Here is a 115,343-nt window from a genome sequence, read left to right on the forward strand (position 1 = left end):
TTGCGCAGCTCCGTCCCCACAGTTTCAATTGGATGGTTTTTTAGCTTTTCAAAGTACGCACCGAGGGTTTGTTGTAAGTCGGGTTCACCGCTGAGCTTACCAAAAAATTCCCCGCTGCGCACTTCATCCAGCGCCTTCCTCATACTCTGCTTTACCCTACTATCCACGATACGTTCCCCAACAATGCTGGCACCATACCCCGCAACACTGGAGACATTACTCAAACAACCGTGTATCCCTTTCCTGTGCATTAAATCAGCTATTAACTTCACTTCATACACGCAGCCCAAGTATGCCAGTTCGGGCGATATCCCCGCCTCAACCATCACCTCGAAAGCACATTTGATTAGAGATGGCACTCCCCCACACAAAACTACTTGTTCAGAGAACAGGTTAGCTTCAACCTCTTCCTTGAAGGTGGTGCTTATGATTAGTTCACCAAGCGCTATAGCTGATGCGTAAGAGTCTGATACTATCTGTGCATTACCACTGCGGTTATGCATTACCGCTGTAAAACACACAACTCCATTACCTGCCAGATATTGGTTCCTTACCTCTGTACCTACTGATTTTGGAGACACCATACATACATCAACAAATTCCGGTAGCTCAACCAAGCCGTACAGTACACTGAGCCCGTGCGCGAATATAATCGCTTGCCCAGGTCTAAAGTACGCAGATAAGGTTTTTGCACATATTTCCCGATGTAACTCATCAGGCGCTAACATCACTATGACATCAGCGCTCTGTACTGATGCTCCTGAAGTATCAACTTCAAAACCGTCTCCAATCGCTGCATCAACACTCTTTGACCCCGCGTAGAGTACAATGGTTATGTCCTCCACCCCACTGTCGCGAAGGTTCATGGCTTGAGCCACACCTTGAGAGCCATACCCAACAATGCAGAATTTTTTGCCAATTAGGTAGCCACAGTCATTGTGCGAGTATATTCTCACTTTAACGCCTCTCACTCAAATATGCACATCAACAAAAGGACACTACGGCGGGCCTGCCTCACCAACAACGCCACTATGCACAGCAATTGCCTTTGCCCTTTTGATAACAGTTAAGTATCATAGAGGGTTTTCAGTGGCTACTTAGTATCATGACTCACTTTGTAACAGATAGGTGCATAAGATGCAAGTATACGGACTGCGTTGAGGTGTGCCCTGTGGATTGTTTTTATGAGGGGGAGAATATGCTGGTAATCGACCCCGACCAGTGCATAGATTGCGGTGTGTGTATACCGGAGTGTCCGGTAGATGCAATAGTGAGCGACGAGTTTATGGAAGATATTTTATCCTGCGATGACAGTACGCTGAATGAAAGACAACAAAACTTGAAAGCCTTTCACAAAATAAACGCGGAATTTTCCAAGAAGTGGAAGAACATCACAGCCTCAAAGGCACCCATGGAAGAGGCAGAAAAATATAAAGATGACCTCAACAAGGCGCAATATTTCAAGGAAAATATCTAGTACTGCAGTGGTGTGCCAACTTTGGCTGTATTGGCCTAAGATGCACGCATCATTGCTTCAATTGGTTTTCTTGCGCCAGCAATTATCTCAGCGCTCATTGTTATCTCTGGTAGCTCATCCGTGATGCACTTGTAGAGCTTTTCCAAAGTATTGAGCCGCATGTACGGACACTTGCTACACGATTCGCAACCCTGGGCGGAATCAACCACATAAAATTCGCTTCCCGGAGATGCTTTTTTCATCTGGTGTACCAACCCCTCTTCAGTCAGTACAATAAACTTAGAACCGGGATGAGCGGCAGAGTAGCGCAATAGGTGTGTAGTAGAGCCTATGCAGTGGGCGTACTTCAGTAAATTACCAGGACATTCCGGATGCGCAATTATGTGAGCATCTTTGTATCTTGTGGATAAATCAATCAGGTTGGCTTCTGAGAAGTTTTCATGCACAACACAGCTCCCGTGCCACAACAGCATGTCTCTCCCCGTTTCCTTCTTGAGGAATTCTCCCAAAAATCGGTCAGGAGCAAACAGTATTTTTTGGTCTTTGGGAACGTCATTGATTATCTTAACAGCGTTGGAGGAGGTGCATATTATGTCTGAGTGGTATTTCACCTCAGCAGAAGAATTGATGTACGTAATTGCAAAACAGTCCTCATGTGCATGCCGGAATTTTTTGAAGTCCTCCGCTCTGCAAGATTCCGCCAATGAGCAGCCAGCATTTATATCTGGCATTATAACCCTTTTGTTGGGGTTTAGAATTTTGGCAACTTCTGCCATAAAAAACACACCACAGAAAACAATGATCTCCGCATCCGTCGACGCAGCCTTTTTTGATAACTCGAGAGAATCCCCAACAAAGTCTGCAATTTCTTGGATCTCTTCATCCTGATAGTAGTGTGCTAGAATGACCGCATTTTTTTTCTTTGAAATATCCCTGATTTCGCATGACAAATCGCGATAGTCACTAAACATAACGGAAAGGCTCGGCACTAAACTCTGCATGCTACTATATCAGCAAGATGGTTTTTTTATAACTAAATAAGCTATATTCCAAGAGCTTACCACCATTCCACCCCGCGAGAAGAGATTGCTATACATACAACAAACATCCAGAATGTCTGCTCCCCCTGAAGCTTTAGTGGTATCGCGGTGAGGCTGCGCACCAGTTTTGGCGATTGAATCAAGCAATCGCATGCATGTCTTATGGTGTAGTATATATTTTTTACACTGCACATATTCAACAACGCCGCCCAGCGCGGGGATAAGTTTTATGAAAAATGTTACATCATGAAATGCAAATTTTCTCTCCCGGCCCACCAACCTTTCGCAAATTGCAAGCTCCTCTAGGGTTCCACGCACGGGAACGCTAATAAACAGCCCCTGACCAGTTTTATTTAGCACTCTTAGCATACTTTGTAGGCAAGCACCAATGTCGGAAGCCCAGTGTACAGCCATGGAGGACGTTACTACATCGAAAAAACCGTCAGAAAATGGAATGTTGTGCATATCACAACTGACGGTGAGGCCATAGCTTTTCTTGCTAGCGGCGCTGCACATTTCTTTGGAGATGTCTACCTGGAAAAGTTCACAACGGCCACCAATTGTTGCACCTATATGCCCAGTGCCACAACCCACGTCGAGTACTCTTTGCCCGTCAACAACGCGCATAAGTGAACACAACTCCCTTGCGACATTGCACTGGATGGTAGAATACCTATCGTAGGAGCTCGCAGCTCTATCGAACGAGTCTCTCACTCTCCTAATGTAGGAGCTACAACAGGACATGTGTATACGAAACAAAGTCACCAAACCAGGATTTTAAACTTTATTGGTGAAACGCATAATACCCAAAATTGCTTCCAGGACGCGGGCCAGACGTATTAGCATGCAGTATACCCAATAAGCACAGCCAAACATGAGAGAATCCTTCAACCTTTTTGGTAAAAACTGCGGCGCTAGCGTGTCTTCCGCGTTTTTAGAGTGCCGAGGGGAAGCCGTGTGGGGTGATCGTAATTATGCAAGCTTTGCTAGAAACGGGTATATCAAAAATGTGATTGCCTTCCGGTCAATCCACATGGTGGCATCAGCTGCGGGGTCTGTGAACATAACCCTACATAAGAGCACTAAAAGCGGCGTCTTTCAGATTTTCAACCATCCCATACTAAAGCTACTGTCTCGCCCCAACTGTACTATGACAAGGTCAGAGTTAGTTGAGGGAATAGTAACCTACAGGCTAATTAGCGGAAATTCATATGTCCTATCCATAGAAAGCAGGGACATGCTTCCCAAGGAGTTACACCTACTCAGACCAGATAGGGTCGAAATCGTTACCAAAACAGGGGGAAATTCCGTAGCATACCGCTACAGCGTAAACGGAAACGTGCATGAGTTTCAAATAAATCGGGATACAAATCGCCATGACCTACTACACTTGAAGAACTTTCACCCCCTAAATGATTGGTACGGGCTCTCAACAATTGAGGCTGCATCTTATAGCATCGATCAGCATAATCAGGCCGGCACGTGGAATCAGGCAATGTTGCAGAACGGAGCCCGCCCTAGTGGCGCTCTGGTCGTGAAAACCAAAAATGAGAAAAGCACCCTCTCACAGGAACAGTATCAAAGACTAAAAGCCCAGATCGAGGATTTTTACACCGGGCCAAGAAACTCAGGTAGGCCTATTTTACTCGAAGGTGGGTTGGAGTGGCGGGAAATGAGCCTATCTCCCAAAGACATGGACTTTATTGAATCAAAAAACATCTCTGCACGGGAGATCGCCCTAGCTTTCGGAGTTCCTCCCCAACTGTTGGGCATTCCAGGCGATAATACTTACAGCAACCTTTCGGAGGCCAGACTGGCACTGTGGGAGCAGACAGTCATCCCACACTTGGAGAGCATTATAGCACATTTGAACTCGTGGTTAGTACCAAGGTTTGGAAGTAATATGTTCTTATCGTATGACAAGGAATCAATCGGCGTGCTAACCGAAAAGAGGCAACGGCTGTGGCAATACGTACAAAATGCAACATTCATGACCATTAATGAAAAAAGAGCCGCATTCGGTTTGGCTCCGATTGAGGGAGGCAACTCCCTCGAAGTTCAAAATTAGTGTTGTAATGGAGTTCACATGACCAAAAAACTAAGTAAACAAGGAAGGTTTAGGGGTTACGCCAGTGTTTTCAATAGAATAGATGCCCATAATGATGTAATAAAACCCGGAGCTTTTACAGATTCCCTCAAAAAGAGGAGAATAGCCCTGCTATGGCAGCATAGCATAAGTAACCCTATCGGGAAAATATTGGAGGCTGTTGAAGATTCCTTTGGGTTGTTGGTCGTTGCGAAGTTAAACTTGGAACTTCGGCTAGCCAGAGAAGCTTACGCCCTGATGGTAGATGGTAGTGTAAATGCCTTATCTATAGGGTACAAGGTGGTGCGGTCAGAAAAAGACAGTAAATCCGGTATCAGAATGATTTCCAAAATAGACCTGTGGGAAATTAGCGTGGTCACGTTCCCCGCAAATGAAATGGCCAAAATAAGCAAGATAAAAGCCGCAACACCACTCTAGGAGCTACAAATTTCCTGTTGGTTTCTAGGAACTTTACTAAGATCTATCACTACCCTATATATGCACCGATTGTCCACTTCCTTGACCAGAAATGACGCGCCACTTTTATGATTAAAAACCTCATCTACAACTGGTACTCTACCCACCATAGCAAGTATCAGCCCTCCAACCGTTACATATTCTTCCTCCTCGGAATCCTTTAGTGAGATACCGAGTGACTGTTCTAGAGTGCGGACAAGCACTCTTGCGTTTACCTCAATCTTATCGTTGGAGATATTTACTATATCGGGAATTGATGGTACGTCATGTTCGTCTTCTATATCACCAACAATTTCCTCTATTATATCAGCCATCGTAACTAGTCCGTCAGTGCTGCCATACTCATCCAACACGATAGCCATATGCACGCGGGAGGACTGCATTTTTACAAAAAGGTTTACGGCCTTCATCGAGTGTGGAACATACATAACATTGTGTATTATGCTCTTCACGTTGAAGTCCAACCCTTCTTTTGAGGTAATGTCCTTGATGTGAATAAAACCAACAATGTTATCTATATTGTCTTTGTATACAGGCACCCTGGTGTGTTGGCTTCTTAGCACTTTCGCCAGTAGGTCACCATCATCAATCCCTAGCGCCAGTATCTCAGATCTTTGCACCATAATGTCTTTTACTGAGCACTCATCCAACCTGACTAGGTTGTTCATTATGTGTGAGCTACCAAAGTGCAATACGTTTTCCGCCATTATCCTGTTTTTCGCGAATTCTTTAAACCCGGGAAGCTTATTCAGGATAAAAGAATAGAAAAAAAACCTCATACTGTCCCGCGTGGGGATATCACCACCCACGCCGTCCTCAGAAACTCCATTTCCCATTACTAACAAAAACCACATCACTCACATAGAGCCCTAGAGTATACTCGGCAAAACCCTCTTTTTCCATACCAAAGTTATCTACATAACTCTGTTGATAAGTATGTAAATCACAAGTGAATAAAAGATACTAACAAAATAACACGGAGTTATACACAGAGTTCTCAGAAATAAGACGAATTTTCACAGCTTGAAAGCCTCTACACATTTGGTAGTTATCAACATAATTCACATATATTTTATAAACATAAATTCTTGCACAAAATCAGGTGCTTATCTACTTTACTAACAAATTTATCCACAAAATTACAGCTGAGCTCTAACATGGAATTTTACGCAATTTGAAGTTATTCACATAATCAACAGGTATAAATAAACTATAGTTATATATAAGGAAGATTATTTATGTTTAATTCAAAAAAACAAGGTAGAGTACTCGAACGAGTTCTAACCAAAAAGGAGAGACAGGAAAAAATCCCAATATGGTTCATGAGACAGGCTGGAAGATACCTTCCTGAGTACCATAAGGTTATGAATAACTTTGAAAACTTCCTAGACGCATGCTACACCCCAGAAGTTGTTGAAGAGATAACCCTACAGCCCATCAAAAGATTCGACATCGATGCAGCAATAATATTTTCCGACATAATGGTTGTCCTGGACGCTTTAGGTTATGAAGTTAATTTCATTAGAGGGTCCGGACCAAAAATAGGAGATATCCTATATCAGTGCTCTACTAACGAATCTATTACAAAACTTCAACCAATATTTGATAGCATCTATAGGGTTAGAAATTCACTCAGTAGTGATAAAACCCTAATAGGATTTGCTGGATCACCATGGACTCTACTCACATACACACTAGGTAAAGAAAATAATTTTTCAAGGATCAAAAAGGAAAAATACTTAGAAGACTCCAAAGAACACACTAAAAATAAAGTTACAGAGTTAATTGATAAGATCACCCATATAACATCACACTACCTCTTAAAGCAGATTGAAAGTGGGGTTGATGTTATTCAACTATTTGATAGTAGTGTAAACCTACTCCCAGTTGAAATCTTTGAAGAGTACGTCATCACTCCAACAAAGAAAATTGTGGACTTTATACACGCCAAACACCCAGGCTTTCCTATTATAGGATTTCCAATGGGTGCAGGTGTAATGTATAAGACATATTTAGAGAAGACTGGGATATCAGCTATAAGCGTTGACTATAGCGTACCAACTTTCTGGATAAAAAAACATCTTAAAGGTGTAATCCAGGGAAACTTAGATCCATTCTTATTGGCGTATAACCAAAAAGCTTCAGATAATCAATCAGTCAAGATTGTAAGGGAACTCGGAGATAAACCTCTTATCTTTAACCTTGGGCATGGCATTCTCCCAGAAACCCCAATACAACATGTAGAAAGTCTTATAAAATCTGTGAGAGAGGCTTCTCAAGTGTAAATAATCTTGACACTTATTCTTATTAGTCTGTAAGTTTCCGTTACTTTATATTACTAGAACTTAGATGAAGAAGAAGCATGACCACCACATACTTTCCCAAAGTCCATGGCCAATTCTTCTCTCTATATGCTCTTTTCTCTCTGCGTTTGGGTTAGTTAGGTCAATTCATAACAACTCCTATGGGATGGTTGTTCTTCCTATAGGGGTTCTTCTAACTATAACAGTTCTGTATAAGTGGTGGTTTGACGTTATAGATGAGGCTAACAAAGATAACTGTTTCACGGAAGTTGTTAAGCGTGGGCTGAGGTTCGGTCTTGCAGTTATGATACTTTCGGAGACTATGTTCTTTTTTGCTTTTTTTTGGTCTTTTTTTAAGGCTTGGCTTTTTCCAATCTATAACCTGATAGATTTTTCAGAAAAGATATACACGTCTTGGCCACCAAATGGGATAAAAACCGTTGATCCGTGGTCAATACCTTTTTTTAATACTATAACTCTTCTTCTTTCTGGTTGTACAATTACTTGGTCTCACCACTTTCTATTAGAAGGGGATATGAAATCTTCCTCTAGAATGCTGTTATCCACAATTATCCTGGGAATTATCTTCTCATCTTTTCAGTGTATTGAATATATACACATAGACTTTCCATTTAAGGGAGTTGGTGGAGGGGCTATATATTCCTCTAATTTTTATATGGCAACTGGATTTCACGGAATGCATGTACTATTAGGGATAGTTTTTTTATTTGTGTGTTGGGTAAGAATGAAAAGGGGTAAAGTTTCCCCTGAGTGTCATATTGGTTTTGAATGTGCTGCGTGGTATTGGCATTTTGTAGATGTAGTCTGGTTGTTTTTATTTCTTTTTATGTATGTTATCAGCTCATGATCTTTTTCAACTAATAGTGTGGTGATCATTGGTATAGATCCAGGGCTTGAGTTTACTGGTTGGGGGGTGATCTCCAGTATAGATTTCCAGAATGTATATCTTCTAGATAGTGGGGTAATTTCCACCAGGGGTATTAGTAAAGAAAATGAAAAGCTATATAAAATCTACATATCACTTCTTTCTGTTCTTAGTTTGTATAAGATAGATGAGGCATCAATCGAGAAGGTATTTATAAATTCTAACCCTAGGTCCTCGATGTCATTATGTTACGCTAGGGCTGCATCAACGATCTCTGTTATGTCTAGAGGGATTGATATATATGAATATTCCTCCACTACTATAAAAAAGTGTATTACAGGAAATGGTATGGCTCCAAAGGAGCAGGTTTTATTTATGGTAAGAAGTTCACTTGGGATAAAACATGATATTGAAATCAATAACCACTCATCAGATGCAATAGCGGCTGCTTTATGCCATGTATACAACACTAGAAATAGGAATATTAATCCTTAAAATAACTTTTTCTCAGTTCCATTTATCACCCTTATTATATTATCCCTATGTTTTACGAGTACAATAACGGATATAGCTATATAGAAGATAGATGAGTTAAAATCCTCAATTATTACACAGTATATACACGAGGAAAGGACTGAGATTATAGATGATAGTGACGAATATCTGAATATTATAAAAACAACCGCCCAGGTTATTATAAATAGTAAAAATATTTTGATATTTATAGATAAAATCACTCCTATAGTAGGAGCTATTCCTTTACCACCTTTAAATAAAAACCATATCGGAAATATATGACCTAGTACTAAGGCAAATCCGGTTAAATACATAATATTTTTATATATACACATTTTTTCTAGCGTGAGAAGCACTAGTACTGATTTAGATATATCTAGAAATAGTACGAGGAATGAAATACCCCTATTTACCCTAAATGCGTTTGTTGCTCCGACATTTCCTGAACCAAAATTCCTCAAATCTGTTTTGTAAAAAACCTTTACTAATATCCACGAGAAAGGAATTGATCCGATTAGATACGAGGTGAATAGTATAGGGATTAAGTACATATAACCAATAAGTAAGTTCACTTCCTATCTGAAAGTATACAGTATACACTTATAGTGAATTTCTTTCGTGGAAAATGGTTATATGTTTGAGGAGATTATACGCTCTGCAATAATAGAAGATCTTAGAGAACAAGGAGATGTGACCACGAATTGTATATTTGAAAAAGAAGAGGTTAAGTTTTTAATTATTTCCAAAGAGCCGATGATGGTTTCCGGAATCGTTGCTGTTAAGGAGATATTTGAAATATTTAGTAAGGAAATAAACTTCACCCTAATTGAGCGTGATGGGAATAATATCCAACCTGGCGCTGTAATCATTGAAGGTTTTGGTCCAATATCTAAGATATTATCGATTGAGAGGGTTTTATTAAACTTCCTACAGAGGGCTTCTTCTATTTCCTCTAGAACTAGGGATTTTGTGTCTGAGGTTGTTGGAACAAAAACAAAAATAAGGAGTACACGTAAAACATCTCCTGGGCTACGTAGTTTTGACTTATATGCTGTTCGTGTAGGGGGAGGTGAAAGCTATAGAAATGGGCTATACGATGGGATAATGGTAAAAGATAACCATATAGTAGGTTGTGGAAGTATAACGGAGTGTGTATCTAGGATAAGAAGGAAATTAGGAGATGTTTTTATTACAGTGGAATGTGACAACAAACTCCAGGTAGAGGAATCCCTAAAAAACTCTATAAACCTCATTATGCTGGATAATATGGGGATTTCAGACATCAGAGATTCTATTAAGATGATTGGAAGTTTAGCAATGGTAGAAGTTTCAGGTGGGGTTGATATCGAAAATGTTAGAGAAATAGCTAGGTTAGGGGTAGATTACATATCGATAGGGTCCATCACCCACTCGTTTATATGTAAAGACATCAGCCTAGAAGTTTATTAGATGAGTTACACCATTATAACTATCAGGAGCTTATATCTCTCCATAGATCCTTAATCTTTTGAAAAAACCCCTGGTACTTTGGACTGCAATTTACGCTGGATTCTTCTTCAAATTTCTTCAGTAGATCTATTTGTTGTTTTGTTAATTTTACTGGAGTTTCTACAGTGACGTGCACATACATATCCCCCCTTCTATCCTTTGAGTTTACCTCTGGCATTCCTTTACCTCTCATCCTTATTTGGTCCCCACTCTGGGTCCCATCCGGAATTTTTAGCTTTGTCCAAGAACCATCGATAGAAGGCATTTCTATTTCCCCGCCCAGGGCTGCTATAGTCATTTTTATTGGAACGCTACAATGTAAGTCAGAAGATCTCCTAGTGAAGAATTTATGTTCCTTAACCCTAACGTATACATAAAGATCCCCTTCTTTAGCTCCCCTGAAACCTGCCTCTCCCTTTCCGTTTACTCTTACCTTATTCCCTGTTTCTATACCCTTAGGTACGGTTACTAGAAGACTTACTTCACTTCTTACCCTTCCATTTCCCCCGCACCTACGGCACTTATTCTTAATAACCTCTCCTTCCCCATTACATATATTACATACTTCTTCAATTGTTAAGAACCCCTTCCTAGTTCTAACACTACCAGCACCATTACAGTTTCCGCATTTTACTGAATTAACCGCTCCTTCGCTTCCGATACCAGAGCATGAGGAGCACTTCACGTTCGTTACGTAGCTAATCGGTACTTTTATCCCTTTAAAAGCATCCTCTAGGGAAACTTCAACATCATATCTAAGGTCTGAACCACGTAGATGTTCCCTGCTAGCGGTTCTTTGTGATTTACCAAAACCTCCACCGAAGAAATCCTGAAAAATATCAGAGAAGTCAGTTGAAAAACCACTGGTAAAATCAAACCCGCCAGCACCCCCACCACTAGTGAATGTACTATGACCATAACGGTCATAAGCGGCACGCTTTTCTGGATTACTTAAGACTTCATAAGCTTCACTTACTTTCTTGAATTTTTCCTCCGCCTTCTTATCCCCAGGGTTTTTATCAGGATGGTACTTAAAAACCATCTTACGGTATGATTTTTTTATTTCCTCTGCACTGGCGTTTCTACTTACTTCTAATATTTCATAGTAGTCGTTGCTACTCATTTCCAGTCTTTATAAAACTATAAAAAATTCACGTAGACTCAGTTATCTATATATTCGAATATTAAAATTCAAGGGTAAACGCTAAAACGTTCTATGTATTTTACTAAAATCCAGTATGGTATTGTATATACTTACAGAGGATACTAACAACCTAGTCCTGTTACGATATAACTCCATATTCACCCGGTCACACACTCTAACCTCATCCATGAATACGTTAACAAATGAGCTAAACTCAAATAATAACTCCATAGCCTCGGAAAACTTATCCTCTTTTATTAGGCCACCCAACAACTTTTTATATTGCCTTATTTGATTATACAACTGTGTTTCACAATCTTCTCTACATAACCTTTTACTAGACTTACCATCTAGTTTCCAATCAACTGATTCCTTTAAGATTATATTGTTTGCCCTTCTATAGGCAGTGATAATAGATTTTCCCTTTTCTGTTTTGAGGAAGCTACATATTGCCTCCACCTTCTTTTTAACTACTGGTATATCATGCAGTTTTCCAACAACAGCATCCACTACTTCTTTATCTAGATCACTTTCCTTTAAAATCACTCTTAGTCTATCGTAGCAAAAGGATAAGACGGTAGAAATTAAAGTGTCACGGTCAATGCGTAGGAAATGGCCTTCATTCTTATTTAATCTTGCCCTGCATACATACATAGACACGGCTTTTGATACCATTAAGTCAAGTGGAATAGAAATGCTATTTTCTATAATTACCCTTAGTAGCGAAATTGATGTTCTTCTAAGGGCGAACGGATCACGAGAACCAGATATACTTTCAGTTGCTATAAGCCCAACCAAGCTATCTACCTTATCTGCAATCGAGACAGCTATTCCTATAGGAGATTTTGGACAAGGGTCTTTCTGACCTATAGGAAGGTAGTGTTCCTCAACTGCTGTACAGACCTCCTCTACCTCTCCAGAATATTCAGCATAATACCTACCCATCTTTCCTTGAAGTTCTGGAAATTCTCTTACAACTAAGGTCGTGAGGTCAGCCTTGGAGATCATTGCGGCCCTTTCGGCGTTTAATATTGAGGAGCGTGGAATCCATACTGAGCAATATTTTGCAAGTGCGGATATCCTCTCCACCTTATCCAACAGCGTGCCCAAACCACTCTTAAACACTATGTCAGAGAGTAGGCCAACGTAGTAGTCCATGTTGTGTTCTTTATCTTTTTTAATTAAGAACAGCGTGTCCGATAACCTAGCCCTAAGTACCTTTTCATGGTTTTTAATTACTTTATCATTCACCACACTTGCGGCAGAAGCGAACTTTACTATTTTTCCATTCTGGTCTTTTAGTGCTAAATACCTCTGGTGGTTGGTCATAACGCATGAGATCACTTCTGTGGGGATTTCACTGAAATTTTTATCTACACTCCCAATTAGTAGCTTTGGATATTCTAAATTACTACTCATATCCTCTAATATCCGGGCATTTTGGTCGTACTTAAGCTTCGTGCCAGATATTTGTTCGTTTAGTTGCTCAAGAATACACTTCCTTCTCTCTTCTACATCTACAATAACCATATTGTTGGATAAAAAATTAAGGTATTCATCCACCTTAGTAACGGTATATCTATGATTGGCGAACCTCAGATTTCCGTAGGTTATATTATTTGCGGTAACGCCTGCAACCGAGACTGATAAAACCTCACCGTTCATAACGCATAAGACGTTAATAACCGGCCGAACCCAGTATCCAACCCCTGTTCCCCACCTCATACGCTTGTGTAGGGGAAAGTTGTCGATTGTGCATTGTATTGCTTCAGCTACTTCACTGGTCAGATCTTTTAAACTTAAAACACTTGAGCTGTAGTAGAATTTTTCACCCGAGACTTCCCGTATTTCTAATTCTTCTACACTACTCTTACCAACTTTTCTCAGGAACCCGCTTATTACTTTTTCACTAGAAGAAACCCTAGGCCCTTTTATCTCTTTCTTTCCACTACCATTGTTCTGACTAATATTATACGCGATAAGTATTATCCTATGAGAGGTTGTGAATACCTTTGGTGTGTCACAACTTATTCCTCTACTAGAGAATTCCTTATCAATTTTTGGTAGGATGTACTCACGCGCAGCCGCAATGGTTCTGATGGGGAGTTGTTCACACAGAACCTCAAGTATTAAATCAGAAGACATACTAAGCCGCTCTATACAGTTTTATATAGGACTCACAGCACATGTTCGCCATTTTTCTAACTCTTAGAATGTAGGAAGCCCGCTCATTCACCCCGATTACACCACGTGACTCTATTATGTTAAGTACATGGCTTGCCTGGATGCAAAAATCGTATCCAGCAAGAGGTAGATTTTTTTCAACCATAAGGGAGCACATCTTTTCACTGTTTTCAAATCTGGAAAGTAGAAATTCGATGTCATAATACTCAAAGGAGAGAGTGGAAAATTCCTTTTCTCTAGCAAGAAATATATCACCGTACTTTACTCCAGTATCATCCCAAGTAAGCTCGTAAACGCTATCAACATCTTGTAGTACCATTGCGATTCTCTCGAGCCCATAGGCAATCTCACCGGGGATGGTAACACACTCTACTCCTCCTACCTGTTGCATGTAGGTGAATTGCGTAATTTCCATACCATTACAGGATACTTCCCAACCAAGTCCTGAAGCTCCTATACTAGGGTTTTCCCAATCGTCTTCAATAAACCGAATGTCAAAGTCGTTTTTTGAGATGCCAATTACTTCAAGGCTTGTTAGATAGTCGTCAATAAGCGTATTTCTAGATGGTTGAACGATAACTTGGTATTGGTGGTGTTGATACAATCTATTTGGGTTTTTTCCATACCTACCGTCTGAAGGCCTGATAACTGGCTGCACATATGCGACCATGGTTTCCCTTCCGGAGAGGACAGAAATTGAAGTTGCTGGATGAAGCGTTCCAGCTCCCAGCTCGGAGGTGTACGGATGCATAATGGCGCAACCGTAACCCTTCCAATAGTCATCTAACTTCCTAATTATATTTTGGAAATCCACGTCATCTTGCGATAACCACCATTGACGGTGATGATGATACGAAAAGGATGCTTTAACAAGAAATTTATTTCGGATTGTGCGCTTTACTGAACGTTAGATTTTTCTTGTTTTTCATTGCATTTTCACTATTTTTCATTACCATGATGCCGCGGTACATGGTCGTTTCATTTGGGATGTAGCCAAGCGGTAAGGCAGCGGTTTTTGGTACCGTCATTCGGAGGTTCGATCCCTCCCATCCCAGCTCTTTCTTCCTGAATTTTCCAATGGGTAGTGTGTGTCTATTTTAAGATTCATGATGCTTTCCTACCTAATATGCAATTTTGATAGGATTGTCGTTAGGTTTTTCTTCCTCATTATCTACGTATACATCTTCTCGGTTTCTTTTGTAATGCTACACGACGGGTGGTCTAGCTTTTTTTTATTCAAAGATCCGATAAATTTATACACCCGTGTATATTCAATATTTAAGTGGTACTACTACAACCGGGAGATGATATCTTTCGGAAGGGGGTTTAAGGTATTTCTAGTTATGGGGGGAACTTTCGCACTTCAGTATTCTATATGGAATCTAGAATGGAAGAGGCTTCCGGTTTTAGTGCTACGTTTCTGTAGGGATTGTTGTGTCTCAGGTATAAGATCGAGTAAGTCGGTACTAGCAAGAACCAGTGTGAGGGCCAATGTGGCCGGGGCCGACAATGTGAGAAGTAAAATAATTGGTGCAGTTGATGAGATACTTCAAGATATTTGGGGGGCGGTTTCGACATCGGAAGGTAAAATGTCCAGTGATGACCTCACTTCTCTCAAAAAGGCGTTTCTCATCAAAATAAACTACCAGATTGATGAGTTTATACAAAGCGCGATAGAGTTCAAAAACCGAAAATAGCGTAGATATATCAATATATTGTACTTACACCCATAGCATGGGCTATAAGTTTCTTCTTGATATAGGGGGACATTTCCACAATAGACATAGCCACACTTCTGACTACTTTTGGTATTATTGAGGTACTAGAGAAAATCGAATTTATTGCCGTGGTGATTGCGGCCATGGAATAATTGTCAAGCGACCTGCGTTTTTCTATCTCTTCCAAAATGAACTCCTGGCCTATGTCTGACCCTAACGAGTGATACTCACCTAGTATTTCTACCACCGCTTCCACGTCCCGTATACCGATATTCAACCCCTGCCCAGCAACTGGATGTATGGAATGTAGTGCATCACCCACCAAAAGGGAGCGCTTTGAATATTGCCTCTCAGCCAACACCATTGAAATTTGGTGACAAGACCTGTGCCCACTGATCTCTATATACCCTGTGTGTTCTCCACATTTCCTATAAAGCTCGATTTCGAATTCTTTGACTGGGAGCCGCAGCAGCATTTGAGCTATTTCGGGTTTCTCGGTCCACACGATTGACGAGTGGTATCCTCCATACATTGGGAGAATTGCAAGTGGCCCCCCTTGAAAGAAATGCTCAATTGCTATGTTACGATGGTGTCGTTCATGTTGTACATTACAAGTGATGCAGCTCTGCCTATAATCATACCTTAGGGTTCTGATATGTGACTTTCTGAGGAATCTTGACCCCCTTCCTTCAGCGCAGATCACAAGCCTACTTGAAGTTTTTCTTCCATCTAGTAGCGAAGTTTCGATAAATCCATCCCTGACCTCGGTTGTGCTGTAGGAAGTAGAGGTTATATGGTTGAACTTGTGTGCCTTGCACTGCAGCATTAGGGATAGCTCTTTCCCGCTAATTACATATCCCATTGGATCATTTCCCACTAGTTTATGGTTGTAGTGGACTGTAGAGCTGCTGTTACCATCGAAAATTAGTATATCCTCTATAGGGCAGCAGTTCCCGCCTTCCTTCCATATTCCAAATCGGTCGAGGATGTCCTTGGATCTTTTAGAAATTGCGAAAACTCTATGATCCAAATTGCTTAGTATGTTGTCTCTGTGTTCAATGACAGCCACTCCTATACCGCGCTCTGTAAGTCCAATTCCTCCCAGAATGCCGCTTACTCCTCCTCCGAGAATGACCACGTCGTAGTAGCTAACCATGGGATAACCCGTAAAACCTGGCGTGCCCGAAGGGACTCGAACCCCTGACCCGCAGCTTAGAAGGCTGCTGCTCTTGTCCAACTGAGCTACGGACACCCGGAGAAGAGGCTTGCATATTTGGTTTTCTAAGTCAATAGATTGCTGAGAACCCCATTGACAACATTAGCGATTTGTATCTGGTTAGATTTTTATGTATCATCCTAAGAGCTTCTTCTTCATTTACCAGTGTGTTTTATCTAGATAATTCGGGCGGGAATTACTTTCTCACTAGTGAGTCAGTATCTCAAGGCCACCCGGATAAAATGGCCGACCGGATCTCGGACGAGGTGTTAGACCATTTTATGGCAAAAAACCCATACGCCCATGTTGCGGTGGAGACGCTGGTTACCCGGGATAATGTAGTTGTGGCTGGGGAGGTCTGCGGCGTAGATGTGGACACAGGGGTAATTGAAGATGTGGTACGAAGCACGGTTAGGGAAATAGGGTATAGCCTTTCTGGGTTTCACTGGAACACGATAAAAATTTCGATACTAATACACGAGCAATCTCCAGATATAATTCTCGGTGTAAACACAGGGAGAAGAAAGAAGGGCGCTGGTGACCAGGGAGTGATGTATGGTTACGCGGTGGATGAGACATATTCTCTTCTACCCGCACCAATCTTCTACTCACACCTTGTACTGAAAAATATCGCCTCGGCCATAAGTAGAGGTAGAATATCAGGGTTGGGGCCAGATGCTAAAACCGAAATCACGCTACTATACGCAAACCGCAGGCCAGTAAAGGTTTTAAGGGCGGTGCTGTCCATCCAGCATGAGGAAGGTATGACCCAGCAGGACGTTAGAAATCTGGTGTATCCGCACTTTGTTGCTGCGATTCCAGAGGGCTGGATGTGCAAGGATGAAGACTTCCTCGTCAACCCGACCGGTAGGTTCGTTGTTGGAGGCCCTGTAGGTGATTCTGGGATGACTGGGAGGAAGATTATGGTAGACACCTACGGTGGGCATGTACCGCACGGTGGGGGCGCCTTTTCGGGTAAGGACCCCAGTAAGGTTGATAGGTCCGCAGCATACATGGCAAGATACATAGCCAAAAACGTGGTACATGCCGGGCTGGCTACTGAGTGTCTGGTTCAGATGTCTTACGCCATAGGGGTGCCTACACCCCTGACCTTTAGCATCAACACCCTGGGAACAGGTGTGGTTCATAATGAGTGTATCGAGAAGTACGTAGAGGAAAATGTAGATCTTTCCATAAGCGGTATCTGTGACCACCTATCGCTATTTAAGCAGATTTACGGGCCTACATCATGCTATGGGCACTTTGGTCGCAATCCAGGGGAAAGCTTTTCCTGGGAGAGGCTTGACCTCTCTCTTGATATGGCTAGAGTCTTCGGTTTAAGATGCAAGGAATGCGTTTAGGGGTTGACATAGTCGACCTATTTCGCTTACTAGGCGTGTTTTTTAACCGGTGGTACAGATCCGTAGATAAGCCGCTCCTTCTCTCCTTTTTTACTATATCGGTTATAAGTCTTACGCTTATTTCCTCTGCCGGGCCGGTAATTGAAAGCAGGGTTATGCTGCCAAAGGACTATTTTCTACTTCGGCATCTTACGTATCTATGTATAGCGCTCAGTATAGTAGTGGTGTATTCCATGATGAACGAGCGGCTCATCATAGCTACCTCTTTCCTACTACTTTTTGTGTGCATAATCCTTTTGGTTTATATAGCGTTTTGGGGAGTAGGGGTAAAGGGCTCTAAAAGGTGGTTTTTCTTCCTCGGCCTATCAATTCAACCATCCGAGTTTGCGAAGACAGTTTTTTCTGTTGTGAATGCCTGGATTCTGTGTAAAACAGAGAGAAAGACGAGATATATAGCCTCTGCGGCCATTTACATAAGCTTAGTTTCACTACTTTTGTTACAACCAGATCTGAGTATGTTTATTATGTTTTCTTTGATCTGGGGAAGCCAGCTGTTTGTGTATGGTATATCTTACTTATCAATACTTGCGATTGCGGCCTTTTTCCTGGCAGGAGTACTGCTTTACCTGTTTTTGTTTCCATACACCAGAGAGCGGGTTCTGACCTTCTTTGATCCAACAAACCACGATCACTTTCAAGTATGGAACTCCATAAGGTCATTTAAAGCCGGTAAAATACTAGGTGCGGGCCCGGGGGAAGGGGTGGTCAAACTACTACTTCCAGACTGCCACACCGACTTCATATTCTCCGTCGCCGCGGAGGAGTTCGGTGCAATATTATGTATGCTGATCCTGTTTGTTCTCGGATACATAGCCACCAGGGCATGGTTTTTTGCGTACAGTGAGAGTGACCTATTCAAACTATTATCGGCTTCTGGTCTCTTCTTTCAGTTTTCATCCCAGTTTATGATTAACGTCGGGGTTGCGCTAAACTTGCTACCCACAACAGGCGTTGCACTACCGTTCCTCAGCTACGGCGGGTCTTCACTTGTCTCTACTAGTATAATGCTAGGTATCCTAATGGCATTTAACAGAATGAGGTCTTTAGAGCGGAGGATAAAGCTCGACGTCTAGCTTCAAGAACACCAGACAAAACCCTGCTCATCATTTACTACCACAGAACTTAACCATACCCTCAACCATTTTTTGTATACCCAAGTGTATTTTGTGTAGCCTATCCTCGCGCATGTACGCCGAGCAAGAGAAAACCATGTTTTTTTCATCTACAACAAATCCATCAGTAGGACACACAACGTGCTCCCCTCCACATCTGGATATTATCCCGTCTGTATCATCTCCAAGTGTGACTTTCACCTTCACTAACTCACCCAAGGCCGCAGCTATAACCGCTGGGGCTATACATACGCCGCCAATTGCCTTTCTTGCCCGATGGAACCCACGAATAAGGTCCTTAACGCTATCAACAACGCTTACAGGCCCGTTTTGGGAAATTAGGTTGGAGAAATTCTTGGCGACACCGAACCCTCCGGGGACTATAAGCATGTCAAACTCAGGCACATTCACCTTTTCTATGTTAACAACTTCCCCGCGGGCAATTCTAGCGGACTCAACAAGGATGTTCCTTGCTTGGCTCTCCGTGGATTTTGACGCGTGATTTACCACATCGTGTTGCTGGACGTCAGGTGCGCAGCACTGAAACTTAACTCCTAGCCTGTCTAGCTCAAGCAGCACTAACACCGACTCGCGTATCTCGGAGCCATCCATGTGGCCGCACCCAGACAGCAACACCGCGCAATTCATAACCTAACCCCCACTCCTACCTTGACAGGCGGCACTCCTGGTAGCCAAAGCAAGATCTTATCTCGTGGGTAGACAACATCGCTAGCCGCTCTGTTCCTTCCCCGCTTTCCACCATCCGCCTCAACTGCGAACACTTCTCGTGGTTGGCGGTGAGCATCATAACGACGCTTGTCAGGACCAGTAAAATCCCAACGACACGCAGAGCCCAACCTACTGGAAATGTTCCCCCGGAGGACAAAGGAGCAGCCGTAACTTTACCAACGGACTCCATCGCTAGTACGATCTTCCCCCCGAAGAGCAGGAAGTTTCCGCACAGGTATAATACTGTCAACCTAGCCTGATGTGCAACATTTTTCGAGCAAGCTGGTTTGTTCCTGTGGATTATCCAGAAGGAAACTGCGAACATCAAGGCTGACGAGAAGAACAGAGCGTTGACTACCATGTCAGTGATCTGGGTTACACCCATACCCCCGACCTTAATATGGCCGGATAGAGAGAGCCCGGAATATAGGAGGACCCCCAAACCAATTAGGTGCACGGTGGTAAAGAGCATGGAAGCAGCGAGTTCTACTTTATTCGCATGTGCCTCCATGAAGTCTGACGCTTTGTCCAGCGGCTTTCTATCTAACCTTTCCAAGGATATTTTACTTTGCAAGCCCATGCGCCTGGTCTCAAGCTCAATCCTCTGCCGTATTTTGCGTTTTTCCCTTTCTATCTTGAACACCAAGATAAGACCACATATAACACCCAAAGATGCGGTGAGGCCTGTTAGGAACTCCATGGCTGTCCAGAAATTCACTGCGGATGCACCCAGCCCAGAAAGTAAGCCTGCCTGGGAGAGCGCAAGCAAAATGAACATCGTTGTCGTTATCAGGAGCGTGAATATCGAACAACATTGTCGGATATAATTAAGCCTTTCTATTTTCAGCATCTTTCTTGGGATGCTAAGTGATAGCGTCATGTTGCGAACCTCAACAACGTACACGTAAATTTTAGCATAAATTATAAGATTTTTACATATTTACGAGTAAGTAAGGTGGGGGGGATGTAATATGAAGGCCTATTTTATGACCAAACTAAAATTTTAAATTCTTTGTCTTTCGGGTTGAAAACCATAGTTTTTGCACAATTACCAATTGTGAAGGCCTATTTTGCTTTATAACGGGGTTTGTACACGATTGGAGTGTTGCATATCCCATTCTAGAGCCGTTATCACATGGCTTACAGCGGTGAATTGTGTAAACTTTGTGTAAATATGGTTTCTGATGTGGTAGCAACTAAACTTGCTGCAGGACATAGTACGAATCAATTGCGTAAACCTTGCAACCGTGGCAGATTTGTGCGTGCTTAAGTTTTGTGGGTTTTCATGCTCAGGATTGGTATAAACGGCCTTGGTAGGATAGGGAGATGCCTATTTAGGATGTTGTTCGAAAATAATATCCCAAATGTAGAATTGGTTGCTGTTAACGGGTCTTCTAGCTTGGAGCTGCACAGGCACCTACTGAGGAATGATTCAGTGCATGGAAGGTTTGGGCATGATATTGGTGTAAGAGAAGGTAACCTTCTTGAGGTTGGTGGTAAAACCGTCAAATTTTTCAAGGAAAGGCAACCCCAGGACATTCCATGGGAAGAAGAGGGGGTGAATGTAGTTCTAGAATGTACGGGAAAATTTAATAACAGGGAGTCCTCCGGGCTGCATCTTAAAGGTACGGTGAAAAAAGTAGTGGTGTCCGCTCCAGTCGCTGGTGCAGATATTCAGGTAATTTTTGGCGTGAATGAGGGGGAGATAAGTAGTGGGCACGATGTGATATCAGTAGGATCATGCACCACGAACTGCGCAGCCCACGTTGTTAAGGCTATGGATGAGGCTTTTGGGATAGAGGGCGGATTTATAACTACAGTGCATGCATACACAAATGATCAAAATCACGTGGATGGCAGCCATAAAGACCTTAGAAGGGCCCGCGCATGCGGTCTCTCTATGATTCCCACAACTACTGGGGCATCCAAGGCTCTGGAGGTTCTGTTTCCAAAGCTATCCGGTAGGCTTTCAGCCTCCTCCATTAGGGTGCCTACCCCAAATGTCTCGGTAGTAGACTTCGCTTTTGTTTCTTCTTCTAAGACGACTGTAGAGTCTGTTAATGATGCTTTATGTAGGGCTGCTGCTGCTCGTCCGGATGTACTTATGGCGTCAGACGAACAGCTAGTCTCGTCTGATTTTAATCATACAACCTATAGCGCAGTTTTCGACCTTATGGAAACTTACACCAATAACGGCGGTGTATCTAGAGTGCTTGCTTGGTATGACAACGAATGGGCTTTTGCTGCCAGGATGATAGATGTCTCTAGGGAGTTGTTACGGTTTTTATCATAACTTGCACCAAGTCATAAGACGGCGCCATGGCATTAAAACCTAGTTGAGTTTTTTGTGAGCTGTGATAGGATAACCGGGGCGGTGCGAGCAGATTGCGCGTGAAGTCGGTCAGGTTAGAAATAAAGCAGCCGTAGCGTCGTCTTTCTGGGTTGCGCTTCCCACTGTTGTTCCGAGTGTAGCCGTGAATTTAGCTCTTAAGTACAGGCCACGCAGCTTCGATGATCTCGTGGGCCAGGACGTTCTGGTGCGGATCTTAAGGAACGCGTTCACTATCGGCTCTCTGAGCTCCCCTATCTTGATGGTGGGGGCAAGCGGAGTCGGCAAGACCACATGTGCCAGGATAGTCTCACTTTGCCTTAACTGCGTTAGCGGCCCTACCCCGGATCCCTGCGGGACGTGCCATGAGTGCGTTTCCATAAAAAACTCTACCAACCCGGATGTTATCGAGATAGACGCGGCCAGCAACACGGGCGTGGACGATATCAGGGTGCTGTTAGAAAACTCTAGTTACCTTCCTACCTCATCCAGGTACAAAGTTTATATCATTGATGAAGTGCACATGCTTTCCATAAGCGCCTTCAATGCCCTATTGAAGACTTTAGAAGACCCTGCGGAGCATGTGAGGTTTGTCATGGCCACAACGGAGGTTAGAAAAGTTCCAGTCACCGTGGCTTCAAGGTGCCACAGGCTGGACCTATTCAAACTTACAACCGATCAACTCTTCACTCATTTGGTTGAAATTGCCAAGAAGGAAGGAATAGAACATGATGGAGACGGGTTGCGGCTTATAGCGGAGAATGCTTCTGGATCAGTGCGGAATGCCCTATTCCTCTTAGAGCAGTCTGCAATCTATACGAAAAGCAAAATTCACGTTAGCGAAGTTAGAGCACTGCTTGGATGTGTGGATAAGAGTCTCACCGAAGATTTAGTCAAGTGTATCCTGCTCGCTGATGCTCCATCGGCACTTGAAGTTTTCAAGAAATTGTGCTCCCAAAGCCTGCCGGTTTCCATATTGGAGGGGGTTCAACTGATAGTATACGAGCTTTGCGTTGCTTCGGTAAACGAGGAGCACAAATTTGACTTAGGGCGCGGGCTACTGTCTACTGTCAGGTCCGGCTCTACCCCGTTTCTCTCCAGAGTGTGGCAAACCCTAACACATGGGTTGCAAGAGGTTAAAAATGCCGATGACGCGCAGCGTGCTGGGGAAATGATGGTAATAAGGTTGTGTTACCTCAGTGATCTACCATCTCCGCAGAAGATTGCTGAGTTGCTACTCTCTAAAAGTCGGGAAGGGGCTCTGATGAACACCGTTAAAAAAAAAGTTGAGGGTGCAACCACATATAGCTACGGAACACCGGAGTTGGAATCCCATGCCGTAGGGGGCACAAGTAACGAGGGTGCCGGCCCTGGCCAGGGTGCAACCAGTGAGGGTACCTCCGACCAACGGGCGGCCGACAGCGAGCACTGTGCTGAGCACATGAAAAAAAATGGTGTCAACACTCATAACAAGGTGTACAATCCGGAAGAAGATGAGGCTGTCATGGGCGTGATGAGGGATTTTGAGGGCGCATCAGTCGTTGGTTGCTATGATTTGGTGTCTGAGTAGTTTGTATGCCCTTTGATGACCAGAAGTTTTTCGATCTCCAGAATGCTATAAAGAAGAAACTTGGTGAGCTTCGCGTGCACCAGGAGCCCAAGTCTTTTGACGGGCAGTCGCTGGGTGGTAGGGTGCACGTCAAGATAGTGCTATCCAACTTTTTAGAGTACAAAGTTCAGGAAGTAAGGGTTGATCCTTCAGTGCTGGAAGGCGAAGCTTTTATGGTGGAAGACCTAATCAAAGCCGCATTCGATGACGCGTTTAGGAAGTCAGTAGAACACAACAAGGGTCTCATAAGTTCGCTAATGTCTTTCCATTTCTAGCATGAGTCGTATAGCTGTAGTTGGAGCTACTGGGAATGTAGGGAGGTTGGTGCTAAAAGTGCTGAGCGAACGCGGGTTCTCTGCTGATGGTGTAGTGGCGCTTTCCTCAGCCGAATCTGCGGGTAAGCGCCTGAGTTATGGTGAGAATTCTGAAATTCGGTGTGGCAGCCTGGATGAGTACGATTTCCACGGGTCTGAGTTAGCCATTTTTGCTACCAGCGATGCGGTATCGGAGAGGTATGTCGGCAGAGCGGTGCAGTGTGGTTGTGTGGCTATTGATAGCTCGTCCTGCTACCGCATGGATGATGACGTTCCGCTGGTTATTCCGGAAGTAAATAAGGGCTCCATAGCCTCATATACCAATAGAAATATCATTGCAAGCCCGAACTGCTCAACCACGCAGATGCTGGTGGCACTTAATCCACTGCGTGCTGTGGCTAGAATAAAGCGGGTAGTGGTGTCAACATACCAATCTGTTTCCGGTGCTGGAAGGGGTGCGATGTCTGAGTTGTATGACCAGACTAAAGCCATGTTTATCAACAAAAAGCCGGAACCGAGCGAGTTTCCCAGGCAGATATCTTTCAATTGCATTCCGCATGTGGGCGAGTTTTTAGAAGATGGTTCCACAACTGAAGAATGGAAGATGTCTGCTGAGACGAAAAAGATTATGGAAGAGGACATAAAGGTTGCTGCGACTTGTGTCAGGGTTCCCGTATTCGTGTGTCACTCACAGGCCTTGAATATTGAGTTTCACAGCGCAATTTCCGTTGAGGAGGCATATGAGGTGTTGAGCGAGGCGCCGGGTGTTCTTGTGCTCGGCAACGAAAGCAGCATGAAATACGTAACCCCGATCGATTGTGTTGATGATGATGCAGTATATATTTCTAGAATCCGTGAGGATGCAACGGTACCCTACGGACTGAGTATGTGGGTAATATCTGACAACCTGAGGAAAGGCGCTGCATCTAACTTAGTGCAGATAGCTCAGATTTTGGTCGAAGAATACCTCTAGAGGATGCAGCGGTGCCCCTCTCCACCAAGTGGGGCAACCACTCAATAGCTGACTGGTGGTTTGTTGATAAAGTGTAAAAACGGGAGTGGGAGCTCTTATTCTGGCTGCTATTTTACTCATTTTTGGTTGATATCGCATCGTTTGTGTGTTAGCATGTATGGTTTTGAAGAGGATGCGGTTGTAATTTATGAATGATTACAGTGCCCAGTTCCAGAGCGCTTATTACTGCGCGGGGCTCAGGAGCTACTTGGTTAAGGTGTATAACTACATGGCTGCAGCCCTGGGGCTTACCGGTGTTGTTGCTTTGATGACCTCCTTTTCTCACGGATTAATGAGTGTTCTTTACGGGACCCCGCTGCATTGGGTAGTGTCTCTCGCTCCGATCGTCATGGTGTTCTTTCTCTCTTCCAGGGTACACAGCATGAGTGTGCAGGCGGTGTTTGCGGTGTTTTTCGGGTTTGCCGCCACGATGGGGCTTTCCCTCTCGTACATGTTTATGGTGTATACTGCACACAGCATAGCTAGGGTTTTCTTTATATCCTCCGCCATGTTCGGTGCGATGGCGTTCTACGGCAATACAACCAAGAGGGACCTATCTAAGTTTGGTACTTTCCTCATTATGGGGGTTGTTGGAATATTAATAGCCTCAGTGGTGAACATATTCATGGCAAGCGGTCCGTTGCATTTTGCTATATCAGTGGTTGCTGTGGTAGTGTTCACTGCTATGACAGCTTTTGATGCTCAGCGCATAAAAGATATGTACTACCGGTTTAATGACGGTTCTGAGGTTACTTCCAGTAAGATGGCCGTTATGGGTGCAACCAGCCTGTACTTTAACTATATAAATATTTTTCTCAGCCTCTTGCATCTCATGGGGGATCGCAAGTAACAGATGTGTCCCCCTACACAACGAGGGGGCAAGGCTGTTTCCTATCACCCGCACCTTAACCTTGATGCATTGCGTGGGGTGGCGGCCACCCTTTCCAGGTCCCTGGCAGGGGATATGGTGGTCGCTGTTAGTGGAGACCTGGGCGTCGGGAAGACTGAGTTTTGTAGGGCGATTATTCTTGAGTTGTCGAGCGCCAGCTTTCTCGGTAGTCCCACGTTCGGTATAATCCACGAGTATGAGTGCCCTGGTGGGTTCTTTCTGTACCACGTAGATTTATATAGACTATCTTCCGTTAAAGAAGTTCAGGAGGCTGGTGTTTTTGATGTTCTGGCTGGCAATTTGGTGCTTATCGAGTGGCCTGGAATTCTCGGTGGTTGCGTGAAGTTTGATTTGGAGCTCAACATAACTTACTCCAGTGAGGGTAACGATATGCGTGATATTGTGATAACACGGGGAAACTCCTGATATACTGTCGCTACCCCGCGCGCCGGGGCCCTGGATGATATGTTAATGGCATTATCCCGCTATTGGAATCGTAAGCTTGTATGGCGTTTCCAAAATCAGTGAGCACAGGTACGACCTGATAGGTAGTGTGTATGTTTTCGTGGCAATGCACAGAAATATCGGACTTACGCATCAGTGACAGCGCTCGGAAGACAATCCGTTTTCCGAAGAAGTAGTCTTACGCGGGGTATACTTTAGTGCCTACCAAAGCAAATATAACTGGTGCAAACTCGCTACTGCAGCGAGGAAGACGACCCACTACTGCCGCCCTTGCTACCAAACACCATGCTCATCACGTTCCCATCCATTCTTGGGGAGGATTCCGGCCTAGCTACCCCCTCAGTGTCATTCACCAGGCGATCTAGAATTCCTAGCCCAACTTCTTTATACTGAAGTTCGCGCCCAACGAACCTTATGGACACCTTAACCTTGTTGCCCTTCTCTATGAATCCCTTAAGGTTATTAAGCTTGATGTTATAGTCGTTATCCTCGATGTTTAGCCTGAACTTAAGTTCTTTGAGCGACGAAGACCTGCCTCTCTTCGGCCCCCCAGACTTCTTCTTGTTGTACTTCTGCTTGCTGTAGTTGAATATCTTACATACTGGGTACTCCCCCTCACTAACTACCTCAACCAGATCTAGCTCCGCTTCCCGAGCCCTGGCGATAGCCTCATCTATGTCGACTACGCCAACCATGGAACCTTCCTCATCAACGAGTCTAACTTTCTTGGCGGTTATTAATTCGTTAATCCTCGGCCCTTTTCTCTCCACTTTTAACCCACGAACCCAAACTAAAGAAACTAGCGCATGCTAACACAAGTCAACAGCGTTTTCAACGCTTTACCGGCCGCCATTCGACAAGTCTCACCCGACCCGTAGCGCCTTACTGACACACAACAGTCACTCGCTTCGCTCTTCCCCACCACCCATACTATTGGTACTTTGTTAAAAATGGCTTTACGTATTTTGTGACTTATGTTTTCCCCTGTAGAGTTTAATTCTACTCGCACATTTTCCTGTAATGCCATTTCCATCAAACCCCGTGCGTATTCTTCCACCTCCCCACTCACGGTGAGTATTTCTAGCTGTACTGGGGCAAGCCACGCGGGAATATTGCCTGCATAATGCTCGATTAGGATTCCAATAAACCTCTCAATAGTTCCCAGAATAGCTCGGTGTATTATAACTGGGGTGTGCTTTTTCCCATCCTCACCCATATAGTAAGCATCCAGCCTACCTGGTAGTACAAAATCCAGCTGCACGGTGCCGCACTGCCACTCTCTACCTATTGAATCCTTGAGGGTAAACTCTAACTTAGGACCATAGAATGCACCCTCTCCCTTGTTGATCGCATACTTCACACCCAATGCGTCCATGGGCTCCATCAGGGATTGCTCAGATCTGTCCCATATTTCATCAGACCCTATTCTGTTTTCTGGACGATCTGAGAGTTTTACTACGACGCTATCGAAACCAAAATCCCTATATACCTCCATGAGTAGCTTGTAAAATTGCAGCACTTCGTCTCTAACCTGCTCGTGCGTGCAGAATATGTGCGCATCATCTTGTGTAAACCCCCTAACTCTCATGAGCCCGTAGAGCGAACCCGAGGGCTCGTTTCTGTGGCACATACCAAACTCCGCCATACGGATAGGCAGCTCCTTATAGCTTCTTATCTTCGATTTAAATATCTGCACGTGGCATGGGCAGTTCATCGGCTTTATAGCGAGTTCTTTCTTGTCATCCTCCACTACGAACATGTTTTCTTTAAACTTCTCCCAATGGCCCGACTTTTCCCACAGCTTTCTATCGAGCATTATCGGAGTTTTTACCTCATGATACCCGTGCTTCTTGAGTTTGCGCCTTATGTATTCTTCGATTATGAGGTATATTGTCCACCCTTTGTCATGCCAGAACACCTGACCTAGCGCTTCATTTTGTATGTGAAACCATCCCAAATCTTTGGCTATTTTTCTATGATCTCTCTTTTCTGCTTCTTGCATAGTGTGTAGATAGGACGCAAGCGCTTCGCTGCTATGCCACGCAGTGCCGTAAACGCGCTGCAACATTTTGTTTTTTTGGTCTCCGAGCCAATATGCCCCGGAAATTTTGGTGAGTTTAAATGCTTTGACGTACCTGGCAGATGGAGCATGTGGCCCCCTGCAAAGGTCCACGAACTCTCCGTGTTTGTAGACAGTGATTTCCTCTCCGACAGGAACTTTGGATAGGATTTCCAATTTGTAGCGCTCACCCAAACCCTCAAAGAACTTTATCGCGCGTTCCCTGGGCCAAACTTCCCTGACAAACCTTTCGTCTTTGGCAATAATATCTGCCATCTTTCTCTCTATGGCCTCAAATTCTTTCTCGGATAGGCTATGAGAGAGGTCAAGGTCATAATAGAATCCATTCTCGATAGTAGGGCCTATTGCCAACTTAGTGTCAGGGAAGATCTCTCTTATCGCCCTAGCCATAATGTGGGCCGCATCGTGCCTAATTATATCCACCCCGGTGTTGCTTTCTATTGTCACCGGGTCAACAGCACTATCTTTGCTTATTGGAGTTGCGAGATCTTGTAAATTTCCATCAACAAGCAGTGCAACTATAGATTCTACTATATCGGGGAACATGGCCGATGCCACCTCAGAGCCCGTAACATGCTTATGAAACGCTGCTACTGCCTTTTTGGGAAAAGAGGTGGTAATGTTTATCATAGGCGGTGATTTCTATAGGGACCGCAGCTATAATAATTCCATTTTAGGTCTGTAGCGAGTTTTATATGCTAATTCCGGAGGCCCTAATCACAGAGGCGGCCGCATGTGTACAGCGCTTGCAACAGCAGGGCCTAAAGGTCTCTTTTGCCGAATCCTGTACAGGGGGATTACTGGCATTCGTTTTTTCGTGCGTTCCTGGGGTTTCCAACGTTCTTTTTTCTTCTGTTGTGACCTACGCAATACGCTCGAAGCACTCTATACTTGGGGTTCCGCAGCAAGAAATAGATAAATACGGCGTTGTAAGCGAGGAAATCGCCGGTATGATGGCTGAAAATGTGCTAAAAACACTAGAGGATGTTGATATAGCAGTCTCGATAACTGGTATAGCTGGTGCTACTGCTCATTTCACAAGCCAAGCCCCCGCTGTCATGGATCCAGAGACTGGAGTTGTTCACATAGGGCTTGCCAAACGCGGTTCGAAGGCGCAAACATTCCGGCACGATTGGGAGCACCTCACACGGTTTGAAGTCCAAAAAGCAGTAGTACAAAAAGCCATAGGCCTGCTAGCACTGGCAGCATCCAGCCAAGCGCAGCTAGGATGTTGAGGCAGCGCGCTGACTAGCGATCCGCTTCTTACGGGTATCCCCAGCCTCTTTAATTCTTGCCGCTTTTCCGAAGAGCTTGAGCATGTAATACAGTTTAGCCCTGCGCACCCTACCGTACCGCACTACCTCTATGGACTTTATGTTCGGAGAATGCAGGAAAACTTGTAACTGTATGCTTTCATTGTAGCTTATCTTACGTAGAATGAACGATGAATGTAGACCCCTATTGCGTTTTTTTATACACACGCCTTCAAAAGTCTGAACCCTCCAGTTCACTCCGTCAAAAACGTTTATTCCGACTTTAACAGTGTCCCCAGGGAGAAAATGAGGCCTCTCAACCCCAGAAAGTGACTCTATTTGCCTTTTGTTGAACTCTTCCAGTATGCTACTCATTTGAACTCCCTTCCTCTTCTCCGCTGCAATCCTTCAGCAAATCTGGACGCCTGCGTTCTGTGATAATCCTGGACATCCTACACCTCCAAAGCTCAGTTTCCCTATGATTTCCTCTGAGAAGAACATCAGGAACCGAGACTCCCTTCCAACTGGCAGGCCTCGTATACTGAGGGTACTCCAGCCCACCGTCAAAGCTCTCGCGATTAAGACTGTCCTTGTTGCCGATCACCCCGGCGACCATTCTAACACAAGAGTCAATCACGACCATAGCCGCCAGCTCTCCGCCAGAAATCACATAGTCGCCTATGCTGACCTCCTGGAAGTTATAAACGTCGACAACCCTCTCGTCAATACCTTCGAAACGCCCACAGAGTAAAGTTATATTGCCAAAACGGACAATCTGTCTAGACATATCTTGCGTGAACTGCTTTCCCTTCGGGGAAGTGTAGATCAACCTAGTGTCAGGGTGTGCCTCTAGCACACTATCTATGCATCTACCAAGCACATCTGCCTTCATTAGCATTCCTGGACCACCACCGTACGGCTTGTCATCAACTGTTAAGTGTTTGTCGCCAGCGAATGACCGAATGTCAACCACATTCAGGGACCACAAACCCTTCCTCAATGCGTTGCCGACTGTAGAATATCCAAGAGGGCCTGGGAACATATCTGGGAAGATGGTCAAAACGTTGAAAATCATCTACTGCCCACACCAATAACTTCAGGTGGAACAACAATAGCAACCCTGCGCTCTACGTCTACTACCGGGAAAGTTGACCGCGAGAAGGGGACCATCACCAACTTACCCGTGCTTGTAGACAGCTCTATAATGTCGCACGACCCGAAATTCAGTATAGCCGAGATAACTCCGTAGGTTGTACCATCTTCCAGTTTTGCATCCATCCCGATGAGTTCGTTCTCGTAGAATTCGTCTTCCTGCAGCTTTGGTAAACTAGATTTTCGGACGTAGAGGCGTTTACCACGCAGCCTTTCTGATTCTGTTCTTGAGCTAAGCCCATCAAATTTTGCTATGACGCTATCCGCTCCCAGAACTGATACTACCGTTACGTTAAAACAGCTGTGCCCGTCGGTTAATGGGCCGTATGCCGATATGTGAGACGGATCCTCCGTAAACGTCCTAACCTTCACGAGTCCCATGACCCCATGCGGAGCGCGCACCACGCCCAGGAGCACCATATCACCGTGAACCATGGTTTTTAAAGCGTATAAACAATGCCAGAATTTTACATCCTAAGCATGCCGCCATCAATCTTAAAACGCTTAAAGTTTGTCCAGCATTTTAAAAAAGTCCTCACATTTCTCCTCACTAATAAAGTTTATAGTGAGCCTCTTGCCGCTCTTCCTTACCCTAACCTCAGTATCCAGCCTACCGGGCAGGAAGCTCTCAATGCGCACTGTGGTGGCCTGCACAACGTCTGTGTGGTTTTGCAGATCCTTCACCATGGCCTCAGTTTCCCTAACGCTCATGCCCGAAGATAAGATCCTCTCGGCCAGCTCCTCAGGATTCTCAACGCCCAACAGGCATCTTGCGTGACCAAAAGATATGGATCTGTCGCTTATCATGCGCTTGACGGAGTCTGGCAACGTAAGGATACGGAGTATGTTGGTTATGTGGCTCCTGCTTCTGCCGAGTATTGCAGCCAAGCTTTCATGTGTATGATTAAATTCGTCAATTAGCTTCTTATATGACTCAGCCTCCTCCAGTACCGTCAAGTCTTCCCGCTGGATATTCTCGATTACCGAAATCTCCAAACACTTACTATCGCTAACGTTCCTGATTATTACAGGTACGTCTGCAAGCTTTGCTGCTATACTGGCTCTCCACCTGCGCTCCCCGGCTATGATTTCGTACCTATCTCCCAACGCATCCTTTCTCACAATAATCGGCTGGATAAGCCCATTGCGGGCAATAGAACCGGCCAGCTCCTTAATAGATGCCTGATCGAATCTCCGCCTAGGTTGAAACCTGCCTGGATGTAACATGTTTACCCTAACGCGTGTTGGGGCTTCCATGGTTAGAGTATCTACATCGCCCGAGCTTTCTTCTCCAATTAGCTCCAGAATTCCCTTACCTAAGGATCTCTTCATTGCTTTTGCTCCAAAACTTCGCCATCTGCACGAAACGCCTGTGCTCTATTTTGCTGCTCTAATATTTCTTTTGCTAAGTATATGTAAGACTGTGAACCTGGGCACTTGTAGTCGTAGATTATTGCCGGCTTCCCGTGTGATGGGGCCTCAGATAGCCGGACGTTTCTCGGTATTACGGTTTTATATACATTCTCGCGTAGATGCTCCCTGATGTTTTCCTCCACCTGCTCACTCAGATTGTTTCTGCGATCGTACATTGTGAGTAAAATGCCCTCGATGGTAAGAGAGGGATTTAAGCGCTTTTTGACGAGATTTACAGTTTTCATTAGGTGTTTTAGCCCTTCTAGTGCGAAGAACTCGCATTGCATCGGGATAATCACAGAATGGGCCGCAGCCAGTGCGTTTATGGTAAGCAATCCCAGAGATGGCGGGCAATCCACAAAGACATACTGGTACCCTGTCGCATGTAGTAGGCAATTTTTCAACACAAACTCCCTAGACTCCATTTGTGCAAGCCCCAGCTCCGCCGCGGACAAGTCAATAGTAGAGGGTACAATGGATAGGTTGGGTATACAGGTGCTTCTAATCGCTTCCGTAATAGGATAATTATCGACCAAGACCCTATATATATCCGGCGACCTTGCAGCGTACGCTATGCCCAGCCCGCTACTGCTGTTGCCCTGCGGATCAAGGTCTACCATTAGGGTCGATTTTCCGACAACGGCGAATGCCGTTGCCAAATTTATACTGGTTGTAGTCTTACCGACGCCGCCCTTCTGATTTACAACCGCAAAAACCTTAGCCATCGGCAATACCGTCCACCATTCAGATTATACGTGAGTGACTGACGTTGTCATCCTAAATTTTGGACGGGCTTGTCGGCATACTACGTTTCACGTGGAACATATGGATTGCGTATTCCAAGTTTGGCAAGCAGTTCTACTTCCAATGCTTGCATTGTGCTTGCATCTTCGGGTTCCTCGTGGTCGTATCCCAATATGTGCAACGTTCCGTGTATCAGCATATGAAAGAAATGCGACCTGATAGCCACATCCATTTCCAGTGATTCTTCCGCTATCCGCTCCATGGATAAATATATTTCTCCCAAGCAGCAGCTTGGTGATAGTTTTTCGTAGCTGAAGGAAAGAACATTGGTAGCTTTGTGGATTCCCCTGTATCGGGAATTGAGTTCGAGAAGTAGTGCGTCATTGGCCAGCACAACAAAGACTTTTGGGTCATACTTGGCAATGTCTAACTCCGACAAACAAAACCTGACCACACGTTTTGTGGAGATTTTGGGCTTGTCAACCAGTCTGTACCACTTTTGTGTGTGTATATTAACTTCTATCATATAGTGCCACACTTGCGTGCGTTGTGCCACGCAGCCAGGTTTCTTTCCAACTGTAACTTGGTGCGCAAAAGTACTTACTGCCCGCGGAGCCCCGCATTCCTGGATGCGGACGGTGAGTTATTACTGCCGACAATTCGTATGAAGTGCTGCACGCAAAATGCATGAGCCCCCGCCACATATGCACATAACGCAAATATGCACTGACCGATGCTCCCAATTCCATCCGGGCTTAACCACAACAAAAATCCTTCCTACCTGCCGATGCCTCCTAGACACACAGCTGCACCTGGCATACGCTGTGTAGCGCACCTGCAACCAACGCTACCACACCTTTCTGCTGGCAGGTTTGCCGGTCCAAGACCGCTGTGCGACCAATGTTTTCACAATTTTTCCTTCTTTCTAAGGAATGCTGGCACGTCAAATGATTCACTCCAGTTAAATGCACCAGGTTTTTGAGATGGTTGTTGCTTCTCCGCAGTGGCGTGCGCATCAGCCATAGCATCTTCTTCAGGTAGGCTAGGCTTGTAATAAGCCATGGTGCCACCATTCTCAGGCTCGAGCGAACCCAGTTCGTTATCGAAATCAAAATCGCTGATTCGCTGCGGTTGTTGTTGCGGCTCAGCACTATGAGGCTTCTGCGCAGGGCGCACACTGTCAATACCAGTTGCGAGAACAGAGACCCTAATCTTCCCGCTGCTTTCCTCGTTGAACGTGGAGCCAAATATGATATTGGCATTGTCATCAACTTCTTCCCTGATTCTATTTGCAGCTGCGTCCACTTCAAACAAAGTAAGGTCCAGTCCCCCAGTGATGTTTATCAAAATCCCCCTGGCGCCCTTCATAGAAATATTATCAAGAAGGGGGTTGGAAATCGCGGCTTCTGCGGCGATTACAGCACGATGTTCTCCTTCTGCCTCTCCGGTTCCCATCATCGCCTTGCCCATTTCGCTCATTACAACTTTTATGTCGGCAAAATCGAGGTTAATCAACCCAGGCATCACCATTAGGTCAGTTATGCCTCTTACTCCCGTGTGGAGCACTGTATCTGCAAGTTTGAACGCATCTGCGAAGGTGGTATTCTCATTCGCTATCCTGAATAAATTCTGGTTTGGTATTATTATAAGGGTGTCCACATACCGCTGCAGCTCTTCCAATCCCAGGTCTGCAGTTTTCATCCTATGTGCGCCCTCGAAGTGGAACGGCTTGGTAACAACTCCCACAGTAAGAATCTTATTCTCCTTGGCAGCCTTCGCAATTACGGGTGCGGCGCCCGTACCTGTGCCGCCTCCCATACCCGCAGTAATAAACAGCATGTTGCTGTCGGCAATTTCTCCCATTATCTCGTCTATGGACTCCTCAGCAGCACCCCTTCCAACCTCTGGTAAGGAACCTGCACCTAGCCCTTTTGTTAGGTTGATCCCAAGTTGAATTTTCTTTTCTGACAGAGAGCAATCAAGTGCTTGGGCGTCTGTGTTGGCGACTATAAAGTTGACCCCCTGAAGGCACGACTGTATCATGTTGTTTACTGCATTGCCGCCAGCGCCTCCAACTCCCAGAACTGTAATCCTGGGCCGCACTGCAGATACAGACTGGTCGGGCAGATAGACGTTCAACGACATTGGCATACGCAAAAAAGGCCAGCCTGAATGCTACTACTTTCGCGAGTTTGTGTAAACCCTTAAAGTTGGCCTGCAAACGGGCACAGGTCCCTGTTGAAAACGATTTTTAAAGCTTTGTGAGTGTGGTGGCTGTGCCATGAACATGCCGACAAACGAGGGCCCTGCGATTCCATTTTGTGGTGGTGTAGCTCCAGAGGGTTGCGGGTTTCGTTTACTACACAATTGTTTGTGCTAGGCCAGGCTTTATGTGATAACCGCTGTGATGAGCCGTTTACAGCCTTGACTTTTGTTTTCTAAATGGTTAAAGCAGGGGCAGTATGGTTAGGTCGTGATGTGATCGCAGTTGCAATATACACTGCATGGTTGTAGTGCTCTGGGCGCGTGCGGCTGTGCTCGGTCTGCCTTGCGGTTTGCGCGACCGGCCCTGTTGGTGATCGGAGAGGGTTAAAAGGGATGGCTTTGCGGTGGGGGTTCGCCATTGTAACCTTGGCGATGTACTTTTTGTGTTTGTCTCATACAGAGTCGTGCTCTGCAGCGGGTTTTTACGCTTCCGTGGGGTATCGGCCTGCGTTCCAGAACATCGGCAAATTCACGATGTCAGTGGATGGGCGTACCGCTGACGTTTTTGTGCCGGGCCTAGATACGTGTTGCGGCCCTCTAGAAGCTCGTGAAGTTGATGGTCGCATGATAGAAAGAATGCAGTCGGCGAGGGCCGCTGCAGTAACGTACTCTTCTGACTATACGGGTGTGTTTGGTGTTTTGGGTGCTGTCAACCGCGGCTTCAGGCTGGAATTTAAAGTTGCGAGGAGCTTTTTTGATGTTATACACACCGGGGGTGATGCCCTCATCGATTATAAGGACGTACTTTTAGTCAGGGAAATACGTCCTACAACTGGCGGTGCGGCTTCATCGGCAAGTGCCTCTAGTGCCGGCAGCGGAAGCACTACTGGCCAGCAGCGGCCTACCACGTCGGTACCAATCACCAGTGGGCTGGTAGCGGTACGTAATCGAGGCATTGGCGGCACTGCCGCTATGGTGAGTGTATGTTACGATGCCGATAAGCAATTCATAGCAGCTCCGTTTGTACCGCACTTTTGTGTGGGGTCTGGCATTGATGCTGTGAACTTGTTTGGTATGACTAGAGCTGCTTTCTCCGTGGAAGGGAGCGTTGGGTTTCATCAGCAGTTGTCTGAGTCAATGCAGTTGGTAGTCAGCGCCTTTGTGCACAGAGTCTTGGATAGCACTTTTAACGATGTGCCTATTGCATACCAATGGGGTGCGTACGCCATGCGTGCCGCAGCACAGGCGTCTAACGGAGGTAGGGATGACTCCCATCGCAGTTTGGACCTAAGAGTTTCAGACGTGCACATAAGCTACCTGGGGGCGGAAATTGGGCTCAGATGGATTTTCTAATAGTTCTGTTGCGCCTTTGGCCGTTGTTTTGTAGCGCGCAGCCACTAGGGCGTGTCTGCGCGTATTTTCTTCTGCATTAGCTATTGGTTAACGTTTTTGTTCTAGAAAGGCGCGCTGCAGCGCCGAGCATCGTTGAGAATTCTTTGTTGGAAGATTTCGAAATCGTGTGAAAGTTGCCGCTTCCGGCTGATTTTTTGGGGGATAATTATGGGATCTATGATGAGGGCAACAAAAAAGGATTGCGTTGCCGTTAAAGTGTGGGTATTCATCGCGGTTTTGCTTTTCCCTCCACAGGCCTTTTCCGCAGGCGATTGCCCGTTGCGAAAATTCAGATCACAGGGGCGAGCGTACCTTGTTGGCGCTTACAAAAGCAGCTTCCCCGACTTTGGTAACTTGAGAGTGAGCGAAGGGCAGCTCTCGATGCCAGGAGTAGCAACAGTTGCGCGTATGAGCATGAATGGGAGTGTTATTGTTGATATAAACAACCACAGAGCCTTTGGGACGTATAAGCCGCCTTTTTACAGTAGCGATTATCTAGAATTTGCTGGAGGTGTGGGCTACAGCACTGGCCCCGTGAGGCTGGAATTGGAGAGGTTTCGCAGTGTGTTTGAGACAAAAGGCGGAGTTGGCTCGGTCAATAAGGACGATGCATGTAATATCGCGCTGGTTAGGGCAAAAGCAATAATGCCAGGGAACTACGCGGTTGTGGAAAACAGGAAAATTGACGTATCTTCTATAGCGCTTAACTTGTGCTACGAACAGATACAAATTGGTGCTGCACTTGGATACATGTGCGTTGGAATAAGTGGGAACATGTTAAATCTGCTAAACGCTGGCGACGTTACTCATGGATATCAGGGCAAAATAGGTGTGGGAATCCCAATGGCGCAGGGAGTGACGCTATTTGTTGGTACGTACTACCACATGCTTCACAACAGCCACTTTAGATCTGCGGCACTTGCGGTGCCTGAAAGATTTGATGTTGCGCCCAAACCTGTAGCTGCTGAAGCCAATATGCGAATAGCTCACTTTGGGGGGGAGCTTGGTGCCAGGTATATGTTTTAGGCCTTACACTCCAGCGACATAACTCCTCATTATTTACACCCTGCTACACACCGACTACAAATGTTGCAGGCTATTAGCTCGTGATTCTTTGAATGCACTTGACGCGCGTACACTACGGGAGTAAATACTTGGTGTACGATAGCCCGCCGTCACAGCGGGCTATCGTGCGTGGCTTTGTGTTGAGGGTTTCAGATGAGCTTTGTAAGGTTTCTCGCCGTCTCTCTTGGTTGTGTTTTCTTGGCCTACTCGTCGTCTGCAGTTTCTTTTTCCTTGGATGACATAGCACGTGGTGTGGGCGGATTGTATATTGGGGGTATGTATAAGCCTGCCTCTCCTGTTTTCGGTGACCTGGCATTTAAGGGTTCTTTCGACACTTCTTTTAGAACTACGCCTCTGAATGCGCTGCCTATGTCGCAGCCTGCTGAACGGCATGACGCGTGGTATGTGCGCCTGAAAGAGGGAGTTGAGATTGCAGTAGACGCGTTTGATCCTTGGCCGGTGCTAGCACGAGGCTCCGATTACCATAGCAGCACATGTGGTGTTGCCGTGGTTCTGGGGTACCCTGTGGGCAAGGTTAGGGCTGAGCTGGAGTTGGCTAGACAGAGCTTTGACGTAGGACGGGGCCCCGCGTCCGGCCACGGTGGAGGTGTGGTGGGGGATCTGTACGCTTCTGAAGGCTATAGATACTCCGCCGTGCACATGAAGCTTTCTTCGGGTGCAAAGGGGGTACCTACTGCTTCTGCCACTGATGATGGCAGTGCCAACACTATGATTATCGTGAAGAACGAGGGAGTGCAGCTATCTTCGACTCTGGCTAGTTTGTGTCGGGATTTTGGTATCAGCCTGAGTGATAGCATTCTGCCATATGTGTGCGCTGGGTTTGGTCTGGAAAAGGTAAGTATGTTCAACTCTGATGCTAGAAGGGTTTCCTACCAGGCGAAGGTTGGTGCAAGTTATAAGTTTGGAGATAAGGTTCACGGGTTTGCCAGCCTTTACTACCGCACACTTGTGGGCAATGGTGAGGTTATTCTTACGCAAAGTGGCTACGAGGTTGTGAGGATTAATGGCTTTACTACCCAAAAGAGTCCAACTCATGCCAAGCTGCTGCCTGTAAACTTACCCATAAGCATGGACGTGGCTTACTTCGGGATAGAGGCTGGGCTGAGGCTGTCTCTCTAGGCCAGCGCGGGGGGAAATTACCGGTGGTGGCGTGTAAGTGGCACCACCGGGTTTTGTTTGTGTTTTGCTGCGCATGTGGTAGCCTTGCCCGGGTGCTGTTTTCTCGTCACGGGTTGCTATGTCGTTTGTGGATCTTAGGGAGTTTGTACGCTTCCTGGAGGCTAGAGGGTGTTTCGTCCATGTACAGGGGGAAGTATCCTCGGTTTTTGAAATTACAGAAATTCACAGAAGGTTGGTGGCGACACAGGGTCCGGCCGTGCTTTTCAAAAATGTGGTCACAGAGCATGGGCCTTGCAGCATACCGGTCCTGGTTAACCTATTCGGCACTCTTGAGAGGGTCGCACTTGGCCTTGGGGTCGAACCTTGTGGGCTACGCGGTATTGGGGAGCTGTTGGCTTTTTTAAGGTCTCCTACTCCCCCGGAGTCTTTCAGGGACCTACTCTCCATGGTCCCCATGTTACGTAATGTTGTTGCTGCACGTACTCGAGTTGTCAAAAAAGCGCCGTGCCACGAAGTGATTATGGTTGATGACGATGTAGACCTGCGTAAGCTACCAATACAAACCTGTTGGCCTGGGGAGCCAGCTCCTCTCATAACATGGCCCATAGTTGTGACGCGAGGGCCGTCTTCATCTCGTGAAGATAATTTCAATCTCGGTGTGTATCGCATGCAAGTTGTTAGCAAAAATTCCACGATCATGCGATGGCTAAGGCACCGAGGTGGGGCGCAACAGTACCGCAGGTGGGTAAAAGAAGGTAAGGGGGATTTCCCCGCGGCTGTTGTTATAGGGTCTGATCCTGCAACCCTAATTTCTGCGGTTGCCCCCGTTCCTGATACCATCTCTGAGTATCAATTTGCCGGTATTTTACGCAAACATCCCACAGAGCTTGTTGAGTGTATAACGGTGCCCCTGAAAGTTCCCGCGAATGCCGAAATAGTGTTGGAGGGGGTGGTAAGTGCCGACGAATTGCTCGAAGAGGGGCCATATGGCGATCACACAGGGTATTATAACAGCGTGGAGAGGTTTCCAAAATTCACAGTTAAGGCCATAACCATGCGCTCTTCACCAATGTACATGAGTACTTTTACCGGGAGGCCTCCGGATGAGTGTTCCGTGCTGGGGGAGGTATTGACGGAGCTTCTAATTCCTATGCTAAAGTTGCAGTATCCGGAAGTTACAGATTTTTGGCTGCCTCCAGAGGGGTGCTCATACCGTGTGGCCGTAGTTTCCATGAAAAAGGCGTATCCGGGACACGCGCGGAGGATAGTAATGGGGATTTTGTCCTATTTGCGTCAGTTTTTATATGTCAAGTTTGTCATAGTTGTCGATGAGGACATATGCGCGCGGGATTGGAAGGATGTAATATGGGCGATGTCCACCAGGATGGACCCCGCCCGTGATACCATGGTCATTGAGCGGTCTCCTATTGACTACTTAGACTTTGCTTCTCCTGAGGAGGGGCTGGGCAGCAAGGTGGGGTTTGATGCGACAAACAAGATTTATCCAGAGACTACCCGATCCTGGGGTGTACCTCTGAAAATGAGCGAAGATATCGCCGAAAAGGTAACATCACGATGGGCTGAATACGGATTTACAGATTAGCCCTCACACATGCACCAAACCTGGCCCTGCCGTGCTAGCCAACCGCGCTACTATCCGCACAGTGGGCATCATCTAATTCAACTGTGCACTAACATCCTTACCCAGTAGAAATGCTTCGTCCTACAGATAAGCAACACCCACCTCAGCATCACCAATACCGAATGCAGTACCCAATCTTCTACAGTTGCCATCACGTGAAGATAGAGATTAGTCGCCCAAGCCCCTATCCACCGTAAAAATTGGCATCACCATATACACAGTTGCACTTACTGGCTTTACACCTAGAGTTTCCTGTATCATTCAGGCATCAATCTCCTAACCTCAATAACCTCAGCCCCCTCAACAGCACGAGCGAAGGCCCCTGCAACCATGGCTCTTTCATCTACATCCAAGTTATTTATATCCCTAGCCCATGCTCTAATTTTCTCAGCAGCGATTAGTTCTCTTACAGCATTAACTCTCTTACTTGAATCTAGACTGTTTAAATAATCAGTCCAACCCCTATTCTTAGTAGTCTCCATAGCATTAGCCAATGCAGCCTTGAGTGTAGTAGCAACTCCACGTTTCTCAGCTATCTCTGTAAGTTCCTCTAGTGCCTTGATCTTGGCTAGTTCATCTAGTTTGTTCTTAAGATTCTTCAGCTCTTCCAATGTCTCCAACTTATGCACCGCATCTAACTTTCCCTTGATTGCTCTCTCCAGCCCTCCTAGGTCTTTTATCCCCTCCAGCACCAGCTCCTTCAATCCTTCCAGCTTATTCTCCCACTCCCGCTTTATCATCTCCAATGTCTTGCCTTCAACTCCGAATTTGTGTAACAGCCACTTAGTCAGATGTTCTCCCAGCCCTGCGCCTTTTAACTTCTTCTCGGACTCTATCTTCTCCAGCTCCTTCCTATTCTCCAGCTTTTGTGCTTCCAGTTGTGCTATAGTGTCTTTAACCTCAGCTAATGTCCTCAGCTGCTCTTCTGGTATTAGCTCATCTAACTGTCTTAGCTCCCTTAGCACACTTATCTCTTCTAGCATACTTGCTGCTTTCCTTATAGATTGCGGATTAGTCTCTGGACGCATAGATTGCTTATTCCGCTGTGTCAGTTCCTTTATCTCCTCCAGCTTTTGTGCTGCTAGCCGTACTAGTCTTCTATCTAGTCCCCTCATTCTCTCTGTGAGCTGAAGTCCCTCTTGAATCTCTAATCCTTCAATCTTCTGCTTCTCAGCTAATGCCTTGACTTCCTTAACCTCAGCTAATGTTCTCAACTGCTCTTCCAGACTTAGTGCACCTAGTCCTAATGCCTTCAGTTCCCTTATCGCTGCTAGTTCTTCTAGTTTTGTCTGCAACTCTGCCAATTTCTTTTTCTTCTCCGACAGTGCTGGGCTACTCTCCAACTTTGTCTCCAACTTCTTGAGCTTTTGTGCCAGCTCTAGTTCTTTGCCTGCTTCTATTCCCTCTATCTTCTTTATTTCATCTCCCAAATCTCCTAGCGAGTTTTGTCCTGCCTGTACCACGACTTCCTTGAGCGTTGCAACCAACCCCAGCTTGCCTATCTCCTCCAGCTTCTTCTCCTCTAGCAGTTCCAACTCACTCAGTTCCCTGAGTTTCTGTATCATCTTCTCTGCACTCTGCAACTTTCCTATCTCTTCAAGCTCCTCCTTGAGCTTCTTCACCTCCTTGAGCTTCTTCACCTCCTCCAGCTTTTTCCCCAGCTTCTCCAGCTGCGTCCTAAGCTCCTCTGAGGCTCTTCTTGCCTTAAGTCTCAACCTCTCCTTCATCTCCTGGAGTTCTTCAGTCTCTATGGCTTCTGGTCTGCTCAATTCTTGTATAACTAGTCCATCATCAACTCCTGCCATCTCTCCAGCAAGTAATGTATCTCCATCAGGGATCTGTCTACTAAACATTGCCCTTACAGGACTTGCTATACCTTCACTATCTACTACTTCCCTCTTGAGTCTATGCACATCACTCATGGACATCCTACCCAGAGCACTGGATAGTAATTGACCCCTCGCTGTATCTAGTGCAAGTCCCTTACCTAGGAGAAATGCTGTATCATCTCCTCCCTTGATGACAAACCTCTCATGTCCTATTCCTACTTCTATCCGTGCTCTGCCGGTTCTGTACCCCAGGCTGCCTCCGAAGGCTAGGGTACTTAATGCGTGAGGTAAGAAGTCTAATGAGGATACAGCTTCAGTATTCTTATTAGGAAAGGAGTTAGCATATGATACAGCAAGAGGTCAGGTAGACCGTCTTGCTAATGCTTTAGGTAAGATGACCAAGAGTGAAGCTGAGAAGTGGGGTACTGCAGTAGAGGGTGCTACTGGTGGTGGTAATGTAAGCCAGAAGGTGTGTGGCAATGGCAGCAACACCACCAACTGTGGTACCACCGGTAGCAATGGCAAGATCACCCAAGCATTTGCTACTGAAGATGCAACACTACTCTCTGCTGCAGATACCAGCACCATCAGTACGTCAGGGATGGCTATCCCTGTGTATGCACATAGTAACTCATGGGGAAAGTGGGGTGGGCAAGGGGCATGTGTGATGACTAATGTTGGCAGGGATGGCGATTGGTAAGAAGGCTCTAAGTTTGGGTATACAGTGTACCTGCGAGGGCTGCTGAGAAAAGTAAGTCACGTCCACAAAAATTGGCGAGTAGACCTACGGGGAATGCTGGTAAAAACTTCTACATAGGTCTCGACTACAACCCCACCTTCAATGGCGTCAAGAATTTGAAAATCATTGAGGAAGCTGAGGGAGCTAGGGGCCTGTGGGGGCTGCTGAGAAAAGTAAATCTCATCCACAAAGATTGGCGAATGGACCTGCAGGGAACTACCAGCCCCTAGGTAGGTGTTTTGTAGGTTCTGGTTTACGTGCTTGTCGTGAGGTAGTACCGCCCCCGCGCTTTTTGTCTGATTGATGGTATCACTAAGTTCTTGTGCCCCTACTCACATGCGGGTATGGGAGAGCATCACATTTGTAGTGCTGACGTGACACGCACAGAACTTCTACCGCAATGTACTTGTTGCAAGAAACAACGCGACCTATGCTGACCTCGCAGGTCTGCCTACATCGGGCGGAGAGGAGTGAGCGCGACCTTTGGTTGTTGCTGTCACATCTTGCAGGCTTGAACTGATGTTAGGACCGTTCTCTCCTGTTGCACCGGTTCTAATACGCTCCTCGCGCTGCTCAGCTTCAATGTCTGCGGCGAACGGATTTGTGGGCTCCAGCCAACTTTCTGTTGCTGGTGACGCACCGCTACCAGTGTGCTGTTGTTGTGCCTCTCTACTCTCTACTGGAGTGGCGCTTTCAGCCTGCCTTTCGAGCAGTGTTGTCACATCCTCGCCGCTGTCTTCCAATATTCTAACCAACACTTCCGCGCTTGCAGCATTTCTATCGTGGTTTTTTAACTCAGAACATAACTGCGGTTTTATTTCACGATATGCAGTAAAGCTCATCCCGAGCTCGTTTGCGACCATTTTGTCTTTCTTATATATGAGATTTGCTGCACACACGACAGTGCAATACACAACAAACAAAGCAATCAAAGCTGCGGAGATCATTGTTTCCAAGCCCTGTGCTACAGGCCCTGGTGTACCGCCAATATGAAACGCGGCTATGGAGTTTACCAGCAATGTAAGACACACAAAAGAGAGAGTGCCGAACATTAGTAGACGCTTAGTATCCTTACGGTGTATGTAGATCGATCCTGCGCAAATGCCGATGAGTGCACAGTAAGAAATTGCTGACGCTATGGAAGCGCCTGGATGCGCAATGCTGCCTAGGGATAACTGGACGATACTAGCTATAGTCAAGGTTGCAAGCACGGCGAGAAACGCAGCACGCAGAGCGAGTTCCCCACGGGATAGTTGCTTTCGGCTTGCAAGCAGTAGGAGATTGTGCCGCTTGCTGACCGCTGTTGCCTTTTCTGTGAGTCTGTGGTCACTATCCATATATCCAAAGCTGGGCTCTGATGCGATCCTGTTTACGATATCAGTGAGGCGTGACGTAGCTTCTGTATCGCCCCCGAACAACATATCATACGGATTAGACTTAGGACGCTGCTCGTCCCTGTAGATGCTGTTCTGCCAACGCATGATCCCCAAGTTGTGGCTGGGGTCTTTACTTCTTCCGCGAGCGATTAATGCGAACACCACAGGCATTATGGGCAGCATTAAAGTCAGCAGTGCGCTAAAAGCACATCTCAATGTCTTTTCTTCTGTAGACAACAACGACCACTTTTCCATATAGAGCGCAGAATCAAGCAGTTTTTGCCCCACAGGTTTTCTGGATGCTCTATACCTTGCAGTGAAAAACTTGTTATCGACGCCAGTAACGCGTTCTACTCCATGTGTGCCGGCCATCAACTCCGTCAGCAGCTGACGCATTTCTTGTGGCGCACTCTCCCATACCATAAGGGCTTTCAGCCCACGGAAATCCATGCGTGAGAACTCCCTGTGATATATGAGCGCAATAGAATCCCGCGATGGAAACGCGTATCTAGCGTCACTTATGCACGTTTCACGGCTTATTCCGCGTTCCGTTAAGTACTCGCGATCTTGTGCGCTGCACATTATCCGTACTACCAGCCCGGAGGACGCCAGCAACGCAACTACCCTTCGGACGTTCGCTGGATTAGAGTTAAAAAAGCAGAAGGTCCTACTGAGCAGCACGTCGTTGTATGCTGCTGAGCTACTAACCGGTAGCGCTTCGCCTTCTGAATCTCTATTTATTAGTTCAGATGTAGGAGTGACACCAGGTATAAGGCGCCCGAACCTGACTATGCCCTTACCGGGCATGAAGAGCGCAAACCTCCTACTTATATCTTGTACGGAGTATGCTACCCCGCGGCTATTAGGCATGAATCTCCCTCCTATTTGTCCCATGCGCCGCAGTTAGAGCACTTATCGTGCCTACTGCCAAGGTCTCCCAGGGTTTATCAGGACTGCTAAACAGCGTGATGTGCGTGCTTAAGATCATGCCGCACAGCTTCTAAAATTCTAACACAGGTTACTAATTTAGTAAATAACAATGCGTCAAGTAACGGCCGGTATTGCCAAAGCAACTGCCGCGTCTGTAGGGAATTTGTAGATGTAAGGACAACCACGGGTTTTGAGTAACTGCAGCTAAGAGTCTGCAACAGCGCCCTTGCACGCAGCGACCGCTAGTATCAACTCAAAACCCTCCCGCAATATGGGCATTGCTGTTTTTTTTCGGTGATCTTTATGTACACTCTTGGATGTCCAGGGTACAATCCCTCCGCGTCATTACCGTCACAGAACGTTACTTTTTCTTCGTTACAAGACTTGCCGCTCATATGCAACTCCACAAAATGTGCTGCCATGCAGTTATTATACCATCTGCAGGCTCTTTACTGTATGTACCCATACATCTATTAGCGCCTTAGTCAGCGCCACCGCTGATAACATTGAACATAATACACCAACGCCCAGCGTTACAGCGAAGCCACTCACTGACACACTACCCATTATGAACATTATGGCAGCGACTATTAGCGTGGTAATGTTGGAATCAAAAATTGTCGACATGGCATTTCTAAAGCCCTTATCCACAGCCAACCTCAATCTTCTGCCAGCACGTAGTTCCTCCCTTATGCGCTCGAAAATAAGTACATTCGCATCAATAGACATACCTACTGTGAGCGTCATCCCGGCTATGCCCGGAAGAGTCAACGTTGCTCCGATGAAAGTCATTGTAAGTAACACAAATACGATGTTGAAAATCAACCCGATTACTGCGAAAACCCCAAGTACCCCGTATGACGTAATCACAAATGCAGAGACACCCACTATGGAGGCGAGCATTGCCACCTTACCCATGGCAATTGACCCTGCACCCAAACTGGGCCCGATTACTTTTTCTTCTATTACACTCAAAGGTGCGGGTAGCGCCCCAGATTTGAGCAACACTGCAAGTTCTTTTGCTTCACTCATGCTGAACCTGCCGCTAATTTCACCATTCCCGCCCAGTATAGGTTCCCGAATAGTAGGCGCTGTCAGCACGACGTTATCAAGTACCGCTGCAAACTGCTTACCTGTGTGGTTTTTTGTGATTTCTGCCAGCTTCTTAGTGGCTACGCTGTCGAACTTGAAATATACCACAGGCCTTCCTAGGTTGTTAAGCCCCGCACTAGCATCGATTAGTGAGTCTCCACTTATTTCCACCTTCTTCAACACTGGGTACACGTTACCAGTTACATCGCTCAGCAGGCTGGCTACCACGGGGTCTATGTCTGACAAACTTTTGACCTCTTCAAGTAGGTGAAAGGTCAGTTTGGCAGTTTTGCCTATCAGAGACTTAATGCTATCTGTGTTGTATATTCCCGGTACTTGCAGGGATATTTTATCTTCGCCATGGCTTTTGATAATAATCTCCTTAGTGCCGGATGTATCCAGCCGGCGCTGCACGTTCCGTATTGAATCAGTCACAACCCCGTGTAATAGCGCTTTTGTATATCCATCTTTGAAGGATATTAAAATATGGTCATAAGTGCCAGAAATAGTCACATTGGCGTCAAAGCGTTTTACACGCGCGTAATCCCCTGTGTTGTGTAAGGAGAGCGCCAAGGAACCATCTTTTACGTACAGCCTCTTGTACGAGATCTTTTCCTTGAGCAAGAAAGCTCGTAGTGTATCACTCAAGCCGTAAAGCCTTCCCCTGAGATACTCATGAAAATCAACTTCAAGTAAGAGATAGACGCCGCCCTGCAAATCCAAGCCCAAGTTTGCCTTTCTCTTTGATATCAACAAATCAGAATCTACAAAGTTGGGCATGACGAAGTACACCGACACCATACACAGTATGAACGCGGCCACTGCCTTGCCTATCGGATGCATGTTTTACCACTGTGCAATTTGGGGTACATTATATTAAATCTAGGCAAGTCCGGATAGCGGTTTTATGCAGCGCTTTAAAATTTCCTCTGAGTTCAAGCCGTCTGGTGACCAGCCAGGTGCAATTGACGGATTAGTACGCGGCATAAGCTGCGGTGTTAAGGAGCAGACTCTGTTGGGTGTGACTGGGTCTGGGAAAACGTTTACCATGGCTTCGGTAATTGAGAAAACACAGCGTCCTGCCATCATAATTGCACACAATAAAACCCTAGCGGCGCAATTGCACGAGGAAATGCGGTCATTCTTTCCAGAAAACGCAGTGGAGTATTTTGTCTCATACTACGACTATTACCAACCTGAGGCGTACATTCCTCAAAGCGATGTGTATATAGAAAAAGACGCGCTAATAAACGACAAGATTGACCTACTGAGACACTCTGCAACCAGATCTCTACTGGAAAGGAGAGACGTGATAGTGGTTGCCAGTGTGTCATGTATATATGGTTTAGGGTCGCCCGAGCTCTACTCAGAGATGACCATACCTATTACTCTTGGTATGAAGCTGGATATGTGCCAGCTACAGGAAAAGCTTGTGGAGCTGCAGTATAAGCATGGAAACAAATATGAGCGCGGTAACTTCAGTGTACGAGGTGATGTGCTGAGCGTATTTCCCTCACACTACGAAGACAGGATATGGAAGATATCATTTTTCGGTGATGAGGTAGACTCCATCCAGGAAGTTGATCCAAAATCTGGCATGGTGACGCTGAAACTGGAAAAGATAAAAATATTTCCCAACAGCCACTACGTCACTCCCAGGCCGACTTTGCTTCAGGCCATCTCTGATATTGAGAAAGAACTCGATGAATGCGCGATGCAATTCAGGCAGTGCAACAAAATAGTTGAGGCGGATAGAATTGTAGAGAGGACAAGATTCGACGTTGAGATGATGAGAGAAACAGGTACCTGCAAAGGTATCGAGAACTACTCACGTTATCTGTGCGGCAAGGAAGCGGGAGATCCCCCCAACACTCTGCTGGATTACCTGCCGCAAGATGCAATAATGTTTATAGACGAAAGCCACATGACCATACCTCAGATCAGAGCCATGTACAATGGGGATAGGATGAGGAAGATGAATCTTATCACCCACGGATTCAGGATGCAATCCGCGCTAGATAACCGCCCACTGACCTTTGCGGAATGGGAAGATAGGAAACCAATAGTGGTTTACGTTTCTGCCACTCCGGGGCAGTATGAACTGCAGCAGACTGGAGGTGTAGCGGTAGAACAGTTAATCAGACCCACCGGGTTGTTGGACCCTGTGTGTGTTGTGAAAAGTGCAGATGGGCAAATACACGATGTGGTGTGCGAGAGCCAGGCAACCATAGCACGCGGATACCGGGTGCTGATTACTACACTGACTAAAAAAATGGCAGAAAATCTAACCGAGTACATGCGTGAAATGGGGATCAAAGTTGCGTATCTACATTCTGATGTGAAAACCCTAGAAAGGATCGAAATTATTAGCGATCTTCGGCTGGGGGTAATAGATGTTCTGGTGGGCGTAAACCTGATGCGTGAGGGGCTAGACATACCAGAGTGTGCCCTTGTTGGAATATTAGATGCAGATAAAGAAGGCTTTCTACGCTCCACAACCTCTCTAATACAAACAATAGGGCGCGCTGCACGCAATGTGGAAGGTAGAGTGATTCTATACGCGAATGTAATTACCGGGTCTATGCGGACAGCTATGGAAGAGACTGATCGTCGGCGTGATATACAGCGCAAGTATAACCAGGAGCACAGTATTGTGCCCCGCACCATCAAGAAATCCGTGCAGACAAGCCTTAGTGAGCGTGTGGGCTCCTCTCGCAAAAAAGTTCCCCTTGATACCAATGCTGACTCTGCAAACTGCAATATTGTAGAGCTGCAAAAAGAGATGCTTTTGTGCGCGGAGAACCTTGATTTTGAGCGTGCAGTAGAGATACGCAACAGAATAAAGAGACTAACTGCTCAATAATGATATACGGTGTGGTAGCCGATATCTGTTTGTATTTACGTATTTGATAACAATTCCTTAAAGCTTTGCCACTAAAAGCTCTGACCGTTCGCGTCTTTGGGCGGCAACACTTGAATTTGTGAGAGACGTGCAACGTGGCGGTACAGGGAGCATTGTTTTGCCACTTGCGGTACAGTCTTGGGTACTTCATGTGTGATTTCAGACACGACAGAGGCTCAATGGATACCGGCTCTCAGATGTTATGTCTTGCTCACCTTTTAGTTGTTTGCGGAGCAAGATGCACATCATTGTCCGGTTTTCCTTGCAGCACACAAGGCCTAGCGGAGAACACCCGCGGTAGGTCTGTAGTGGATGATCGTGTATGCATGGCTCCGGTGTTGTATGCTGCTGGCGATTAGGTGAGAGTGGCTTGTGTGGGCTTTGACCCATCTGCGGCACTTAATGTTGAGCCACACTTTCGGCCGTTTACACACGTCCTGCTTTGCTGGTGCCCCACACCGCGTGGCTCGTGGTGTGTATAGGGATATGTAACTTTGGTTTGAGGTTTGGAATGATACACTTCGACGGTAGCAAGCTTGCTGAGGCATTTAGCAATGGGGGCATATACGTGCACTCCGACCCATATTTGGGGTACAGATTTGTTGACGGGAAAATTGCGGAAGACGTTTTTACCATAGACTATCTAGCTCCTGTAGAGTTTCGCCAAGACAGGGAAACTGGCACTATCAGCTTTGAGAATATAGTTGATCCTGAATTTGCGGGGCTGGTACATGTCATGCCCGAAGGAACAGACTCATTCAAAAATTACAGAACTTACGGATCATTTAGATACACAGACCACGTGTCTGCAGAGTTGCTCAATATGTCATACGGGGAAAAATACTACACTTACAAGGTGCAAAATGGTGACGGTAAATCGTTTGTAGGACAACTCGCCGAATTGGGTGATTGTGCTGTTGCCAAGAATGGGTTTTCCATACTAACGGGCCCGGCACATGGGTCAGTGGCGTTTGGTGATAACACCGTTGTTTTTCAGGTGTCGGTTCCAGATGCACAGGTACTAGATGTCGTGTTGTATCCACCGAAACACATATCTGCACCCAAGGGTGATGTTGTACCTGTTACCACGGAAAGCAAGATGGAAACTCAGGGTGTTGTAGATGCTGTAGAAAAACATCCGTCAGGTTCGGGGCATGAACCCGGGACCAGTGCCGAAGTTGACGTATTGCCACTACCTGTTGAGGCATCTAAACCCGCAAGTGTTCCACAAGAGCATACAATTGCACCTGAGGAACAGCCACAGACGCCTGAATCAGAGCCTACTAGTGGAGCTCCAGCGAATCAGGGCATGCAACAACCTGCCCCGCCGAGTGAAGTTAGTGAAATACCCAAAAGCAATGTTGTTGATGATGGGCCTACTGAAGACAGAGATTCCCAAGACAACAATGACCACGTGTCTGAAGAGCTGCATGATGCAGGAAAGTCTGGATACTCTAGGATTGTTGGATGGCTTAGATCTATTTTTTCCTAGGTAGCCACCAGCGTGCAGCTTATTTCGTTTTTATAGGTCTAAAATGATATATTTCGATGGCAGCTCCGCCGAAAATTCACAAGGTGGCAGCATATATGTGCATTCCGATGCACGAAAAACGTACGTTGACAATGGTGAAGCAGTTGAACACCGTATTGATTATTTTTGTCCGGCTGCGTTTACTTACAATGAAGATGGTACCATGCACTTCCAAGCTGGTGGGGTGTTTGAGCATCCAGCACATCCTGACATTCGCAGGAATTTTGTGGTGACAGGTGACTTTGAGTATGTAAATTACCACGATGCAGCGCTCAACAATGTTTTGTATTCAGAATATTGGTACCCAGTGGAGCGTGCAGGCGAGGTCCAAGCTGACGACGTGCTGGCGCGGTACAATATAGGGACTCGTGCTCCTATAAGTGGACGGATCGTATTTGATGATCGCAGAACAGTGGTGTTTCAAGATCCCGATGTGCTTGAGTTAGTCTTACGAGTTCCTGACGCCATGAAGGCTCAGCATGAATTTATCATACAAGAACCTACAGTGTACTGATAACACCAGAGTGGCTGTATGCCACTCTTGAATGGTCAACAGGCTTTCGCGTGTGAAATTACATACTGAGACCCAGATAGTAATTTCTCCAGTGGCTTTGGCCCTGGTAGTTGTGGTGGATGTAGGTCCACATGTAGCATCTGTGGATGTGCGACGTGTGCCCACTGCCGCATTGTAAGAACACAGCATTTTTTAGCACCTCACACGAGGGGCAATAAATTGTTTTAGGACTGATATTTGGGAGGGTTAACCTGCATGAAGACATTTTTGAGATATTTCAAGAATCCTACTGCAAGCATAGGGTTTGCTAGAACTGCTAGACCGCCATCATACAGGAACTCACACCCACTACGGCCCTGTAGCGATCTTGTTAGTGCTATGCGTAATCATTCTCAATATGTTGCTAGAAGCAATGACGCCTCTGCGCACCTGCGTGAGAGGGGTGCTGAGCATGAAGAGTAAAACCCCGGCTACTTGATTATAGCTGCAAGTAAGTCTACGACCACACGCTTTACCGAAAAACGCGGCAACGCATCTGTACTGTTTTGGAGGTTATGATGATAGACTATACAGACTTTCTAGGATTTCCTATAACTCACGACTACGACACGCACAGCTCAGGCGTCCAGGAACCCCACTGCTGCGAACCCTCAAGGTACCTGGAAATTGATGAGGCATCAGTAGCGATGCTTATAGAGGGCTACAAAAAGATGCAAGAAGCCCATCTGCGCGGCGCTACCCTGGCATAACGGCGGGGTAGCGCGTCTCAAGAGAGCTATGCAAGAAGCACCAAGAAAATTCTGTGATGCTTCTTACATTCCACTAATTCCGGCTACACGGTTTGCTGCTCCGTAGTTGCATTGCCGGCGACGACACCTTCTGCAGCTATTTCAGCGGCTGTTGTATCCAGCTCTTCCACTACCGCCTCCTCGACCTTGACTATAATCAAGTCAGTATTGAGCGCGTCGCTGTGGAAGACTATACGTCCATCATCCTCCTTACCTTTTATGCCAGAAAACTCCAGCCCCCTAGTGACCACAGAGTATTGTCCTTCTGTGAAGTTTTGACAGGGCGCGTCGTAGTAAGAAACAAAGCGAGCTACTGGCACTCCGCCGACGTCTTCTACATAGCCGTGTATTGCACTAGACTGAGTGCCCCTACAACCTGTAGAGACTTCAGGGACATTTTCCGCCCAGAACCACCAGCCCCCATCACACGCACCACCGTTACACGTACGCTCGAAAGTGACGGCAGTGAACTCTGTATTGCAGTCACAATTGCCTGTGCACAATTCGCTACTGCTACAAGTACCAGAAATGGAAACGTTGTATGTTCCCTCACCGAAATCCACCATAGTAACCCCAAGAGCACCATAAACTCTCACAGTCTTATTAAAACGGTTTTCCTTGTAAAGTAAAAAAGTCTAACGGTTGTCTGTATAACGCACACGTGTATACCATGTGTTGCATAAAGCTGAATTTTTTAGTTAGCTGCAAGTTGGACAAAAGTAAAAGTTGTTATACCATTGCTGTGCCGGTAGGTGGAACTTTGCCGCATATAACTAGTGCGAATTGGCGATAACTAGCACTTCCATTATTGGGTAATATTTCCTGCCACGTACCACATTGACGCAGTGCACTGATCGACGTGCCCGAGGTGTAGCACAACCCCGAGTGCGCAGCGAGCTTTATTGCCAAAGTCTGAACTGTGCGGGTATGCCTATGCGACACCAAATCAGACGTCCACTGTTATTTTTTCATGCTCAATATATGACCTTATCATCTTCAGGTCCTCCCAAGCGAGACGTTTCTGCATGGGCTGACGCAGCAGATATGCCGGGTGAAAAATTACAGCAGTCTTTATCGGATGTGTAAGAAACGGATTAGTATACTCGTGAAATCTCCCCCGCAATCTGGAGATGCTTTCGGGTGTACTGAGTAGGGAACAACATGCGGTGCTACCTACCAGCACCAAGATACTTGGCGCGATGAGCGCGATATGTTTCTCGACAAACGGTTTGCATATCTCCAACTCAAAATCAGTAGGGCGTCGATTTCCAGGAGGCCGCCAGAACGTTGTGTTGCTGATGTAGGTACTTTTCCGGTCTAAACCAATGGCTGCAAGCATTTTATCGAGCAACATGCCACTAGCTCCACAAAACGGCCGGCCCTCGCGATCTTCGTTGCTACCCGGTGCCTCTCCGATCAGCATAATCTTAGCGTTGGGGTTGCCATCTGAAAACACGGTGTTCATGGCGGCCTTTTTTATTTCGCATCCCTCGAAGGATTCAACTGCCTCTCTCAACTCTGCCAAGGTGCCACATTTGTCGGCAAGCCCCTTAGCTGTTGCAACCCAATCGGTTGAAAACTGACTTTCGCCCGCATCCACCACCTGCCCTGAGGGACCATCCGCCTGGAGTGTGCACTCCTCTTGCCCTTGCAACGCTGCTGCAGGAGGCGCATGGGCCCCGGGTCCATCCTCTTCCAGCACGCAGTCCACCCCATTTTCGTGGTAGAATTTCAATACCTCAAGCAGCTCTCCACTGCCAGCCACCGCATCTTTTTCTTTATCTGTCATGTTACTCTCCTGCAAATGATCCCACACACGTATCACTGCCATGCATCGGCACCATGCCGACTCCCTGCTGCCGCCCCAACTGGCCCACACCATGCTGCACAACGCGAACCGGCACACTCGTGCCCTGAGGGTTCTTCATACACGTAACTGCCTGTAAGTCAACTGCTATAACTACCTGTTAGAGTCCCGACCCCAATGCCACGACCGCATCAACATCTAGGAATGCTTTATTGCCGCGCTTTGTCCCACAAATTGCTGGGCCCTAGTGCCTAGATGCTTTTCTTATCTTCTCCATGACCATATCACGCTTAAGCTTGGATATGCGCTGCAGGAATACGACTCCATTTAGGTGATCCAGTTCGTGCTGCAAGCAGCGTGCTAACAATCCACAGGCTTTTATGTACTTCGTCTGTTTGTTTAGGTCAGTATACTGAACTATAATGTGTTCTGGCCGTCGTACAGTCTCCCTATGATTAGGGACAGACAAGCACCCCTCCTCCATAGTTACCAGTTGTTCAGACTCCTCAATAACAACAGGATTCACAATAACGGTAGAGCCGCAGGTTGCGCGATACTCGCCAACTCCGTCGTCCTTAGGTATTTCGTACCTATCTGATCCATGCTCCAGGTCTATGACGCAGATGCGTTTGTGTACACCAACCTGCACTGCTGCCAAGCCTATGCCCCTGTTGTGGTACATGGTTTCCAACATGTTGTTAGCAAGTGTCTCAAGTTGTGGTCCGAAGTCAGCTGCGTGCACCTCTTCTGAGCACAAAGACAACCTGCTATCTGGTAGGGTTAACAAGGGCAGAACGGCCATCGCTCGATCTCCACGGGTAGAAAATCCTTGCATTGCCACGCGCACTGCCCTAATACTTGCGGAAAGCCGCTACGTGCAAAAGCCATGGCATTCTACATTATTTCCACGCTGTTTACAATACTTTACGGTGTTCTGCTATTGCCTGTAGTATGGTTCATTCCTGCGTCCTACCAGAACATTGCATGTGTGTGGTGGACTAGGGCTATATTGTGGATGTGCAAAGTTCTTGACGGCATTTCCTACGAGATTATAGGCAGAGATTGCCTACCAAAGGGGCAGTTTATAGTGGCATCGGCACATCAGTCGCCTCTTGAAACCCTTATTCTGTATGCGGAACTGCGACACGTCGTAACTGTGCTTAAGAAGGAGCTTAAGACTCTACCCATGATAGGTATGGGGCTTATGGCATTGAAAATGGTGTTTGTTGACCGAGACAAGAAAATTGCTGCTCTAAGAAAGATGGTGCAAGAGTGCGAAATGAGGATAAAAGAGGGGCGTACACTGGTATTATTTCCTGAGGGGACAACAAGGCGGCATGACAACACTGAGAGTCGCCTACACCGCGGAGTGGCAGCTGTGTATTCGAAAGTATCCTTACCAGTTGTGCCAGTAGTGTTGGATACAGGCCGTTATTGGCCGGGCGACATATTCACACTTAGTAAAAAGAAGGGTAAAGCCAAAATTAAGATTCTGCCCGCTATAGCGCCGGGGTTGGACTCGGAAGAGTTTATGAACCGGTTGTTGGCTGCATTTCAATCACAGCCCTAGTGATGGGGCCTACGGCGTTTATCCTGCTGCGTACCAGGTTTGCACGGCACTTCGCACCTTGCATTTGTTGCGGATTCCTTGTAGATTCCTCTGATTAATGAGGTAAAGGTTTACGTAGTAATGCCAAATCATTCGAGTGCCAAAAAGATGGTCAGGGTTATTAAGGAGCGCACGTTTTCTAACCGGGTTAGGAGGAGTAGGGCGCGTAACTCTGTGAAGAAATTTTTGGCGGTTTTGGAGTCTAAAGGTCGTCTGGAAGATGCTGTTGCTGCCTTTAGAACCGCGGAGTCTAACATTCACAAGTGTGTCAACAAGGGTGTGATGCATAGAAACACTGCTGCGCGCAAAGTCAAATCTCTTGCCGCGAAGCTTAAGGCCTTCGATCTGAGCCTACAGAACACTAGCACCTAAAAGTTTATCCTCGCCACAGTGCCATGTGCGGATGGGCTGCCCAAGGCGTTGGCCGTCCAGCTCGGTGTTGTGATGTTCGTACAAATTCTAGGCTGTAGCCCGCTGTCAGCGAGCGTGGTGTAGCGGCGTCTTGCGCTACTGTGCAGTTTGGTATTCCCGGCACTGGTGGAACGCGTGTAAATTTAGCCCAGTAGCGACCAGCCAAGCGTGTAAATGGGTGTATGTGCGTGAAATATCGTAATATTAGGATAGCTCTTGCTTTTCTTTATCTTGATCATCGCAGCATAGCGCACCAAACGCGCTACACTGTACACAACTCACATAAGTATCTGGGTATGGGTCGTTCACAGAGCTGGACAGAAACAGACTCTGCTGTACCTGTGGGTACTCACTTAACAGGACCAAGCCGTCACATGCGCGCATGCTGGGTTTTTTCAATCTCATGACCCCAAAAGACATAGACCCTGCATACGTATACTACATATTGCATACTAACACTAGTAATAATCACGTCATTTTCCAACCATCGGCCACTCAGACCCGTCCACGACATCTACTAAAGGTGGATATAGGCCTACTATGGCATATTAGAATTTCGGCGTTTTTGTGGTGAATGAAAACCAAACATCTGGCCACTTACATCCGGGGCGACTGCCTTGTTGTCCGATGTTTACGTTAATTTATGGAAATAGCAGAACTAATGCCGAAGTATCTGCAGTACCGTATCACGGTCTGCCGCGCAGCACTATCAGCACCAGTACAAAAATGCCTATAACGGCTATGGGTGCCGATAGCGCTTGCCCCATGGTCAACCATCCAAATGCTATGTAACCAACCTGTGAGTCGGGCTCACGCAAAAATTCTACTGCGCATCTTACAGCGCCATACCATATGCTGAATATGCAAGACAACACACCAAAGTGCAGCCTGACCTTAGTGTATCGCGCAAGTACGTTCATAAATAGCAGTGGTAACAGGCCCTCAAGTATGGCTTCGTACACTTGACTGGGGTGTCTTGGCATAAGGTTGCCACTACTTGGAAACACCACTCCTACACATGCGGTTGTCACTCTACCGTATAGTTCCCCATTAACGAGATTGGCCATTCTGCCCAGGAATAGCCCCAGGGGTGCGGCACATGCGCACAAGTCTAGGACAGGCGCAACACTCACCTTGTGCTTTTTACACACGACACTAATCGCTGTCATGCAGCCTACATATCCGCCGTGCATGGACATGCCTCCGTGCCATGTTTGTAGAATTTCCGACGGATATTCCCAGTAAAAACTTGGGTTGTATAGCAGGACGTAAGCGGCTCTACCACCAAGAATTATGCCTACCACAGCCCAGAACATGAGAGAGTCTAGGAATTTCTTATCAAGCGCCAGGTGCCCGGATGCCTTTGTTAAGCGCCAATGTGCAAACAGTATTCCAAATACGTAAGAGAGCGCATACCACCTAATTTCCAGGGGCCCAAAATGTACGAAAACGGGGTCCAAACGCAATAGCCACTCTACGGCTTCCCGCATGGCAAAACAAATTGACATTCCTAAACATTACCTATAACTTCCTACTAGCCCGTGGTTCTGCAAAGCTACTGCAGCGTATTATCGGCGGTTCTAAATAGTGAAGTCAAGTTATGCTGAGGAGAGTTTTTGCCTTTAGCGCGGGTACGCTTGTGTCTAGGGTTCTTGGTCTGTTGCGCGACACCCTGATAGCCTACACACTGGGGGCGCAGGGGCTGTCTGACATATTTCTGGCGGCGTTCCGCCTACCCAATTTGTTCAGATCATATTTTGCTGAGGGTGCTCTAAGCGCGAGCTTTGTCCCTATATATGCACGTAGGCTAATCAAGCAAGATTTACCACAGAGATTCGCCAGCCAGGTATTTTCGTCACTTTTTGTGTTTCTTTCGGTGTTTTGCCTGGGTATGCTCGTGTTTACCCCGCAGATTTTGGGAGTATTCACCCCGGGGTTCTCTGTGGGCTCTTATAAGTTTAATCTTGCTGTAGAGCTTTCCAGAATCATGATGGTATACCTCTTTTGTATGTCCCTGTCGTCCGTAGTTTGTGCGGTGCTACAGGCACATAATTGTTTCTTTGTGACTGCCATCTCCCCTGTACTGCTCAACTGCTGCGTGATAATTAGCGGGCTAATACCACATTGGGGTGCATCGCCAGTATATTACTTCTCAGTTGCTGTATCTCTGTCGGGTGTCTTTCAGCTGGCACTCACACTGATTGTTGCGGCACGTAAGGACATTGGGATGAAGTTCACGTTGTCTCCGCGCGATGGTGACATGAAAGAGTTTCTGAAAAGAGCCATGATGTCGACACTCAGCGGTTGTATCACCCAGGTGAACCTGTGGCTGAACACGCTGTTTGCAAGTTTTATTCCCGGGGCTATATCTTACATGTACTATGCGGATCGGCTGAATCAGCTGCCTCAGGCTCTGGTAGGGGTGTCCATGAGTACTGTATTGCTGCCAGCGATCTCAAAGTTGGCTGTAGAGGGCAGCACACAACGCATGATAGAAATGCAAAACAACGCGCTAGACCTAGGCATGACGCTCATGGTGCCCGCGGCTGCTGCCCTAATCGCTATACCAGATGCATTGCTGCTCGCACTGCTGAATTATGGCCGGTTTGACTATTTGGCGATCGGTAATACTGTTCCAGTTGTGGCTGTTTTGGCAACCTCACTGCCTTCTTTTGTCGCTATCAAAATATTGCTACTGTTTTTCTATGCGCGCGGGGAGTTTAAAATCCCAGCGTTCTTCTCCTTCATATCTGTGGTCGTCAACGCAATCCTTAGCTACGTGCTCATGCAATTCCTAGGACACGTCGGGATAGCAATTGCCTCATCAGCAGGGTCGTGGACCTATGCAGTCTTACTGCTTGTGTATCTCAAGATGCACAATTTATACAGCATGAGTGAGGAGCTGAGCCGCAAGCTGACCTACATATTCCTATCCTCAGCTATAATGGTCATAGTCATTTGTATGGCAAAAACGCTACTGACGCCGTTTTTCTTCCAGGGAGCAATTGTTAAAATATCGTCCCTAATTGTTGTCGTACTGCTGGGGGTCTTGGTATATTTCTTTTCACTTCTTGTCATGTTCAGGCAAAAGCTGGCTGTCGAATAACATCACAAATTGAACTCAACTTTGACACGTGTGTAAAGCCTAGACAAGCCGGGGGCTTTGACGTCTTCGTGGTGGAGTCGACCACTGAAATTATTTTTTTCTTAATAAAAATTGCCCAAAATGCTCCAGCGCAACCTACACAAGTATGGACGTGATAACATACGCTATTATCTCAGGGAAAGAGGCAGTTTTGTCATTTGCAGACACACTGCATGTGGAGAATTTCAAAAAGGTTTTTACTACGCTGGATGCCAGCACTGCTTCCAGGGCCATATTTTCCCATGATGTATCTATAACCTACCATGCGGAGAACCGTGTGAAACTCGTTCCCGAGCAAGAGTTTACCTACCACAGCGCAAATTCTATGATCAATCACATGCTGAACCACGGTTTCAGCTTCAAAGCCGGAGTGCTGTCAGACATGATGGCGCAAGCATGCAATTTGCGGACAGAAGGTGTGGTCGTTCTGGAGTCAGATGCTAATCGCCCATCCTATACCGTGCACATATCAAAAGACACGGTGTTTCTTTCTCCCGCATCCGAACAGTATCTAGACTTCTCTTCAGGACCGAGCAAGGAGCTTGTGGAAATCTTGCGGGGCAAGAATTCCATCAGTTATGCAGCTCCCAACGTAAAAAGTAGGTCTATAGAGGTTACTACTGGGGAAAATATTTGTAATGCCCTGGCATCCTTGAGCAACGCATTGGCGCAGGTAGGTGCCGTGCCGCGGCCGGATGAGGAATTTGTGCGGAAGCAGATGATTGGTCTGGCGTTTTTGGACTCTACCAGTAATGAGCTAAAAGTTGTACAAAACATTGCAAGTTATCCTAGTGCTCATCCTTTGAGTAAGTATAAAGATGTGGCCAAGACCGTTGAAAATATACTGTACTGCTTGAGTAATAGGATGTGTGATCCCACAACGCTAGGAAAACTGGAGGATGCACTGGAGCAACGAGGAGAGTTCTGTGGGGTGCCTCCTGTGCTGACAAAAGGCTTTACAAAACTAAGCAGAGACTTCGGCCCCCAGTTGCGAGACATAATAAATGGGGATGTCCCACGAGGGAATGTAAACTAGCCCCCGCCTGCGCGTCTGTAAGTGCACCACCCAGGCCTCACCCCCGATGTACGGGGTTTTTAACAAACGAAGAAAATAGCACAACAACCACGCCAGTACACACACGGCCACGACCCTACGGGCCGAGAAACAGGTATCACACAACACAACAGATCTACCGACCGTTACCGCAGCGCAGTGAACAAGACTGAATCAGCAAAACCCAGAAAGAAGCAGCCGAGGACTACAGAGCGCACTACTGCGCGCCCTACCACGACGGCCAACAAAAAACGTCCAAACTTTACCTAACAAAGGGCGGACCGCAGTGCAACGTATCAGGCTAGGAGAAGCATCTGCCGCACTGCAGCCCCCACATAGCTGGCCACCCTCCGCGCGCTTTACACGCGCCGCCTGACCTGGCCAGCACACCACCCTTGCGCTATTAGTAGCTACCAGGGAAATCGAAGGAGACTACCACTCATTTCCCTCATACACACCAACCAGCACTCCTGTACTGTTTTCACTTACGGGCTTACCATCTGCTGTCGTTGGTCCCCCTGCTGGCGCGGCGCTGACGGAGCCAGTCGTCTCACCACTGGAACCAGCAGACTGCTCCTGTTGCGTAGTGGGTTGGCTGCTTGAATTAGTGCCTGCTTCACCTGTGGTCTGCGTACCACTGGTACTACCTTCCACCACTGGAGCCTCTACTTCCTCTACTTTTGTCTCAGGTGTGGTTGTTGGCTCAGCAGCGGTCGGTGCTGCGCCTGGCTGTGCCACGGTTTCAGCTGCCTTGTCTTCATGAGCCTTGAACTTCACAGTAGTAGTCCCCTGTGCATCAACAAACTCTACTGTGTCATTCCCATCTCCGGTGAAGGCGAACTTCATAACCCCGCTTGCGGTGTTAAAGTTGGCATGCCTATCATTCAGCATTACGTCATCAGCCCACTGCTCGAAGATGTACATTTGGCCCTTGTCAATTTCCTGGTCTGTTTTACAAGCACCAGCATCACCGCACGCACCAACTGTATTATCACCAACAGAGAGGATTAGGTACGTAGGTGTCCACACCCCATCTACACGCTTTTGCTGCTCGCCGTTGCAAGCACACGTGCTGAAGGTACCGTCATCCTTAACATCAACATTCTGCACAGTGAGCTTCTCACCACCCACTTCTATATCTATATCAAACAACATACGCAACCCCTCTCAAATACTCTAATTCGACACGGTGCCACTATAACACGTGCTATAGGGTCAGCACAACAAGTGTGTGAACGTATTTTCCTGCAACTCGCCAGGGCGATTAATGGTTCTACAACGGTTGGTATAGGCACCCTTGATGCAAGTCAATCTTAGTAAGCCCTTCACTGCCGCGTTGCGCAGTGAACAAGACTGAATCAGCAAAACCCAGAAAGAAGCAGCCGAGGACTACAGAGCGCACTACTGCGCGCCCTACCACGACGGCCAACAAAAAACGTCCAAACTTTACCTAACAAAGGGCGGACCGCAGTGCAACGTATCAGGCTAGGAGAAGCATCTGCCGCACTGCAGCCCCCACATAGCTGGCCACCCTCCGCGCGCTTTACACGCGCCGCCTGACCTGGCCAGCACACCACCCTTGCGCTATTAGTAGCTACCAGGGAAATCGAAGGAGACTACCACTCATTTCCCTCATACACACCAACCAGCACTCCTGTACTGTTTTCACTTACGGGCTTACCATCTGCTGTCGTTGGTCCCCCTGCTGGCGCGGCGCTGACGGAGCCAGTCGTCTCACCACTGGAACCAGCAGACTGCTCCTGTTGCGTAGTGGGTTGGCTGCTTGAATTAGTGCCTGCTTCACCTGTGGTCTGCGTACCACTGGTACTACCTTCCACCACTGGAGCCTCTACTTCCTCTACTTTTGTCTCAGGTGTGGTTGTTGGCTCAGCAGCGGTCGGTGCTGCGCCTGGCTGTGCCACGGTTTCAGCTGCCTTGTCTTCATGAGCCTTGAACTTCACAGTAGTAGTCCCCTGTGCATCAACAAACTCTACTGTGTCATTCCCATCTCCGGTGAAGGCGAACTTCATAACCCCGCTTGCAGTGTTAAAGTTGGCATGCCTATCATTCAGCATTACGTCATCAGCCCACTGTTCGAAGATGTACATTTGGCCCTTGTCAATTTCCTGGTCTGTTTTACAAGCACCAGCATCACCGCACGCACCAACTGTATTATCACCAACAGAGAGAATCAGATATGTCGGTGTCCACACCCCGTCTACACGCTTTTGCTGATTATTGCCGTTGCAAGCACACGTGTTGAAGGTACCGTCATCCTTAACATCAACATTCTGCACAGTGAGCTTCTCACCACCCACTTCTATATCTATATCAAACAACATACGCAACCCCTCTCAAATACTCTAATTCGACACGGTGCCACTATAACACGTGCTATAGGGTCAGCACAACAAGTGTGTGAACGTATTTTCCTGCAACTCGCCAGGGCGATTAATGGTTCTACAACGGTTGGTATAGGCACCCTTGATGCAAGTCAATCTTAGAGCCCTTCACTGCCGCGTTGCGCAGTGAGCTCACGAAGGGGCTGCTGAGCCGGATTTAGCGCTGCAATTGCGGCGGAGTACCCCATACAAAACAGGTAGTTTGTGACACCTAAAGGGATGAGGACACAGTTTCTAGGCGCGCTAGCCTGGGAGTCGCGGGAAGTTAATAACTACGGATAGTAGGGAAAAGCTTACTACGTGCACCTTATGTTGTCCAAAAACCGCCCGGATTTTTCTTTACAGCGTTTGGTTTTTGCTATAACTCCGTGCTGGTTGTTTTGTTTGATTCCGAGGGGTGTGCTATGGTGGATTTTGGCGATTACGCTGTGGCGTCTGTATCCGTGACAGGTGTCGTGGGTGATACTTACGGTTGCAACTTTGGGGAGTATTCCGTGCCGGTGGGCCTCGACTTTGAGGCATACGACGAGGGTGAGGTGTATTTGTCGTCCAACGTCACAAAGGTTACTAACGGTGAGTCCGTGGTTAGGGAAATCTGGGTCTACGGCAGTATGCACGTTGGCGACTATGATGGTGATGGCAAGGAGGAGGTCACTCTGAGAGATTTCTCCTGCGGTGAACGCAGTCGCCCAAACGGTGTTCACACTGATGGGGCTTACGTTTCTAAGTCAGTGTATGTTGGGCATCCTATTGTTGGCCAAGAGCAGGATGGCACCCTGGTGTTCCGTGCTCAAGAAGGCTGTTATGACATCGTAGTCTCGCTCGAAAAGGGAGAGAAGAAGTAGTCGTGTGGCGGGCGCCTTGGCTTTTCCCTGGAATAGGGTTCTGCTGAGTGTCCGCCGGGTTTTCCAGCGGGGGTGGCCGAGTGCTACCCCCGCCGTCTTTGTGTTTCCTAAAATGTTTTTGTCGTACTGCGAGATGCTTCGGGGGTCCGTGCCCGGATATTTTGCGCGAGCTGGTGCCGTGGTTTCTGTTGGTTGTGCGGAACTGGGATGGTCCCGAATCCCAAGCGTTTTGTTGTATCTCACAGTGGTTCTGCGTGGTCGTTGTGGTTTTCATAGTGGTCGCGTTTACTGCGGTAGCGGCCGCTAAGTTGCCGACATCTACACAAAGCTGGCGCTGAGGTATTGAGCTTGCCGACGAGTTGCAGGTGGTGCTACGCGCTATTCAATCTCTATACATTTACTGGATGATGTGGGTACTATACGCATATTTTGGTTGCATTTGTCGTGATTTTCGTGTAGGTGAGGGTCGCATGCGGGTCCTTAGGGTTGCTGCGATGCGACGGTTTCTTTAAGCTCGGAGGGGTTGTGCTCAGGTCTCTCATAGGTGTCGCTCTGGTGGTGTTACTGCCTGCTGTTTTGCTTTACGGCACTGGTTCTTCTGCTGTTGAGGCTTCTGGTTCTTATGTAAGTCTTGGATATACACCAGCTTGGGGAGGTGTTAGAAACTTGTACGTTGGTATCCCTGGAGAGACTTGGTATGTTCTTCCCTATAAGAAAGATGTATCAGGTGATGAGATACTATCTTGGTCTAGTTTTGACTGGTGGGGTAGGAACGGAGGTGCTCCTGGCGATGAACCGATAAAGTTTGAACGTATAAGCCCATATGGTATCACTGGGGCTATAGGCTATGCTATAGGCAACGTTAGGATAGAGCTTGGAGTTATGGGAGAGGAGTTTTCTGTTGCTGAAGTTAGTGATAGACACTGGAGGGAAGGAAACTCTCTATTCTTATTACTGGGAAGACGTAGTGCGGATCTTGTGAGGTGGTTGCGCCCCCACGTTGGTGCTAATACCAGCAATGATGAACTCAAAGCGCTTCTGTCCGTGCTCCGCCGCGGCCTGAGCGGGCTGTCTGAGTCTGGACATGAGGCTGAGGCGGCAAGTGCTGGGACGTCACTGAACCTGGCTGGATCGGCGACAATAAGTAGTGTATCCTGGGCGAGTGGGTCAGGGGTCGTTAGTCTGGTACGGGCTGCTCTGGAGAAGGCATTGCCTAAGGTTTGGCCGTATCTCCTGCCTAGTGATAAAGATAAAGCACGGCTCACCCTGGTTGGTGGGCACGAGGAAAGCGGGGTCGTGGCGGTTTCTGCAGTTGGGTTGACTGCTGTTACGGTTGTTGGGTGTCGCGATCTTGCGCTGTCGAATCTATTTGTAGCTGCAGCTGCTCGGAACCTGGATGCGTACGGTTGTGCCGGAATGGGGGTGAGCTTTGTACGTGGAGCCGGGAAGGACGTTGCAGAGTTTGGGGCTGAGTTGAAACTTGGTGTGAGCTACAGGTTGTCTCGCGCCGCGTCGGTGTTTGTTGGTGGAGTGCTGCATAGAACTGCGAATTATGATTTTAGCTTGCCCGTTATCCCCGTGGGGATTGATAGCGGGTCTGTGGCAGCGGGAGGTCGTGCAGACTACGCAAGGAACGAGGCTCGTATCTCCTTTGGGATGCTGAATCTTGCTGGAGAGGTGGGGCTGAGGTTCATGCTCACGTAGCGCTCCGCTGGGGTTGTGTACTTCCTCCTCCAGTTGGAGGGAGGGGTTGTGCGTCGTGCTAGGGCTGGTTAGGTTGTTGTGTCGCTGATGTACGGAGGGTGAGGTGGTTGCTAGGTCTTTTCTGTGGAGCGCGGTTGTAGCTGGGGCTATCGCGTTTGGTTCGTCCACTGTTGCAGCAGAGCTTGGTGGTAACGATACCGACTTTTACTTAGGATTCGGGCTCGCCCCGGCATTCGGGAATGTGGCAGATTTCTATGCTGAGGTTCCCGGTGCAGCAGATTCTGCATTACCTTATAGGAAGGATGCTGCTGGCGGCGGGGACACGTCCCCCTTTGACTTTGATTGGGAAGGGGCAGGTAGCAAGGGGAGTAAGTACCCAATAAAATTCCAGCACAGTAGCCTATTTGGAGTTGTTGGAAGTGTAGGGGTGCGCCACTCGGCGGGTAGGCTTGAGATCGAAGCGGCGCGTGAGCGCTTCCCCATAATGAAGGTCAGCGGTAGGACGTGGGCCAAAGGGGACTCAATCTTCCTTCTTATAGATGATGCAGTTGTGCGGTTTGCTATGGGGCAGAGAGATCGCAGCGATGGTGATAATCAGGCCGTAGCGTCGCTACGCGACCTATCCCTCACATCCAGCGATTTTCAGTCACTGCAGAATGCGTTGACCAGTGCTATCCAGACGCGTACGGGGATGGGCGCCCTGGCGCACACAGGGGCAACCTGGGAAGACGCTGTGGCGGCGGCTCAGATTGTTGTGAAGGCGTTGGGGGGGCGCAAGCTTTGGATAAAGGACCATGACACACCAGAAAGAAGGCGCATGGCAACGATGCTACTTGCCGCTGCGGCGAGGGTAGGCGCGGAGGAGCGTGAAATTGCTAGTAGGGCACATATGATTGGGGCTGCCCTTGGTAGCATTGGTGGATATAAAATCGAGATACCTGCAGTTGTGGCCAACACTTTTGGTGCGAACTACTGCTATGATGTTTCCACCATGAGGATGGGGGGTTTGTCCCCTTACGGCTGTGTTAGCGTGGGGATGAGCTTTTTGAAGGTGGCTAAGAACAGTGTTCCCAAGTTTACGTATGGTGCGAAGCTGGGTGTGAGTTACGAGCTTTCTCCCCAAACTAGGGTCTTTGTTGACGGTGCGTACCGAAGGGTTGCGGAGTACAGCGAGCGATGCCGGGTGTCAACGCTGTCTCCTTCGTCAGGGTATAGCGAGTATACTGAGAAGGAAAATATCAGGGCGCGCGTATCTTTTAAGCTGCATTATCTGGCCCTGGAGGCGGGGTTGAGGTTTACATTCGCGTAGCATCTGCTGGGCTTGTGCGCTTCCCCTCTAGTTGTAGGGATTGTGCGCCGTGCTGGGCTGGTTAGGTTGTTGTGTTGCTGATGTACGGAGGGTAAAGGTGGTTTTAGCTAGGTCTTTTCTGTGGGGCACGGTTGTAGCCGGGGCTATCGCGTTTGGTTCGTCCACTGTTGCAGCGGGGCTTGGTGCTGGTGATACCGACTTTTACTTAGGATTCGGGCTTGCCCCATCACTCGGGAGTGTGGCAGATTTCTATGCTGAGGTTCCCGGTGCAGCGGATTCCGCGTTACCTTATAGGAAGGATGCCATTGGTGGCGGGGACACGTTTCCCTCAGACTTTGATTGGAGTGGTGTGGGTACCAAGGGAAGTAAGTACCCGATAAAATTCCAGCGCAGTAACCTATTCGGAGTTGTTGGAAGTGCAGGGGTGCGCCACTCGGCGGGCAGGCTGGAGCTCGAAGCAGTGCGCGAGCGTTTCCCCATAATGAAGGTTAGTGGTAGAACATGGGCCAAGGGAGACTCAATCTTCCTTCTTGTCGATGATGCAGTTGTTCGGCTTGTGACAAGGCAGATTGACAGCAATGATCCGGCCGCGATAGCCCTTCGGAAGTTGTCTTCTGTTCAGTGGGACGATATTAATAGTCTGAAAGATGAGCTGTCCGCGGAGCTTGGGACGCAAACGGGACGGGGAAGCCTGGTACACACTGGGGCAAGCTTCGTAGATGCGCACACGGCTACCAGGTTGGTGGCTGCTGCGGCTGGCTACAGGTACGGGGGCCGGAGTATTGTCAACACGCGGGAGAGGCAACACAGAGCAATGATGCTGCTTGCTGCGGCAGTTAAGGCTGGTGTTATGGGGAAGAATAAGATTATTCTTGAAGCCCTCGGCAGGGTTGGTGGGTATAAAATCGAGATACCTGCGGTTGTGGCCGACACTTTTGGCGCAAACTACTGCTATGATGTTTCTACTGTGAACATGGGGGGTCTGTCTCCATACGGCTGTGTCGGCGTAGGAATGAGCTTTTTAAAGGTAGCCAAGAAGGGCGCTCCTAAGTTTACGTATGGGGCAAAGCTGGGTGTAAATTACGAGCTTTCTCCCCGGGCTAGAATCTTTGTTGACGGTGCTTACCGCAGGGTCATAGAGTACAACGAGCGGTGTCGCGTATCAACGCTGTCTCCTTCGTCGGGGTATCGTGAATATACTGAGCAAGAAAATATCAAGGCGCGTGTGTCTTTTGGGCTGCATTATCTGGCCCTGGAGGTGGGGTTGAGGTTTATGCTCACGTAGCACTCTGCTAGGTTGTGTTCCCTCCAGTTGGAGGGAGGGGTTGTGCTCAGGTCTCTCGTAGGTGTCGCTCTGGTGGTGTTACTGCCTGCTGTTTTGCTTTACGGCACTGGTTCTTCTGCTGTTGAGGCTTCTGGTTCTTATGTAAGTCTAGGGTATACACCAGCTTGGGGAGGTGTTAGAAACTTGTACGTTGGTATCCCTGGAGAGACTTGGTATGTTCTTCCCTATAAGAAAGATGTATCAGGTGATGAGATACTATCTTGGTCTAGTTTTGACTGGTGGGGTAGAAACGGAGGTGCTCCTGGTGATGAACCGATAAAGTTTGAACGTATAAGCCCATATGGTATCACTGGGGCTATAGGCTATGCTATAGGCAACGTTAGGATAGAGCTTGGAGTTATGGGAGAGGAGTTTTCTGTTGCTGAAGTTAGTGATAGACACTGGAGGGAAGGAAACTCTCTATTCTTACTACTGGGAAGACGTAGTGCAGACCTTGTTAGACTAAGCCGGACTGATGCTGTTATCAGTGATGCGGAAACACACGAAGTTCTGTTCTAGCCCTTCAAAATTCCTATCGTCAACGTCCGTAATCCATGTTTGGCATCCTACATCTTTTATGGTCTGCACAAGCTCCTGCTTATGTACATGGTCCAGATGCGACATTATGTCATCGAGCAACATTATAGGGGCCTGGTTGTGCACTCTGTACTTTGCAACCGCTGCTGTCAACAATAGCGATAGCAGCAGGATTTTTTGTTCTCCGGTTGAGCAATCGCTTGCTGCGAGGTTTTTGTCTACGTTTGATATCTGAAAATGATCATTGTGGACGCCAAACGAGGTGAGCTGCCCGTGCATGTCCCTCATTCTACTGTTCTCCAACTGCTGCATGTACCTTTCCACCGCATGTTCCTGGCTTTCTAACAACTCGAAAACCGCGCTATCTAGGTGTATGTTGAACTTCAAAAATGGAGAATCAATGTCGTTAACATCTATGGTTTTTTGTAAAATCTCGAGCGCATTGAGCCGCGTCTGAGCTATACAAACCCCACTTGCGGCCATGACATTTTCTAAACTGGTGAGCCAATTTACGTCCTGTGGAGCCTCACGCAGAACCTTTCTTCTATCACGCTTTGCCTTTTCGTACCTGACTATATGCGAGGAATAGTCTTTGTCGAATATGTGTACTACCCTGTCAAAAAACCTTAGGCGCTCTGATGGCGCTTTTAGCAAAACGTGATCTAACTGCGGCATGAGCCACACTATGCATAACATGTTGTGTAGGGTACTATAGAGACCGGCTTTTTTGTCTATAAACAAGCGGCGTTTACCCTCGTGCTTTGTGATACTAACCGAAAATTGTGCGTTACCGCTCAACACTGCGTGATGCACACTCCAAGGAGTGCTAGATTCACGGTTTTGCATGCAATCTGCGCTAACATTACGCAGTCCGGGACCTTTCGACAATAAGGATATTGACTCTAAAATGTTAGTTTTGCCTGATCCATTTTCTCCCAACAGCACAACCGGGTGCCCGTGGCTTTCCAGCTCAGCTCTTGTGTAATTCCGGAAGTTGCACAACTTAATACTTTGAATGCACGACTTCAGATTGGAGGACATGTTACAGGTCTTACTATAACAGCCCAAAACACCAGGCCAGGATGGCCTTTTGTATGTGCAGCTTGTTTCCGGCCTCTTCGGCTATGTACGAAGAAGGGCCATACAGCACAGCTTCGCTGACCTCTTGTCCAATATATGCTGGCATGCAGTGCAAAAACATATGACCAGGCTTCGCAAGCGCCATAAGAGATTCATTGACCTGATAGTCACGCAGCGCGTCTAGATTAGTGGGCTCCGTTGTGCCCATTGAATGCCAAGAGTCCGTAGTTACAATGTCTGCATCCGGAACTGCACGTGCTGGTTCCGGCTCATAAGCGATGTCTGCGCCCTCTCGCTGCGCTGCAGCAATTTTTTGAGCCATGTTGTCCAAACACTGTGGCGGCACGGATATCACAAGCCTAAACTTCAAAGCAGCTGCAGCCTGTACCCAGGAATTCAATACGTTAGTGTCACTACCCACCCAGGCCACGGTTTGTCCAGAGATTGTATGCCCCTTTATTGCCTCGTAGGTTAAGATATCAGCCAGTACCTGGCACGGGTGGCTCTCTTTGGTGAGCGCATTGACCACCGGCACGCTGCTGTGCAACTCCATCTCCAACAGGGTAGCATGGCTTACTATACGCAACACTATAAGGTCCACATACTGCGACAGCACCATTGCGGTGTCTCGTACCGGTTCACCCCTATGTAGCTGCATTTCGCTTTCCCTGAGTATTACTGCCCTGCCACCCATCTGGTTTATGCCGACCTCAAAGGAAACCCTGGTACGCGTTGAGGGCTGACAGAACACCATGGCAATATTCTTACCCACAAGCGCATCAGCCAACTTATCTGGCGCCGTTTTGATTTCCAGCCCAAAATCTAAGATAGACCGTATATTTGCGCTGCTACAGCAGCTAATGTCAATAAAAGACCTTACCCCAGTGCCCGCAATACCCACACCCTTACCTGCTCAACCCACACTAGAACTTCACTCTTACAATGGACACAAAAAACAGCACTACCACGAGAGCCAGCAACAATGCGAACACAGTGCAATTTTTTACTCTCCTTTTGTGTAAGAACTCCGCATCCACCGCAATTACTCCAGAATCCGCTGGCAGCTAAGGATAGCAGCAGCATTCTAGGGTTTCACCATAAAGGATGAAGAATGTCAAGAGGTTTGCGTGTTGTTTGTTAAGCCAAATGACGCAAAGTGCCCTACAAGTGCCGGCAACTCAGCGTACCTAGATCCACCGTGCCATGCACCGAGACAGACGGTTGTCACTGCAGCTACCTGCGACATACGCCAACATGGACCAGCGTGTAAGAAGCGTGTAAGTACAAGACCCCGCCCGCCTGTGTCCACTGCGCGCAGGACAGACGCCACCAGCGCAGAGCAAGCGGAGATAGGCTACGCCACCTTACAGGCACCCACACCGAGCTCCAGCACGGGAACCGAAATATCACCGAAGACAAGAAGCCACAGGGCGCTCAATCACCCCCGCTGTAATCTCACTTTGGAATGTGTGGCCTTATGAGTGACAGTGCGCATCCCCACAAGTGCCTGAGACCGCCGAAAACAAGCCCGCATGGTCCCTTACACCATACCCCAATGTTGTGACCAGCAGCGCTACGTGCCATGCTAACCGGCTTTGACACAGCTGGGTGACCATGCTGCGCAGATGCAGATGTCTGCCGCGCCCGCGTAGCACGCACGCTTTTTGCTGCAGTGCGACTCTTCGGTGTTGCGGCTGCACGCGCCTTCTTTGTGCTGACTGCGCGCTTGCTACCCGTAGCCTTTGCCGCCTTGGCTCCGCCTTTGGGCTTACTGCCGATAGTTTGTGACATGAATTACACTCCCCCTTTGCGTTTGGAACAACCTCGGATTGTAGCTAAACGCTGTTGAGCCAACCCTAAATTGTGAAAACCCTGCGAAATTCTCGGCCATAACAGTTTGTAATTTCTTAATAATGGAGTTACAACACGCAACCCAACGTGCCATGTATGTGTACCTATCAGCGCCAGATAGCTGGAACATCCCGGGTTTTAGTGCCAACTCGGGGTTTTAAAAAGCTGTGTGCTGGCACCACGGTTGGTGGTGTGGTTTTTGAACATTCATAGAGGGGTTGCGGCGTTTTCACAAAACAACAAACTGGAGACCGCGTACATTTTGCGTTATTTAGAGTACTCAGATTTTGAGGTGCTCATATGGCAAGCTTTGTAGTTGTAGACGCGTATGGGTTTCTCTTCCGTGCGTATTATGCCCTCCCGCAGTTGCACACCTCTCAGGGTGCGCCAATAGGCGGTGTGTACGGATTTATCAATATTCTCTTGAAACATCTGCTAGCGCACGATGCAGACTATATAGCGGTTGTTTTTGATACGGGATCAAAAAACTTTCGCCACACCCTGTACCCACAATACAAAATGAACCGCCCAAGATTGCCTGAGGATCTGCTCAGACAATTCTCCCCACTGCGCGAAGCAGTGGGTGCACTGGGTATTGCAAGTGAGGAGGTGCAAAATTTTGAGGCGGATGATGTCATAGCCACGCTAAGCACGAAATATGCGTCTCAAGATGTTCAGGTGCGCGTTATCACCGCGGACAAGGATTTACTGCAGCTCATGGGAGAACACGTGCAGATTTTTGATCCAATTAAGAATAGATACCTGACTGATGAATACGTCGTTAACAAATTTGGTGTGACTCCTGACAAGTTATTGGACGTGCTTGCTCTGACTGGGGATGCTTCCGATAACGTTCCAGGCGTGCCAAGCATTGGTGTGAAAACCGCTGCTAAGCTTATCAACCAATTTGGATCCTTAGATAACGTTTTGAGCTGCGCTGAGAAAGTTGAGCAGAGAAAATGTCGAGAAATGCTCATACAGCACGCAGATCAGGCATTACTCTCGCGAGATTTAGTGTCCTTACAACGAGCAGTCGAGTTCGATGGAGACTTGAATAAGTACGCCAAAAAACACCCCGACTTGGAGCGGCTGCTCGCTTTCTTAGAGAAATATGAGCTAAACTCTCTTCGAGGAAAAATCGAGCAGTGTTACCAGATCTCTCTTGCGTCTCCTGATGGGCAGGAAGCGAGTGGAACGCCGGAATATACCACCGAAGACCTAGTGGCATTTTTGAGCAAGTGTGAAAATGTTGGGTTGCTGGCCTTCCATGCAAAAATTGCAGGCGGAACCATTAACGAGTTGTCGGTTGCCTATGATAGGGAACATGCGCTCACTGTATGCGGGGAAGAAGTGCAGAATCTTATTGATGCAGCCCAGCAAATTTTGGCCTCAGATTCTGTGCTTAAAATTGTGCATGATGCAAAACTAATTATGCGGCATTTTCCGGATTTAGGGGCATTCGATGATGTTATGTTGATGTCTTATAGTCTGAATGCCGGAAGCCATGACCACAGTTTGGCGGGTATGGCCTATCGTTACTTACACCAGAAATTTCCAGCCAAGATGGCGTGCACCCTTGTGCAGTTGCATGATGTAATGAGAAAAAAACTGCTTGCAGATAGGCTATTCACTGTTTACTACCAACTTGAAAGACCCCTTGTGCGTGTTCTTTATGAGATGCAAGAAGTTGGCGTTGAGGTTGATACAGAAATCTTGAAGCAGCTCTCGCGCGATTTTCATCGTTCCATATGCTCGCTGGAAAGGGAAATATATAGCCTTGCCGGATGCAAGTTCAACGTTGCATCTGCCAGGCAGCTGGGGAAGCTTTTGTTTGAGCGTATGGGGCTCAGCAGCAGTAGCGCAAAGAAAATGCCATCTGGGTCTTATTCCACAAATGCTGAAGTGCTTACGGAACTTGCTGCAGAAGGGGTAGAGATTGCAGACAAAGTGCTCAAGTGGCGGCATTTTTTCAGGCTCAAAAATACGTATGTTGACGCTTTGCTAAGGCAGGTTGAGACAGGGACCAAGCGGGTGCACACCAACTATTCTATGATTTCTACTGCAACTGGTAGAATAAGCTCGAGTAACCCGAATTTGCAGAATATACCCATCAGAAGCAAAGAAGGCACCGAGATAAGAAAAGCATTTGTGGCGCGTGAGGGCCACAAGCTAGTGTCGGCGGATTATTCTCAAATGGAGCTGAAAATTATGGCTCACATCGCCGGGGTGCGGGCCTTCAGGGATGCTTTTTCCGAGGGAAAAGATATCCACCTGGTGACGGCGCAGCAAATTTTTGGTGATGGAGTAACAGATCCGGAACTCAGGAGAAGAGCAAAATCTATAAATTTTGGAATCATATACGGTATGAGTCCGTTTGGGTTGGCAAAGAACGTCGGCATTACCAGGCAGGAAGCTAGCCAGTATGTGGAACAGTATTTTCGCTCTTATCCCGAGATCAAAAACTATATGGAGGCGATCAAAGCCTATGCAAGGAAGTATGGATATACTAGAACAGCCTTTGGTAGGAAGTGTTACATTTCCGGTATAAACAGTGCACAACACGCAGTCAGAGGTTTTGCAGAGCGTGCTGCAATTAATGCTCCAATACAAGGTACCGCTGCAGATGTTGTTAAAAGAGCGATGATAAATTTGCGGAATAAACTCGAGGTTGGCGCAATAATCCTGCAAGTACACGATGAGCTCCTGGTTGAGGTACCCGAAAGCCATGTGGATAGGGTTGCAAAGTTGATGAAAGAAGTGATGGAGGGTGTCGCAAGTTTTTCCGTGCCACTCAGGGTTGATATCGGGGTTGGTAGCAGTTGGGGTAGCATGGAAAAATTGGAGTCAGTATAGAAGCGGCGCCCTGTCGACATCTGCTCAGGTTATGGGATGGTGTTAATTGTTAGCCGAACTGCGCAACTAGTTCTGTGTGATAGGGTTACATCTTGAAAGACAGGATCTAAAAGCTATAATGCGCGAGAGCCGTATTTGTTGGTTTGTTGTCTTGTTGGCTAAGAAAGAGGATTTTTTAAAGGCTCCTGACAATGGTGGGCCCAAAGCCACTAAGGGCGTGGTTGTTTCCGCTTCTATGCTATCTGCAGATTTTGCAAACCTGAGCGCGTCAGTTGGTGCAGTAGAGGCTGCCGGGGCTGACTGGCTGCATGTTGACGTCATGGATGGGTGCTTTGTGCCCAGCATAACGGTGGGTCCCGTGGTTATTGCTGGCATTAAAAAGTGTACCCGCTTGGTGTTGGATGTGCACTTAATGGTTAAGGCCCCAGCCTCTCACTTACGGAGCGTAATAGATGCTGGAGCTGATATCATTACTGTGCATGCGGAGTCAGACGTGCATCTTTACAGGTTTGTGAGAGAGGTAAAATCCCACGGGAAAAAAGTTGGGGTTTCTCTGGTACCTAAAACTCACCATAGCGCACTGGAATATGTAATACATGAACTGGATCTTGTGCTTGTGATGTCTGTAGATCCGGGGTTTGGGGGCCAAGAATTTCTTACATCACAGCTGCGCAAGATAGAAAAAATCCGCACAATGGTGGAAAAGTACTCCTTGCAAACCAAAATATCGGTGGATGGGGGCGTCACCACGGAAAATGTCGGATCTATTGTTAATGCGGGTGCTGATGTAGTAGTGGTTGGCACATCACTTTTTAAATCTGCTAACATGTGTAAAGTGGTGCAGACCTTGAAGTCATTTTAGAAGATTGTGAGGTGGGGTTGAACGCTGTTGCGACAATTTTCGCTGCTGTTGGCAGGTATTTTATAGGGTTAGTTGTGCCAGTGGGCAGGATGTCAATTTTCTGTGTGAAGTCCGTGGCACTTGGCATCCTTCCCCCTTATTACTTCCTGATAACAGCAAGGCAGTTTTTTGAGATGTGGTTCTTTTCTCTTCCCATTGTTGGGATGACCGCGCTGTTTACTGGGGGCGCACTGGTGTTGCAAGATACTCTAGTGGGGGGCGGTAAAGTCGCAGCGCACTTCATGGCTGGTATAGTAACTGTTGCTATAGTGCGGGAACTCGGTCCGGTTTTGATAGGACTGATCGTTGCAGGAAGAGTCGGTGCCGCGGTTGCTGCAGAAATAGGAACGATGCGAATTACAGAACAGATTGATGCTCTAGACACTCTTGAGGCTAATCCCTTCCAGTATCTGGTGGCGCCCCGGGTTATTGCCCTCATGATTGCGATGCCTGTGCTTATCATATACACAGATTTTTTGGGTATATTTGGTGGGTATGCTGTTGGTACGTTGGGGTTGGGTTATGATCCAAATGAGTATATAGGGGGTGTAGCTGAGTTCTTGCGCCTCAAGGATGTGACCGAAGGTTTGGTCAAGGCAGTGTCTTTTGGGTTTGTAGTTTCAATGGTGGGGTGCTATAGCGGGTACTATTGCAGCGGGGGAGCAAGAGGAGTTGGCGCTGCAACTACCAACACAGTTGTTGCATCCTCCATGCTCATTGTACTACTTAACTATGTGATTACGGTTTTTTACGCGTAGCGCCATGTATGCTGTATCCATATCTGATTTGCACATGACCTTCCGCGATAAAAAGGTGCTCCAAGGTGTCAACCTAGACATCCCGTGGGGGGAATCCCTGGTAATTTTGGGGGAGTCTGGTAGCGGAAAGTCGGTGCTGACCAAAATAGTGCTGGGGCTCATCACACCGACTTCCGGTAGTGTGACAATAGACGGAGTGGATGTGTCGCATCATCAGCAGAACACGAAGAAGTTTAGCGTCCTATTCCAAAATTGTGCATTGTTTGATAGCCTTACTGTATGGGAAAATGTAGTTTTTAATTTTCGTAGAAGGTTGGGGATTAGTACAAGCCAAGCCAAAGAGCTGGCACAGTGTGGGCTGGAAATGGTAGGTTTGGACTCTAGCGTCATGGATGTCTATCCTGTGGCACTTTCTGGGGGGATGAAAAAGAGGGTTGCGCTCGCTCGTGCGATAATCGGTAGGCCAAAGATCCTAATTTTAGACGAACCGACTTCTGGGCTTGACCCTATAATGTCTGATGTGGTGAGTGATATCATCGTGCAGTGCCACGCAGAGCTCAAGCTTACTGTCATCACGATAACGCACGATATTGATAGCGCCCTCAGGATAGCGGATAAGATTGCGGTACTAAAAGACGGCAAGATTATTGCATGCGAGGGGGTGAATGACATAAAAAACAGCACGGACCCATACGTAGTGAAATTCATGCGGCTTGCCTACTGATGGTACACATGCCTTTGTGTGGGTTATAGGGGTTTTCGTGCGCTCTAGGAATATTTCATTGGTGAGCAGGACGTCCGGCGTAGTATACTCCTGCCCGTGCCCCGTGTGTTAGCACATTGGGTGACTGTTAGCACAATTGTGAGCCCTTTAATGTTGAACGCTGAAGACCTAGGCTGGCATGCGCACGCTTTTGCATATACATTGGCAGACATGTCTGTGGAGGAGATATTATCGCGCAATGGTAGCGACAGCCCGCTTGCCATACTGATGGATGCCATGCTGCCCAGCCCGCAGGAAAATGGGACGTTGAGCAACTTGTGGGAAATGTTCCGCTCAGCAATAACTGGTGGTCGATATGGAGCGTCAAGGCCAGATAGTGCTGCTGGTCCCATCGGTGCACGGGCATGCCGACCAACGCGGAATTTACCTTCAAGAAGTGTATCTGCTGGTGCTGATGATCTGGTATCGAGGAGAGATCGTCGCATTCCTGCAATTATTGAATGCGTTGGAATAATGGCAGACAAAATAGAGCAAGCGCGCTTGGCATCTATGCAAAGGGGAAGAGTGACGCATGCAGTGTTTGTTAGTAGTGTCGAGCGATTTTTGCAACAGGAACACATATGTGTATGCAGGCGCGGTGATGGCTCTACGGAGGTTCATAGAAGTTTCACTTACATGTTGTGTCTGCAATACCTAATGCCAGGTAATGCGGAAGACAGGCAGAATCTCATGTTCGAACTTGTAAAGAAGTTTTTGATAGGATTCTCAAGATATGCGCTGGACGCCCGCGGTGCGCGGGCAATTCACTACGCCTTGTCTTTGTGTGGCGGCAAGTACGAAGGAGAGTTTATGGCGCAGATCGTACGCCCATTGGTTGCACGGGAAGCCAGGCGCTTCCGCACGGAGCATACAAGTGGCTCTTTTTTCGAGGCACTAAAGGACCAAGAAGGCAATGGTCCACTACTTTATGCGCTGAGCTCAGTATACTGTTCCGAAAGTGCGGTAAGATACGCACTCCTATACCTTGATCGCATCAGTACATCGAGAGACCCTGCTTTTCTGCAGGAGTTTCTTACTGGGATACCCTACTATGCGCTTTTTCACTCTCTGAGTGAGGATTGCGAGAGATCCAAACTCGCGTTTATGCAGTCAAACGCAGAGCTAAGAAATAGCCTTGGCTGGTTACAAGGCAATGTTGGTTCCCGCGACATAGACCTACATGAGGTGGCCAGAATTATACGGAGCCGCGTGGAAAATGCGGATGGCATTGCTGAAAGGGCGAGAACTTTCAACACAAGATTTTGCAATACATTTTACATGTTGTGTGCTCAGGATGCCAGAATCCGCTGTAACAACGCGCTGTCAAGGCACGAGGAATTTGCGCCAATTAAGGAGTTTTTTGTCTACTGCAGGCAGAGGCTAAATCGCATACGTACTGAGTCAGATATGGAATCTTGCCTCTTGGATGACGTAATACGCGGCCATCTGAGCGACCTTTTTAGCTTTCGTGAGAACGAACGCAACCGCATTGGTGCGAGAGCGGTGGCTAGTGAATTAGTGGAATACGTTCTTAGTGATAATGCTTATGTGAGGCGAGTTAGTATATGTGCAGACTACACGCGAAGGCTGCTCCGCACCGACGAAGCGGGAAATGATGCTAACGAGTGGGCATACGATACATACACCATGGTAGTGAACAGTTTTTTTGCTATGGTGTGTTCAATGTGCAAGCTATCGTCAAGATTTTTCCTTGAGCACACAGAAGTATGTAGCGGTTTTTTGGAGGCGAAACACATATATGCTCGTGAGCACAGAATATTCAGAGCATTCTGCTACTTTTTCCCCAGTGTGGGAAGCGTAATATTGATATGCGTGCTTCCGGTGATTGCCTGCAGCAGCAAGGCCCCACTACATGCCAAGATGTGGCAGATGTTTGGTGTTGTGTGGGCCGCAGTCTTGATATGCGCGGCCTTATGTACTTACTGTGCACTGGAAAAGGCGGAGATTGAGCGCAGGATGCTGGAACTTGAGCGCAGCTCTGCGAACTATATACTTAGCATGATACAATGCGGGGAGAATGCGCTCAGAAATGCTCCAAGTGTGCAGGCAGCGCCAGCTGCTACTGGCGGGCCTTTGCATGCTGCTGAGTGCACACCTTCTGGGGAGAAAATTACCAGCGTTGAAGCCGTAACACGTGATGTGCGGCGCGGGTGGTCTGTGGTCTGATGCATGGTTGCATGGGCTACTGCTGCTCAGCGCTTTCAGGTACAGACCTTCCCGCTAAAATCGCCTTTGCAGCGCACTATGCAGTAGCGCGCTAAGCTTGGATTTACATTGTGAATCGGGAAATGGCTCCAAAAATTTATGAGATGCATCTACATATTCCGTGGCAAATTTTGCCGCTTTCTGTACGATGTTTAGAGATGTGATGTAAGAATGCGCAGCCTCAATATCTGGAGGCCTGCCAGCTAGGGCGCCCCTTAATATCTCTTTCCCGGTGGAATCCGCCTCCTCGTACGCCATGATAAGTGGCAGGGTAACCTGGCCGTTGCTAAGATCCTGACTGTGCGCCTTCCCCCACTGCTCGTGCTGTGCCGTGTAATCGAGCAAGTCGTCCACTATCTGAAACGTTATACCGAAATTATGCCCAAAATTCCTCAACGCTTCCCGCTTGTCATGTGGGCTTGCAGACAAAACGCCAGCAGATTCGCAGGTTGCGGAGAACAAAGCGGCAGTTTTTGCAGATATTATTTCTAGGTATTTCTCACGCGTGATATCCAAATTTTTGCTATACACCATTTGTTGTATCTCCCCAGTAACTATTGTGCGAGATGCTCCGGAGAGCACGGTGAGAAGCTCAAAATCACCACATGATACTATCCACTGAAAAGCAGCGGCCAATAGGAAATCTCCCACCAAAATGCTGGCCTTGTTCCCCCACAGGCTGTTTGATGTTTTTACACCCCGACGTAGTTCACTTTGGTCTACAACATCGTCATGCAATAAGGTCGCACTGTGTATAAATTCTATTGCGGCTGCGATGCGGATTCTACGCTCATCTTCTAGTGCCAGCATCTTACATACAGCAAGCAGTAAAATTGGCCTTATGCGCTTGCCCCCAGAAAGCATAAGATGGCCGACTATGTCGGCGATGTATGAGATATCGCTATTGCTTGTGTCTACTATGAGCTGCTCCATTGCTTCTAGGTCTTCTGACACCAGGCTTCTAAGGTCAACCAACGCCCTGTTAAACGCATCTGACATACTTTCCCGCTAACGATAAATGTAAATAATTACTGCAAGGGATACTACAAATGAGACCATAGCAATAACCCACGCTCTAGTCACTATAGTAGCCTCTTTCATGCCCGCCTTTTCGAAGTGATGATGTATAGGCGCCACTAGAAAAATTTTGCGCCCCTTTGTAAGCTTACAGTAAGCTACTTGTGCCATGCTGGAAAGCGCTTCTGCGACAAATATAGAACCCGAAATTGCGTAGATTAGTTCACACTTTAGCATTACACTCATCAGTCCTAGCGATGCTCCAATAGACAGACTACCCAGGTCTCCCATAAATATCTTAGCTGGATGTGCGTTGAACCATAAAAAGCTTAGTGCACTTCCTGCAAGCGCAGAACAAAATATCGGTATATTCGCACTAGCCGTGTCTACGGCCTCTGTGCCAAGTTGTAGCGATAAGTGGCCTATGATTCCCAGAATTGCTGCGGAAACAATAATCGGCAGGGTTGCAAGCCCGTCGAGCCCGTCTGTTAGGTTTACGGAATTTGATGACCCAACCACAACGATGTATGCAAAGGGCATATACGCCCATCCCAGATCTATCAACCCCTTGGAGAATATGTGTGTGCTAGTAAAGTTATCGGAAACATGCGAGAGAAAGATCAACGCTGCAGATGTTATCAGTAATTGAGCAAATAACTTTGCTCCCAGGCTAATACCTTTCGGGTTCTGTCGGGTAAATTTCAAATAGTCATCCACTCCTCCAAGTATCGCAAAAGAAACCAAGGTTGCCAGTATAACCCATATGTCCCGATTGTGTAGATCACCGAATATCGCCGTGGATAGTATGCATGGCAGGAGCACTATGCTGCCGCCCATGGACGGCACACCTCTTTTCTGGGCAACGTGCGCTACGGGAAGGCAGCCGCGGATCGGATGCCTTCCCTTTTGAATATTTCTCAGTGCAGCCATGATGTGGGGCGCTATCGTAAACCCCAAAACCGTTGACAGAAAGAAACTGCAAAAATAGGGTTGGACGGTTCCTACTGGTACACTGAGCACAACCTCACTTCCTATAGGCTGTAGTAGTTACTGAACTCTACTGGATGTGGATATGATTGTAAACTGTCGATCTCCAATTTCTTGAGTTGGATGTAGGACTCTATCTGTTCATTAGTGAAGACATCGCCCTGCAGTAGGAAATCCCGGTCTCCATCTAAAGATTCCACTGCCTCTTCCAAGGAAACGGGTACCGGCAGGAAATCGCGTGTCTCTGACTTGTCCATACTGTACAAGCATCTATTGCCAACTTCCTGAGGATGAATTCTGTTCTTAATACCATCCAACCCCGCCATTAACTGCGCTGCAAAACACAGATATGGGTTCGCGAGAGGATCTGGAAACCTCGCTTCTATCCTAGCAGCTGCAGGACTACCTTTAGGTGTACATGGTATACGGATAGCCGCGGACCTATTTTCGTGGGAATATACGAGCCATGTAGGAGCCTCGAACCCTGGCAACAACCGCTTGTAGCTGTTGGTTGATGGATTTGCAAATGCGCTTAGCGCCCTACCATGCTTTATTATACCGCCTATGTAGTGCAAACACAACTCAGACAGCCCCGAGTCACCGCCGGAGAATATGTTGTGCCCACCCTTCCACAGGGATTGGTGACAGTGCATACCATTACCATTATCTCCATGCACGGGCTTCGGCATAAAGGTTACGCTCTTTCCATAAGAATGTGCCACGTTTCGGAGCACGTACTTACACTTTTGCACGTTGTCTGCGCTTGTAACCAGCTCAGCGTATTTGAACCCAATTTCACACTGTGATGCCGCAACTTCGTGGTAGTGAAGCAACGGCGTCACCCCGACTTCAGACAACATGACGAGCATTTCTGAACGCATATCTTGCAGGGAATCAACGGGCGCCAGCCTCAGGTATCCATCTTTTGCTTGTATACGGTACCCGCGGTCTGAGGGGCACAGCTCCCTATTAAATCCTCCACCTTCCCCACAAACCAACTCAAAATGCGTGTTGTACGGATCTGTACTAAAGCGTACGCGCTCGAACACAAAAAACTCCAGCTCGGGACCAAAGAAACACTTGTCCGCGATTTTAGATGAGAGCATATACTCGTGTGCTTTACGTGCAGTGTAGCGCGGATCAAGCGCATAGCAGCGGTGTCCATGCGGGTCTACAACGTCACAAATTACCGCCAAAGACGGCTGTGGGGCAAATGGCTCAACAAACGCGGTGCTCACATCTGGAACCAACAACATATCGGACTCCCCTATAGGCCTCCATCCATGAATAGAAGAACCATCAAACGCGATTCCGTAGGAAAAAGACTCAGGGTCTAGGGAGGCGACACTGTATGTTATATGGTGCCACCTTCCGAGAAGGTCAGTAAACCTCCAGTCTACAAATTTGATCGAATGTTTTACCGCATAATCCATTAAATCTTCTGCACTTGCAAACACAACACCACTCCTTAATGCATTGAGAAAGACTAATTTGTAGCATCACTTGTTGCTGGCGCAAAAAAAAAAAAAAAAAACAGTGTGTTGTGAAATGTGCGTTCAGGGGGGCCATTTAAGACTTTTGACTTCTGCAGGCAAAAGCGTTACCATCGTGACGTGGGTGTGCTGACTCTAAGTGTGCTTGGGTCCTGTAGCTCAGTGGTAGAGCAGGTGGCTTTTAATCACCGTGCCGCGCGTTCGATCCGCGCCGGGACCACTGGCTTCTTGGTGTTGTTAAGGTGAACAGGGGCTCATGGAGTTCAAATCCGAATTTTTGCGCGTTCTGCAAGCTAGGGGGTACTTACACCAGTGCACTGATGCTGCCGCACTCGATAAGCTCATGGCATTGCAGCCAATAACCGCGTACATAGGGTTCGACTGCACCGCGCGTAGTCTGCATATAGGGAGTCTAATGCAGATCATGGTGATGCGGTATTTGCAGAAGTTTGGCCACAAGATAGTCGTGCTCTTGGGGGGAGGTACCACCAAGATTGGTGACCCTTCCGGTAGGGATAAAACCAGGGCAATGCTTTCCGCAGCGGAAATTGCGGCTAATAAAGCTGGAATCCTAGCCACGATCAACAAATTTCTGCACCAGGGTAACAGCGTTATTGTGGCAGACAATGCTGAATGGCTTGAGGAAGTGCGATACCTTGAGTTTTTGCGGGAGGTTGGTAGCAAATTCTCCGTCAACGCCATGTTAGGCCTAGATAGCGTGCGTAGCCGCCTAGATCGGGACCAGAACCTGAGCTTTCTGGAGTTTAGCTATGTTCTATTGCAATCGTACGACTTTGTAGAACTGAATAGAAGGCACAAATGCGTACTGCAAATAGGTGGCGCCGACCAGTGGGGTAACATAGTAAATGGCATAGACTTGGGGCGCAAGCTTGGGTTGCCGCAACTCTATGGTTTGACAACGCATCTCTTGCTCACAAGCACTGGGGAAAAGATGGGTAAAACCGCCGATGGGGCCGTGTGGCTTGATGCTGAAATGTTCAGCTCCGAAAATTACTGGCAGTACTTTCGCAATGTTCCAGATGCAGAAGTTGGCCACCTGCTACGGCTTTTTACTGAGCTGTCTGTGGATGAAATTGCCGAGTTGGAAAACCTTCAGGGCGAAGCAATAAACGAGGCGAAAAAGGTTCTCGCTACTGAAGCTACTGCCATATGTCATGGTAAATCCGCTGCACTTGCGGCCGCGAATGCAGCTCTACAGGTTTTTGAGCACAATGATGACGCTGGGCTGCCGAGCTTTCCCCTACAAAAGAGCCTTATAGCCCAAGGCATATCGGTGGCCAAGCTCCTACAACTTACGGGGCTGGAAGACAGCATTAGTGCGGGAAAGAGGCTCATAAAGGGCAGAGGATGCAAAATCAACGGAATGGTAGTTGAAGATGCTGACCATGCGCTGACGCAAGCGGACTTCGCGCGCAATGGCGGCTACATAACTGTGTTCTGCGGTAAAAAACGGCGCATAAAGGTGGTTGCACAAAATTAGATCCTATCTAGGTTGTAGCCACGCGACTGGTATTAAGGTGTCAACACAGGGTTTCGCCGCACTTGGGCATGTTGCATTACGTTGTGGCTTTCACACAGTAGAAAATTGTGGTGTTTGTGGTAAAAAACAGTGCTTAGTGTTATGCTGTGGCAAAATGCGGGTTGTTTCCTATGATGGATTACGAGAAGGTATTTCTTGAGAAAATACAAGCTATCAAGGAAGAAGGTAGATACAGGGAGTTTACCGGGTTTCGTCGTATTCCAGGGAAGTTCCCATACGCCATTGAGTGCCAGACAGAGAAAGTTGTAACGCTTTGGTGCAGCAATGACTATTTAGGTATGAGTCAGAACGAACACGTGCTATCTGCTGCGCGTGATGTGAGTGTCAATGTTGGGGCTGGTGGGACCAGGAACATTTCTGGCACTACAAAAGAGGTTATAGAACTGGAGCGCTCTCTGGCGGATCTGCACAACAAGCCCGCCGCTCTCGCATTCGTTTGTGGATATGTCGCCAATCAGGCCAGCATCAGCACAATTTTATCTATGATTCCAGACATAGTTGTGTTTTCAGATGAAAAAAATCACTCCTCCATGATTGAGGGTATTCGGTCAAGCAACAGGGAGAGGTACATATTCAGACATAACGACGTAGAACATCTTGAAAGCCTGTTGGAGGCAGCAGGTCCCGGTCCTAAAATCATATTGTTTGAGTCTCTGTACTCCATGGATGGGGACATTGCTCCAATCCGGGAAATTTGCGACCTAGCTGATAAATACAACGCGATCACATATTTGGATGAGGTGCATGCAGTTGGCATGTACGGGGCCCGTGGTGGCGGAATATCAGAACGTGAGGGTTTGGCTGATAGGATCTCAGTAATTCAAGGCACCTTGTCCAAGGCTTTTGGAGTCATGGGTGGGTACATAGCGGCCTCAAAGGGGTTGGTAGATGTGGTGAGGAGTTTTGCTCCGGGCTTTATCTTCACGACCGCGATTTCTCCGTTGATTGCCGCGTCTGCTAGGGCTAGCGTTGAGCATCTGAAGGTTAGCAACGTGGAACGGGAAAGGCATAGACAAGTTGTGCAGAAGGTCAAAAATGCCATGCTGAACGCGGGCATAGAGTTTGTTATGACCGAAACCCACATAATACCAGTCATAGTTGGTGATGCGGAAATCTGTAGAGAAATCTCCGGGGCACTGCTGCGTGACCACGGAATCTACATTCAATCGATCAACTATCCAACCGTGCCACACGGTACGGAGCGGCTTAGAATTACTCCCACTCCGTTTCACACAGATGACATGATAGAAAAGTTGATCGATGGGCTGTTGCAAGTGTTGCATCGGTTTTCTGCGCTGCTAGTCAAAAGTTGCGTGTAGCCTTCGGCGCTCTTCTACTTACCATGTGTTTACGAAGCGAGTCACCCCGCTTTTGGGAGAAACGCAATAAACCTCAAAGCTGATTTGATGCTCGCCGAACTGTGGGTTGCGCGAGAGAAAATATTGCGCTGTTCTTATGATGGACTGACGCTGCTTTTCTGTGATTGGCACCTCATGAAAGTGTGAGGTCATGCTGGTTTTTACCTCAATGAAGCAAAGCTCCTGCCCGTTTTGCACTATAAGATCAATCTCCCCCAAGGGAGATCTGTATCTGTGATGTAGTATCCTATGGAGCCGGATCTTGCGCAACAGCAAGACTACTAGCTCTCCGGTGTAGCCTACCAAGCTTCGCATTTTCGACGCTATGCTTTTGGTGTGCACACAGGCCCGGTAGAACAGCGTTTGTACGTACTGTATATTGGTACTGTCGATATTTTGCAAGAGCAACTTGGTTTAGTCTTACAACTATTTCCCTTGAACCTACAGCTGGAATGGCATAGACTTGGTCACTTGAGCATTCCTACATTGGCTATGGTCTTGCGTATTGTTCCTGACGGCGTCAACTTTGATTTCGTAGGGTATAGAAAGCTTGCTCTACTCGGAAGCTTCGTATTGCTGCTGTGTTCGGTGTTGCTTATCGCACTCAAGGGCGTAACGTTGGGGACTGACTTCACTGGCGGCATGGTCGCTAATTTTTCCCTCGATGGTGGGCGTTCTACTGTAGAGCAGGTACGTGCTGCACTGTCCGACGCAGGGCTTAGCGGGCTTTCAGTGCAGGGTTTTGGAGATGGCGGCCAAGAATTTATGGTTGTCTTCCGTGGCGCTACTGGCCCTAGCGGTTCTGGTGAATTACAACACATAAAAAATGCCCTAAGCAGCATTGGTGCCATAACATACAAGCAGCTAGACTACGTAGGTGCACAGGTTGGTGTTGCCCAGGTGATAAGGGGGGTGATAGCCGTGCTGTGCTCATTGGTTGGGATGTTTTTATATCTGTGCTGCAGATTTAAGTGGCAATTTGCGGTTGGAGGAGTTCTGGCGTTGGTGCATGATGTCGCAATAACAATGGGCATGGTAAGCGCCACTGGCATCGAGTTTGGTCTTCCAGCAACAGCAGGAGTTTTGATGATTATTGGCTACTCAGTCAATGATTCTGTCGTTATATACGATAGAATTAGAGAACTTGCGGGTAGTGGCAGTATGTGTGGCAAGGACATAGGTGGTATGATCAATGCGGGAATAAACTCCACGCTGTCCAGGACCTTACTCACATCCGGTACCACACTACTTGCCGCAGTGCCCTTGATACTGTTATGCGAAGGCGCTGTACGCGATTTGGGCGTGATAGTATTTTGCGGTGTTATTGTGGGCACATATTCGTCCATTTTCATATCCACCATTCCCTTTGTGAGCAGCACAAAGGGGGGGGTTCTAACGCGTAAAAATGAAGAGAACCCTGCATAGGATATGGGCTCTACTGAGCGCATCACAGGACTGGAACGTAAAAAAAATTTACAGCCGTAGGATCGTACTACTGGCCGCGCTGCAGGCGTTAGCGGTGTCTGTTCTAACATTCAGAGTGTACCACCTTCAGGTACGATGCGGGAAGAAGTATAGTATGCTGTCTGACAACAACAGGATAAGAAAATCACTGATTCCACCCATACGCGGTAAGATCCTGGATAGAACAGGCATAGAGCTCGCAACGTGCAGGCCGGCGTACAGGGTTTTTTGTGTTCTGCGGCACGTAAAGAATATTGATGAGCTGCTCGATACGTTAGTGCAAGTTACCAAACAGCCGATATTAGAGGGTGCTATTGAGCGCATAAAGTCAAAAAAGTTTGCGACCGTTGAGCTGTATGACGACATAAGCTGGAAGCAGCTTTCAGATATCGAGTTCAATATATACAAGTTGCCGAACATTTATATATCACCGTTCTATAGGCGGCATTACCCATTTGGTGCAAGCTGTGCTCACCTCATAGGGTATACAAGACCGTGGTCGGGCAAAAGTAGCGAATTGTCTACAGCAAGACGCGAAGGAGTAACTGGGGCGGAATACGTATACGATAGCATCCTAAAGGGCACTCCGGGAGTTGCAGAACACGAAATTGATGCCCGAAGTAGGAAGGTGAAAGAATTGATGCTGCTGCGCTGCCTACCCGGGAGTGATGTAATTCTTACCGTGGATGCGCCGTTACAACAAGCCGCTTTTGAAATAATGGAGAGCAGCAGAGGGGCGGTTGTGGTGCTGGATATACCAAGCGGTGATATACTTGCATTATGTAGCTCTCCATCGTACGACAATAACCTCTTCGTCAACGGGTTGTCCCGTCATGCTTGGGAGTCAATGAACGATTCCACCGAGCTGCCACTGATTAACCGTGCCGTTGCTCTACAGACCGAGCCCGCCTCTACCTTTAAGATAATTGCCGCGTTGGCTGCCCTACGTAGTGGCGCTATAGACATGGACCAGCAGTTTTTATGTTCGGGTAGCGTACTAGTGGGAGATAGGAAATTCCGTTGCTGGAACAGAAAGGGGCACGGATTAATAAATTTGGAGCAAGCCATTACGTGTTCTTGTAACTGCTATTTCTACAACGTTGGACGCCTGGTTGATATAGATGAAATTGTCGGCGTAGCTCAAGAGTTTGGATTTTCGGAACAGTGCAATACCAATCTACCCGGAGAAGCTGTGGGGATATTGCCAAACCAGGTGTGGCGCGCAGAAAATCTCGATGGTTGGAGATTAGGAGACACACTCAACGTCACAATCGGACATGGCTATCTACTGGCAACTCCCATGCAGCTTGCTGTATTTGTGGCTAGAGTGGCAAGTGGGATGAGAGTGCTACCAAGATTGCACATGGATGGGCAGACTCCTGCTCAGTTTTCCCCTCTGGAAGCGGATTTTGCTCATATGGAGTGCGTGCGCCATGCCATGTTTAAGGTGGTAAACACCCCTGGGGGTACGGCGTTTAAGCATTTTGCGCGTAATGCCCTGCCCACATCTGTGAAGGTTGCAGGAAAAACCGGTACTGTCCAAGTTTTTGGTGTGGGAGGGCGTCGCAGCAATAATGGTATATTCGTGGGGTATGCGCCATATTCATCCCCCAAATACGCAATAGCCGCGTTTACTGAATCCAGTAGCGCAAGCAATTCTGTCAAGATAGCGCGGAAAGTTTTTGGCTACATGGAGGAACAGGGCTTGTTTGTGCAAGGAGATGCTGCCCTGGTTAACTAGGCGTTGCGGAGCGTTACCCCCACAAAAAGTTACACCCTGTGCAAGCGCAACCCTGAAAATTTAACAGATAAGTTGGAACTGATAACGCGTCAACGCACGTGACACGTCTCATTAGCTAATAGAGAACACTGGCAAAATACTCGTAATTGCGCTCACTGCCACCTGCTCAGTGCCCACATATGCCCAAAGCGAGGCCGGGACCGGAATCGAACCGATATAAAAGGATTTGCAGTCCTCTGCATAAACCACTCTGCCACCCAGCCACCTAGCTGTAAATCTCCACAATGCTACGCATCAACGCCGCAGCGTCTCTTTCTGTTCTTTGAAAAGAGTTCCTGCCTATTATGGAGCCGTCTCCGCCTCCGGCCCTAACGGCCTCGACTTCCTTAAGCAACTCGTCATCGCTCTTCGCGCTGCCACCCGAGAATACTACCATTCTCCTACCAGCGAAGCAAGCCCTCTTGACATAAGCAACTCTCTGCGCAAGCGACAGTATGTCACAGTTTATGCTATCACGCTCAATGTGATTTGTAGGTAGCTTCACCTTGATAATGTTCGCTCCTATAGATGCCGCGATGTGCGCAGCATATGACACCACATCTATAGCAGTCTCACCCTTCTTAGATAGGTCTCCACCACGTGGATATGACCACACTACCACCGCGAGCCCGCAAGATTTGGCTTCTCTGATCAACTCCCTGGCCTCACTCACCATAGACAGGAATGACTCTGACCCGGGATAGATGGTGAGTCCTACAGCGACACACCCTAAACGCAAGGCATCTTTCACCGAAGCCGTGACCGCTTGGTTTGGCGGCGACCCTTTAGGAGATAATGCGGTAGAGCCATTGAGCTTGAGTATTAAAGGAAGTGCGCCCGCATGCGCGCAGGCCCCGCACTCCAGCATCCCCAAGGGAGCCGCGTATGCGCTAAACCCGCAATTGAGGGCGAGCCTGAAATGATAATGCGGATCACACGCGTCGGGATTGGCCTCAAAACTCCTAACAGGGCCATGCTCAAACCCCTGATCTACGGGTAGTATGAGCAACCTACCAGTGTTTGCAAGCCTTCCATGCAGCAGCATCCTGGCAAGGTTTGTAAGAACCCCAGGGTTTTCACCATCATAACAACCGAGGATATGTCTGACCTGCTCGCTAAGACTCATGGTGCTACCAAAACCGCACGGAGCAGCAACACCTGCCACAATGGCAGTGCACCGAACTGCGTGATCCACCATTATACGACGGGGATGCTCAATTTCAAACTAAATCTGGGAATACCGGATGTACCCTGTGTCTTTGGTATATGCCAAAATCGCCTTATACCCGTGATACGGCTTGTGCCAAACTTGCTGCCGGGATGTGCAACAATGCGCAAAACGGCAGACACTTGGTTGGAGAGCGCCGGGGGGACAGAAACCCCCGCGCCTATACCAGCATCAGCAACGGGTTCTCTATGTAAAACTTGAACCTGTTCAAAAACTTTGCTGCCAGCACTCCATCTACTGATCTATGGTCCACGGACAACGTAACCGTCATAACATCTGCGGGCACAACGCACCCATCCACGACAACCGCACGCTTTTCTGACTGACCTACGGCCATGATACAAGACTGCGGGGGGTTTATGATTGCGTAGAATTCACGCACCCCGAACATTCCCAAATTAGATACGGTGAACCCACCTCCCTGAAATTCGTGGGGCTGCAATTTCCTCTCCTTAGCCCTGGTGGCTAGACTCTTTGTGATGTCAGATATCTCTGATAGGGACTTTACATCGACATTTTCAACGACCGGAGTTATCAACCCCCCATCTATTGAGACCGCAAATGATATGTTTATGTTCCTATGGTACCTTATCCTGTCGCCTTCCCAGGAGGAATTAATCTCGGGAAATTCCCGCATTGCCAGCGCTGCTGCTTTGAGCACAAAATCGTTGACCGTAATTTTAGTGCCCCTATCAGCGCAACTGTCGTTAATCTCAACCCTCAGTTTCAAGAGCTCTCCAACCATGCAGTCTACCGCAAGGTAAAAATGCGGCACCGTCAATTTTGACTCCAATAGCCGGTCGGCTATTACCCTGCGCATGCTGCTGACTTCCACAACATCGCCACCTGCTGCACCTGTCGTACTGGGGAAGCCGCCAGCTGCTGCATCCAAAATATCAGCCTTGACTACCCTGCCGTACGGGCCAGTGCCCGAGATTTTGGTGATGTCCACCGAAAGCCTGGAAGCGAGCTTTTTGGCAAGCGGTGTTGCCTTAATTTTGCGTTCCTCAACAAAATCAGGTATCGGGTACGCCACTCCTCTCTCCGGCCGCTTACGCTCAGGCTGAGGCTGCACCGGTTTTTCTGTGCTGGCTGCTACGTGGGGACTAGCCGGTGGTGCTGCAGTGGTGGCTGCCTTCGTATCTGCTGCTGGGCCCTTTGCATCTGTGCCGTGTGCAACATTGCACAGCGCCTCAACGGACTCTACGTCCTCATCCCCCACTCTTACTACAGCTATAACCTGATTTACCGGCACGTCTCTCGTGCCTTCCTGCGTGAGAATCTTGTACAGAACCCCAGGCTCGTCCACATACTCGAACTCCATCACAGCCTTGTCTGTTTCTATGTCTGCGATCACATCGCCAGGCTTGACGGAATCTCCCTCTTTTTTGTGCCACTTAGCCACAATGCCACTCTTCATGGTTGGAGAGAGTGCTGGCATTAATACTCTAACTGGCATATGACAACCCGGACAGAAACCCTAGAAGCAGGACTATCGTTTACAGTATCACAATGCCAGTGTCAATTCAATTGGTCACTGAAAGTGGGGCGTACTGCACCCAAAGCGTGCAAGGTGCCGACATGCTTTTGTAGAGAGATGTTGCGCTGCGCAGTGACAAGACGTCACTACCTTTTTATGCATATTGTTGTGCGCTGGCCATTACTGGGCTGCTGTCCCGCTGTGAAACGGCTGACGATTACCATTCATGGTTGCTTATGCCCGGAACAGGCACTAGCGGGCAATCCCGCGTGCGGGGACCACTCGTATGGCAAAGGGATGGTGTAAGAGAAAGCACTGTCCTTGGGACCCCGTCCCTTGGACGAGGTCCCGGGAAAACCCGCAGAGCACGTAGTAAGAGGATTGTGTGTCTGGCTTATGTCGGCACTCTCTGCTGGAGAGTGTTGCAGTGCAATAGCCCTGCGGGTGTCTCACCAATTCGTGTGCGCATGGTGGTACTGGCGCTGTTGTTATTCGGCCGTGTGCACGCAACAACCGCGTACAGACGGCTATTCACCCCTGTTCGAATGTTTGTGGGTGAGGCGGTGTACGTAACAATCTACTGGCGGTTCCTAGTACTCCGTTGCAGCGTTCATAATTCTGCGCATATGTGGCATCATTATCTGCATGAAAGTCTTTATCAACTCTTCATGAGATCCGACACGGCCACCGTTTTGAGCTGCGGACGCCACTATTGGTACCAGCACCTTGGTCAGTTCTGGCACAGCAGTGGAGATTTCCGTCTTCATTGTTTGCCGCATCCGATCACTCATTGCGCTACCGTACTCCTGCTCCATGCACTTTATAACGTGCTCAATCTCTTCACTTGATAGGGAGAAGTCTTGTTGTTGGTTCACCCGGTTCTTCTTGGCGTTGTTAGAACCCGCGCTCTGGTTGCGCGCCTGCTGCGGTTGGCTCCTCTGAGCGGTGACAGCGGTGCGACTTTGGTTCTGGGACTCCGCGCTCATACTAAATTACCATAACATTGTCCATCGGCGAGAATGATATGCAAAATTTATTAAAAAATTTATAACTTCTGCACAAAACGTACGCTCAGTGCACAGAGGCCTCACGCAAATTAATTTCTTGGGTTTAATATAATCTGAACTCATGTTTGCACGGTGAGTTGCATGCCTACTGTGACTAGAAAGGGCGCCAAACACCGAGGAAATTTTCGTAGTAGCCGAAGTGCCAACTGCAACTTTCCAAAGGCACCAACACTACGAGGATAATATCGGTGTATTGGGCTTGATAACTTCTGCGGGCAGCATGTGTGGTTATAGGTGCGGTATCACGGGATTTGCGCCTTCAGAGTGGATGTGCCTGAGATGTGTATCGGGGCCTTCATCCGACTTGTCAACACCTAATAAAACTTTACAATGCGGTATTCGACAAGTATACATGGACCGCGGGTTTCTGGTACTATACAACACGCAATTAGGAACGTTAGATGTCTACCATTGCCATAGTTGACTTTGGTTCCCAAGTAACCCAGCTAATAGCCAGAAGGGTTAGGGAGCTAGGCGTATATAGTGAGGTGTTTCCTCCTAGCACGAACTTCCAGGCTATGGCCAGTTGTGAAACCAACATTGGTGCCTTCATTCTTTCCGGGGGCCCAAATTCAGTTCAGCGGTCACGCGGTGTTCCCAAGGCAGTGTCAGACGTGTTGGATCTCAACCTACAAACAGGCGTGCCAGTGCTGGGTATATGTTACGGTTTGCAGGTGCTGGCGCACTATTTTGGGGTTGATGTGGCACAGGATGCGGCCAGGGAGTTTGGCAGAACTCAGCTAGACGTCATTGAGCCCTCGTCTATCACCGAAGGGGTATGGTTGGCAGGCAGTAAGGTGGATGTGTGGATGAGCCATTCTGATAGTGTAATTGGTGAGGTGCCGCAAGGTTTTAGGGTGGTGGCGCGCAGCGCAGATACTGGGGCTGTAGCGCTTATGGGCAACGATGAACGTAGGATTTACGGTATGCAGTTTCACCCAGAGGTGGCTCACACTCCGGGTGGACGCGAGATGTTGGACAACTTCTTAAAGATTGCAGGCTGTACCAGGGATTGGACAATGAGGTCATTCCTACATACCCAAATTGAGGATATAAAGTCCGCTACCGATGGCGGACGCGTGGTAGCAGCTATCAGTGGCGGAGTTGATTCCAGTGTGGCATCAGTGCTGGTTCACAAGGCAATAGGAGAAAGGTTGGTTTGCGTGTTTGTTGATACCGGCTTACTACGCAAGGGCGAGGTTGGTATAGTGCGAGACCTTTTTGTGGACAAGCTCAATATGCACGTGAATGTTCTGGATAAAAGCGACCTATTCATGCAGCGCCTTGCGGGCGCGCAAGACCCGGAGGTGAAGCGTAAGATCATCGGCGAAACATTCATCGAGGTTTTTGAGCAAGAGGCTCGGGGTTTGGGTGATATAAAATTCCTTATGCAGGGAACTATATATCCGGACGTTATAGAGTCAGGCGTAGGAGGATCCGGAGCAAAAATTAAATCGCACCACAATGTCGGTGGGCTTCCTGCAGTTATGAACTTGTCGCTCGTGGAACCGCTTCGGTGCCTGTTTAAAGATGAGGTGCGGTTGTTGGGCAAAGAGCTTGGCCTTCCATCCGCAATACTTGGCAGGCACCCGTTTCCGGGTCCGGGGTTAGCAGTCAGGATTATGGGAGAAGTTACAGCAGAGCGGGTTGAACTGCTGAGAGAAATAGACAACATTTACATAGATACAATACGTGAGAGTGGGTTGTATGACCACATATGGCAGGCGTTTGCAGTTTTGGTGCCCGTGCGCACCGTTGGTGTCATGGGTGATGGTAGAACCTACGGGTATGTGTGTGCGCTCAGAGCAGTAACCTCGAGTGATGGCATGACCGCGGACTGCTTTCCCTTCAGTGAGGCTGACGAGAGAAAGTTGGAGTTTCTTGCGGTTTTACAAAAAGTTAGTAGGGCTATTGTAAGCAGTCTACAGGGGGTGAATAGGGTGGTGTACGATATATCCTCGAAGCCCCCGGCAACGATCGAGTGGGAGTAATGTCTGGTGAGTTTGTTGTCTGGAGGATGGTATGGTAGAAAAAGCGGTTTTAGAGTGTGGGGATTGCAAAATAAACCTGCCTGTTGTGCGTGGCAGCGATGGAACACTAGCTGTTGACACAACTGGCCTCTACAGAGATTCCAAAATCCTTACTTACGATCCCGGATTCATGTCTACTGCTGCATGCAAATCCGAGATAACATTCATAGATGGCGATGAGGGTGTGCTTCGTTACAGAGGGTATGATGTCGCTGACCTTGCCACGGCAGATGGTGGATTTTGCAGCATTGCCTACCTACTGTTACACGGGACTATGCCGCAAGAGCGTGAGCTTGCCGACTTTGTTGCCACTGTGAGCCGGGGGTACGATGTACACGCGCAAGTTGTAGACGTAATTCGGGCGTTACCACGTGATGCTCACCCCATGGCTATACTAATTGCGAGTTTTGCAGCTCTTGCCGCCCGCTATCACGGTGCCAATGCTTTAGATCCACTTCGCAGCGCGATTGTGGCCATATCACAGGTACCGGGTATCGTTGCAAACATTTACAGGCACACCTCTGGCATGCCACTCACAGAGGCAGATCCAAACCTGGGGTACGTACAGAACTTCGTGCACATGATGTTTGGTGACTTACACGAAACGCGCAAAAGCATTATCTGCAAGGCGCTGGAAGCCATCTTCATAATGCACGCAGACCACGAGCAGAATGCTTCTACTGCTACGGTAAGAGCAACCGGCTCTGCCGGAGCTAACCTTTTTGCGTGCTTAAGTTCGGGTGTAGCAACCTTATGGGGCCCGGCTCATGGTGGTGCGAATGAAGCAGTTGTGAAGATGCTTGAGGAAATTGGTAGCCCCGCACGAGTTGGTGAGTTTATTGAGAAAGTGAAAGGGAAAGAGAGCGGAGTGAGACTCATGGGCTTTGGCCACAGAGTCTACAAGAACTATGATCCAAGAGCCCGTATCATCCGGGATATATGCAAAGAAACGCTAAATGGGCTTGGCGCGGATGACCCACTGCTGGATGTGGCAATTGCGCTGGAAAAGGCGGCTCTGGAAGACGAATATTTCGTCACACGCTCCCTGTACCCCAATGTTGACTTTTACTCCGGTATTGTGCTAAGGGCGGTTGGAGTGCCAGTGAACATATTTACTGCGTTTTTTGCTCTGGCGAGAACCACCGGATGGTCTGCCCAATGGTATGAAATGGTGGATAAACAACATGAGGGCAACAAAATATGCCGTCCACGCCAACTTTATACGGGCAAGATGAGCGCAAAATAACGCGAACAGAGTTTGTTCCATGTAAGGCTCAGCGATGTTTGACGTGTCTATATGTTGTACGGGAGTGTGCAGATGTCTGTCTGCGCTCTAGAATTACTGTAGGGCGCTCTAGATCTGGACCAGGGCTGATTGCACATAGGGCAGCCATGCGTACCAGCCGGGTAGAGCCTGCTCGTGGTTGTTGTGGTGTGCGGGTTTCGGATTCGACTGCAAATAGCATAACCAGTGTTTCCTGTACAACTGCTAGGTATGCGATTAGCAACATTCTGTGTTCTGTGGCGGCTTTAAGGTTCTCGCACGGCAGAATTAGGTAGTTGACGGGCATAAAGGCGGGTATAATTCCAGCTAGTTCTTGGGTTTTTAAGGTTCTATTTTGACATGCGTCAAGATGCTTGAGGACGTGCTTGAGCGTCGTGCAGCAGCGGTTGAAGACTGGTTCGCCGACTGGTTCTCCAGATACCCTGCGGTTCTGAGCACATCCGTAGATGTTCGCAGCTCAGGATACAAGATAGCCCCGGTTGATGTTAACTTCTTCCCGGCAGGGTACAACAACTTTGGTGTGGATGCAAGGCAGAGGGCGAAGTCTGCATTTTTGGAATACCTATCTCGGTATCTTGGGTCTAAGGTGCTGATTGTGGTTGAAAGCCACACCAGGAACAAGAAATACGTTGATAGCGTTATAGCACTTAGAGACATGCTTGGTGAATCTGGATTTCAGCTCGAGGTAGGTGTCTGCGGCATCGCCGAAGATATGAGCGTGCTGTCATCCACAGGTGCTACGCTAGACGTCAGAGCCCTAGTAAATTGTGGGGGCGAGGTGAGCACAACCTCTGGATTTGTGCCGGACCTCATCATACTAAACAACGATCTTACCAGTGGCATCCCGGGCGTACTTGATGGCATTATAGCGCAACGCATGATACCCCCGCCTCATTTGGGCTGGTTTAACAGGCGTAAGTCCAGATACTTTAGCATATACAGCGAAGTGGCGGAAAAGTTCTGTACGGAATTTGGAATAGATAAATGGGGGGTCTGCACGCTTTTTGTGCACTGCCAGGATGTGGATTTTGTCAGCAAGAAAGGCATTGACAACGTTGCCAGTGGAGTTGAGGATCTGATATCCAAAATTGGAGAAAAATTTCGCTTTTACGGACTGAACTGTACTCCACATGTTTTCATCAAAGCGGATAATGGAACCTATGGCATGGGCGTAATAGAGGTGTACAGCGGGGAAGACGTGCTAAACATGAACAAAAAAAATCGCAACAAAATGCGCAAGATTAAGGAAAACAACCCAGTAGAGAGTGTAGTTTTGCAAGAAGGTGTCCCCACCAATGAGGTGTTTTGCAACCACGCGGCAGAGCCGTTGTTGTATTGTATAGGGGCGGAGCCCGTGTGTTACCTGTGCAGATATAACGCTACTAGGAGCAAGTTCGAGAATCTAAACGCTCCCGGATGTGGGTTTGCTGATGTGGGATCTGGCATAGCGGAGGAGAAAAGGCGCGTTTGGCGGACAGTGGGCAAACTCGCGATTCTAGCTGCGGCTGTAGAGGCGGAAGAGATAGAAAGCGCCTACCTAAATGGTGGGTTGTCATAAGCTGTGGTACCCGTATTGATGCAACGGCTTACCCTCAGCACGTTTCACAAATGCGGCCAGCGAGCACATAAGGTATTTAAAAACAACCTCCTGCGTTGCATCAGAAAGTTTACACTGCATTTCTGCCTCTAATAACCTACGCAAAATTACTTGTACTGTCTTGTAGGAAACTGACTCAGCATTTCTCTTAAGTTTAGGTATGAGCCTAAAAAATACTGGGGGCTGCAACGCCTTCAGGGCGCTATCAATACTTACTTGATTCTGGGCTGCCCTTAGCAGATATTCAAGTTGCATGAAGTACTTCATGCCGGACCTTATAGCCAATACTGGAGAGATTCTATTCCGCATTAACGTATCAGCACATTTCAAAACATCTGCCAAAGTACCATCCGCTATTGCCACGCAAAGGTCGTCCAGTACGGGGTCTACATCAGTAGACAAGCTTTTTCGTACGTCTTCTGTCGACAGAGATTTTTTTTCACCTAGATAAAGCAACAACTTTTCCAGCTCAGGTTGTATACAAGCAGCGCTATGTTTTATCGTGGTGCAGAGCAGTTTGAACGTGCTATGCCCGTATGATATGCCATGCTTTTCGAGAAAGTCAGCCACTATGAAGCCCACATCCTCCTCCTTATAGCAACCCACGGCAGCGAACGTTTTGTGGTTGTTGTAATAACCCTTTAGTGTGGAAGCCCCCGAAAGTTCGCGAGCTTGTATCATCACGTAACAGTGTTGCGTATCCATGCCTTCCATAACAGTTTTTAAGTCGGCGGATAGCATATCTTTCGCATCGGTAAGAAGAACCAGGGGTTTTTGACCGAACATTGGAACAGTCATTAAACTAACAAGCAACTGCTCCGGGTCCCGGTTGGCCTTGAGGAACTCCATCTTGTGTATGACAAATTCATTGTTACAGTTAATGTGATCCAGGATTTTCTGTGTATACATATTCATCCTGCTGTAATCACTTCCGTGGAGCAGCACGCTCCCATAGGTTTCTGGGCTATTGAAAAAATCTCTCAACTTTGATGGGGTGATCTTCACTGTTATACCGCCCACGGAACCGCGACTGAGCACCTTATCGCTCAACGTTTCTAGTGTACGCCGTATTACGCAGATGTCTAGTTGCTGCATGCACTAATAAAGTGACAGTTCACTGACACACGTGCAGCTGGACGGCACTTGCATACGCAGACATCTTGCAGTTGCCAATCTTAATTTTCCATGCCGCAATCTCCAAGCAACTACAGAATACAATACCGCAGGAATTGTAACTGCCCTGGAAGCGTGCTATACGTGCTGTAGATGTGGCTTACATGTGAGCAGCGGTGTTATGGGCTTGGAGTGGCTGTTAGCTCGAAGGTATTTACAATCTAACGGAGGACGGTTCCTCTTTTCTACGGCGACTGTCCTTTCCATTTTGGGTATTTGCATAGGAGTGGCAACACTCATATCAGTCACGTCAGTGATGAATGGCTTTTCTGCGAAGCTGCTATCCAGCATTTTGGGTATGAACGGCCATATTACAATCCACTGCAATTGCCCAGATTATCCAAATATAATTGCCGAGATTGGCCATGTGCCCGGCGTGGTTTCCGCTGCACCTGTTATTGAGGGACAAGCCATGCTGAAATATGAACACAACATTATGGGCGCGGTAGTGCGGGGCATGTATATGAGTGATATACGCCGCAAGTTACGTGGATATATCGCAAGGGGTGATGTAGACGTGCTTGAGGAAGGAATAGTTTTAGGTTTTAGGCTTGCAGAGAGCATTGGTGCCGATTATGGTGATGAAATCACTATAATCTCTCCGGAAACCTCCCCGACGATTTTTGGTTCCGTACCACGCACGAAGACTTACAGAGTGACTGGTATTTTTGATGTAGGAGTGTACGAATATGACAGCGCTTTTGCGTATATCCCATTGCGGGATTCCCAGTTACTTTTTGGATATGTAAGTAGGGTGAAGTACATAGAGGTATTTCTCAAGGATGTGACAAAATCTTCCGAAGCCCTTATCGACATTGCAAGGAGAACCAGCCTCAGGGTAGAAGATTGGAAGGTGCAACAGGGGCAATACTTCCGTGCGCTTGAATTGGAACGTGACGCCATGTTTTTTATCCTGGCTCTTATTGTCATCGTTGCGGCTTTTAACATAATCTCAGGGATATCCGTGCTCGTGCGAGATAAAAAGGGTGCCATCGCTATAATGCGCACAATGGGTGTGAGTAGATACGCAATTATGCGTATATTCTGCATGTGCGGTGCTTTTATAGGGATGTTGGGAACCAGTTTCGGATGCATTTTAGGGGTTGCTTTCTCCGCAAACATTGAGAGTATAAACAACTTTTTTAGCTCCTTTGGAAACGGGACACTTTTTGAATCAATAGCGTACTGTCTGGAGGGAATATCGCCAGAAATGATGTTTGGAGATATTGCAAAGGTTGTGGTGCTATCTCTTAGCGCTTCGCTATTGGCCGCTGTACCTCCAGCGATTGTGGCTGCGCGCCAAAACCCGGTTGATATTCTTAGATATGAGTAAGCAAATGAAGGCAGAAAATTGTGGGTGGATAGGAATTTTTTGTATTCTGTCTCTATGTATGGGCGGAATTACGTATTTTGTTTTGGAATGTAGGGAAATGCTGTTAGATTTCTCGGCTAACATTGAAAAACTTGCAGGTGACCATGCACGCGCAGACGCGGCACTGTCTGACTTGTCATCAAAGGTGCAGCAGCTAAAAAGCATAGTTCCCCGAAAGAGCACCATTGTAGTAAACAAAGATGGGTGCGCGCGTACAGAGTGTCTGGCCAGACTTTTGCTCATGGTGGCAGATCTGCGCAGAGCCTTTGCCTTGGGTGCAATGTCTCATGATGCGGTCTACGCGGTAAAACCTATGCTTGCGGGATTGCGTGACCAGCAGATTGACGACAGCTTCAAAGTTGTTGAGGGGTTTAATCCAAGGAAGGGATACAGAGACCTGATTGAAGACCTGTCCGATCTTCGCAAGAGGCTGCGTGCGGCTGTGGTTGGCCCAGTGGGCAAACACCTGTCAAAATGGATATCAATAGAAAATCGCAACGAAGCCCTATGGAGGGAATTCGAACGCCTAGAGCACCTGGCACGCCAGGGCGCCTGGGAAGATTGTTTAAAGGTGGCCAACGGCGCTTCTTTAAGCCCCGTACCCGGTATAGATTCTTGGGCGAAAGATCTGGAATCCATATTAGAGGTTGAGAGGAGCTTATCCACGATATACGATCGGCTAATAGAGCGTGTTAACAGTAATCCAGAGGGAATATGATCACCTATTTGTTGGTTTGCATAGTAGCGTCCCTGGCGGCTGGATTGGCTATACAGAATTACGAAGAGCTCGTGCTCAAAATGGAAATTGCTGGGTACGTCATAGAGGCAAACACCGTGTTTATAGTTTTTGTGGTGTGTGCTCTAGCGCTTCTACTTGCTGCTTTGCTACGACTGTGCCTGGCCTGCGCGCTGCTCGTGTATAAAATAAAATGTAGGTCTGTTGCCAAGCAATATGAATCTCTGGGCAGGGGATATGCCCTGCTGAGCCTTGGCGGAGTAATGAACCATGCGCAAATTGTGAATACAGTGGAAAAACTTCGTGCGCTTGATTGTCATTCCCTTGCGATATTGGAAACATGCGCGTGGTTTAGACTTGGACAGTATGAAATGGCAGAAAAGCCATTGCTGCTTCTCAAGGGTAGTAGCTTGCCTGACGAGAGACTGGGGCTGTGGTTGGTGGAGTCGCTAAATAGCGAGCAAAGCAAAGACTGCAGACTTAGGGTGTTGAAGAGGTTGTGTGATGTGTTCCACCGGGCACCTTGGGCTACAATGTTTAGATTGGAAATCGCCCGCATAGAGGGGGATTGGGGCACAGTGCTTGTGGAAGTAAAGCTAGCAGCTAAGCGAGGTATTGTTCTTCCCTACAAACACGAAAGAGTGGCAGATATAGCCTGCCTCATGCTTGCTGAGTCATGCTATCAACGGGGCGAATATAAGGAGGGCCTCAAGTTGGTAGGGCGGGCAACAGACATGCACGCGGCCATTTTAAAAGCCAAAACCCACGAAAAATTGGGTAACCTGCAAAAAGCTAGGGATGTGCTGGAAGCGTGCTATAAAACCACGCCACATCCAGAAATAGTTACGGCATACTTGGCAGTATCACAAGATCATGACACAGCAATGGAACGGCTCAGTGGCTTAAATGCTGAGCATTATGTTAGTATGATGCTGGCCGTCAAGCGATATATGAATGCTAAGCAGTATAACGCGGCTGAGCAGTATGCTAAACGTGCCCTCGCTAAGTACAAGTACGTTGAACTCTATTGTATTATGGTGGACGTCATGGCGTGCATAGGAAATATTGATGAGGTTGTGTACTGGACTCAAAAGATGCAAAAAGACTCCTTGCCTAATATGCGGTGGCGTTGCACAAAATGCTGTTCTGTATTGCCCGAGTGGAGCCATGAGTGCTCTGCCTGCAACACATTTGATTCTGTGCAGTGGTTGGGATAAACGGTGGTTGCTGGGGCGCTGCTAGTATTCACTATCACCTGGTGGGTGGCTATTTTTATTGCGCTGCCTATAAATATTGAGGTAGACGCTCGGCCCCAGGTAGGTTGTGCCAGTAGTGCTCCCAAACGTGTTCACCTAGCCGCGAAAGTTTTTATAGTAACCATAATTGCTGCAATATGTTCCGGCCTATACTGTTATTTGAAATACGCTGGGTATCTTGCAGACCTTAGCTTTTTGTATGACCTTGTGCCGTAGGCGCCTGCTTTGCCATTCTGCCATCACACAACTAAGTGTTCCCGTCTGAGTGAATTGGACGCGCTCACGGTGCTGTGGGTTAGTCACCTAGCGTTGGTGGTGAGTATAAAATCCCACTTGCCATGTGAAGATCCGTAATTAGCGCAGGTCTGTTATATGGCGGTCCAGAGACTAAAAGTGAAGATGCAATACGGCTGGAGCACGAGTAAGCTCCTGTGTTGACGTCATAGCAAGCAAGGCGCCGATCACGCAATCTATGTGGGAACCATTGCCCAACGGTTTATGGCTTACTCAAAAGGCAGCTACGCCGCTCAAAGGTGTAGGTGTGCAGTGTTAAGTGGTGAAGTGCAAAAATGCGCAAAAGACCCGCATCTGTGGCGGCACACTGTTTGCAACACTATGCTGCAGCGGGCTTATTTTAGTATATTTCATAAAACTGGAATGCTAAAACGTACATGTAGCTGAAAGCATGGACAGTTGTATTCTGGTGCGGGTGTATTGTAGGGAAACCACTTGACTGGGTATACAGTGTAAGCAATAATACGGCGGGTGTTCTATGTTCTTTGTTTTTGGATGTTGTGAGGAAACACGGGAGTGGGCGCGTTGCATACTGTTATGCGCGTGCTTTATTAGATATAGTTGTGGATAGCGCGGACAGCATCTGCGAGGAGATCAAGGTGGTGCGTGGCGCACTTGCTGCGGATGACGGGGTCCGTGCGTTTTTCGCAAATCCTGTAACTCCGAAAGAGCACAAAGTTGAGGCATTGCAGGCTTTGTGCAAGAGCTGTAAGTTAAGTCGCGCCCTGGTAGGCTTTATGTGTGTGGTTGTCAGAGACGGTAAATTTGATCTGCTACCTGACATGTTTGAGGAGTTTTCCGTTCTGCTCATGCGCGCGCGCGGCCAGTTTGCGCTAGAAATAACCACGGCATCTCCGGCGTCTGTGGCCGAGGAGAAGAGGATATTGAGCATCGTAAAGTCAGAGTATGGTGAGCCGGCAACCGTAACAAAGCGCGTGGATCCCGCAATACTTGGTGGGTTTGTTGCGAAGATGGACTCCCTAGTGATCGATGCCTCGTTTTCCGGACATTTACGGGAGCTAGAGAGGGTGAGTAGGAGCGTTGTTTGTGGTGTCTAGTTTTGTGGTATGGTGAAGCATGAGCATTGTGTCCTCTGGTGATGTACTCAGAATTCTAAAGGAAAAAATCGAGGGCTTTGATAGCCCAGTCAAGACCAGCAGTGTTGGGGATGTCGTCGCCATAAAAGACGGCATAGCCCTAGTATATGGCCTGAGTGGCGTGAAATTTGGTGAAACCGTGGCTTTCTCTTCCGGAGTGCGGGGCGTGGTCTCCGGGCTGGAGCGCGATACGTGCAGCGTGGTAGTTTTCGGGGAAGATCGGGAAATCCGCGAGGGGGACTCTGTGCAATGTACGGGCGAACTTATGACAGTACCCTCAGGGCTGTCTGTACTTGGTAGAGTGGTAAATCCACTTGGGTTTCCGGTAGATGGAGGCAGCGCCATTGTGGCTGACTCTAGGCTTCCAGTGGAGGCTAGGGCACCTGGTATAATGGCTAGGCAACCTGTGTGCGAGCCTTTGCAGACTGGGATAAAGACCGTGGACATGCTCATTCCCATTGGTCGAGGTCAGCGTGAGCTTATCATCGGTGATAGGAAAACTGGCAAGACGGCAATGGTGCTTGATACCATTATCAATCAGAAGAAAACCAACGATGCGGCTGATGCGAAAAACAGGGTGTACTGCATTTATGTTGCTATTGGCCAAAAGAATTCCTCGATTGCTAGGGTGGTGCATAAACTGAGGGAAACGGGAGCAATGGACTACACAATAGTTATGGCTGCTGGTGCGTCTGATCCCGTATCCATACAATATCTTGCTCCGTATGCAGCGTGTGCCATAGGGGAATTTTTCCGGGACAACGGCATGCACTGTCTGATTGTGTATGATGACCTATCTAAACACGCTGTTGCGTACAGGCAGATGTCTCTGCTGTTACGGCGCCCTCCAGGCAGGGAAGCATACCCCGGTGACGTATTTTACATACACTCGCGGCTTTTGGAAAGAGCGGCGAAATTGTCTGATGATTTGGGCGGCGGCTCCTTGACCGCGTTGCCTATCATCGAAACACAGGCTGGGGACGTGTCTGCCTACATACCTACCAATGTGATTTCCATAACCGATGGGCAGATATTTCTAGAGTCTGAGTTGTTTCACAGGGGGTTTAGACCCGCGATTAATGTCGGTTTGTCTGTTTCCCGTGTCGGTTCTGCAGCCCAAGTTAAGTCTGTGAAGAAAGTTGCTGGTTCCATGAAGCTCACTCTGGCGCAGTACAGGGAGTTGGAAGATTTTGCCAGGTTTGGCTCCGATCTCGACCCAAGCTCTCAGGCTATGCTAGAAAAGGGACGCAGGTTTATGGAGTTGCTCAAACAGGGGCAGTACTCACCTCTTTCCGTGGAAGAGCAGGTTGCAGTCGTGCTTGCTGGCGCTGATGACTGCGTAAATGACATCCCGGTTAGTGAGATTAGCAGGTTCGAAAGGGGCCTTCTGGAGCGTCTTCGTGCTGAGCATAAGGATCTTATGTCTTCCTTGTCAGCTGATATTGCTGATGATATAAAAGATAAGCTTTTGGGGGTTATCAGGGGTTTCGCTGCTAGTTTTTGACTGTGGAGGATGGGTGCTGTATGAGTGATTACGTGACCACCAGGTTTCCAATCACGAGGAGGGGATTCCAAAAGTTAGAGGCAGAGTTGGAGGCTCTCAAGAGTGAAAGGCCTAAGATTATTAAGTCTATATCGGATGCTAGAGAGCTGGGTGACCTTTCTGAAAATGCTGAATATCATGCGGCGCGCGAGAGACAAGGGCTCGTTGAGAGCAAGATAATGGAACTTGAGTCCAAGCGCTCTAGGGCTGAGGTGATAGATGTGTCTGAGCTGTCTGGGGATACCGTCATGTTCGGTGCCACAGTGACAGTCTCAGTTTATGACGAGCAGACTGACGCTACGAGTGTGATGAAGTACCAGATTGTTGGCGAGTATGAAGCGGATTTGTCGAAGAATATGATTTCCATAAAATCCCCGCTGGTGCTCTCTCTTTTGGGCAGAAAGGAGGGGGATAGTGTCGAGGTGAAGACGCCTAGGGGCGACTATAAGATCTACCAAATTATGAAGATTGAATTTGTGTGAAAATGGAGCGTCGGTTTATATGAATGTTGAGCCACTGGCTTCGGGGGTTTTCGCTCCTATAGATGAAGTTGTTGAGGCCGCTTCCCAGGGCAAGGCTTTTGTGCTCTTGGATGATGCGGATAGAGAAAATGAGGGTGATCTTGTAGTGCTTGCTGACAGGGTCAGTGCTGCGGCAATAAACATGATGATAAGATATGGTAGCGGGATTGTGTGCCTCGCAATTTCTGAGCAGCATGCGAACAGGCTTGGCTTGGCGCTGATGCCCAGACGCAATGCGAAAGACGGTTGTACAGCCTTCACCACATCTATAGATGCTAGGTATGGCATAACCACAGGGGTGTCTGCTTATGACCGCGCAACGACCATACTAGCCGCAGTTGCTGAGCATAGCACCGCTGATGATATTGTCACCCCCGGACATGTGTTTCCCATAGTGGCTGACAGTGGCGGAGTAACCAAGCGGGCGGGTCATACCGAGGCAAGTGTTGAGATAGCTAAGCTTGCTGGTGCGACAGACGCGGCGGTCATCTGTGAGCTCATGAACCCCGATGGTACCATGTCTAGACTACCCGAAATTGTTGCATTCGCTCGAGAACACGGCATTGGTGTTACCACAATAAAGGGGCTTGTGGAATACCTGAGCAGTTTTTAGTAATGGAGATAATTGCGGAGAATCGCAAGGCAAGGTTTGACTATTTCATCCTGCAGGAATATGACGCCGGGATGGTGCTGGTTGGGAGCGAGGTGAAATCCCTGCGTCAGCGCAAAGTAAATATGGGTGACGCCTACGTCTTGGAAAAGGACATGGAGCTGTGGATACACAATCTGCACATCTCCGAGTACAACAGGTCAGACCGCAAAAATCATAAGCCGTTGCGCGTGAGGAAGCTACTGCTACGCAAACGTGAAATCCACAAAATTGCTGGTAACATGAAGGTGTCTGGTCTGACTGTGGTGCCATTGATGATTTTTTTTAATGACAAGGGGATCGCAAAAATCAAAATTGCAATAGTTAAAGGAAAGAAGCTATACGATAAGCGCGAGGCAATAAAAGCCAGGGACTGGCAGCGCGAGAAGAGTAGAATGTCCCGCAGGGAAGTCTAAACGCAGGGTGCGCACGCAGCTAAGCGGACGACTTTGCGGCAGCTTTGTAACTGAGTGCGTAGGGTCCACTGCATGATTACGCGTTGCACCGCTACAGCAATTTGTGGAATCATGTTGGTGAGCCCGCGGTAGCCAACGTCACAACAACTTCAAGTTCTGCACTATCTGGTGCAGTGAATTTGATCTGCTCTGTGCAGCACACGTGTTTAAGATCCTCGAGCATGGGCTCCGGGAAGTCAGCTGCAAGCCCACCTATGGTTATGAGCTTGACTGGGTATTTGACAGAAACCTGCGCATGAGTTTTTGTTTTACGTACTTCTTCCACTATTTTTATTAGTGCATCACCGTGCTGCTCAAGTGTGGCATTGTAAGGAATTTCGTCAGCGTTTGGCCACTCTTGGGTGTGTATACACCCGGAGTAGAGTGTGCCATATACTGCCTCAGTAACATACGGTAGAAACGGCGCAAACAGCAACAGTAGGGTTTTTAGGGTACAATGTAAAGCATTAACAGCGGAAGCATGCCCGTGTGCTGACCCGTGATTGTATGCCCTGTGTTTTACCAACTCCAAGTAGTTGTCGCAGAAATCCTTCCAGAAAAATTCCTCTGTGCGATTCAGTGCTGCGCAGTACTCGAAAAGTTTTAGGTTTTCTGTGTTATGAGCAACTACTTTGTGCAACTTAGATAGTATCCACAAATCTGTAGGTGACGCTGTCGTGCTGGCAGGGGGGCTATTGTGCAGAAAAGTAGCCACAAACTTACTCGCATTCCACAGCTTGGTTGTGAGTCTTCTACCAGTTTTCAGCACTTCTTCGGAAAACACAGTATCGGCCCCCAGGCGAGATTTTGCAGCCCAGTATCTCACGGAATCTGCCCCATAAAGATCCAGTGTCTTTTCAGGGTCCATTGCGTTGCCCTTGGATTTGCTCATTTTTGTCTTATCCTCAGCGAGGCACCACCCGCTAATCATTATGTTTTTCCACGGAATCTCTCCGTTGTGGTAGTAAGACTTCAACATTGTGTAAAACGCCCACGAACGTATAATTTCGTGGCTTTGTGCCCGGAGGTCTGTAGGAAATAAAGGTTCGAGACGCTCATTACGTAACACCTGCCCTATAGACTTTGTGAGGAACTGTGGCGATATGGAGCTGGTGGCCCACGTGTCCATGACGTCCACATCCGGTTCGACTTCATCTCTGCCGTAGCCACTGGGTAGGTCTCGCAATGGATCTACAGGAAGATCATGCACATTGGGTAGAAGCACCTTGCCCACTTCACCCTCGCGTTTGGAATACCATACCGGAAATGGTACACCAAAGTACCGCTGCCTAGATATGCACCAATCCCAGTTTAGGTTTTCGATCCATATTTCCATGCGTTTACGCATGCTGTCCGGATGCCACCGTACTTTTGGTACTTGCTTGAGAAGTTCGTGCTTGTGCTCCACTACCTTCACAAACCACTGATGGCTAAGCAAGATCTCTATTGGTGCGCCTGACCTTTCTGCGCACTTTACAGTATGCACGATTGGCTCCTGTGAAATCAGCAATCCGGCGCCCTCCAGCGCGGTACAGACCGCCTTTCTGGCTTTCTGCACATGCATTCCATCGAACTGTGCTGCAGGAATTTTCGAATCTGGAGTATCTTCCGCGAGGTTCCCTATGTGTCCGGTCCTACTCACAATGGTTCTGGTGTCTAGATTATGTGTGCGCCACCAGTAGACGTCTGTTTCATCACCAAATGTGCAACACATTACCAGTCCTGTGCCTTTGTCGATTCGTACTTTGTCGTCAGGTAAAATTTTGACTTTATGCCCTCCGATGGGCACTACTGCAAACTGGCCATGCAGGTGTATGTACCTATCATCCTCAGGATTAAAAAACAAAGCCACGCACGCAGGTATAAGCTCCGGCCGCGTAGTGGCTATATTGATCTTCTCTCCGCCTACTGTGCAAAAGCTAATGGTGTTTAAGTGGGAGTGCAGCTCCAGCTCCTCGACCTCCGCATGCGCTATGGCGGTGCAATCTACGGTGTCCCACAATATGGGCTGCTGCTTTCTGTATAGCTTGTCTTTTGCGTGTAAATCAAGAAAAGAAGCCTGCGAGAGCCGCTGTACTTCTTCGCTCACTGTGTGATATTCCAACGCCCAGTCGTAGCTTATTCCCAGCCGCCTGAATATATTTCTGAACTTTGTTCTGAACTCGTGCGAAACCTCCCTGCACATTTTGGTGAACTCCGCCCTTTCCAACTGTACTGCCCTCAACTTTTTGACTTTTTCAACCAACCGTTCAGTTGGCAGCCCGTTGTCATCAAAGCCGATAGGGTAGAAAACGTCCTTTCCGGCCATTCTTTGGTAACGTGCTATGAAGTCTGTATGGCAGTAGCTAAAAACGTGCCCCATGTGCAAAACTCCGGACACGGTTGGCGGTGGTGTGTCAATGACGAAACTATGTGCAACGTTTCCCCTCCACCTGTAAATTTTGTTTTCATCCCAGGCGGTGTTGCACTCCTCTTCTACGGTTTTGTGCTGATATCTACTATCTAAAGACTGCATAAAATGTCGAACGCGTACGTTCAAGCGATAAACATGGAGTATAAAAAATTGTCATGTTCTAAACAACTCTAATTTCGCATACCACAGTCACCGCCAGTATGGCACCTATCTGGGAATAAATTGGGGAGCGTAACCAGAAACGTGGTGTAGTGAATTGATATTGTGGCTATACTGTGTATCCTAAACCAAGCTGCGTACCACGCGCAGTTCTTGTGGGTAAATTGCGTTGGGTAACCGACCCATATATGCCGCTAACGCCGTTGATATACAACACGTGCTATCGCGTTAGGTCTCACATAGCTTGCCAGCGGTTGAGTAAGCAGCACATTCGCTATAAAGTGGTGCCAGAGTCTATGCCTACTGCCAGCAGGGGCTGACGTTTCAGGTGCAAGCCAGCGAGGTTATATGCAATATTCGATAGACGGCTCGGGCGCGTTTTTAATGTGCGCATGCGCGCTGTCTCTACTGTGTTCCGTGGTTGCACGCTCATCAACTGCGTGGGGGGCAACACTTACACATGTGTCGTTCTCGTTATACAGCGCGGCTGTGGCCTTGCTTACCTACCTGCGGGTTACGGACCACTTCAATTATGCGCATGTATATCAGAATTCGCATACTACTCAACCACTCCTGTACAAGGTGTGTGGGATATGGGGAAACTATGATGGTTCTAACCTGCTGTTCGTATGGATGCTGAGCGCGTATGGAACACTTATTGCGCTTCTGATCAGGCGAGACGATCTGAAAAGAGCGTCGCTTGTTGTACAAAACCTACTCAGCTTTGGTTTCTCACTTTTTGGCGTCATATTTGCAAATCCATTCCTGAAAGTTATAACCCTAGACGCAGATGGGTTGGGGTTCAACCCAATGTTGCAGGATATCGGGCTCGCACTTCACCCCCCAGTATTATTTGGGGGCTATACGGGTTTTGGTGCGGTATTTTCCATAACGGTTGCTACACTTATTTTGCGAATAGATCCCAAAGAGTGGGTCACGGTTATACGTGGCTGGGTGTTAAGTGCATGGACTTTACTTACACTAGGTGTGGCACTTGGCGGATGGTGGGCATATAGAGAATTGGGCTGGGGAGGATTTTGGTCTTGGGATCCTGTTGAGAATGTCTCGCTTATGCCGTGGTTTTTGGGAGTAGCACTCATTCACATGATGCCAGTGGTGAAAAAGTTTGGCATATATTGCAATTTTACGTTTTTACTCGCTCTGCTAACATTTATCGCCAGCTTGTGCGGCACGTTTTTGGTGCGCTCTGGGTTTTTAGTTTCTATACATGCTTTTGCGAATGATCAGGGATGTGGCATGTTTCTACTGGCTTTGGTCACAATAATAACGGTGGGGGGGCTTCTAACATTTGTTGTCAAGTACAGAAATTTGCCGGAGGCTTGCCGCCACTTTGGTTGCATATCAAAACTCACTGCGATTTTGGCCAACAGCGTAATAATGTTGACCGCGTTTTTAGTAGTGTTGGTAGGGACTGTGTATCCCATAATTCTGGAACTACTTGAGGGAGATACCATATCTGTGGGTGCGCCCTATTACAACAACGTGTTCAGCATGCTATCTGTGGCGTTGTTTGTAGTTATGATATTGCTATCTGGCCTAAGTTGGGATGGCTCGGAGAAATTTAAAATGACCTTCAAAATTTCTTCCGTAATTGCAACGCTGCTTGTACCTTTTGTAGCACCCCTTAAGCTCGCTGGAGTGTTGATTTTGCTGGCTGCGCTGTTGTTTGTTTCAATACTGGAAGATTACATTCATCGAGTGCGCAGCTCGCAAATGCGGTTGAGTGCCGCAGTCAGACGCATAAGCCTTGGGCGATACGCAATGACGATGGCGCACGCCGGTGTTGCGGTTTGTATGCTTGGTATAGTGTGCTCCGCTGCATTTCAAGAGAATGTTACACAATACATGAAAGAACACGAATCTGCGGACATTCACGGGTTTAGCGTAACATTATCTGGCGTGTCACTGGTAAAGCGGCCGCATAATGAGGCTATACGAGCAAAATTTTCTGTGGCTAGAGCGGGCAAAGTAGTTTGTCTACTGTTCCCCGAGAGCAGGTTCTACTACGTCGAAGGCGTTAGAAATTCTGAAAGTAGCATCTGTCATGGGTTGCTTGCGGATATCTACATAGTGGTGGGTGAAGTGGATAAGAACCGCGGGATAGCGGTGCAGATGCATTACAAACCACTTATCAATCTGGTGTGGGTAGGGTTTGCCCTGATGATAGCTGGGGGAGTGCTATCGGTGATAAAAGTATGGCTGCGCCGCAGGCAAAACAACCCAGCTATAGGTGCAAATAGCGCTGCCTGATTGGGTGAAGTTTAGTATGATGATTACTGGGTGCGTAATTGGGAGATAGTAGTGAAACTTTTTCGGCTCCACGACCGCAGTGTTTTGAAGGTTTATGGCCCTGACGCCGGAAAGTTTCTACATGGCATCACTACCAATGATGTGCTTGGAATCGGGACACAGGAGCCTATATACAATTTGATATTAAACTCCCGCGGAAGGTACGTATTTGATTTCTTTCTGATCCCCCATGAACAAAATTTCCTGCTAGACTGTGCAAATGCAGATGCGGACGCTCTTACCGAATTGTTGCGTTCATACAGACTACAGCTTAGAGTTAGGGTGAAGCGTTGTGATGATAAATATGCTGTCGCAGTACATCCTAATGCAACTGGTGGTGCAGCAAGCTTTGAGGATGCCATACTGTTTCAAGATCCCAGAGACTCGAAAATGTGGATGCGCGCGATTGTGCCTACCACCGCGTCGGTAACCTGTGATGAGCTACCAGACCTAAATGAGTATGAGCTGCTGAGAATTAAGTGCACGATCCCAAACTGTGTCCTGGACATGGCGAGAAATGAGTCATTCCCGCTGCACTTTGCAATGGACAGACTTAACGCCATAAGTTTGAACAAAGGGTGTTACATTGGGCAAGAAGTTGTAGCACGCATGTGGAGAATAGGTGCAAAAAAGAGGCTATACACGGTATTTTCAGACACGAATGTATTGGTGTGCGGGCAGGAAATATTTGCACAAGGACAGCCCGCAGGGCACATGTTATCCACGCTTGGGCATTGGGGCTTGTGCCTTTTGGAGGTTGAAAAAATTACTGATGGCTGCAATATAGAAAGCGGAGGAACCCACCTAAAAATTTATGGGTAGCAGAACAAGGCAGCGGGAGTATTGCGCCTTAGTGCGCTTCTATGTTCCAGCGGTTACAAGGTGGCACTTTGCATGCCATTAGGACATGTACCGAAAAACAGCTATTAGTGCTGCCTGGGCACGGTGCGGCTACAGGGCAGGGGAGGGGTTTACCCCCGCATCTTGCCTATGTCATCGCCGTGATTCCACTTACGCCAACGCGACCACACCTTTATTGGGTGTGGCCCCAAATTCCCGCTTTTGGTGCAGTTCCCACATGCCTGGTCATATGCTGGTAGGCGCCTTGTGTCGCCATGGGCGCGGCTTTGCCAACTTCAGCATGTATAGCTAAAACTCGAGCCTAAGTCCCAGATTCCCACCAAAGTAAGAGAGCTTAAGAGCAACATCAGCAAAATCGCTTCCTCGGTCTGCCTGCGCATCTCCCAGCACGTGCTCGACAACAAATCTTCTATAACGCACCTCACCGGGCACCTTGTGGACAAAGGCCTCCAAGTTTACCGAGACTCTTTGCGTAAGTACGTAGTTCACCCCTAAGCGTGCTCTATATGCAAGGCTCCAGAGAGCGTTACCAGATATGTCGACTAAATTCCCACCAACGCTGCCGCAAGCATACGGAGTGAGACGCCCCGAGAATGCACTCGTTGGGGCATCGTAACACGCACTGAACATGGCTGCCGTGGTTTCTACATCGTTTACCTCCACTACCGCGGAGACCTCTCCGACACCGTCCACTGCTTTGCTGAGCAACTTAGCCGCGGTGAGTCTATCCTCGCTGCTAAACAGTGCAAGCCGTTCCGCTGCACTCTCGGCGTTATACTCAGCGTCATCGTGCCCATCAACGGAAACTTTGTATATTGCGGTTTCTATATCTAAGCTGTCGTCTGATGGGTCTATAACTAGCCCATCCTGGCATCCTGTACAGCTTTCCAGAGCTTCTGCAATGCTGCTACTGCTGCCATTGTAGGCAAGGGCGTAGGTGAGGTTCTTGAGCAGCAGGAAAAAACCAGCCCCGCCTGCGGACTCATCATTGATTTTTACAGGGAATCTTCTCCCCTCCATTCCGAACTCAAATCTCATTCTACCTGTGGCGTATCCTGCGGACCACCCGAGCGCCGGGAAATCTCCACATCCGAAGCTTATGTCTGGATTTGGTGACTCCCAATCAAAACTTTCTATCTCCGCCAGCAACTCATCGTGCTCAGCACTATGGGTGTGGCGCAAAGGTAACACCCCCGCAGTTTTACCGTCGATAGTTCCTAATTTTAGATCTCTCACGGAACTACGTGCCCAGCCCGCTGTGCCAACTACGTATACGCGCCGCGTACCCGCCCCTTTATGCTCGATACGTCCTGCACCAAACGCAACACATGCAAACAGGCACGCCGCAGCTGAGCACGCGCATGCAAACAAAGCGACCTTCCCCTTATCTAACAAAGCAACCGCGTTCATAGGCAAACTCCCCACCACCAGCATATACAACCGGACCGAGTCCAGTGTTTGGGATTCTACCAGCTTCACCGCGAACATTGCAAGATGAATTTATGTTTTTTCAAGCAATTGCACGGTAAACCACACATTTTTCGGATACATTATATATGTGCTTTATGCAACGTGCTGGTTGCAATAAGAAATGCGGGTGGTGCAGGATTTGGTTACCTTAGGTTCACGTTCTTGGACTGCAGTCTTAACTCAAATCATGAAAATGCGCGCACCACAGGTCCCATTTCTGTCGATTACACAACTATGCATACCGCCGCAACTACACCGGGAGCAACGGCTCTACTGCCCCCGGAATTTTTGTGGTTGACTGTGCTAAATTGAGAAGCTTGCTCCAATATTAAGGCCAAGGTTTTTTAGCCGGAATGTAGACGAAATGCGGCTGGCCGATTTTGAAATGCCGCCAGCTACGGAGTCCGTATCTATATCATGATGCTTCACGTTGCCAAATACGCCCTGCAGAAATGCACCCGCTATGAGGTGGACACGAGGTGTCAGTGCGTAACGCGCGCCGCCCTTTACTTTGTACACAAGATGTGTTGCGGTTTCACCTGACATGCCCATGAACCCCCAGCCAACGCCAGCACAGGCGTAAGGTATCAATCTCGCTCCTGGAACATATGTAGGAACATCGCGACAAACATTTAGGGTAACAGATGTTGAAGTAATGTCACTAATTCTGGCAACAGTAGCACCTTCCACGTTCCTGACAAAACTACTCGCAACTCTTGCCACACCCTGTGTGCTTAGCCCTGCTATTTTTTTAGCTACCAACTCCGGGCTGTACTTGTACTTTTCTGCGCCTCTACCTGCGACAAGGTGCCGCACCGCACTCCTTGGAAATTCGGCCTTGGGGTTTTTTTGCATGCTCCGCATCATATCCACAAAGCGCTGCTCAACGCCTGCCTTTAGTGCCAGCTCAATTTCTTCAATGCCCGATATTGCCGACTTGATTTTCTGTATATCACCTCCCGTGTGTAGAAAAAGTGCACTTTCTATGGCATGAGAATCGCGCTGTGCTATTGCATGCGCAAGATCCCGGATGACAAGAAATGTCCTACTATTGCCCACCTCATCAGTTTTTACCGGGAATACTTCTCTTCCTACGTTAAGTTCTACCCTGAAGTTTTGCATATTGAGTCCTACTGCGCCTTCAAGTGCTGGAAAGCTACTATTCTCAAACTCTACAGTAGAATCCAATATGTCCCAGTCAAATCTCTCAGACACAGTTCCAAGCCCGCTGTAGTAGGTAAGTATACCTGCCGGGTTCTGCCCGGAGTCTTTCAGTTTGAAGTTTTGTACGCTGCCATATGAGGGGTTAAGTGTCAATCCAGCGTAGAGCCCGCCTTGCTGTTCCCAATCTGAGGTATATGCCAACGCCACGGATGGTAACGCAAAATTCAGGCACACAGCGGATAAGGCCACAGTGCCGGCCAGAAAAGACCGAGCATAATTTACAAAAACGACGCCCATAAGCGACTTCCTCCTGTATTCAATGATATGCTGATAATAAGGGACTAGTGTGTTCCTCATGCAACATTTCTAGCGCACATAAACTGAAGATTCCTTTTATTTTAGTTGGCGTAGTGTCTTAATTGCAGCCTTGGACGTGTCAGCTGTGATGTTGCAAAAATCTCGCATTCAATAAAAGGTCGTAATATTGCGCGAATCGCACACACTTAAACCTGCTGCGCGGTATGTTGAGCAATTACATACTAGGAGGCAGGAAAGTCGCAGCTATAGCCCTACAAATATTTATATTGGTACTTTATATATGTAATCACGTGCACGCGCTGACAATTACACTTGTGGATATATTGTCAATGTACAAAATACGAGACAGATTTTTTTTAATTTGTGCTTTATGTGCACTATCTCCCACCCAAATGTCACCAACCTTGCGCTCCGGTGTCTATAA

General features: G+C 47.7%; 103 protein-coding genes, 4 tRNA genes and 1 other RNA gene (1 of these 108 running past the window's edge). 62 read left to right on the top strand and 46 right to left on the bottom strand.

Going from position 1 to position 115,343, the window contains the following annotated elements:
- Positions 1-971, bottom strand: partial view of a ketol-acid reductoisomerase gene (ilvC, locus tag AOV_RS04655; protein ID WP_338024200.1) — the 5' portion only. 16 nt of this gene lie to the left of the window's left edge; 971 of the gene's 987 nt are visible here — the first part of the coding sequence; its start codon is at positions 969-971; the stop codon falls past the left edge of the window.
- A gap of 134 nt (positions 972-1,105) precedes the next feature.
- Between ilvC and AOV_RS04660 the strand changes: the two genes are divergently transcribed.
- Positions 1,106-1,477, top strand: a complete 372-nt coding sequence (locus tag AOV_RS04660) for a DUF3470 domain-containing protein (protein ID WP_075139316.1) — start codon at positions 1,106-1,108, stop codon at positions 1,475-1,477.
- Positions 1,478-1,512: 35 nt separating this feature from the next.
- Here AOV_RS04660 and nadA read toward each other — a convergent pair whose 3' ends face one another.
- Complete coding sequence (gene nadA, locus AOV_RS04665; RefSeq protein WP_075139549.1) at positions 1,513-2,448, bottom strand: quinolinate synthase NadA; 936 nt, start codon at positions 2,446-2,448, stop codon at positions 1,513-1,515.
- Positions 2,449-2,487: 39 nt separating this feature from the next.
- The gene (locus tag AOV_RS04670) at positions 2,488-3,231 is read right to left on the bottom strand and encodes a class I SAM-dependent methyltransferase (protein WP_233497143.1); all 744 of its coding nucleotides are present in this window, start codon (positions 3,229-3,231) and stop codon (positions 2,488-2,490) included.
- Positions 3,232-3,391: 160 nt separating this feature from the next.
- Here AOV_RS04670 and AOV_RS04675 point away from each other — a divergent pair, with 160 nt between their 5' ends.
- Together AOV_RS04675 and AOV_RS04680 are read left to right on the top strand one after the other, a co-directional pair.
- Positions 3,392-4,585, top strand: a complete 1,194-nt coding sequence (locus AOV_RS04675; RefSeq protein ID WP_075139314.1) for a phage portal protein — start codon at positions 3,392-3,394, stop codon at positions 4,583-4,585.
- A gap of 18 nt (positions 4,586-4,603) precedes the next feature.
- Entirely contained in the window at positions 4,604-5,041 is a 438-nt protein-coding gene (locus tag AOV_RS04680) for an HK97 family phage prohead protease (RefSeq protein WP_075139313.1), read from the top strand.
- On the opposite strand, the gene AOV_RS04685 is transcribed toward AOV_RS04680, so the two are convergent.
- Positions 5,038-5,916, bottom strand: coding sequence for a hemolysin family protein (locus AOV_RS04685; RefSeq protein ID WP_075139312.1), 879 nt, complete (start codon positions 5,914-5,916; stop codon positions 5,038-5,040). The two genes, AOV_RS04680 and AOV_RS04685, sit on opposite strands and share 4 nt — an antisense overlap.
- A gap of 402 nt (positions 5,917-6,318) precedes the next feature.
- Between AOV_RS04685 and hemE the strand changes: the two genes are divergently transcribed.
- The 3 genes from hemE to ruvC all read left to right on the top strand — a co-directional run bounded on the left by hemE (position 6,319) and on the right by ruvC (position 8,764).
- Positions 6,319-7,365 carry a uroporphyrinogen decarboxylase gene (gene hemE, locus AOV_RS04690; protein WP_075139311.1) on the top strand — a complete coding sequence of 349 codons (1,047 nt, stop codon included), beginning with the start codon at positions 6,319-6,321 and terminating at the stop codon, positions 7,363-7,365.
- A gap of 64 nt (positions 7,366-7,429) precedes the next feature.
- Entirely contained in the window at positions 7,430-8,251 is an 822-nt protein-coding gene (locus tag AOV_RS04695; RefSeq protein ID WP_075139310.1) for a cytochrome c oxidase subunit 3, read from the top strand.
- 18 nt (positions 8,252-8,269) lie between these two features.
- Positions 8,270-8,764 carry a crossover junction endodeoxyribonuclease RuvC gene (gene ruvC, locus AOV_RS04700; RefSeq protein WP_075139309.1) on the top strand — a complete coding sequence of 165 codons (495 nt, stop codon included), beginning with the start codon at positions 8,270-8,272 and terminating at the stop codon, positions 8,762-8,764.
- On the opposite strand, the gene plsY is transcribed toward ruvC, so the two are convergent.
- Complete coding sequence (plsY, locus tag AOV_RS04705; RefSeq protein WP_199463062.1) at positions 8,761-9,357, bottom strand: glycerol-3-phosphate 1-O-acyltransferase PlsY; 597 nt, start codon at positions 9,355-9,357, stop codon at positions 8,761-8,763. The genes ruvC and plsY overlap by 4 nt on opposite strands.
- 61 nt (positions 9,358-9,418) lie before the next feature.
- On the opposite strand from plsY, the gene nadC reads away from it, so the two are divergent.
- Positions 9,419-10,234, top strand: coding sequence for a carboxylating nicotinate-nucleotide diphosphorylase (nadC, locus tag AOV_RS04710; RefSeq protein ID WP_075139307.1), 816 nt, complete (start codon positions 9,419-9,421; stop codon positions 10,232-10,234).
- A gap of 22 nt (positions 10,235-10,256) precedes the next feature.
- Here the strand turns inward: nadC and dnaJ are convergent, their stop codons facing one another.
- From dnaJ to AOV_RS04725, 3 genes are all read right to left on the bottom strand, one after another.
- The gene (dnaJ, locus tag AOV_RS04715; RefSeq protein ID WP_075139306.1) at positions 10,257-11,396 is read right to left on the bottom strand and encodes a molecular chaperone DnaJ; all 1,140 of its coding nucleotides are present in this window, start codon (positions 11,394-11,396) and stop codon (positions 10,257-10,259) included.
- An 81-nt stretch (positions 11,397-11,477) separates the two neighbouring features.
- The gene (glyS, locus tag AOV_RS04720) at positions 11,478-13,562 is read right to left on the bottom strand and encodes a glycine--tRNA ligase subunit beta (protein ID WP_075139305.1); all 2,085 of its coding nucleotides are present in this window, start codon (positions 13,560-13,562) and stop codon (positions 11,478-11,480) included.
- Position 13,563: 1 nt separating this feature from the next.
- Positions 13,564-14,415: a glycine--tRNA ligase subunit alpha gene (locus AOV_RS04725; protein ID WP_075139304.1), complete on the bottom strand. Its 852-nt coding sequence runs from the start codon at positions 14,413-14,415 to the stop codon at positions 13,564-13,566.
- Between the two features lie 169 nt (positions 14,416-14,584).
- Here AOV_RS04725 and AOV_RS04730 point away from each other — a divergent pair.
- Together AOV_RS04730 and AOV_RS04735 are read left to right on the top strand one after the other, a co-directional pair.
- Positions 14,585-14,656 (top strand) — tRNA-Gln (locus AOV_RS04730).
- A gap of 33 nt (positions 14,657-14,689) precedes the next feature.
- On the top strand, positions 14,690-15,298 hold the full coding sequence (locus AOV_RS04735) for a hypothetical protein (RefSeq protein WP_117374493.1): 609 nt from the start codon (positions 14,690-14,692) through the stop codon (positions 15,296-15,298).
- A gap of 10 nt (positions 15,299-15,308) precedes the next feature.
- Here the strand turns inward: AOV_RS04735 and AOV_RS04740 are convergent, their stop codons facing one another.
- Together AOV_RS04740 and AOV_RS04745 are read right to left on the bottom strand one after the other, a co-directional pair.
- Positions 15,309-16,475, bottom strand: a complete 1,167-nt coding sequence (locus AOV_RS04740; RefSeq protein ID WP_075139302.1) for an FAD-dependent monooxygenase — start codon at positions 16,473-16,475, stop codon at positions 15,309-15,311.
- An 18-nt stretch (positions 16,476-16,493) separates the two neighbouring features.
- A tRNA-Arg gene (locus AOV_RS04745) sits at positions 16,494-16,571 on the bottom strand.
- 131 nt (positions 16,572-16,702) lie between these two features.
- Here AOV_RS04745 and metK point away from each other — a divergent pair.
- Together metK and AOV_RS04755 are read left to right on the top strand one after the other, a co-directional pair.
- Positions 16,703-17,896: a methionine adenosyltransferase gene (gene metK / locus AOV_RS04750; RefSeq protein ID WP_075139301.1), complete on the top strand. Its 1,194-nt coding sequence runs from the start codon at positions 16,703-16,705 to the stop codon at positions 17,894-17,896.
- Complete coding sequence (locus AOV_RS04755; RefSeq protein WP_233497146.1) at positions 17,887-19,029, top strand: FtsW/RodA/SpoVE family cell cycle protein; 1,143 nt, start codon at positions 17,887-17,889, stop codon at positions 19,027-19,029. The genes metK and AOV_RS04755 overlap by 10 nt, the downstream gene beginning before the upstream one ends.
- A 30-nt stretch (positions 19,030-19,059) precedes the next feature.
- Here the strand turns inward: AOV_RS04755 and elbB are convergent, their stop codons facing one another.
- Both elbB and AOV_RS04765 read right to left on the bottom strand, forming a co-directional pair.
- On the bottom strand, positions 19,060-19,716 hold the full coding sequence (elbB, locus tag AOV_RS04760) for an isoprenoid biosynthesis glyoxalase ElbB (protein ID WP_075139299.1): 657 nt from the start codon (positions 19,714-19,716) through the stop codon (positions 19,060-19,062).
- A gap of 16 nt (positions 19,717-19,732) precedes the next feature.
- Positions 19,733-20,701, bottom strand: a complete 969-nt coding sequence (locus AOV_RS04765; protein ID WP_233497147.1) for a hypothetical protein — start codon at positions 20,699-20,701, stop codon at positions 19,733-19,735.
- A 381-nt stretch (positions 20,702-21,082) separates the two neighbouring features.
- On the opposite strand from AOV_RS04765, the gene gap reads away from it, so the two are divergent.
- The 7 genes from gap (at position 21,083) to tsaE (ending at position 26,376) form a co-directional block, all read left to right on the top strand.
- Positions 21,083-22,090, top strand: a complete 1,008-nt coding sequence (gap, locus tag AOV_RS04770; RefSeq protein WP_075139297.1) for a type I glyceraldehyde-3-phosphate dehydrogenase — start codon at positions 21,083-21,085, stop codon at positions 22,088-22,090.
- Positions 22,091-22,161: 71 nt separating this feature from the next.
- Positions 22,162-22,260, top strand: an RNA gene (ffs, locus tag AOV_RS04775) — signal recognition particle sRNA small type.
- A gap of 11 nt (positions 22,261-22,271) precedes the next feature.
- Positions 22,272-23,696 (top strand): DNA polymerase III subunit gamma/tau, encoded by a 1,425-nt coding sequence (gene dnaX, locus AOV_RS04780; RefSeq protein ID WP_075139548.1) that lies wholly within the window; start codon positions 22,272-22,274, stop codon positions 23,694-23,696.
- Positions 23,697-23,701: 5 nt separating this feature from the next.
- Entirely contained in the window at positions 23,702-24,010 is a 309-nt protein-coding gene (locus tag AOV_RS04785; RefSeq protein WP_075139296.1) for a YbaB/EbfC family nucleoid-associated protein, read from the top strand.
- Position 24,011: 1 nt separating this feature from the next.
- Positions 24,012-25,022, top strand: coding sequence for an aspartate-semialdehyde dehydrogenase (locus AOV_RS04790; protein WP_075139295.1), 1,011 nt, complete (start codon positions 24,012-24,014; stop codon positions 25,020-25,022).
- A gap of 187 nt (positions 25,023-25,209) precedes the next feature.
- Entirely contained in the window at positions 25,210-25,911 is a 702-nt protein-coding gene (locus AOV_RS04795; RefSeq protein WP_075139294.1) for a Bax inhibitor-1/YccA family protein, read from the top strand.
- Between the two features lie 3 nt (positions 25,912-25,914).
- Complete coding sequence (tsaE, locus tag AOV_RS04800; protein ID WP_075139293.1) at positions 25,915-26,376, top strand: tRNA (adenosine(37)-N6)-threonylcarbamoyltransferase complex ATPase subunit type 1 TsaE; 462 nt, start codon at positions 25,915-25,917, stop codon at positions 26,374-26,376.
- Positions 26,377-26,648: 272 nt separating this feature from the next.
- Here tsaE and infC read toward each other — a convergent pair whose 3' ends face one another.
- The gene (gene infC, locus AOV_RS04805) at positions 26,649-27,185 is read right to left on the bottom strand and encodes a translation initiation factor IF-3 (protein ID WP_075139292.1); all 537 of its coding nucleotides are present in this window, start codon (positions 27,183-27,185) and stop codon (positions 26,649-26,651) included.
- 29 nt (positions 27,186-27,214) lie between these two features.
- Positions 27,215-29,125 (bottom strand): threonine--tRNA ligase, encoded by a 1,911-nt coding sequence (thrS, locus tag AOV_RS04810; RefSeq protein WP_075139291.1) that lies wholly within the window; start codon positions 29,123-29,125, stop codon positions 27,215-27,217.
- A 65-nt stretch (positions 29,126-29,190) separates the two neighbouring features.
- Here thrS and AOV_RS04815 point away from each other — a divergent pair, with 65 nt between their 5' ends.
- Positions 29,191-29,730 (top strand): CinA family protein, encoded by a 540-nt coding sequence (locus tag AOV_RS04815; protein WP_075139290.1) that lies wholly within the window; start codon positions 29,191-29,193, stop codon positions 29,728-29,730.
- Here AOV_RS04815 and rplS read toward each other — a convergent pair.
- The 7 genes from rplS to ftsZ all read right to left on the bottom strand — a co-directional run bounded on the left by rplS (position 29,719) and on the right by ftsZ (position 35,202).
- The gene (rplS, locus tag AOV_RS04820) at positions 29,719-30,123 is read right to left on the bottom strand and encodes a 50S ribosomal protein L19 (RefSeq protein WP_075139289.1); all 405 of its coding nucleotides are present in this window, start codon (positions 30,121-30,123) and stop codon (positions 29,719-29,721) included. The two genes, AOV_RS04815 and rplS, sit on opposite strands and share 12 nt — an antisense overlap.
- Positions 30,116-30,823 carry a tRNA (guanosine(37)-N1)-methyltransferase TrmD gene (gene trmD, locus AOV_RS04825; protein ID WP_075139288.1) on the bottom strand — a complete coding sequence of 236 codons (708 nt, stop codon included), beginning with the start codon at positions 30,821-30,823 and terminating at the stop codon, positions 30,116-30,118. Before trmD ends, rplS begins: the two co-directional genes overlap by 8 nt.
- Positions 30,820-31,335, bottom strand: a complete 516-nt coding sequence (rimM, locus tag AOV_RS04830) for a ribosome maturation factor RimM (RefSeq protein WP_075139287.1) — start codon at positions 31,333-31,335, stop codon at positions 30,820-30,822. The genes trmD and rimM overlap by 4 nt, the downstream gene beginning before the upstream one ends.
- 69 nt (positions 31,336-31,404) lie before the next feature.
- Entirely contained in the window at positions 31,405-32,232 is an 828-nt protein-coding gene (locus AOV_RS04835; RefSeq protein ID WP_075139286.1) for a ParB/RepB/Spo0J family partition protein, read from the bottom strand.
- Positions 32,229-33,038: a ParA family protein gene (locus AOV_RS04840; protein ID WP_075139285.1), complete on the bottom strand. Its 810-nt coding sequence runs from the start codon at positions 33,036-33,038 to the stop codon at positions 32,229-32,231. Before AOV_RS04840 ends, AOV_RS04835 begins: the two co-directional genes overlap by 4 nt.
- An 80-nt stretch (positions 33,039-33,118) precedes the next feature.
- The gene (ybeY, locus tag AOV_RS04845; RefSeq protein WP_075139284.1) at positions 33,119-33,583 is read right to left on the bottom strand and encodes an rRNA maturation RNase YbeY; all 465 of its coding nucleotides are present in this window, start codon (positions 33,581-33,583) and stop codon (positions 33,119-33,121) included.
- 380 nt (positions 33,584-33,963) lie between these two features.
- Positions 33,964-35,202: a cell division protein FtsZ gene (ftsZ, locus tag AOV_RS04855; protein ID WP_075139282.1), complete on the bottom strand. Its 1,239-nt coding sequence runs from the start codon at positions 35,200-35,202 to the stop codon at positions 33,964-33,966.
- 453 nt (positions 35,203-35,655) lie between these two features.
- On the opposite strand from ftsZ, the gene AOV_RS04860 reads away from it, so the two are divergent.
- The 4 genes from AOV_RS04860 to AOV_RS04875 all read left to right on the top strand — a co-directional run bounded on the left by AOV_RS04860 (position 35,656) and on the right by AOV_RS04875 (position 40,462).
- Positions 35,656-36,615, top strand: a complete 960-nt coding sequence (locus tag AOV_RS04860; protein WP_233497149.1) for a P44/Msp2 family outer membrane protein — start codon at positions 35,656-35,658, stop codon at positions 36,613-36,615.
- A gap of 216 nt (positions 36,616-36,831) precedes the next feature.
- Positions 36,832-37,680 (top strand): P44/Msp2 family outer membrane protein, encoded by an 849-nt coding sequence (locus AOV_RS04865; RefSeq protein ID WP_233497150.1) that lies wholly within the window; start codon positions 36,832-36,834, stop codon positions 37,678-37,680.
- 192 nt (positions 37,681-37,872) lie between these two features.
- Entirely contained in the window at positions 37,873-38,859 is a 987-nt protein-coding gene (locus tag AOV_RS04870; protein ID WP_075139280.1) for a P44/Msp2 family outer membrane protein, read from the top strand.
- Between the two features lie 118 nt (positions 38,860-38,977).
- The gene (locus AOV_RS04875) at positions 38,978-40,462 is read left to right on the top strand and encodes a UbiD family decarboxylase (RefSeq protein ID WP_075139279.1); all 1,485 of its coding nucleotides are present in this window, start codon (positions 38,978-38,980) and stop codon (positions 40,460-40,462) included.
- A gap of 296 nt (positions 40,463-40,758) precedes the next feature.
- Here the strand turns inward: AOV_RS04875 and AOV_RS04880 are convergent, their stop codons facing one another.
- Entirely contained in the window at positions 40,759-42,429 is a 1,671-nt protein-coding gene (locus AOV_RS04880) for a hypothetical protein (protein ID WP_117374494.1), read from the bottom strand.
- A 295-nt stretch (positions 42,430-42,724) separates the two neighbouring features.
- On the opposite strand from AOV_RS04880, the gene AOV_RS05380 reads away from it, so the two are divergent.
- Positions 42,725-43,030 carry a hypothetical protein gene (locus AOV_RS05380; protein WP_117374495.1) on the top strand — a complete coding sequence of 102 codons (306 nt, stop codon included), beginning with the start codon at positions 42,725-42,727 and terminating at the stop codon, positions 43,028-43,030.
- 71 nt (positions 43,031-43,101) lie between these two features.
- Positions 43,102-43,299 (top strand): hypothetical protein, encoded by a 198-nt coding sequence (locus AOV_RS05280; RefSeq protein ID WP_147314705.1) that lies wholly within the window; start codon positions 43,102-43,104, stop codon positions 43,297-43,299.
- Between the two features lie 198 nt (positions 43,300-43,497).
- On the opposite strand, the gene AOV_RS04895 is transcribed toward AOV_RS05280, so the two are convergent.
- From AOV_RS04895 to secD, 3 genes are all read right to left on the bottom strand, one after another.
- Positions 43,498-45,315: a hypothetical protein gene (locus tag AOV_RS04895; protein ID WP_075139547.1), complete on the bottom strand. Its 1,818-nt coding sequence runs from the start codon at positions 45,313-45,315 to the stop codon at positions 43,498-43,500.
- Positions 45,316-45,623: 308 nt separating this feature from the next.
- The gene (locus tag AOV_RS04900) at positions 45,624-45,770 is read right to left on the bottom strand and encodes a zinc-finger domain-containing protein (protein ID WP_075139546.1); all 147 of its coding nucleotides are present in this window, start codon (positions 45,768-45,770) and stop codon (positions 45,624-45,626) included.
- A 34-nt stretch (positions 45,771-45,804) separates the two neighbouring features.
- Positions 45,805-47,310: a protein translocase subunit SecD gene (gene secD / locus AOV_RS04905; protein ID WP_075139275.1), complete on the bottom strand. Its 1,506-nt coding sequence runs from the start codon at positions 47,308-47,310 to the stop codon at positions 45,805-45,807.
- A 64-nt stretch (positions 47,311-47,374) separates the two neighbouring features.
- On the opposite strand from secD, the gene uvrB reads away from it, so the two are divergent.
- The 4 genes from uvrB (at position 47,375) to AOV_RS04935 (ending at position 52,163) form a co-directional block, all read left to right on the top strand.
- Positions 47,375-49,330: an excinuclease ABC subunit UvrB gene (gene uvrB, locus AOV_RS04910; RefSeq protein WP_075139274.1), complete on the top strand. Its 1,956-nt coding sequence runs from the start codon at positions 47,375-47,377 to the stop codon at positions 49,328-49,330.
- A 550-nt stretch (positions 49,331-49,880) separates the two neighbouring features.
- Positions 49,881-50,861: a hypothetical protein gene (locus AOV_RS04920; RefSeq protein WP_075139545.1), complete on the top strand. Its 981-nt coding sequence runs from the start codon at positions 49,881-49,883 to the stop codon at positions 50,859-50,861.
- Between the two features lie 43 nt (positions 50,862-50,904).
- The gene (locus AOV_RS04925) at positions 50,905-51,414 is read left to right on the top strand and encodes a hypothetical protein (protein WP_075139272.1); all 510 of its coding nucleotides are present in this window, start codon (positions 50,905-50,907) and stop codon (positions 51,412-51,414) included.
- 554 nt (positions 51,415-51,968) lie between these two features.
- Positions 51,969-52,163, top strand: a complete 195-nt coding sequence (locus tag AOV_RS04935) for a hypothetical protein (RefSeq protein WP_233497151.1) — start codon at positions 51,969-51,971, stop codon at positions 52,161-52,163.
- A gap of 83 nt (positions 52,164-52,246) precedes the next feature.
- On the opposite strand, the gene AOV_RS04940 is transcribed toward AOV_RS04935, so the two are convergent.
- The 3 genes from AOV_RS04940 to def all read right to left on the bottom strand — a co-directional run bounded on the left by AOV_RS04940 (position 52,247) and on the right by def (position 54,811).
- Entirely contained in the window at positions 52,247-52,768 is a 522-nt protein-coding gene (locus AOV_RS04940) for a hypothetical protein (RefSeq protein ID WP_075139270.1), read from the bottom strand.
- 380 nt (positions 52,769-53,148) lie between these two features.
- Positions 53,149-53,991, bottom strand: a complete 843-nt coding sequence (locus AOV_RS04945) for a uracil-DNA glycosylase (RefSeq protein WP_075139543.1) — start codon at positions 53,989-53,991, stop codon at positions 53,149-53,151.
- A gap of 262 nt (positions 53,992-54,253) precedes the next feature.
- Positions 54,254-54,811: a peptide deformylase gene (gene def / locus AOV_RS04950; protein WP_075139269.1), complete on the bottom strand. Its 558-nt coding sequence runs from the start codon at positions 54,809-54,811 to the stop codon at positions 54,254-54,256.
- 138 nt (positions 54,812-54,949) lie between these two features.
- Between def and AOV_RS04955 the strand changes: the two genes are divergently transcribed.
- Positions 54,950-55,579: a lysophospholipid acyltransferase family protein gene (locus tag AOV_RS04955; RefSeq protein WP_233497152.1), complete on the top strand. Its 630-nt coding sequence runs from the start codon at positions 54,950-54,952 to the stop codon at positions 55,577-55,579.
- A 120-nt stretch (positions 55,580-55,699) separates the two neighbouring features.
- Positions 55,700-55,990 (top strand): 30S ribosomal protein S20, encoded by a 291-nt coding sequence (gene rpsT / locus AOV_RS04960; protein ID WP_075139267.1) that lies wholly within the window; start codon positions 55,700-55,702, stop codon positions 55,988-55,990.
- Between the two features lie 243 nt (positions 55,991-56,233).
- Here the strand turns inward: rpsT and AOV_RS04965 are convergent, their stop codons facing one another.
- Both AOV_RS04965 and lgt read right to left on the bottom strand, forming a co-directional pair.
- The gene (locus AOV_RS04965; protein WP_075139266.1) at positions 56,234-56,449 is read right to left on the bottom strand and encodes a hypothetical protein; all 216 of its coding nucleotides are present in this window, start codon (positions 56,447-56,449) and stop codon (positions 56,234-56,236) included.
- Between the two features lie 266 nt (positions 56,450-56,715).
- Complete coding sequence (gene lgt / locus AOV_RS04970; protein WP_117374496.1) at positions 56,716-57,537, bottom strand: prolipoprotein diacylglyceryl transferase; 822 nt, start codon at positions 57,535-57,537, stop codon at positions 56,716-56,718.
- 92 nt (positions 57,538-57,629) lie between these two features.
- Here lgt and murJ point away from each other — a divergent pair, with 92 nt between their 5' ends.
- Together murJ and AOV_RS04980 are read left to right on the top strand one after the other, a co-directional pair.
- Entirely contained in the window at positions 57,630-59,135 is a 1,506-nt protein-coding gene (gene murJ / locus AOV_RS04975) for a murein biosynthesis integral membrane protein MurJ (RefSeq protein WP_075139265.1), read from the top strand.
- A gap of 145 nt (positions 59,136-59,280) precedes the next feature.
- Positions 59,281-60,210 carry a hypothetical protein gene (locus AOV_RS04980; RefSeq protein WP_233497153.1) on the top strand — a complete coding sequence of 310 codons (930 nt, stop codon included), beginning with the start codon at positions 59,281-59,283 and terminating at the stop codon, positions 60,208-60,210.
- A 450-nt stretch (positions 60,211-60,660) separates the two neighbouring features.
- On the opposite strand, the gene AOV_RS05475 is transcribed toward AOV_RS04980, so the two are convergent.
- Positions 60,661-61,383: a hypothetical protein gene (locus AOV_RS05475; protein WP_075139263.1), complete on the bottom strand. Its 723-nt coding sequence runs from the start codon at positions 61,381-61,383 to the stop codon at positions 60,661-60,663.
- A gap of 461 nt (positions 61,384-61,844) precedes the next feature.
- Positions 61,845-62,570 carry a hypothetical protein gene (locus AOV_RS05480; protein ID WP_075139262.1) on the bottom strand — a complete coding sequence of 242 codons (726 nt, stop codon included), beginning with the start codon at positions 62,568-62,570 and terminating at the stop codon, positions 61,845-61,847.
- 440 nt (positions 62,571-63,010) lie between these two features.
- Here AOV_RS05480 and AOV_RS04995 point away from each other — a divergent pair, with 440 nt between their 5' ends.
- From AOV_RS04995 to AOV_RS05015, 5 genes are all read left to right on the top strand, one after another.
- Complete coding sequence (locus tag AOV_RS04995) at positions 63,011-63,475, top strand: hypothetical protein (protein ID WP_233497154.1); 465 nt, start codon at positions 63,011-63,013, stop codon at positions 63,473-63,475.
- A gap of 525 nt (positions 63,476-64,000) precedes the next feature.
- Positions 64,001-65,179 carry a P44/Msp2 family outer membrane protein gene (locus tag AOV_RS05000; RefSeq protein ID WP_075139541.1) on the top strand — a complete coding sequence of 393 codons (1,179 nt, stop codon included), beginning with the start codon at positions 64,001-64,003 and terminating at the stop codon, positions 65,177-65,179.
- 103 nt (positions 65,180-65,282) lie between these two features.
- A complete protein-coding gene (locus AOV_RS05005; protein WP_075139261.1) occupies positions 65,283-66,488 on the top strand; it encodes a P44/Msp2 family outer membrane protein in 1,206 nt (401 codons plus the stop codon).
- Positions 66,489-66,585: 97 nt separating this feature from the next.
- Positions 66,586-67,773 carry a P44/Msp2 family outer membrane protein gene (locus AOV_RS05010; protein ID WP_075139540.1) on the top strand — a complete coding sequence of 396 codons (1,188 nt, stop codon included), beginning with the start codon at positions 66,586-66,588 and terminating at the stop codon, positions 67,771-67,773.
- A 42-nt stretch (positions 67,774-67,815) separates the two neighbouring features.
- Positions 67,816-68,331, top strand: coding sequence for a P44/Msp2 family outer membrane protein (locus AOV_RS05015; protein WP_117374524.1), 516 nt, complete (start codon positions 67,816-67,818; stop codon positions 68,329-68,331).
- Here the strand turns inward: AOV_RS05015 and recF are convergent.
- Together recF and argF are read right to left on the bottom strand one after the other, a co-directional pair.
- Entirely contained in the window at positions 68,275-69,390 is a 1,116-nt protein-coding gene (gene recF / locus AOV_RS05020; protein WP_075139260.1) for a DNA replication/repair protein RecF, read from the bottom strand. The two genes, AOV_RS05015 and recF, sit on opposite strands and share 57 nt — an antisense overlap.
- 13 nt (positions 69,391-69,403) lie before the next feature.
- Positions 69,404-70,330 carry an ornithine carbamoyltransferase gene (gene argF / locus AOV_RS05025; RefSeq protein ID WP_075139259.1) on the bottom strand — a complete coding sequence of 309 codons (927 nt, stop codon included), beginning with the start codon at positions 70,328-70,330 and terminating at the stop codon, positions 69,404-69,406.
- Positions 70,331-71,580: 1,250 nt separating this feature from the next.
- On the opposite strand from argF, the gene polA reads away from it, so the two are divergent.
- From polA to AOV_RS05060, 5 genes are all read left to right on the top strand, one after another.
- Positions 71,581-74,133: a DNA polymerase I gene (gene polA, locus AOV_RS05040; protein WP_075139257.1), complete on the top strand. Its 2,553-nt coding sequence runs from the start codon at positions 71,581-71,583 to the stop codon at positions 74,131-74,133.
- 118 nt (positions 74,134-74,251) lie between these two features.
- Positions 74,252-74,995 (top strand): ribulose-phosphate 3-epimerase, encoded by a 744-nt coding sequence (gene rpe, locus AOV_RS05045; protein WP_075139539.1) that lies wholly within the window; start codon positions 74,252-74,254, stop codon positions 74,993-74,995.
- Between the two features lie 17 nt (positions 74,996-75,012).
- Positions 75,013-75,792, top strand: a complete 780-nt coding sequence (locus AOV_RS05050; protein ID WP_075139538.1) for an MlaE family ABC transporter permease — start codon at positions 75,013-75,015, stop codon at positions 75,790-75,792.
- 4 nt (positions 75,793-75,796) lie between these two features.
- The gene (locus AOV_RS05055) at positions 75,797-76,516 is read left to right on the top strand and encodes an ABC transporter ATP-binding protein (RefSeq protein WP_075139256.1); all 720 of its coding nucleotides are present in this window, start codon (positions 75,797-75,799) and stop codon (positions 76,514-76,516) included.
- 150 nt (positions 76,517-76,666) lie between these two features.
- Positions 76,667-78,742, top strand: a complete 2,076-nt coding sequence (locus tag AOV_RS05060) for a hypothetical protein (protein ID WP_075139255.1) — start codon at positions 76,667-76,669, stop codon at positions 78,740-78,742.
- Between the two features lie 54 nt (positions 78,743-78,796).
- Here AOV_RS05060 and AOV_RS05065 read toward each other — a convergent pair whose 3' ends face one another.
- Genes AOV_RS05065 through glnA form a run of 3 tightly spaced genes read right to left on the bottom strand, consistent with a single transcriptional unit; the run spans position 78,797 to position 82,242 of the window.
- Positions 78,797-79,780, bottom strand: coding sequence for a polyprenyl synthetase family protein (locus tag AOV_RS05065; RefSeq protein ID WP_075139254.1), 984 nt, complete (start codon positions 79,778-79,780; stop codon positions 78,797-78,799).
- Positions 79,781-79,789: 9 nt separating this feature from the next.
- Entirely contained in the window at positions 79,790-80,818 is a 1,029-nt protein-coding gene (mraY, locus tag AOV_RS05070; protein ID WP_075139253.1) for a phospho-N-acetylmuramoyl-pentapeptide-transferase, read from the bottom strand.
- Between the two features lie 11 nt (positions 80,819-80,829).
- Positions 80,830-82,242 carry a type I glutamate--ammonia ligase gene (gene glnA / locus AOV_RS05075; RefSeq protein WP_075139252.1) on the bottom strand — a complete coding sequence of 471 codons (1,413 nt, stop codon included), beginning with the start codon at positions 82,240-82,242 and terminating at the stop codon, positions 80,830-80,832.
- 184 nt (positions 82,243-82,426) lie between these two features.
- On the opposite strand from glnA, the gene AOV_RS05080 reads away from it, so the two are divergent.
- The 3 genes from AOV_RS05080 to hemA all read left to right on the top strand — a co-directional run bounded on the left by AOV_RS05080 (position 82,427) and on the right by hemA (position 85,158).
- Positions 82,427-82,498 (top strand) — tRNA-Lys (locus AOV_RS05080).
- A 36-nt stretch (positions 82,499-82,534) separates the two neighbouring features.
- The gene (tyrS, locus tag AOV_RS05085; RefSeq protein WP_075139251.1) at positions 82,535-83,779 is read left to right on the top strand and encodes a tyrosine--tRNA ligase; all 1,245 of its coding nucleotides are present in this window, start codon (positions 82,535-82,537) and stop codon (positions 83,777-83,779) included.
- A gap of 170 nt (positions 83,780-83,949) precedes the next feature.
- Positions 83,950-85,158 (top strand): 5-aminolevulinate synthase, encoded by a 1,209-nt coding sequence (hemA, locus tag AOV_RS05090; protein WP_075139537.1) that lies wholly within the window; start codon positions 83,950-83,952, stop codon positions 85,156-85,158.
- A gap of 18 nt (positions 85,159-85,176) precedes the next feature.
- On the opposite strand, the gene AOV_RS05095 is transcribed toward hemA, so the two are convergent.
- Complete coding sequence (locus AOV_RS05095) at positions 85,177-85,512, bottom strand: YraN family protein (protein ID WP_117374525.1); 336 nt, start codon at positions 85,510-85,512, stop codon at positions 85,177-85,179.
- Positions 85,513-85,689: 177 nt separating this feature from the next.
- Here AOV_RS05095 and secF point away from each other — a divergent pair, with 177 nt between their 5' ends.
- Both secF and mrdA read left to right on the top strand, forming a co-directional pair.
- Entirely contained in the window at positions 85,690-86,622 is a 933-nt protein-coding gene (gene secF / locus AOV_RS05100; protein WP_075139535.1) for a protein translocase subunit SecF, read from the top strand.
- Positions 86,603-88,402, top strand: a complete 1,800-nt coding sequence (gene mrdA / locus AOV_RS05105) for a penicillin-binding protein 2 (protein ID WP_075139250.1) — start codon at positions 86,603-86,605, stop codon at positions 88,400-88,402. The genes secF and mrdA overlap by 20 nt, the downstream gene beginning before the upstream one ends.
- Positions 88,403-88,593: 191 nt before the next feature.
- Here mrdA and AOV_RS05110 read toward each other — a convergent pair.
- The 4 genes from AOV_RS05110 to AOV_RS05130 all read right to left on the bottom strand — a co-directional run bounded on the left by AOV_RS05110 (position 88,594) and on the right by AOV_RS05130 (position 92,135).
- Positions 88,594-88,665, bottom strand: a tRNA-Cys gene (locus tag AOV_RS05110).
- Between the two features lie 2 nt (positions 88,666-88,667).
- A complete protein-coding gene (locus AOV_RS05115; protein WP_075139249.1) occupies positions 88,668-89,567 on the bottom strand; it encodes a class I fructose-bisphosphate aldolase in 900 nt (299 codons plus the stop codon).
- A 262-nt stretch (positions 89,568-89,829) separates the two neighbouring features.
- Positions 89,830-91,128 carry a pyruvate dehydrogenase complex dihydrolipoamide acetyltransferase gene (locus AOV_RS05125; RefSeq protein ID WP_075139248.1) on the bottom strand — a complete coding sequence of 433 codons (1,299 nt, stop codon included), beginning with the start codon at positions 91,126-91,128 and terminating at the stop codon, positions 89,830-89,832.
- A gap of 611 nt (positions 91,129-91,739) precedes the next feature.
- Complete coding sequence (locus tag AOV_RS05130; RefSeq protein ID WP_075139247.1) at positions 91,740-92,135, bottom strand: hypothetical protein; 396 nt, start codon at positions 92,133-92,135, stop codon at positions 91,740-91,742.
- Positions 92,136-92,617: 482 nt separating this feature from the next.
- On the opposite strand from AOV_RS05130, the gene guaA reads away from it, so the two are divergent.
- The 3 genes from guaA (at position 92,618) to gshA (ending at position 97,089) form a co-directional block, all read left to right on the top strand.
- Positions 92,618-94,207 carry a glutamine-hydrolyzing GMP synthase gene (guaA, locus tag AOV_RS05135; RefSeq protein ID WP_075139246.1) on the top strand — a complete coding sequence of 530 codons (1,590 nt, stop codon included), beginning with the start codon at positions 92,618-92,620 and terminating at the stop codon, positions 94,205-94,207.
- A gap of 31 nt (positions 94,208-94,238) precedes the next feature.
- Positions 94,239-95,492 (top strand): citrate synthase, encoded by a 1,254-nt coding sequence (locus AOV_RS05140; protein WP_075139245.1) that lies wholly within the window; start codon positions 94,239-94,241, stop codon positions 95,490-95,492.
- Positions 95,493-95,880: 388 nt separating this feature from the next.
- Positions 95,881-97,089 (top strand): glutamate--cysteine ligase, encoded by a 1,209-nt coding sequence (gshA, locus tag AOV_RS05145; protein ID WP_075139244.1) that lies wholly within the window; start codon positions 95,881-95,883, stop codon positions 97,087-97,089.
- On the opposite strand, the gene holA is transcribed toward gshA, so the two are convergent.
- A complete protein-coding gene (holA, locus tag AOV_RS05150) occupies positions 97,084-98,166 on the bottom strand; it encodes a DNA polymerase III subunit delta (protein ID WP_233497158.1) in 1,083 nt (360 codons plus the stop codon). The two genes, gshA and holA, sit on opposite strands and share 6 nt — an antisense overlap.
- A gap of 241 nt (positions 98,167-98,407) precedes the next feature.
- On the opposite strand from holA, the gene AOV_RS05155 reads away from it, so the two are divergent.
- The 9 genes from AOV_RS05155 (at position 98,408) to smpB (ending at position 106,185) form a co-directional block, all read left to right on the top strand.
- Positions 98,408-99,634 (top strand): lipoprotein-releasing ABC transporter permease subunit, encoded by a 1,227-nt coding sequence (locus AOV_RS05155; protein ID WP_117374497.1) that lies wholly within the window; start codon positions 98,408-98,410, stop codon positions 99,632-99,634.
- A complete protein-coding gene (locus tag AOV_RS05160; protein WP_233497159.1) occupies positions 99,627-100,391 on the top strand; it encodes a hypothetical protein in 765 nt (254 codons plus the stop codon). Before AOV_RS05155 ends, AOV_RS05160 begins: the two co-directional genes overlap by 8 nt.
- The gene (locus AOV_RS05165; RefSeq protein WP_075139243.1) at positions 100,388-101,626 is read left to right on the top strand and encodes a CDC27 family protein; all 1,239 of its coding nucleotides are present in this window, start codon (positions 100,388-100,390) and stop codon (positions 101,624-101,626) included. The genes AOV_RS05160 and AOV_RS05165 overlap by 4 nt, the downstream gene beginning before the upstream one ends.
- Positions 101,627-101,629: 3 nt before the next feature.
- Entirely contained in the window at positions 101,630-101,881 is a 252-nt protein-coding gene (locus AOV_RS05170; protein WP_075139242.1) for a DUF1467 family protein, read from the top strand.
- A gap of 563 nt (positions 101,882-102,444) precedes the next feature.
- Positions 102,445-103,017, top strand: coding sequence for an ATP synthase F1 subunit delta (gene atpH / locus AOV_RS05175; protein ID WP_075139241.1), 573 nt, complete (start codon positions 102,445-102,447; stop codon positions 103,015-103,017).
- 19 nt (positions 103,018-103,036) lie between these two features.
- Positions 103,037-104,560: a F0F1 ATP synthase subunit alpha gene (atpA, locus tag AOV_RS05180; protein ID WP_075139240.1), complete on the top strand. Its 1,524-nt coding sequence runs from the start codon at positions 103,037-103,039 to the stop codon at positions 104,558-104,560.
- A gap of 20 nt (positions 104,561-104,580) precedes the next feature.
- Positions 104,581-105,081 carry a transcription elongation factor GreA gene (gene greA / locus AOV_RS05185; RefSeq protein WP_075139531.1) on the top strand — a complete coding sequence of 167 codons (501 nt, stop codon included), beginning with the start codon at positions 104,581-104,583 and terminating at the stop codon, positions 105,079-105,081.
- Positions 105,082-105,100: 19 nt separating this feature from the next.
- Positions 105,101-105,733, top strand: coding sequence for a 3,4-dihydroxy-2-butanone-4-phosphate synthase (ribB, locus tag AOV_RS05190; protein ID WP_075139239.1), 633 nt, complete (start codon positions 105,101-105,103; stop codon positions 105,731-105,733).
- A 2-nt stretch (positions 105,734-105,735) separates the two neighbouring features.
- On the top strand, positions 105,736-106,185 hold the full coding sequence (gene smpB, locus AOV_RS05195) for an SsrA-binding protein SmpB (protein WP_075139238.1): 450 nt from the start codon (positions 105,736-105,738) through the stop codon (positions 106,183-106,185).
- A 109-nt stretch (positions 106,186-106,294) separates the two neighbouring features.
- Here the strand turns inward: smpB and AOV_RS05200 are convergent, their stop codons facing one another.
- Entirely contained in the window at positions 106,295-108,739 is a 2,445-nt protein-coding gene (locus tag AOV_RS05200) for a valine--tRNA ligase (protein ID WP_075139237.1), read from the bottom strand.
- Between the two features lie 519 nt (positions 108,740-109,258).
- Here AOV_RS05200 and AOV_RS05205 point away from each other — a divergent pair.
- Positions 109,259-111,067, top strand: a complete 1,809-nt coding sequence (locus tag AOV_RS05205) for a heme lyase CcmF/NrfE family subunit (protein WP_233497160.1) — start codon at positions 109,259-109,261, stop codon at positions 111,065-111,067.
- A gap of 84 nt (positions 111,068-111,151) precedes the next feature.
- Positions 111,152-111,928 carry a CAF17-like 4Fe-4S cluster assembly/insertion protein YgfZ gene (ygfZ, locus tag AOV_RS05210; protein ID WP_233497161.1) on the top strand — a complete coding sequence of 259 codons (777 nt, stop codon included), beginning with the start codon at positions 111,152-111,154 and terminating at the stop codon, positions 111,926-111,928.
- 327 nt (positions 111,929-112,255) lie between these two features.
- On the opposite strand, the gene AOV_RS05215 is transcribed toward ygfZ, so the two are convergent.
- Together AOV_RS05215 and AOV_RS05225 are read right to left on the bottom strand one after the other, a co-directional pair.
- Complete coding sequence (locus tag AOV_RS05215; RefSeq protein WP_233497162.1) at positions 112,256-113,377, bottom strand: P44/Msp2 family outer membrane protein; 1,122 nt, start codon at positions 113,375-113,377, stop codon at positions 112,256-112,258.
- A gap of 363 nt (positions 113,378-113,740) precedes the next feature.
- The gene (locus tag AOV_RS05225; protein ID WP_075139530.1) at positions 113,741-114,898 is read right to left on the bottom strand and encodes a P44/Msp2 family outer membrane protein; all 1,158 of its coding nucleotides are present in this window, start codon (positions 114,896-114,898) and stop codon (positions 113,741-113,743) included.
- Between the last annotated feature and the right edge of the window lie 445 nt (positions 114,899-115,343).

The organism is Anaplasma ovis str. Haibei, assembly GCF_002214625.1.
In the GTDB taxonomy this organism is placed as follows: Bacteria; Pseudomonadota; Alphaproteobacteria; order Rickettsiales; family Anaplasmataceae; genus Anaplasma; species Anaplasma ovis.

What these genes read in the sequence shown, in the direction of transcription:
- ftsZ (WP_075139282.1), bottom strand. Translation starts at nt 35,202, where the DNA reads ATGTCGTTGAACGTCTATCTGCCCGACCAGTCTGTATCTGCAGTGCGG.
- rpsT (WP_075139267.1), top strand. Translation starts at nt 55,700, where the DNA reads ATGCCAAATCATTCGAGTGCCAAAAAGATGGTCAGGGTTATTAAGGAG.
- AOV_RS04940 (WP_075139270.1), bottom strand. Translation starts at nt 52,768, where the DNA reads ATGGTGGATTTCGGTGAGGGAACATACAACGTTTCCATTTCTGGTACT.
- AOV_RS04925 (WP_075139272.1), top strand. Translation starts at nt 50,905, where the DNA reads ATGATATATTTCGATGGCAGCTCCGCCGAAAATTCACAAGGTGGCAGC.
- lgt (WP_117374496.1), bottom strand. Translation starts at nt 57,537, where the DNA reads ATGTCAATTTGTTTTGCCATGCGGGAAGCCGTAGAGTGGCTATTGCGT.
- AOV_RS04865 (WP_233497150.1), top strand. Translation starts at nt 36,832, where the DNA reads ATGATGAGGGCAACAAAAAAGGATTGCGTTGCCGTTAAAGTGTGGGTA.
- mrdA (WP_075139250.1), top strand. Translation starts at nt 86,603, where the DNA reads ATGAAGAGAACCCTGCATAGGATATGGGCTCTACTGAGCGCATCACAG.
- AOV_RS04895 (WP_075139547.1), bottom strand. Translation starts at nt 45,315, where the DNA reads ATGCCTAATAGCCGCGGGGTAGCATACTCCGTACAAGATATAAGTAGG.
- AOV_RS05095 (WP_117374525.1), bottom strand. Translation starts at nt 85,512, where the DNA reads ATGCGAAGCTTGGTAGGCTACACCGGAGAGCTAGTAGTCTTGCTGTTG.
- glyS (WP_075139305.1), bottom strand. Translation starts at nt 13,562, where the DNA reads ATGTCTTCTGATTTAATACTTGAGGTTCTGTGTGAACAACTCCCCATC.
- guaA (WP_075139246.1), top strand. Translation starts at nt 92,618, where the DNA reads ATGTCTACCATTGCCATAGTTGACTTTGGTTCCCAAGTAACCCAGCTA.
- trmD (WP_075139288.1), bottom strand. Translation starts at nt 30,823, where the DNA reads ATGATTTTCAACGTTTTGACCATCTTCCCAGATATGTTCCCAGGCCCT.
- rimM (WP_075139287.1), bottom strand. Translation starts at nt 31,335, where the DNA reads ATGGTTCACGGTGATATGGTGCTCCTGGGCGTGGTGCGCGCTCCGCAT.
- AOV_RS05055 (WP_075139256.1), top strand. Translation starts at nt 75,797, where the DNA reads ATGTATGCTGTATCCATATCTGATTTGCACATGACCTTCCGCGATAAA.
- uvrB (WP_075139274.1), top strand. Translation starts at nt 47,375, where the DNA reads ATGCAGCGCTTTAAAATTTCCTCTGAGTTCAAGCCGTCTGGTGACCAG.
- ybeY (WP_075139284.1), bottom strand. Translation starts at nt 33,583, where the DNA reads ATGATAGAAGTTAATATACACACACAAAAGTGGTACAGACTGGTTGAC.
- tyrS (WP_075139251.1), top strand. Translation starts at nt 82,535, where the DNA reads ATGGAGTTCAAATCCGAATTTTTGCGCGTTCTGCAAGCTAGGGGGTAC.
- AOV_RS05065 (WP_075139254.1), bottom strand. Translation starts at nt 79,780, where the DNA reads ATGTCAGATGCGTTTAACAGGGCGTTGGTTGACCTTAGAAGCCTGGTG.
- AOV_RS05140 (WP_075139245.1), top strand. Translation starts at nt 94,239, where the DNA reads ATGGTAGAAAAAGCGGTTTTAGAGTGTGGGGATTGCAAAATAAACCTG.
- AOV_RS04790 (WP_075139295.1), top strand. Translation starts at nt 24,012, where the DNA reads ATGAGTCGTATAGCTGTAGTTGGAGCTACTGGGAATGTAGGGAGGTTG.
- AOV_RS04685 (WP_075139312.1), bottom strand. Translation starts at nt 5,916, where the DNA reads ATGGGAAATGGAGTTTCTGAGGACGGCGTGGGTGGTGATATCCCCACG.
- AOV_RS05225 (WP_075139530.1), bottom strand. Translation starts at nt 114,898, where the DNA reads ATGGGCGTCGTTTTTGTAAATTATGCTCGGTCTTTTCTGGCCGGCACT.
- AOV_RS04675 (WP_075139314.1), top strand. Translation starts at nt 3,392, where the DNA reads ATGAGAGAATCCTTCAACCTTTTTGGTAAAAACTGCGGCGCTAGCGTG.
- AOV_RS04660 (WP_075139316.1), top strand. Translation starts at nt 1,106, where the DNA reads ATGACTCACTTTGTAACAGATAGGTGCATAAGATGCAAGTATACGGAC.
- AOV_RS04815 (WP_075139290.1), top strand. Translation starts at nt 29,191, where the DNA reads ATGCTAATTCCGGAGGCCCTAATCACAGAGGCGGCCGCATGTGTACAG.
- AOV_RS04965 (WP_075139266.1), bottom strand. Translation starts at nt 56,449, where the DNA reads ATGTCTTTTGGGGTCATGAGATTGAAAAAACCCAGCATGCGCGCATGT.
- AOV_RS05380 (WP_117374495.1), top strand. Translation starts at nt 42,725, where the DNA reads ATGACCAAGAGTGAAGCTGAGAAGTGGGGTACTGCAGTAGAGGGTGCT.
- AOV_RS04740 (WP_075139302.1), bottom strand. Translation starts at nt 16,475, where the DNA reads ATGGTTAGCTACTACGACGTGGTCATTCTCGGAGGAGGAGTAAGCGGC.
- nadC (WP_075139307.1), top strand. Translation starts at nt 9,419, where the DNA reads ATGTTTGAGGAGATTATACGCTCTGCAATAATAGAAGATCTTAGAGAA.
- elbB (WP_075139299.1), bottom strand. Translation starts at nt 19,716, where the DNA reads ATGAATTGCGCGGTGTTGCTGTCTGGGTGCGGCCACATGGATGGCTCC.
- AOV_RS04935 (WP_233497151.1), top strand. Translation starts at nt 51,969, where the DNA reads ATGATGATAGACTATACAGACTTTCTAGGATTTCCTATAACTCACGAC.
- AOV_RS05475 (WP_075139263.1), bottom strand. Translation starts at nt 61,383, where the DNA reads ATGTTGTTTGATATAGATATAGAAGTGGGTGGTGAGAAGCTCACTGTG.
- greA (WP_075139531.1), top strand. Translation starts at nt 104,581, where the DNA reads ATGAGTGATTACGTGACCACCAGGTTTCCAATCACGAGGAGGGGATTC.
- atpA (WP_075139240.1), top strand. Translation starts at nt 103,037, where the DNA reads ATGAGCATTGTGTCCTCTGGTGATGTACTCAGAATTCTAAAGGAAAAA.
- rpe (WP_075139539.1), top strand. Translation starts at nt 74,252, where the DNA reads ATGCGCGAGAGCCGTATTTGTTGGTTTGTTGTCTTGTTGGCTAAGAAA.
- AOV_RS04945 (WP_075139543.1), bottom strand. Translation starts at nt 53,991, where the DNA reads ATGACAGATAAAGAAAAAGATGCGGTGGCTGGCAGTGGAGAGCTGCTT.
- AOV_RS04980 (WP_233497153.1), top strand. Translation starts at nt 59,281, where the DNA reads ATGGACGTGATAACATACGCTATTATCTCAGGGAAAGAGGCAGTTTTG.
- tsaE (WP_075139293.1), top strand. Translation starts at nt 25,915, where the DNA reads ATGTGTCCCCCTACACAACGAGGGGGCAAGGCTGTTTCCTATCACCCG.
- nadA (WP_075139549.1), bottom strand. Translation starts at nt 2,448, where the DNA reads ATGTTTAGTGACTATCGCGATTTGTCATGCGAAATCAGGGATATTTCA.
- secF (WP_075139535.1), top strand. Translation starts at nt 85,690, where the DNA reads ATGGTCTTGCGTATTGTTCCTGACGGCGTCAACTTTGATTTCGTAGGG.
- rplS (WP_075139289.1), bottom strand. Translation starts at nt 30,123, where the DNA reads ATGAGTAGCATACTGGAAGAGTTCAACAAAAGGCAAATAGAGTCACTT.
- recF (WP_075139260.1), bottom strand. Translation starts at nt 69,390, where the DNA reads ATGTCCTCCAATCTGAAGTCGTGCATTCAAAGTATTAAGTTGTGCAAC.
- AOV_RS04920 (WP_075139545.1), top strand. Translation starts at nt 49,881, where the DNA reads ATGATACACTTCGACGGTAGCAAGCTTGCTGAGGCATTTAGCAATGGG.
- AOV_RS04900 (WP_075139546.1), bottom strand. Translation starts at nt 45,770, where the DNA reads ATGAGCGGCAAGTCTTGTAACGAAGAAAAAGTAACGTTCTGTGACGGT.
- thrS (WP_075139291.1), bottom strand. Translation starts at nt 29,125, where the DNA reads ATGATAAACATTACCACCTCTTTTCCCAAAAAGGCAGTAGCAGCGTTT.
- AOV_RS05130 (WP_075139247.1), bottom strand. Translation starts at nt 92,135, where the DNA reads ATGAGCGCGGAGTCCCAGAACCAAAGTCGCACCGCTGTCACCGCTCAG.
- AOV_RS05125 (WP_075139248.1), bottom strand. Translation starts at nt 91,128, where the DNA reads ATGCCAGTTAGAGTATTAATGCCAGCACTCTCTCCAACCATGAAGAGT.
- hemE (WP_075139311.1), top strand. Translation starts at nt 6,319, where the DNA reads ATGTTTAATTCAAAAAAACAAGGTAGAGTACTCGAACGAGTTCTAACC.
- AOV_RS04880 (WP_117374494.1), bottom strand. Translation starts at nt 42,429, where the DNA reads ATGTCCATGAGTGATGTGCATAGACTCAAGAGGGAAGTAGTAGATAGT.
- ribB (WP_075139239.1), top strand. Translation starts at nt 105,101, where the DNA reads ATGAATGTTGAGCCACTGGCTTCGGGGGTTTTCGCTCCTATAGATGAA.
- AOV_RS05160 (WP_233497159.1), top strand. Translation starts at nt 99,627, where the DNA reads ATGAGTAAGCAAATGAAGGCAGAAAATTGTGGGTGGATAGGAATTTTT.
- AOV_RS04785 (WP_075139296.1), top strand. Translation starts at nt 23,702, where the DNA reads ATGCCCTTTGATGACCAGAAGTTTTTCGATCTCCAGAATGCTATAAAG.
- murJ (WP_075139265.1), top strand. Translation starts at nt 57,630, where the DNA reads ATGCTGAGGAGAGTTTTTGCCTTTAGCGCGGGTACGCTTGTGTCTAGG.
- def (WP_075139269.1), bottom strand. Translation starts at nt 54,811, where the DNA reads ATGGCCGTTCTGCCCTTGTTAACCCTACCAGATAGCAGGTTGTCTTTG.
- hemA (WP_075139537.1), top strand. Translation starts at nt 83,950, where the DNA reads ATGATGGATTACGAGAAGGTATTTCTTGAGAAAATACAAGCTATCAAG.
- AOV_RS04835 (WP_075139286.1), bottom strand. Translation starts at nt 32,232, where the DNA reads ATGAAGAGATCCTTAGGTAAGGGAATTCTGGAGCTAATTGGAGAAGAA.
- AOV_RS04860 (WP_233497149.1), top strand. Translation starts at nt 35,656, where the DNA reads ATGGCTTTGCGGTGGGGGTTCGCCATTGTAACCTTGGCGATGTACTTT.
- smpB (WP_075139238.1), top strand. Translation starts at nt 105,736, where the DNA reads ATGGAGATAATTGCGGAGAATCGCAAGGCAAGGTTTGACTATTTCATC.
- AOV_RS04755 (WP_233497146.1), top strand. Translation starts at nt 17,887, where the DNA reads ATGCGTTTAGGGGTTGACATAGTCGACCTATTTCGCTTACTAGGCGTG.
- AOV_RS05200 (WP_075139237.1), bottom strand. Translation starts at nt 108,739, where the DNA reads ATGCAGTCTTTAGATAGTAGATATCAGCACAAAACCGTAGAAGAGGAG.
- AOV_RS05215 (WP_233497162.1), bottom strand. Translation starts at nt 113,377, where the DNA reads ATGAACGCGGTTGCTTTGTTAGATAAGGGGAAGGTCGCTTTGTTTGCA.
- AOV_RS04680 (WP_075139313.1), top strand. Translation starts at nt 4,604, where the DNA reads ATGACCAAAAAACTAAGTAAACAAGGAAGGTTTAGGGGTTACGCCAGT.
- AOV_RS04875 (WP_075139279.1), top strand. Translation starts at nt 38,978, where the DNA reads ATGTCGTTTGTGGATCTTAGGGAGTTTGTACGCTTCCTGGAGGCTAGA.
- gap (WP_075139297.1), top strand. Translation starts at nt 21,083, where the DNA reads ATGCTCAGGATTGGTATAAACGGCCTTGGTAGGATAGGGAGATGCCTA.
- dnaJ (WP_075139306.1), bottom strand. Translation starts at nt 11,396, where the DNA reads ATGAGTAGCAACGACTACTATGAAATATTAGAAGTAAGTAGAAACGCC.
- AOV_RS04695 (WP_075139310.1), top strand. Translation starts at nt 7,430, where the DNA reads ATGAAGAAGAAGCATGACCACCACATACTTTCCCAAAGTCCATGGCCA.
- secD (WP_075139275.1), bottom strand. Translation starts at nt 47,310, where the DNA reads ATGCATCCGATAGGCAAGGCAGTGGCCGCGTTCATACTGTGTATGGTG.
- AOV_RS04795 (WP_075139294.1), top strand. Translation starts at nt 25,210, where the DNA reads ATGAATGATTACAGTGCCCAGTTCCAGAGCGCTTATTACTGCGCGGGG.
- AOV_RS05115 (WP_075139249.1), bottom strand. Translation starts at nt 89,567, where the DNA reads ATGAGTCTTAGCGAGCAGGTCAGACATATCCTCGGTTGTTATGATGGT.
- gshA (WP_075139244.1), top strand. Translation starts at nt 95,881, where the DNA reads ATGCTTGAGGACGTGCTTGAGCGTCGTGCAGCAGCGGTTGAAGACTGG.
- AOV_RS05060 (WP_075139255.1), top strand. Translation starts at nt 76,667, where the DNA reads ATGTTGAACGCTGAAGACCTAGGCTGGCATGCGCACGCTTTTGCATAT.
- AOV_RS05480 (WP_075139262.1), bottom strand. Translation starts at nt 62,570, where the DNA reads ATGTTGTTTGATATAGATATAGAAGTGGGTGGTGAGAAGCTCACTGTG.
- AOV_RS04840 (WP_075139285.1), bottom strand. Translation starts at nt 33,038, where the DNA reads ATGGCTAAGGTTTTTGCGGTTGTAAATCAGAAGGGCGGCGTCGGTAAG.
- AOV_RS04870 (WP_075139280.1), top strand. Translation starts at nt 37,873, where the DNA reads ATGAGCTTTGTAAGGTTTCTCGCCGTCTCTCTTGGTTGTGTTTTCTTG.
- polA (WP_075139257.1), top strand. Translation starts at nt 71,581, where the DNA reads ATGGCAAGCTTTGTAGTTGTAGACGCGTATGGGTTTCTCTTCCGTGCG.
- AOV_RS05165 (WP_075139243.1), top strand. Translation starts at nt 100,388, where the DNA reads ATGATCACCTATTTGTTGGTTTGCATAGTAGCGTCCCTGGCGGCTGGA.